The sequence below is a fragment of the Alcanivorax sp. DP30 genome, from assembly GCF_009882945.1.
Classification (GTDB): Bacteria; Pseudomonadota; Gammaproteobacteria; order Pseudomonadales; family Alcanivoracaceae; genus Alcanivorax.
The window spans coordinates 171,542-284,304 of sequence record NZ_WTUY01000005.1; the positions used below are offsets into that span (position 1 = coordinate 171,542).

A 112,763-nucleotide genomic window follows, 5' to 3' on the forward strand; every position below is an offset into this window, starting at 1 on the left:
GGGCTCGGTTGATCGTGCGCGAGGGGGTGTCCAGCCGTTCGGTGGCGCGGGATGTCACGACTCCGGTGTTGGGGCGTGGCCATGATATCCGCGACCTGACGATGAGCTTCGATGGTGGCCGCATGCTGTTTTCCGCTCGTGCCCCGCAAATACCGGATGCAGATGATGACGAGCAACCCACCTGGAATATCTGGGAGTACGAATTTACCAGTGGCGTAGCCAAACGGGTCATTTCCAGTCGCGTGCTGGCGGAGCAGGGCCAGGATCGCTACCCCGCCTACCTGCCGGATGGCCGGATTGTCTTTGCCTCCACGCGCCAGCCGCAGACACGTGCGCGCATGTTGGATGAGGGGCGCCCACAATATTATCCCCTGGAGGAGGGTCGCGATGTGCGCGCCTTTGCCTTGCATGTGATGGAGGCGGATGGCTCCGGGGTGGAACAGATTACCTTCAATGCCAGCCATGATGTGGCGCCACTGGTGATGGCCGATGGGCGCATCCTGTTTCAGCGCTGGGACAACAAGGACAGCGTAAACCGCTTTGATCTCTATCGGGTCAATCCGGATGGCACGGCGGTGGAGCCGCTTTATGGCGCCAATAGCCACGAATGGGTGGGCGATTTGCGCCGCCAGTTCCAGCCGCTGGCCATGGCGGAAGATGGCAGGGTGATCACGGCGCTGCGAACGGTAGAATCCCGCAATCTGGCAATTCAGCCGATACTGGTGGATGTGGGGGCTTTCGTGAATCGGGATGGCCCGCTGGAGGGGGTTAACGGCGGTGCCGCCGAGCAGTCGCTGAGTTTGTCATCCGCTCGCCCCGGGTCGGTTGATGTCGCGGGTTGGCTTGCCGATCTGGCGCCCATGAATGACGCCAGCGGGCGTTTGCTGATGGCATGGTCACCTTGCCGGCTGGATGAAAACGGTACCCTGCGCCCCTGTACGGAGGAGTATCTTTCCCGCGGTTTGCCTGGTGCGCCACCGGCCTACGGCTTGTGGGTGTTTGATCCTGCAGAAGCCGTGCAACGGCCTGTGGTGAAGCCCCGCGATGGTATCTGGATTACCGAACTGGCGGTGGCCACCGCTACCCGGTTGCCTGCTCAGCCACTCCTGCCGGAACGCGAAACGACGCTGGCGGACAGTAATCTGGCCGTGCTGGATATTCGCAGCATTTATGATCTGGATGGCGCTTTCTCAGGGTTCATGGATCCCTTGCCGGCAGGAGGTGAGAGCTTCGCCAATTTTGCCAACCCGGCACGGGTGGCTCCCGAACAGCGCGCAGTGCGTTTCTTGCGTGTGATCAAAGGGGTTCCGATTCCCGGTGATGAGGTTCGCAATATCCCCGCCAGCCAGATAGGGCGAATGCCAGCTTTCGGCATGCGCGAGATTGTGGGGTACGTACCAGTGCAGCCGGACGGATCGGTACGGGTGCGGGTGCCAGCGGATGCGCCACTGGGATTGCAACTGGTGGGTGCGGATGGCCAGTCTGTGTACGGCCGGCATGGAGCATGGATTACCCTGCGGCCGGGTGAGACCCTCCATTGCAAGGGGTGTCACGGGAGCAGTAGTCCGCTTCCCCATGGCCGTCAGCAAGGCATGGCAGCTTCGCTCAATCCGGGCGCGCCACTGACCGGCTCTCCTTTCCCGAATACCCGCAGTGACGTGGTCAGCTTTGCAGATGCCGGAGAAACCATGGCCCAGGCGCTGACCCGACTGTATCCGGAACGGGAACTGCCGATGATGGATATGGTGGCTGAGGATGTGTGGACCGATCCTGCACCGGATCCGGCTACGGAGTTGCAGCTGAGGTATACCGACCTTGAAACCGAGATTCCTGTGGATCCGGTTTGTCTGGCGGATTGGCAGCCGGGTTGCCGCACCATTATCAATTATCCCGACCATATTCAGCCGATCTGGGACCTGCCGCGTAATGCGATGGTAGGCGGAGTGGCCACGGAGGTGACCTGCACGCAATGCCATAACCGTCGTGACGCCAGCAACGCCATTCAGGTGCCCCTGGGCCAGTTGGAGCTTACCGGGGACCCGGCAGTGGATCAGCCTTCCCAGCTGACCAGTTACCGCGAGTTGCTGTTTGATGATAATGAGCAAATTTTGCTGGACGGTGCATTGATAGACCGTTTAGCTATTGCACTCGATGATGAAGGGAATATCGTGTACCAGACGGATGAAGACGGAGTATTGGTGCTGGATATCAACGGTAACCCTGTACCCTTGGTAGAGCCGGTTGAGATATCCGCTCCGGTTCGTGCAGGTCAGGCCCGGAACTCGGGGCGTTTCTTCAGTCTGTTTGCTCCTGGTGGGAGTCATCATGATTGGCTGAGTGATGAAGAGTTGCGGTTACTGGCAGAATGGATTGATCTCGGCGCACAGCAATATAACGACCCGTTTAGGGTGCCGGAGTAAACGGACTTGCCGCATGAATGCTAGATGTTAAAGACGCACGCAGAGTATTTTGAAATCCTGCTCAGGGTATGTTGCCTCGTGGTCTGCGCGGGAATATTTCAGCCAGCCATTGCAGAACAATCGCAGACCACCAGGCCGTTGCAGGTCAAGGTCGAGGCATCATTCCTGGAATTGCATACCGGTCCTGGCCGAGGTTATCCGGTCTTTCATGTGGTTGAGCGCAATGCACCGCTGACCCTGCTGTTTGAGCGAGCGGGCTGGATCAAGGTGGAAACCGTGCGTGGCCGGGTGGGCTGGGTGCCTCGGAAGGCACTACTGGAAACCCGTGATGGCACTGGCGAGCCGCCGGCGCTGGCCTATTCCAGTGAGCAGTGGCAAAACCATCGCTGGCAGGCCTCGTTGCTGGGGGGAAGCTATGATGGTGCCTCTTCGCTGGGCGTGGCGTTGGGTTATCGGTTCACTGAAAACATTACCGCAGAAACACAGTATTTTCTTGCGAGTGGTGACTTTTCGAATAACGATGTTTTCGAGATCAATCTGCAGCATCAGCTTTTTCCTGCCTGGCGCCTGTCTCCCTATGTCATGTTAGGCACAGGACGTGCCACGATCGAGCCAAGAGCCACTCTGGTGCGCCCGGAAAACCGCAAGGAAAACTATGCCCAAGGCGGTCTGGGCCTGAAATATTACCTGGCTCGAGGCTTCCTGTTGCGCACAGAATATCGCAGCTACGTGCTGTTCACTGAAGAAAACCAGAATCGGAATATTGAAGAATGGAAATTCGGTTTCTCTGTATTGTTTTGAGCCTGCTGTTGCCGATACTGGCTGGGGCCGACGAACGGGCAGAACAGGAAGCGGTAGTGCGCGATGCCAGACCGGAATCTGTGCTGGATCCCCGCATCGAACGGCGCCGTATTACCGAAGCGGATATTGATTCAGAAAATTTTGAGGCAGGGATCTACACCGGTCTGATTTCCATTGAGGATTTTGGTACCCAGCCGGTGTTGGGGCTGAGACTGGATTATCATCTCTCCGAAGATGTGTTCTTCGAGGCCATGTTGGGCAGGGCCAAGGCGGATGAAACCAGTTTTGAAAGGCTGAATGCCGGGGTGCAATTGCTCACGGATGATGAGCGAGCCTTTACCTACTACCAGGCAGGGGTCGGTTATAACCTGTTGCCGGGCGAAGCCTTCCTGTCCCGAAACCGTGCGTTCAACAACGCGCTTTTTGTATTGGGTGGCGCCGGAATGACAGAGTTTGCCGGAGATGAACATTTCACCATCAGTCTTGGGGTGGGGTACCGGTTGTTGATCAACGATTTCACCGCTTTTCGGGTAGACATGAAAGACCATCTGTTCAATCTCGATGTGCTGGGCGAGGACAAACTCACACACAACATGGAATTGAGTGCGGGCGTGAGCCTGTTTTTCTGATTTTGGGGGAAGGCCACAATGAAAACAGTATTAGCGGTATTGATCACGATAGCCATGGCGCTCTCTATGTTGGCGGCTCCGGCGCTGGCAGCGGAGGAAGGTAAGCCGGCGCCGGATTTCACTCTCAAGTCACTGGATGGCCGAAATGTAAAGCTCAACGAGCTACGCGGCACGGTGGTGCTGGTGAACTTCTGGGCGTCATGGTGTGGCCCCTGTCGTACGGAAATGCCGTTGCTGAATGACCTTTATCGTGAGTATCGTGATTACGGATTTACCGTGGTGGGCATCAACCTGGATGAAGAGCGCAGTCAGGCCATGAAGCTGCTGGACAAGGTGCCTGTATCGTTCCCGGTGCTGTTCGATCCGGATAACGGAACCAGCGAAACCTATACGGTGGATGCCATGCCCACCACGGTGCTGATTGATCGCAACGGGGTGGTGCGCCACCACCATCGCGGCTACAAGGACGGTTTCATGGACAAGTACGAAGCGCAGATCAAGGCATTGGTGCTGGAATGATGATGCGTATCGCGCTGCTGATTGTGGTCATTCTGCAAACCGGCTGCGCCATCAAGCCCTGGGTGAAACCCTATGAGCGTTCACGACTTGCCGACCCGGTGATGAACGCTGCGGGCCATCCGGTGGCAGAAAATTATATGCATCACGTGCATCAGGCTCGTGAAGCCATGCGCGGAGCAGAGGGCAGTGCGGGTGGAGGTTGCGGGTGCAACTGATACGTAATCCTTTTTTGCTGATGGCTGTGCTACTGCTGGGCGCGGAGGTGCAGGCGGCAGTGCTGCCCGAAGACCGCTTCGATCTGTTGCGCCATGAATATGATGGCGGCGGGATGGAGATTGCCGGGCCGTCAGTGCTGGTGAGGAAGTCCTTTGCCGACAAGGTGGCGGTAAGTGCCAACTACTATGTGGACGAAGTGTCCGCGGCCTCCATCGATGTGGTGACCAGTGCCAGCCCCTATTCGGAAAAGCGCACCGAGAAAAGTGTCGGCGTGGATTACCTGCACGGCAAGTCGATTTACTCCCTGAGCTATGGCGTCAGCAAGGAAAATGATTTCGAGGCGAACTCGGCCCACTTTGACCTGAGCCAGGATTTCTTTGGTGATTTGACTACCTTGCGCCTGGGCTATTCGCTGGGCAAGGATGAAGTGTTCCGTAGCGGAGATAACACCTTTTCCGATGAAGCGGATCGCCAGCATTTTCGCATTGGTCTGTCTCAGGTGCTTACCCGGGATCTGGTGGCCAGCCTGGGCCATGAGTTGATTACCGATGAAGGATATCTGAATAACCCTTACCGCTCCGTACGCTATCTCAATAGTGGTGGCGGCTACAGTTTTCAGCCGGAACGGTATCCGCGAACCCGCACCAGTGAGGCAACGACCCTGGGGTTATCGTATTACCTGCCGTGGCGGGCCGGGTTGCATGGTGAGTATCGGGTTTATAGTGATTCCTGGGGCATTGATGCCAATAGCTGGCAACTGAAACTGATACAGCCGCTGGGTCAACGCTGGACCCTGGAAAGCCGTTACCGTCGTTATGAGCAGGGCCAGGCAGATTTTTATTCCGACTTGTTTCCCTTCAGGGATGCCAGCAACTTTCTGGCCCGGGACAAGGAACTGAGCGATTTCGAATCCACGGTGATCGGGCTGGGGATAGGTTTTCAGTTCAACAAGGAGAACTGGGAAACTTTTGATCGCGCTGGCTTGCACCTGTGGGTGGATCGTTTCCAGTTCGACTACAACAACTTCCGGGATATCCGTGTGCAAACCACGCCGGGCACTGAGCCGCTATACAGTTTTGATGCCACTGTGACGCGGTTGCTGTTTACGCTGTGGTATTGATGCAATAGCGGACGACGAGTCTCGAGTAGCGAAAACCCGAAAGTGCCCTCCTGCTTTTGGCTGGATCGGGTTTTGCTCTTGGCTACTCGAAACGCTTACAACGAATCCGTCAACAAGATTCCCAGGCTGAACCGGTTTTCGTAATCGTCGTAATTGATCAACGAATCCCCGTAACCACTGAATACTTGCACCAGTCCCTTGAAGCGCTTTGACAGCGGGAATGAATAATTCAAGCGTCCGGCCCCCTTGTTGTCGCTGCGCAGATTGTTGCGCACCATGATTTCCAGTACGTGATTGCCGAATGGGCGGGCGACTTCCAGTTCGAAATGCCCCAGGTATTTTTCAATATCCGGGTTGTCATCGCCCTGAGTATCCAGGGGATCGTCCTTGCTGCTTTCCGGAAGGCGGTACCAGGGCTTGAGTGACCAGTAGTAATCCCCGGTCTTGGCCACATAAGTCATGAAGATACGGTTCCAGCTCCGTGATACCGGAACGTCCTGTCCGTTGGATTCATGGACAAAGCCCAGTGCCAGCAGCTCGGAATCCACTGGGCCGATTTGCCAGTTAACCGGCTTGGTGATGAAGATTTCCGGCTCGTAATTCACCTCGCGAAACGGTGCCGACTCGTCCTTGTTGTAAGCCTGCCAGTAGAAGGTGCCGGTGAAAGCCATCCAGAGGGTGACATCATCTATGATGTTTTCCTTGATGGGGGCTTTCAGTGAAAGTTGAAATTTGACTTCAGTGGGATCCAGCGAACTATCGTCCTTGTCTGGATCGTTCCATTTGCGATTGGACCAGTAGCTGTAGGGCATCAGGTAATTACGCCGGTGAGGAGTAATCACGAAGGGATTGCCCTGGGAGGTGTTTTCCAGGGCCAGTCTCGCCCGCAAGGCATCTTCATGGAGACTGCGTTGCTTTTCCGGTTCACCGTTAGTGCACCAGCCCCGAAGTTCCCTGGCCGTGACATTGGGGTCGGCGGTCTGGGCACTTCGCAGCAGGCAGTCATTGAGTTTCTGCTTTTCGCTCATCTGACTGGGGGAGGTGTTTTCCGAAGGCACTTCAGCCTGTCTGTCGGGATCGTTTGCGCTCCCTTCGACTCCGCTGTTTTCTGCGGCAAATAATGTGCTGCTGAGAAGCGTCAGGGAAAAGGCGATGGCCTTGTGCATGGGGATTCCTTGTTCGACAACTTAGAGCTTGCTGATCTCGGCGTCAGTCATTGTGCGTGCCTGTTCTTCCAGCATCACGGGAATGCCGTCGCGAACCGGGTAGGCCAGACCGCTGGCCTTGCACTTCAATTCACCTTGTTTCTCGTCGTAGATCAGCGGGGCCTTGCTCACCGGGCAGACCAGAATATCGAGCAGGTTGGGATCGAGCATATTCATGATTCCTTCATCAGTTGGACAGGAGTATAGCAGCGATGGCGGAGTAATCGGTGGTGCGATATACGCCTTGTTTATTTTTGCGATATTTTAATAAGTCACTGTAAAACTTGGCTTTTATATTGCAAACGGCAGTTTCAAACGCTTGTTTGACTTGTGGGTCACAAATAGCACTGGAGACTCGCTGGAACGCTGACCTAAGATTACCCTCCCAATGACCGGCGAGCTCGTGGCCCGCCGCATTTTCACTCTTTGATTAGGGAGATTTGAGATGCCGGATTACAAGGCTCCCCTGCGCGACATGCGCTTTGTACTGAACGAAGTCCTGGACCTGGACGGCCACTACGCAAGCCTCGGTCTGGAAGACATCAACAGTGAACTGCTGAACGCCTTTCTGGAAGAGGGTGCCAAGTTCTCAGAAAACGAACTGGCTCCCCTGAACCGTTCCGGTGATGAGGAAGGCTGTGGTTTTGACAATGGTGTTGTTACCACCCCGAAAGGCTTCAAAGAAGCCTACGCCAAGTACGTGGAAGGCGGCTGGCCGGCCATGGGCGGCGATCCGGAGTTTGGTGGTCAGGGCCTGCCGGGCTCTGCGGGTATCGCCATCTCCGAAATGACCGGTACCGCCAACTGGTCCTGGAGCATGTATCCGGGTCTGTCTCATGGTGCAGTCGCCACCATCGAAGAGCACGGCACCGACGAGCAGAAGCAGTCCTACCTGCCCAAGCTGACCAGCGGTGAGTGGACCGGCACCATGTGTTTGACCGAGCCGCACTGTGGTTCCGACCTGGGTATTCTCAAGTCCAAGGCCGAGCCGAACGCCGATGGCTCCTACAGCATTACCGGTACCAAGATTTTCATCTCTGCCGGTGAGCACGATATGGCCGAGAATATCGTCCACATCGTTCTGGCCCGTCTGCCGGGCGCGCCTGCAGGCACCAAGGGTATCTCCCTGTTCATCGTGCCGAAGTTCCTCACCGACGGTAATGGCGGTGTGGGCGAGCGCAATGCCGTTGCCTGTGGTTCCATTGAACACAAGATGGGCATCAAGGCATCTGCAACCTGCGTAATGAATTTTGACGGTGCCAAAGGTTACCTGATCGGCCCGGAGAACAAGGGCCTGAACTGCATGTTCACGTTCATGAACTTTGCCCGTCTGGGTACCGCTATCCAGGGTGTGGCTCACGCCGAGCTGGGCTTTCAGGGTGGGCTGACCTACGCCAAAGATCGTCTGGCCATGCGCAGCCTGTCTGGCCCGAAAAACCCGGAAGGTCCGGCGGATCCGATTATCGTTCACCCGGACGTGCGTCGCATGCTGCTCACCTCCAAGGCGTTCGCCGAAGGTGGTCGTGCGCTGGTTTACCTGTGTGCCCAGCTGGGTGACAAGGTGAAGCTGGAGAAGGATGACGCGGCCCGCAAGGAAGCCGATGATCTGATGGCTCTGCTGACGCCCATCGCCAAGGCATTCGTGACCGAAGCGGGTCTGGAAGCCGCCAACCACGGCGTGCAGATCTACGGTGGCCACGGCTTCATCCGTGAGTGGGGCATGGAGCAGAACGTGCGTGATGCGCGTATCTCTACCCTGTATGAAGGTACTACCGGCATTCAAGCGCTGGACCTGTTGGGTCGTAAAGTGATGATGACTCAGGGTCAGGCCCTGCGTAACTTCACCAAGATCGTTCACAAGTTCTGCGAGTCGAATGCAGACAATGCTGACCTGAAGGAACTCCTGGAGCCGCTGGCGGCTTACAACAAGGAATGGGGTGAGCTGACCCAGGCCATCGGTATGCAGGCCATGCAGAACCCGGATTATGTTGGCGCTGCTTCCGTGGATTACCTGATGTACTCCGGTTACGTGACCCTGGCGTATCTGTGGGCGCGCATGGCGGCTGTGGCTCATGCCAAGCTGGAAGCGGGTGCGGGTGACGAGGACTTCTACAAGGCCAAGATCAGCACTGCCAAGTTCTACTTCAAGCGTATCCTGCCGCGCGTTGCCGGCCACAAGGGTGCCATTGAAGGCGGCCTGGACTGCATGATGGAACTGGATGCCGAACACTTCGCATTCTGATCCTGCGGCTCAAGCCCAATAAAAAAACCCGCCTTTATGGCGGGTTTTTTTATTGGGCGACGGGCCCAGGGCAGTAAACCGGGAGGGGGCGCTTGCGCCACCCTGATTTACGACGAAAGGCACACATCCCGGGTCTGTAATGCCTTTGCCTGAGTCCGCAAGCCGTCGCATACTGAATCCTCGTAATGAGCAGGTGGTCCCGTTCAGGGCGGGATCCCGAAGGATCAGGGTAATGGTACGGACACTGTGCTGGCGTTTTCTGGCGATATGTTTTGTCACCCTTGGGATGATCGGTGTGGTGGTACCGGGCTTGCCCACGGTGCCCTTTCTGCTGGTGGCCGCCTGGGCCGGAACCCGCGGCTGGCCTGCGCTGGAGCAGTGGCTGCTGGAACATCCCCGCTACGGTGAGCCGATTCTGCAATGGCGCCAGAATGGCGCTGTATCCCGCCGGGCCAAGTGTGCGGCCTCCACCATGATGCTGATCAGCATCATGATTATCTCGTTCTCCAATGCCTATATTGCCGTCAAGATTGTCGTGCCCTTGATGCTGTGTGTGACACTCTTGTGGTTGTGGAATCGACCCGAGCCCGTGAAAGAGGGCTCGGACAGTCACAAGGCGTGACTTTTCGGTCAGCCCCGGAATCCCCGTATGGCGTGCCGTCATGAACGGTGAGTCACAAATAAGCCTGTAATGACGGGCTCCGGCTGCCTAAAATTTGCGCCCTGCCAATTTTCGGGAGAAGTGCAAATGGCGATCTATAAAGCGCCCCTCGAGGACATGCGTTTTGTTCTCAACGATGTGTTCAAAGCGGACGAGCAGTGGGCCACCATGCCTGCTACCGCCGAGGTAACCCGCGACCTGTCCGACGCCATTCTGGAAGAAGCGGGCAAGATGACTGAAGGTCTGCTGTTCCCCCTCAACCGTGAAGGTGACGAACAGGGCTGTCGCTGGAACGACGGCGATGTGACCACGCCGGAGGGCTTCAAGGAAGCCTTCAAGACCTTCGCCGAGAATGGCTGGACTGCCTTCTCCGGTAACCCGGAGTTCGGAGGCCAGGGCATGCCCAAGTCCCTCGCGGTGCTGTTCGAGGAAATGATGCACAGTGCCAACTCTTCATTTGCGCTGTATCCCGCGCTGACCAGTGGTGCCTGTCTGGCCATCGATGCCCACGCCTCCGAGGCGCTGAAGAGCCAGTATCTGCCCAAGCTCTACAGCGGTGAGTGGAGCGGCACCATGTGCCTGACCGAGCCCCATTCCGGGACCGATCTGGGCATTGGCCGCACCAAGGCAGAGCCCAACGATGACGGTTCTTTCAGCATCACCGGCACCAAGATTTTCATCACTGGCGGTGAGCACGACCTGACCAGCAACCACATTCACCTGGTGCTCGCCAAGCTGCCGGATGCGCCTGCAGGCTCCAAGGGCATTTCCCTGTTCCTGGTGCCCAAGTTCCTGCCCGATGCTGACAACAACCCGGGTGAGCGTAACGGTGCTACCTGTGGCTCCATTGAGCACAAGATGGGCATCAAGGGTTCCGCTACCTGCGTGATGAACTTTGACGGCGCCAAGGGCTGGATCATCGGCGAACCGAATCAGGGCCTCGCATGCATGTTCACCATGATGAATTACGAGCGTCTGTCCATTGGTCTGCAGGGCCTGGGTCTGGGTGAAGTGAGCTACCAGAGTGCAGTGGACTATGCCCGCGAGCGCTTGCAGGGTCGCAGCGCCACCGGAGCCAAGAACCCCAGTGGCCCGGCTGACCCGATTATCGTACACGGCGATGTGCGTCGCATGCTGATGAACATGCGTGCCATCAACGAAGGTGGCCGTGCCCTGGCTGCCTACGTGGGCATGCAACTGGATGCCGCCAAGTTCAGCGACGATGCAGACATCAAGAAGAAAGCGGAAGATCGTGTCGCACTGTTGACCCCGATTGCCAAGGCCTTCTTCACCGATCGCGGTCTGGAAACCACCATCACTGGCCAGCAGGTCTTCGGTGGTCATGGTTATATCCGCGAGTGGGGGATGGAGCAGTTCGTTCGTGACTGCCGAATTTCCCAGATCTATGAAGGCACCAACGGTATCCAGGCGCTTGACCTGGCTGGCCGTAAAGTGGCCCGTAATGGCGGCAAGTCTGTCGATGCGTTCCTGGCCGATGCCAATGCCTGGCTGGAAGCCAATGCTGGCAACAGCCAGCTGGCTGACGTGCTGGAGCCGGTACAAGTTGCGCTGGCCCTGCTCAAGGACGCGACGGGTGAACTGCTGACGCAGGCTGGTAACAACCCCGACGCAATCAGCGCGGGCGCGGTGGAGTACCTGGATATCTTCGGCTACGCCATCTATGCCTGGCTTTGGGCACAGATGCTGGCCGCCACCGATGGCCGTGATGACGACTTTGCCAAGGCCAAGCGTGTTACTGGCAAGTACTACGTCCAGCGTATCCTGCCCAAGGCCGAGGCCCTGTTTGCCCAGCTGAAAGCCGGTGCTGGCACCATGATGGAGCTGGACGCCGATCTGTTCTGATTGAGCGCGACGTCACGTCGCAAGCTCCATGCAGCAAGCAAAAAAAACCGCACCCTGGGTGCGGTTTTTTTATTGCCGTTTCGCGTGTTGCGTGAAGCGCGCGACGTTCCTCCCAATTTAGGGGAACTGCATGTTCAGAGGTGATGAGCCCTTCAGTGACTCTGCCTTGGCAGGATTATCAATAAACGGATTGCGGTTGCCCTGTAACTTCTCAATATCGTCATTACGCCGTTTCTCTCCCTCGTCCACAGGGTCTTCCTTGTTCCAGCGCTGATACATTTCCAGGGTGCCAATCAGTGGGAGCTGGTAGCGGTCATGCAGGTAGAGCATGGCTCGGGCAACGTCACCCTTGGCATGCAGTGGCGGTTCAAAGACCTGGAATGACTGTCGGTAACCACATTCTGTATCAGTGGTGATGTTGTCGGGCAAATCTCCAAACAGGGTGCGGCGCCGATCAAGTTCCGTCTTCCGGGTGACCGGGAAACGGCCATGAAGATCTTGTGAGATGGTGGTGTAGTCTGCGTTGGCAGTGCAAAAACGACTGCTGCGACAGCCAAAGTGCTTGGCTAAACGGCGTTCGTCATAAATGTTATCCACGGATAGGCGATCGCCGGCCCGGAACGCTTCCTGACAATAAAGGGTAGTACCGCCATCCGGATAAAGCTGTTCAAGAAAGCGCTCATCCTGCCCATCAGCAAAACTGGTGCCGACCAGCAGAAAGGTTGCCGCAAGCACCAGTGAAATATTGTTCATAATGTGATCCCTGTCACGTTCTCGTCCCCATCTTAGCCCCCAAGGCTTAGGTGACAGATATCTATAATGTATACCCAGGGGATAGGTGGTGCCAATCAATGGATAAGTGGTTGTCTGACAATGGGAAAGCATTTCGGGGAATCCAAATTAATGCATTGGCAGTCAGTTAATGCACCATGGGGAATGCGCGGTAAGCAATACGTGAAAATGGATGCCTTCTTTCATCAATTTCAGAGAGTGAGGGGCGCAAAGGCTTGAGGGAGATGAAAATAAGGAGGGTCTCCCAATGTGTCCCTCCATTTGCATGGTTAAGAGGCAGAAATTCACAGCGCCAAGGGGGAAAGACCGCCAAAATACCCCTATAAAGTCCGATATTGCTCGTATCCTGGCTGGTGGCGAAGTCAAATCGTTAATGCAGGCCCTTTACGTTAGCTATTTCTGGGTAAGGCGATCCAGCTGAGTACGCTGTGTTGCCTTTCGCGCCAGCGGAAGGGTATCTGTGTGCCCTTGGGCCACTCCGGTGACAAGGTGCGGAGCAAGGTCAGGCTGTTGGGTTGGCGGCGCACGGCATCGTGGAAGTAGAAGCGCTTCCCTGTCAGCGGGTAGAGGGCTTTGAACAGACTTTCCTTGGCTGAAAAAATCAGGGTCAGACGATTCGCCCTTTGCAGCGGACTCATTCCGGCTAGCGTCTTCAGCTCCTCTTCCGTCAGTAATTCTCTCTCCAGCCTGGCTGCTCGCTCCGGGCTTACCCATTGCTCCGTGTCCAGCCCAACGGTCAACCAATGGCGCGCATCCCCCACCATGACTTCCGCAATGCCGTGACTGTGGGTGATGCTGCCCAGGGTGCCGACGGGCCAGACCGGAGAGCGGTCGGAATGGAATCCGGGCACCCCGTCGCTACCTATCTGGCGGAGTGCTTCCCGGCCACACCAGCGCCCTGCCAGGTACTCAGCTTTGCGCTTGTTGACAGCCGTTTGCAGCGAGGGAGGGAGAGTGATGTCTGCCTCCTGAAAGTGACGGCTTTCAAGACGTTCGGGAAAGTAGTGGCAGCTTACCCGGATCAGGCCCGGGGACAGTTCTTCACGGTTAAACTGGGTCAGGCACGCTGGGCGCTGAGAGGAAGAGGCGGGCATGGGCAGCGACAAGTCATGAATGTATGAACAGACTATAGCAAAGGATGGCAGTGTCGAGTGCAAGCGGTGCACTGCCGTGGTCTTGAGGTTACACTGCAGCCCGCAATGGCCGTAGGTAAGGAGACAAATATGGCGGGAACCAGCCTGCTGGCACTGATTGATGATATCGCAACCTTGCTGGATGACGTGTCTGTCATGACCAAGGTGGCGGCCAAGAAAACTGCCGGGGTGCTTGGTGATGATCTGGCGCTTAATGCAGAACAGGTGTCTGGTGTAAAAGCTGACAGGGAGCTGCCGGTAGTGTGGGCGGTCGCCAAGGGGTCGGCCATCAACAAACTGATTCTGGTGCCGGCCGCCTTGCTGATCAGTGCATTTATGCCCTGGTTGATTACGCCCTTGCTGATGATTGGCGGCGCGTTCCTGTGTTATGAAGGCTGCGAAAAACTGGCCCATAAGTTTTTTCACAAGGAAGAAGCTCACGCCACACACCAGGAAACCCTCAAGGCAATTGCCGATCCCGGCGTGGATCTGGTGGCCTTCGAGAAAGAGAAGGTCAAGGGTGCCATTCGAACCGACTTCATTCTTTCCGCAGAGATTATCGTGATTTCACTGGGGGCGGTGCAGTCTGCCACCTTTGGCGTGCAGGTCGCAGCCATCTGCGCCATTGCCGTGCTGATGACCATCGGTGTGTATGGTCTGGTGGCGGGTATCGTGAAGCTGGATGATGCGGGCCTCTACCTCGCCAGGACCCATCCGCAGGCGCCCGCTGCCGGGCTGCGCATTGCCCTTGGCAAGGGCATTCTTGCCATGGCCCCCTGGCTGATGAAGACGCTGTCTGTGGTGGGCACCCTGGCCATGTTCCTGGTGGGCGGCGGCATTCTGGTTCATGGCATTCCCGGTTCCCATGACTGGGTGCATCACTTGCAGGAAATGGCGGGTGCTGCATCGATTGTCGTACCTTTGCTGGTCAACCTTATCGGGGGGGTATTGGCCGGTGCGTTGGTGCTGGGCGTGGTGAGCATCATTGGTAAATTGCGAGAGAGATGATGCTCTCGTGATCCTTTTGGGGTCATGACCACATCTGAAATATTGTCATGGCAGAGATCAGCCTGCTTCGGAGTGGGCGTTCTTTTCCCGGGAGGGTATAGGTTTCTGCACTGGATACCCCTTTCCGGATGTCACCTGCGCCAAGCGGTGGCGCTATTCATCGCTCTGGTTTTCCGGGTAAAGCCCCGATGTTTTTAACAACTTGATCGCACGGATTTTTTGTCCATCCTGCAGGGCAGCTTCAATGGCCGCCGCCTGTTCACCTTGCCCTTCCTCTCGAAGTTTGCGCAAAGCATTTTGCCAATCGGGTACCAGGGTTTTGTGTCCATCCATGAGCGAACTCTCCGGGTTATTCATTGTCGGCCTGCCAACGTGATGTGGGCAGGGGGGGTAAGCCCCACCCCCTGATAAGGCGTGAGAATACTGCTCAGTTTCCGGTTGTGGCGGAATTGCCATACACGGGCTTCTACAGTGAAGGCGCGCTGCGAATTTTTTGCGAGTAGTTGTCCGTGTCAGGGGCAATATCCGGATTTACCCTTGCCTGCGCCTGAATCTGTTCCAGGCTTTCGCCTTGCCCAATCAGGCCGTGCTCGTAGAGAACTTCATGGGAATAGCCAGGAAGCAGTAGCCGGTAGTCGAGCCAGTCATGAAGCTCCGTATAGCGACCGGATTCGGCCAGCAACCCGGTGAGGCAATTGTCTGTCAGGGTGTTGTAGAAATCTGGAGTCCTGGAGAGGATGTCGGCCCGGCGCAGGAAGTTGAGTAACAGCGCCTGTCCCTGCAGTGCAGAGCCATTGATTGGATAAAGGAATACGGGTTCCTGTGCGGAAAATGCTCGCGAACCGATCACGTCTTGCTCTGTGCCAAGGACCACCATCTTGGTGTAGTTTCGAAAAGCGCCCGCCAGGGGGTTGTACCTGTTTTGCTCCTTGCGCAGTCGTGCCTCAATGGAAACGGCCAGAAAAGTACCGTCAGAAAATTCAAAGCTTGCAAACGCATGGGCAAGGCCATCGCCGCCAAAGTGGGAGAGGCCGAACCAGAGGCCTTTGAGTTTCGACAACGTATAGGTGCGGTTCAGGTAGCGGGCTTGCACAACCTGGCCATCCGAATCAAAACGAAAATCCCTGATGCCGTTAATGTGCAGGGTGTCGCCATGAAGGGTGACCTCGGGCGTGACGGCATATTTCTCTTTCCAGTCTGCGTCCTGGACGGGAACACGGCTGTGAAACCAGATGCCATAACCCAAAAGTAACGCCACAGAAAGTATCAGTGCCCAGCTTTTTTTCTGCATCATGACCTGGCCTTACCGAAATACATAACCGAAATAAATATTGAAGGCATAGAGGTCTCCTTCGGTGCGGCCAATAGATACATAGCCGGGGCCGAGCGGTGTCCGGGTGCCAAGAAACAGGCTGCCGCTGGACAGCAGGGAATCGGTATCCACATCATCCCGGTCAATCCAGACATTGCCCAGTTCGTAGGATGCGCCGGCATAGATTTGAACCGAGGCAGGCAGGATCAGATTAGGTCGTAGTGGCTTGGAGACCACCACGCGGCCAAGGGCGCTGTGATTACCCCAGATGCTGTTGGGTGGCAGCCCGGAAAGGGAAAGAAAGCCACCGAGCGGTTCAATGGCTTCGGCGCCTGGCTCGGTGTTGGATATTGCCGCTTTTGCTTCAGCAACAATAGAAATGTCGGCGACCGTGGTGGCGATGCCAATGTCGAAGAGGTTGCGGTGGTAATCCACATCGGCGCCGAATTCAGTATTGTGCTCCTGATATTCGTATTGTCCCCGTATGCCTCGTGAGGGAAAGGCCAGGTCATCGTAGGTGTCCCAGCTGAGCCGGGAAAACAGGTAACGATCATGATAGGTGTCGCGCTCAATCAGAAAGCCAACCTTGGGGTCAACTTCCCCGCGGAGTGCCCTGGCACCCACCCTGACCTCGCCGCGCTGCCGAAAAATTGCGGCCCCGGTATCCAGACCGCCGAAGGTCTCGGCGCGGCGCAGGGTCACTGCGGCCGGCTCGGTAATATCGTTGCCAAAATACAGATCGATGTCATCGGAGCGGTAGCCTGCTACGGGCTCGACAAAGAAAATCAAACGATGGTCAATGGGTTGAAAGAAGCGTGCTTCCAGTAGCGGGCGAGATCCCAGATTGGCAAAAACGGCCGCCGTTCCGCCATAGCGGTTGAGGCCAGCCACACGCAGGGAGCCGAATATGCCGAAGGTTGCATCGCCGCGCATATCATCGGAGAACTGTAGCCCAAGCTGGGCAAAGGTGTTGCTGGTATGGCGTTCCTTGGCCTGAACATGCAGGCGGGTTTTACCGTCCACATTCTCCAGCTGGTAACGGATGCTGTCGTGATAATCGAGCGCATAGATATGGGAAATATCGTCGCGAATGCGCGCCCGATCCAGGGGCTCGCCTGTGCGTTGGTTAATCATGGCCGCAATGACACGGTCGCTGACCACGCCACTGTTGCTGATTTGAATCTCATCGATGATCGGGCTGGTCTCGACCGCGATGGGGGACACGTGATGTTGGTCGGACTGCGCACTATCTGCGATAGCGGTGTTGGCAGGAGGTGGGCCAAGCACAGCCATGGCCGCGGCATAGCCGGCATCAATGGCCTGTTGTGCCTGGGTGAAGCCGCTGCTTGAAATGCCGTCCAGATCCGGTTTGATGACAATGTCCTGTTCATCAAGCTGGGCAAGGCTCTGGTCACTGTTGTTGCGAACCATCAATGCGGTGAGCTGGGCCAGCACCTGACCGAAGGAGTTGATATCTTCCTTGGTCCAGCGGGGGCTGCCGACATCGACGACGATCAGTCTGTCCAGCTGCTGATCATCCAGCGCAGTAATGGGGATATTGTTGGCGATACCGCCGTCGACCAGCAGCCGATCGTCAATGACGATGGGTTCCAGCAGCCCGGGTATGGACATGCTGGCTCTTACTGCGCTGCTCAATCGGCCCTGTTTGAGAATGACCTGTTCTCCGGTAACCAGGTCTGCCGCAACGGCACGGTAGGGAACGGCAAGGTGATCAAAGTCCTGAACGTCACGGGCCGGGGCAAAAATTTCGTCCAGGATCAAGGTCAGGTGCTGGCCCTGCAGGGCCGCGCGGGGTAACGCGATACCATCGCGGTTAATTCTGAGCCGGTAATCCACCGGCGCTCCCGCATCCAGCTGGCGGTAGGCAAACAGGGAATGGGAACGAGGTGAGGTGTCGGAGAACGCCTCTCTCCAGTCCATCTCCACGGCAATTTGCTCGATTTCATCAACCGAGTATCCGGTGGCATAGAGGCCACCCACGATGGAGCCCATGCTGGTGCCGGCTACCGCATCAACGGTGATGTTGTGTTCCTTGAGTGCCTTGAGAACGCCGATATGGGCGAGCCCTCTGGCACCGCCACCGGAAAGCACCAGCCCCGTCCGTTGTTCCGCAGAGGCGGTGTTGGCCATTAACCCACACCAGAGTGCCAGTGCCCCCGCAGCCCGGCACACCCATTTATTGTTCACGGTATCGGATTCCCTTCAGTTGATCCGTCCAGAGTGCCTTCATCATAGCGGGAGGAGAGGGGGGATGCGATGTCTGCGCCTCTCGTGGGCAATGCCGGCATAACCAGGCCGATGCCGGCGCTTGTCTGCTTCATTTGAGACGGAGCGCTGCTTGCGCAGAAATTTCTCTTGAGCGGCAGTTACAGCAGAAAAATCTCACGTTACCCGGTATGAGCGAATGATCTCATTGCATCCTGTGGGATGACCACGCCAGATCCCGGTGGGTGTGAACATGATAGTTTCGAGCATCTGGATTACTATGCGGCCGGGGAAAAATAAATCGGGATGCACGCTGCCATATTGAAAAGGCGGCGCTGACATTAAGGTGATATCGCTTTTTGCGGCCATCAACAGGCTGCTTTCAGCCTGACTTCTCTCGGACAACATTATGACAATAACACTGCGCTACAGCCTGGCATGCCTGGTCACCCTGATGACGGCCAGTTGTGGAGGAGGCTCCTCATCCAGCGGCGGCGCCGTCACGGAAACCACAAACAGCAGCGCGCCAAGTCGCGCCTGGTTTTATGACGCCGACGGCGCCCAGGTGGCGCGTATGCAGTTCCAGTATCCTGATGAACTGACGATCAACGTGCAGCTGGATTCGGTCGGGCCAGATAGGGTCTGGGATACCGGGGATGACACGTCGCATCCCTATCTTCAGTGCCAGTACATGTCAGCGTCGACCCCGTTGCTGCGCTATCCGGATCTGTATTTTCATGGCATGGCAGGCTCGCCGACCGGCGCTACGGGGCTGGCTGTGCTAGGTCTTTCGAATAATGGGCCAATGAAGTGCCCGGTGCGTGACGGCCGACGACTGCAGCAAGAGTCCGGTTACGTAACCGGACTCTTCATGTATGGCTTTGACTCTGGTTACAGCTACCTGATCAATGCAGAACTCGAGCATTTTGGTGGGACTGCAACGGAGGTGATCGACTACGAATTTGTTGGCCTGGACGCGACGGTTGCCGAGATATTGGCGTTGTCAGAATTTACCACCACGAATATCGACCTTGAGGCTGTGGATGAGCCTGATCTGCCCGCCATCGTCGATCACACGCAGACCAATACCGTCATCTTCGATGCCGAGCAGCGGCCCCTGAGCATTGACCTTGCTGCGGATAGTTCCTGGACGGCGGTGCTCGATGAATACTGCATGGATGCTCATCCAATTGCCGTCTCAATCAAGCTTCTGAGGGGATGCTCTTCCGCCCATCAAACACGGTCCTACCGCTATCTGGATGATAGCGTCGAAGAGGACTCTCAACGCTACAACGGCTCAACATCTGCCGACTTATATACCAACACGGCCACTCGCTTGGCCGATCGCGTGATCGTCCATCCGGGTGCCGCCGATGCTGGTCCTGAATCAGGCAGTTATTACTACTCCTATCTCTTCAATGCGTCGGAACAAGTGACGGCCATGGTGCGAAGTTCCTACGGTGAAGACGGGATTTGGGGCACAGAAGATGATCAGCATGAAACTCTCGATAGTTATCACTATGACCACAACGGCAGGCTCTCCGAAGTTGGCGATCCCGGCTCGATAGCGCTCAGGTACAGTTACTACGACGATGGAAAATTGAAGCAGGTTGACGACGTTGCTAGTGACTCCAACGTCCCCTGGGAGCGAACGCTGGTCTCCTACCGACAGGGTGCGCCAGCAAAGATCACCGTGCAGAAGCGTAAAGGTGACGAGAATGAGGGGTATGAGTTGCAGACGCGTATTGTCATGGAGTTTGCGCCCAGCGAAGAAAACTGGCCCGAACTTTTTTCTCCCGTCCCCTTGTTCCCCGAGTACCGGACGCCGCCCAGTATTGATGACCTGATGCGCTTCCAGCCGATAAGGTGATCAAGGAAATATAAGCGGTTCAGATGGGGCCGCTTTTGTTTTCCCCTTCTATAAGAGCTGCTGTCACCTGTCGAAAAAGTGTGAAAGTCACTTTATGCAGCATGTGAAGTACAGGCTGCCAGTTGCAGGCAGCTCATGCTACACACTAAGAGATGGGAAACAGGAAAGAAAATTGGTGGGCCCACCAGGACTTGAACCTGGGACCAATCGATTATGAGTCGACTGCTCTAACCAACTGAGCTATAGGCCCGGAGAAGTCGCCTAGCGCCGTCGTTACGACGTTTGACGTCTTGCTGCGCATTTGCGCGGGCAAGGATTATAACGTGAATTCGAAGCAGGGAAAGGTCGATCCTTTTTTATTATGAACCCGGACTGCGTAGCAGCCCGGGTTTGCGTCTTGCATCCGGCCTCAAGCGCCCGGCTTTAATTTACAGATCGCCGTCCAGGAAGCTGCGCAGGTGTTCGCTGCGGCTCGGATGACGCAGCTTGCGCAGGGCCTTGGCTTCGATCTGACGGATACGCTCACGGGTCACGTCGAACTGCTTGCCCACTTCCTCGAGGGTGTGGTCAGTGTTCATGTCGATACCGAAACGCATGCGCAGTACCTTGGCTTCCCGTGCTGTCAGGTTGGCCAGAACTTCGCGGGTGGCTTCTTCCAGACCCAGAGACGTCGCTGAATCCACCGGGGATTCCATGTTGCCGTCTTCGATAAAGTCGCCCAAGCTGGAATCTTCATCGTCACCGATGGGGGTTTCCATGGAGATCGGCTCTTTGGCGATCTTCAGTACCTTGCGGACCTTGTCTTCCGGCATTTCCAGACGCACGCCCAGTTCTTCCGGAGTTGGCTCACGACCCATTTCCTGCAGCATCTGACGCTGCACCCGGTTGATCTTGTTGATGGTCTCTATCATGTGCACCGGAATCCGGATGGTGCGCGCTTGGTCCGCAATGGAGCGGGTGATGGCCTGACGAATCCACCAGGTGGCGTAGGTAGAGAACTTGTAACCACGGCGATATTCGAACTTGTCCACGGCTTTCATCAGGCCGATGTTGCCTTCCTGAATCAGATCGAGGAACTGCAGGCCGCGGTTGGTGTACTTTTTGGCAATGGAAATCACCAGACGCAGGTTGGCTTCCACCATTTCCTTCTTGGCGCGGCGAGCCTTGGCTTCGCCAATGGAGATGCGGCGGTTGATTTCCTTGATGTCTGCAACCGGCAAACCGATCACTTCTTCAATGGTGGAAATCTTGCGCTGTGCGCGCTGGATGTCTTCTTTCACCAGGCTGAGCTTGTCAGCAATGGCTTTGCCTTTCTTGGTCTTCAGCTGGATGTCCACCCAGCCCATGTCGGTTTCATTACCCGGGAACTGTTTGATGAAATCCTTGCGGTCCATGCCGCCACGGCGGATGGCGGAAGACATGATCTGACGCTCGAACTTGCGCACCAGGTCGAGATTGTTGCGGGCGCCAACCAGCATCTCGTCATAGATGCGCGGAACCAGTTTGAACAGGGTGAAGTGCTCGGCCAGGGCTTCCAGCGCCTTGGCGGTGCTGGCGTGGTCGCGGCCATTGCGCTTGAGTGCCCGCTCCGCTTTTTCATGGAGCTTTTTCAGCTCGTTGAAGCGCTCGGCCGCCAGTACCGGATCCAGACCGCCTTCATCTTCATCATCATCATCGTCGTCGCTGTCGTTCTTGTCTTTGTCGTCAGCGTTTTCTTCCTTCTTGGCTTTTTCCGCGAAGGTGGGCTCCTTGTTGGCGTTGGTGGCCGCAGCCCCATCGTCGTTAGGATCCAGGTAACCGGCAATGATATCGGTCAGTTTGCGTTCTTCGTTTTCGACGCGGGCGTATTCGTCGATCAGCATGTCGACTGCGCCAGGCCAGAAGGCCAGGGCGTGCAAGACTTCGCGGGTGCCTTCCTCGATGCGCTTGGCGATTTCAATTTCGCCTTCCCGGGTGAGCAGCTCTACGGTGCCCATCTCGCGCATGTACATACGCACGGGATCGGTGGTGCGGCCTGGCTCACTTTCTACCGAGGCGAGGACGGCAGCAGCTTCTTCGGCAGCAACTTCATCGGTGCTGTCGGCGCTTTCATCGATCATCAGCTGATCGGCATCGGAGGCTTTTTCGACCACCGTAATGCCCATGTCGTTGATCATCTGGATGATGTCTTCAACCTGGTCGGTGTCGGTGATGGAGTCCGGCAGATGGTCGTTAACTTCAGCATAGGTCAGGTAGCCCTGTTCCTTGCCGAGAGCGATCAACAGCTTCAGCTGTGATTGTTGCTGCTGCTTTTGAGTCGTCATGCAATAAAGCCCGTCGTCGTGATGATGCCTTGGGGAAACGGCGTATTATACTCCTAGATGGGGGTGACGGCCAGTGATTGCAAGGGATGGAGCCAGTTGGCCGTTGACAGTCGCTGGAGAACCGCTAACTGAAAAAACAAGGAGTTAGCATGTATCTCTAGTGGAATGGCTTGCGTGCATGCTGGCGAGCTTCAGCCAGCGCCCGGTGGAGTTCCTGCCAGTGTGCTGCGTCGGGGATGCCGGCCTGTTCCACCGCCAGTAGTGCGGCTTCCAGGCGCGCCACTTCCAGTTGCGAAAGGGCATCCTGCCACAGGCGGGTGGCCATGGTTTCTTCCATTGGGGGCTTGAGGCTGGCCTTGAGCAGGCGGGAGAAGGCTTCTCCCTGTTCCTGAGCCATCAGGGATCCCATCAGGGCCGCAGGATGCTGGTGTTTGCGGCACAACCCGGCCACTTGAATCAGCAAATCGATATGCGGCACGTTCAGCTGTTCTACGCCCTCGGGCAGCGGGTGCGTGTCCACCAGGGCGGGATAGTCCAGCAATACCAGTACCAGGCGCTCGGCCATGGTCAGCGGGCCTTTCCGCCGTCCGTTGTTCGGGCGCTGAGGTGCCGTGTTGCCGGCTTCCCGTTCGATCGGAAAATCATCGCCGGGGTAATAATCGTCATCGTCCCGGGGCGGCGGGACATCCCATTCCGGCGGCGCTGTCATGGCTGCCATGTCATCGCTGTCGTGGCCTGATTCGGGCGGGCGCTGGCGGGGGGCAGGCTCGGCGGGAGCCGGTTTGGCAGGTTTCAGCTGGATCAGGGATTCCTTGTCCAGTCGGGTTAGCTGGGCCAGCTCTTCCGTTAGCAGGGCGCGGTAGACAGGCCCGGCGGGTTTGTCCAGGTAGGGCAGGGCGAGACGGGCCAAACGGGCGCGGCCATCCACGGTGTTCAGGTCGAGCCCTTCGGAGAGATGCCTGAACAGGTAGTTGGACAGGGCGTCGGCCTTGTCGGTGAGGGCGCGCAGGGCTTCCGGGCCTTGTGCCCTGACCAGAGTGTCCGGGTCTTCGCCATCGGGCAGGAACAGGAAGCGTACCTGCTTGCCGTCATCCAGGGCCGGGAGCAGGGATTCCAGCGCTCGCCATGCCGCACGTACCCCTGCCTTGTCGCCATCAAAGCAGAGGATGACCTCATCCACCTGGCGGAACAGCTTGTGGGCATGTTCTTCGGTGGTGGCGGTGCCGAGGGTGGCGACCACATTGGGGACGCCGTACTGATGCAGGGCGATCACGTCCATGTACCCTTCCACCACATAGAGGCGCTCGCTGCGATCGCGGCTCTGACGCCACTCCCACAGGCCATAGAGCTCCTGGCCCTTGTGGAAAACGGGGGTTTCCGGGCTGTTCAGGTATTTCGGTTTGCCGTCACCCAGCAGTCGCCCGCCGAAGCCGATGGTGCGGCCGCGGGTGTCGCGGATGGGAAAGATAATGCGGTCACGGAACTTGTCATACACCCGTCCGGTGTCGTCCCTGCGCACCAGTAGCCCGGCAGTGAGGGCCTGTTCCAGGGTGGCTTCGGTGAGCGACAGGCCGGTGATCAGGTTGTCGAATCCCGGGGGGGCAAAGCCGAGGGCAAACCGTTTGGCGATTTCCCCGCTCAGGCCGCGGTTCTTGAGATAGTTGACGGCGCTCTGTTTCTCCGGGGCCTGGCGCAGCTGCTGGGTGTAGAAATGTTCGGCGCGGCCAAGAAGATCGTAGAGGGATTGAAGACGATCCTTGCGTTGCCGGTCTGCGGCGGTTTCCGGACGTGACTCCGGCACTTCCATGCCGGCCTGGCTGGCCAGCTGCTTCACGGCCTCCGGGAAGCTCATGTGTTCGTATTCCATCAGGAAACCCACCGCGTTGCCCTTGGCGCCACAGCCGAAGCAGTAATAGAACTGCTTGTCCGGGGCGACGGTAAAGGACGGGGTTTTTTCCTGATGAAAGGGGCAGCAGGCGCTGTAGTTGCGGCCGGTTTTTTTCAGCGGCACACGGGCATCAATCAGCTCCACCAGATCGGTGCGGGCCAGCAGATCCTGTATGAAGTTATCCGGTATGCGCGCCATGACTAGAATGCTTTTGGTAAAGGGCCGTGTATTCAACCAGAATGGCGTACCGGGTGATAGCTCGTAAAGGCTCCTCTGCTGTGTAAAGTTTTGCATTCAAGGGTAGAGAAATCAGATTCAAGCGCTAATAATCGGTATACAGCAGTAAAATCAATGGGCAGGAAGCCATGGCAGAGGCGAATACTCAGGCTGTAAAAGCCTACATGGAGATCAACGGACTCGTCTGGAAATTGCTGGAGGATGGCAGTCTGGCTCCCATGCTTCCCGAGGAAGTGATGGATCCGTCTTGAAAACCTGGCTGGATGAGGAAACCGTACTCCGGCAGGCCTATTCCGGGCAGATAGAGGGGGCGCAACTCGTGCGTTTCTATGTGCGTGCCGACAAGGCCCGGCACATTATCGAGCAGCGCCAACTGGAACCCTTCCTGGCCTATCCTCCTGAAGAGGATGAAGAAGACGCGCAGGCGCAGCAGGAGCAGGAAGACAGTATGATTTTCCGACCGGCAGACGCCACCACCGAGCAGAACCGTGCGGGTGAAATACGAGAGTATGATCAGGGGTTGCTGGTGCTGCCTTCTCCTCAGGTGCAGCAGGCCAATGCGGTGCGTGCCGGTGTGGCAGAGCCTGTCTATATGGGGGGGTATCGGTGAGACGGTTAACCGTGAATCGTTAACAGCGAAACATGGGCTGTATTCAAGGCGAGGCTGGGAGAGTGGCAATCTGGTTGCCTCGTCCCGGCCTTTTTTTGTTGCGGATGACCGGAGGGAATCCGAGAGCTTGCAGGCAGGCGATCTCCGCGGTAGACGCAACCGCATGGTAAAAACCCCGGAGCGAGCCCGGTGGATGCAGAGGAATACGGGATTATATTTGAGGGGCGTTTAGCTGTTCAGCTTGGCGCGAACCTTGCCGCTGGCAGCGCCCATGTCGGCACGGCCCTGAAACTTGGGCTTGAGAATGCCCATGACTTTGCCCATGTCCTGCATACCGGCTGCACCGGTGCTGGCAATGGCGTCATCAATCAGGGTATCGATTTCAGCATCGCTGAGTTGTTCGGGAAGATATTCCTGGAGCACGGCGATTTCCGCTTCTTCCACCTCGGCCAGATCGGCCCGGTTGGCATCACGGTATTGGGTCGCAGAGTCCTTGCGCTGCTTGATCAGCTTGTCGAGCAGGGCCAGTACACGCTCGTCATCGGGTTCGATGCGCTCGTCCACTTCAATCTGCTTGATCGCTGCCAGCGCCATACGAAAAACGCCAAGACGTGCTTTATCTTTCGCACGCATGGCGTCTTTCATGGCTGCAGTGAGCTGCTCTTTGAGCGCACTCATCAGACGTCTCTACTCAGCGGTGCTTAGTAAAGGCGCTTGCGAGCGAGTTGCTCACGCTGCAGTTTTTTAAGGTGACGCTTGACGGCTGCGGCACGCTTGCGCTTACGCTCTTGAGTGGGCTTCTCATACTGTTCGCGACGACGCACTTCAGACAGGATGCCCGCTTTTTCACAGCCACGCTTGAATCGGCGCAGGGCCACATCAAACGGTTCGCCTTCTTTCACCTTCACCTGAGGCATGAAGAATCACCTTCCTAGAAATTAGAGTTTATGGATTCGCTGCGGGCTCAGGTGTCCCATTTGCAGCGAGGGCGCGATTGTACCGGAGTTGCTGGAAAATGCAAATCAGCCTCTCAGCGGGTATTATGGCGCCCTGATTTCAAAGGTAGGCATCATGCGCGTTTTGGGTATCGAATCAAGCTGTGACGAGACCGGTGTGGCGATTTACGACACCGAGGCCGGTTTGTTGGGCCAGGCCCTGTTCAGCCAGGTGGACATGCACGCCCGCTATGGTGGCGTGGTGCCGGAGCTGGCCAGTCGCGACCATGTGCAGCGGGTATTGCCGCTCCTGAAACAGGTGCTGGCGGAGGCAGATACCCGGCCCGATCAGCTGGACGGTGTGGCCTATACTGCTGGTCCTGGTCTGGCGGGGGCCCTGCTGGTGGGCGCTGGCGTGGCCCGTTCCCTGGCCTTTGGCTGGGGGATTCCTGCGGTGGAGGTGCACCATATGGAGGGGCACCTGCTGGCGCCTCTGCTGGAAGAGCGCGCCCCCAAGTTTCCGTTTGTAGCGCTGCTGGTCAGCGGCGGCCACACCCTGTTGCTGGACGCCAGCAGCCTGGGGGATTACGCGATCCTCGGTGAATCCGTGGATGATGCAGCCGGGGAGGCCTTTGATAAGGCTGCCAAGATGATGGGGCTCGGGTATCCCGGTGGCCCACGCATCGCCGCGTTGGCTGAAAACGGCACTGCAGGGCGTTTCCGTTTCCCCAGGCCCATGACCGACCGCCCCGGCCTGGATATGAGCTTTTCCGGCCTGAAGACCTTTACCCTCAATACCATTCACGACCTGGGTGGCAAAGAAGCCCTGTCCGAGCAGGACCGTGCCGATGTGGCCCGGGCGTTTGAAGAGGCGGCGGTGGACACCCTGATCATCAAGTGCCGCCGGGCCATGGAGCAGACGGGCTACAAGCAGCTGGTGATGGCGGGAGGGGTGAGCGCCAACCGTTCCCTGCGCGCGAAACTCTCTGAGCAGATGAAGAAGCGGGGCGTGGAGGTATTCTATCCGGCACCTCAATACTGCACCGACAACGGTGCCATGATCGCCTTTGCCGGGGCCTTGCGTCTGCAGGCGGGGGAAACTGCCGAGTTGCCGATCAAGGTACGACCGCGCTGGCCGTTGACGGAGCTGGCGGCGCTGTAGGAGCCTGCCCGCAGGCGATCTGAGCGATAGCGATAGCGAGGGTAAAGGGGCGAGGCGCAAAGGCAACCTTCTGGCATTCTTCCTGGTTTCGGGAATCCTTTCCTCGCTTAGGCTCGGATCGCGAGCAGGCTCGTTATTCGCTGCGCTCACCCTTCGGGCTGCACTGCGTGCGTTACTCCGCTGCGCTACGTTCCTGCAGCGGGGTATCGCGAGTGTTCTACCGACGCAAAAAGGCCCGCCCGGTGAAACCGGGCGGGCCTTTTTGCGTCAGGCGTGAATCAATCTTTCTTCCTGAACCCCAGCTCTTCCCCGCGCAGGATCTTTTGCAGGTTACTGCGATGACGCATGATCATCACCACAGACATCAGAAGAATTGGCCAGAAGGCAGGATTGAGCCAGGCGAAGATGCAGGCTGGAGCGACCACAAAGGCGCTTAGTGATGCGATGGACGAAATCCGGTTGAGGCCGAACACAGCCAGCCAGGTGCCGCCGGCTACCAGGCCGCTGGGCCAGTGCAAAGCGAACAGAAGACCGAAGGCCGTGGCCACGCCCTTGCCGCCCTGAAAATGGAAGAATACCGGGAACAGGTGGCCAAGAAAGGCGAAGGTGCCCACCAGTGCGGCCACGAAAGGGCCCATGTTCAGGTAATGGGCGACCAGTACCGGAATTACCCCTTTCAGCACATCGCCGAGCAAGGTCAGAGCAGCAGCGGGTTTGCCGCCAATGCGTAGCACATTGGTGGCGCCGGGGTTGTTGGAGCCCTCGGTGCGCGGGTCCGGGTAGCCGAACAAGCGGCATACCAGGATAGCACTGGAAATGGAGCCCATCAGATAGCCGGCTACGCACAATGGCAGCAGCCAAATCCACACGTCCTGTAATGTCCCTGCTTCCACCGGCTATAATCTCCCTTCATATCGCTGGGCGGCCCCTGGGTCGGCCTATTGTACACAGGGCGACAGCGTTGCCCGCGTTGCAAGCGTAACATCTGATTACCACCAATGGGATGGTGCCACGACGGCCACCATGCTGTTGCCGGCGCCGAGAGGGCGAGTATGGACATCGTTTATATCAATGATTTGAAAGTGGATACGGTGATCGGCATTTTCGACTGGGAACGCCGTATTCGTCAGACTGTCAGCCTGGATCTGGAAATGGCAGCTGATATCCGCAAGGGCGCAGCCAGCGATCACATTGATGATACGCTGGATTACAAGGCCATCGGCAAGCGCGTGATTGCCTTTATTGAGGGCAGTGAGTTTCAACTGGTGGAAACCCTGGCCGAAAAAGTGGCCCAGCTGGTGCTGAGCGAGTTCGATGTTCCCTGGTTGAAGCTTCGCCTGAGCAAGCCCGGTGCATTGCGCGGCGCCCGCGATGTGGGGGTGATCATCGAGCGGGGTGAGCGTCCCAATGGGTAATATCGACGATACACAGGTGTATCTCAGCCTGGGATCGAATATAGACCGCGACCACAACATACGTTCCGGGCTGGTTGCGCTTGAGGCAGCCTTTGGTGAGCTGACCATCAGTCCGGTTTACGAGAGTGAAGCGGTGGGGTTTGACGGTGATGCGTTCTATAACCTGGTGGTGGGTATCAGAACCGCCATGTCGGTGGGGGAGCTGACAGCCTGCCTCAAGAGCATGGAAAAGGATCACGGTCGTGTCCGGGGCGAAAAGAAATTCGCCAGCCGAACGCTGGATATCGATATTCTCACCTACGGGGAGCTCACCGGTACTATCGACGGGGTGCAGTTGCCCCGCGACGAAATCCTCAAGCACGCCTTTGTGCTCATGCCGCTGGTCGATCTGACGCCGAACGGTGTCCACCCGGAAACCGGGGAGACTTATCAGGAAATTCTTGAGCGGTTGAATTTCGATGCGCAGAAGTTGTGGGTGGTGGAATTTACCCGGTAGCGAATGCGAGCTACGAGCTGCGCACGATAGGATAGGAAGCCCCGAAAAGTTCCCAGGTTTCTGCATTTCTGGAGCTGCCTCATTTAGTACTGATGTGGCTGCATATCGCTTTGGGCCCAGCGGAAAAAGTCGTATTCCATGCGCGAGAGCCCGCCCGGGTAGAGGTGGTCGATGCGTTGCAGGGTGGGCCGGCGGTCGGTTTTTTCCAGATCCTGTAACAGCTGTCGCAGGGTGCTGCGGCCAACCGGCTTCGACATCAGAAAGGCGGTGGTGCCCCAGGCCACTGTATAGGGAATGGCATTGAGCTGATGGGCCATCTTGCGCCAGGCCTGGTCATCCAGTGACAGGTACTGACGCAGGGTGATCAGCTTCTGTTTCTCGATCCAGGTCTGGATGCGGGTCTCGGCACCGGGCAGTGCGGTGACCACCGTTTGTCCGTTCGGCAGGATTTTCAGGGTTTGAAAATATTGTGCCAGCCCTTCATGCAGCCACACCGGTGAGGCCGGGGAGAGCTGAAACAGCAATACGTGGCTGGATTCATGCAGAATGGTCTGTGCCACCTGCTCATCGCTGGCGCTCCAGCGCCACACCCCGACTTCATTGGTGGCGGGCAGAAAAACCCCGGCATAATTGGGATTGCCTTTGGCGCCGCGGGCCTCCATCCATTCCACGAAACTGTCTTGCTCTGAGAACAGATACAGGTTCACTTCAGCGGTGCCACGCAGGTCCAGCCCCAGGTCTTGACGATAGCGATCATGAATGTGCTGGATGGCTGTCAGGGTTTGCTCATGGAGTCCGTTGCCCAGGGTGAATTCCTGAAGATGTGTCTCAATCTTCAATGTTTCCATGCCGGGCGATTGTACCTTGGGGATGACCTTCTCAGCGGGTGCTTCGCGGGGAGGCCGATCGCCGAAATGCAACTTGCCGTTGGCATCCCGCCACTGATAGATCTCGGCCTGGCAAGGTGCAGCTGCGACCAGGGCGAGAAAGGCGATTACGCGGGCTAATAATTGTCGCAATGCTCATCAATCCATTGTTGCGTTTTGGCCCTGTCGGCTTTGGCTTCTGCGGGCAGGCTGTCACGCTGATTGCCTTCTTCGTCAACATACACAAAGGGACGGTCGAGTATTCGCATCCGTTCGCGGGCCTGCTGGCAGAGAGGTGCCAGATGTTTGCGGCGGGCCTCTTCTTCTCGTCGGGCCTGTTCCTGCTCCTGCTTTTGACGGGTCTGTTCGCTTTCGCGCAGACGTTGCAGGCGCTGATGAATCTGCTGGACGTTTTCATCCTGACCCAATTTGTCCGGGCCTTGGACATCCATGGTTTCATGCTGGGTGTCGGGTGCCCGGTCGCCGAATTGCCAGTTGCCATTCTCATCTTTCCAGCGATAAATTTCGGCACTGGCGGTTAATGGCATTAGCAGTACCATCAACACCATCGCCCACTGAGCACTGCGCGTCACCATGCGCCTCCCCTATCGTTCTTCCCTGTTGTGGTCTTCGCCTTCCGTTAAACGAATCGACGTGCTTGCTGAACAATCAACTTCCCTGCAAAGACAGCGAGCGACCGCCGTCCACCGCCAGAATCTGGCCGGTGACGAAGCCGGCATCCTGGGCCAGCCATTGCACGGCGTCGGCAATATCCTCGGGCCTGCCGCAGCGTTTCAGGGCTGTGGCGTCAGTGATGGCATCCTGGTTCATCTGGCCGCTTTCCGGCCAGAGGATGGGGCCCGGTGAGACTCCGTTGACACGGATGTCTGGCCCCAGCTCTCTGGCCAGGCTCTTGGTCATCATGGCAAGGCCCGCTTTGGCCATGCAATAGAGAGTATGCTGGGAGAGCGGTTTTTCTGCGTAAACGTCCACAATATTGATGATGCAGCCCTGCTGCTCTCGCAGCGCCGGCGCCAGCGACTGGCTGAGGATAAAGGGCGCACGCAGGTTACTGTGAATCAATCGTGTCCAGTCATCATCTGTGGCGCTCTCCACCGGCGTCGGGTAGAAGCTGGAGGCGTTATTGACCAGCAGATCCAGTCGCCCAAAAGCCGCCATGGCCGCGCTGGCCAGTGCACGGACGGCATCCGGATCATCCAGGTCTGCCTGTAACAGGGCGGCGCTTTCGGGGCGCGCCTGATTCAATTCGGCGGCCAGGGTTTCGGCTTCCGTCTGGCTGCCGCGGTAGTGGATGATGACGCGCATGCCGCTGGCATGCAGGGTGCGGACAATGGTGGCGCCGATACGGCGGGCACTACCGGTAACCAGTGCTACTGATTCCATGACTGCTTGTACTCCTTGATCGCATTGATGCGCGCCTGGGTGATAGCCTCTCCCAGTTGTGGGCCGCTGAATCCTTGCGTCTGCAGCGCCTGCACATCCACATTGCGGGCAGCGTCGGCGGCGCCCAGCAGATAACTGGCCTGGGGGTAGTCACGGTCTTCAAAACCGGTACGGCCGCGGGCGTCTGCTTCACAGGCCCCCACAAAAGTGGTTAGCCGTTCAGGACGACGAAGCACATCCAGACTCTTGAGCAATTTCCACACGGTGGCGGGTTTCAGCTCCAGGGCGCGATGGCAGTGGGTATGGTATTCCCCCACCAGTGAAGCCAGCGTGGCGGTCTCTTTGGGCACCTTCAGCCGTTTGGACACGGTCTTGCTCATGCGGCTGCTGCGGATTTCATGGGCGATGTGACGCGGCCATTCCTCCTGCGGTGTCTTGCCCTTGCCCAGGTCATGGCAGAGCAGGGCATAGCGGGCGTCCAGATTCAGGCCCATACGGCTGGACTGCTCGAGGCATAGCCATTGATGCACCAGGGTATCGATTTCCGGATGATGCTGTTCCGGTTGGGGGACGCCATCCAGGGCAGCAAGTTCGGGGAACAGTTTCTCCAGCGCTCCGCAATCATGGAGCACCTGGAAGAAAACCTGGGGGTCCCGTTCCATCAGGGCGCGGCTGGTTTCCTTCCAGACCCGCTCAGGAACCAGGTAGTCCAGTTCGCCGCTGTCGCTGAGCTGACGCATCAATGCGCGAGTGTCATCGGCGACCCGAAAACCCAGCCAGTGATACCGGGCGGCAAAGCGGGCCACTCGCAGTACCCGAAGCGGATCTTCAGCGAAGGCGGGTGATACATGACGTAGCAGGCGAGCCTTGAGATCGGCGCGACCGTTGAAGGGATCCACCACGTTGCCGCCGTTTTCGCGGGCCATGGCATTGATGGTCAGATCGCGACGCACCAGATCCTCTTCCAGGCTGACATCAGCGGCGGCATAAAAGGTAAAGCCGCCATAGCCATGACCGGACTTGCGTTCGGTGCGGGCGAGGGCGTATTCCTCGTTGGTGCTGGGGTGAAGGAAGACGGGAAAATCCTGGCCCACAGGCCGGAACCCTTCTGCCTGCATCTCATCGGGTGTGGCGCCAACCACCACCCAGTCCTTTTCGGTGACGGGCAGGCCGAGCAGATGATCTCGTACCGCACCGCCCACCAGATAAATTTTCATCTTGTGCGCCTTTGCATTCTTGAGCAGAATGTTCTCATGCTTTCTATCGTACTGAAACTGAACAGTCTTGTGATGGTCGTTGATCACTGTGCACGCAAATGGCGTGCGCAGGGACGGCGGCTGTGTGACTGATAGTTTCAGTTCTGCAAGAAGGCCGCAGTGTCCCCGACCTGCGGCCTTTTTTTTGTTTATGGGGTTTGCAGGTCGTTAACCCGCTACAAGCTTCAAGCTGCAAGCTACAACACGAGACAGGTTTTCAGGTTTGATATGCCTTTCGCCGCGCACACACGTTGAAGCGCGGCTCCCTTGAGGGGAATTCAAGACAAACCCTAACCGCGTTGTAGCTTGCAGCTTGAAGCTTGTGGCTCATGCTTAGGAGAACGAAATGCCAACCCTGGCAGCGTATTTGATCGTGGTGGCGGTGTGGGCAACCACGCCGCTGGGGATTAAATGGAGTGGTGAGGCCATGGCACCGCTGGCGGCGGCCGGTGTGCGAATGGGTATCGCTGCGCTGCTGGGTCTGGGTTGGTTGTGGTTGAAACGACAGCCGTTGCCGTTACATTCCCGTGCCCGCCTCAGCTATCTGGCGGCTTTGCCCGGTATCTTTGGGGCCATGGGGTGTAGTTACATGGGGTCCACCTATCTGCCCTCGGGGCTGATCTCGGTGATCTTTGGCCTGGCGCCGTTGCTGTCCGGTCTGATGATGCAGGTTTTGCCGGGCAGCGTGCGCTTGAATGCCTGGCATTGGAGTGCCTGTGCCATGGGCGTGTTTGGCTTGATGCTGGTATTCGATGACAGTCTGGCAGCCCTGTTTGCCGGCGGTGATCTGGGCGATCGAGGCATTGGCGTGCTGTGGATGCTGTCTGCGGTGACCCTGTTTGCCGGTAGTGGAATTGCGGTTCAGCGTGTGGGTGCGGGGCTGAAACCCATGCAGCAGACGGTGGGCGGATTGCTGTTGTCACTGCCTTGTTATGGCCTGGCCATGGTGCTGGCAGGGCAGCAACCCGAGTGGAATGGCGATGTGCGCGGGCTTTCCGCCATCGTCTATCTTGCGGTGTTCGGTTCGTTGCTGGGCTTTTACAGTTATTTCCAGATTCTGTCCCGTTTGCCGGCGGCGACCGTCGCACTGGTGACGCTGATTACGCCGGTGCTGGCATTGTTGCTGGGCAATCTGTTCAACGGAGAAAGTCTGGGCATGATGGTGCTGGCGGGTGCCTTGCTGATCGTGTTCGCTCTGGGCCTGTTCATGCTGGGTGACCATCAGGTGCGCCAGGTTTTGAAGCGCCTGCCCGCGGGCGAGACGGCCTAACGGTAACCCGGAACGCATTGGCGGCTCTCTCCCGGAGCCGCCTCACGTTTCTGTCTTGGCTTGCGGAGCGGGGGGCATGGAGTAACGCTGCACGACGCTGCCGTTCTCCACACTTTCCAGGTGCACATCGAATTGCCACAGGCGATGCAGGTGGCGCAGCACTTCGTCGGCGCTGTGGTCGTCCAGTGGCCGGCCGGCACTGCGCTGATGGCGTAAGGTCAGAGCTCGGTCGCCATGGATGTTGGCACTGACGATCTGGATGTTGGGTTCCTGAATGCTCAGGTTGTACTGCTCAGCCAGGGATTCGCGCACCCTGCGATAGCCCTGCTCGTTATGAATGGCTCCCACCTCAACATAATCATTGCGGTCGTCATCGCTGATCTGGAACAGCTTGAAGTGGCGGATCATCTTCGGTGACAGGAACTGCTGGATAAAACTCTCATCCTTGAAGCTCTGCATGGCGAACTTCACCGTTTCCAGCCAGTCACTGCCGGCAATTTCCGGGAACCACTCCCGGTCTTCATCGTCCGGGTTTTCACAGATGCGGCGAATATCCTGGAACATGTTGAAGCCGATGGCGTAAGGGTTCATGCCGCTGTAGAAAGAGGCATCAAAGGGCGGCTGGTAGATCACCTGGCTGTGGCTTTGCAGGAATTCCAGCATGAAACCATCGGTGACCTTGCCCTCGTCATAAAGTGCGTTGATCAGGGTGTAGTGCCACAGGCAGGCCCAGCCTTCATTCATGACCTTGGTTTGTCGTTGCGGATAAAAGTACTGCGCCATCTTGCGCACGATGCGAATGATCTCCCGCTGCCAGGGTTGCAGCAGGGGGGCGTTCTTTTCCAGAAAATAGAGCAGGTTCTCCTGCGGCTCTGCGGGAAAGGTGGAAGGCGCTTCGCGGGTCTTGATGGCCGGCTGAAGCTCCGGGAACGTACGCCAGAGTTCCGACACCTGTTTCTGCAGGGCTTCCTCACGGTCACGTTGACGGCGGCGCTCCTCAACAGCCGAAACCGGGGAGGGACGCTTGTAGCGGTCCACGCCGTAGTTCATCAGGGCGTGACAGGAATCCAGGGTTTCTTCCACTGCAGTGACGCCATGGCGTTGTTCGCATTCGGCGATGTAGTTGCGGGCAAACACCAGGTAATCGATGATCGAGGAGGCGTCGGTCCAGGTCTGGAACAGATAATTACCCTTGAAAAAAGAGTTATGACCATAACTGGCATGGGCAATCACCAGCGCCTGCATGGTGATGCTGTTTTCTTCCATCAGATAGGCAATGCAGGGGTCTGAGTTGATCACGATCTCGTAGGCCAGGCCCATCTGGCCGCGCCGGTAGCGGCCTTCTACTTCCACGAATTGTTTGCCAAAGGACCAGTGGTTGTAGCCCACCGGCATGCCCACTGAGGAATAGGCATCCATCATCTGTTCGGAAGAGATCACCTCGATCTGGTTGGGATAGGTATCCAGGCCGAATGTGTTATGTGCGAGATCAGCAATGGCGGCGTCATAATCCGCCAGCAGCTCGAAATTCCAGTCTGAGCCTTCGGATAGATAGGCCATCAGCTTTCCATCCTTTTCTTGAAGAGTTGGCGGAATACCGGATAAATCTCACCCGGTTCATCAATCTCGGCCATGGAGAAGGCGGCAGGATGTCGCTCCATGATCCTTTCATAGTGATCCCACAAGGCCTGATGGGCACGCGGCATCACCTCCACATAGGAGAAATACTGCAGTTTTGGCAGCAGCTCCTCTTCAATCAGTTTGGCGCAGGCGGGGGAGTCATCGTTCCAGTTATCGCCGTCGGACGCCTGGGCAGCATAGATATTCCATTCGTTCACCGGGTAGCGCTCATCGATGATGTCGCGGGCCAGTTTCAGGGCGCTGGAAACAATGGTGCCGCCGGTTTCGCGGGAATAGAAAAATTCCTCTTCACTGACTTCCTTGGCGCTGGTGTGGTGGCGGATGAAAACCACTTCGATCTTGTCGTAATTGCGCTGCAGGAACAGGTACAGCAGCAAGAAGAATCGCTTGGCCAGGTCCTTCATGTTCTGGTTCATGGAGCCGGACACATCCATGATGCAGAACATCACCGCCCGGCTCACCGGTACGGGCTCCTTCACATGATGGTTGAAGCGCAGATCCACCGTGTCCAGGTAAGGAATACGTTCCACCCGCCGTTCCAGGCGTTCGATTAATTCATTCAGTTCCTGTAACCGGGCCTGGCGCTGCGGAGACTGTTCTTCGTCCAGCAGGGCTTCGCGCTCTGTCTTGAGATCACGAATCCGCCGGCGAGTGGCCGCGGTAAGCGCGCGTCGGCGCATGGACGCCTGACGCATGGAGCGCACAATGTTGATCTTGGCTGGCATCCCCTGGCTGACAATGCCGCCGTGGCGGGTCTTGAAAACCTGAGCGCCTTCCAGGTGACGCTTTACCAGATTGGGCAGTTCCAGGTCTTCAAACAGAAAGTTGAGAAATTCCTGTTTGTCGATCTGGAAGGCAAACTCATCTTCCCCTTCGCCTTGATTGCTCGCGTCGCCGTCGCCGGAGCCTTGTCCGCCACCGCCGTCCGGTCGCTTGAAACGATCCCCCTGACTGAACTCCCTGTTGCCGGGGTGCACAATGCTGCGTTGCCCGCCCTGACCATGGTGGAAGACGGGCTCGGAAAGGTCCTTCTGGGGAATGCTGATCCGTTCGCCCTGTTCCATATCACGGATGGAGCGACGGTTGACTGCATCGTTGACTGCGTCACGAATATGCTTGCGATAGCGACGCAGGAACCGTTGCCGATTGACGGTGCTCTTGTGCTTGTCGTTCAGGCGACGGTCAATAATGTAGCTCATGGGCGGCTCCGTATCGAAAACAGCCTTTCACCACAGAGCTCGCGGAGAACACAGAGAAAGAGTATTCAGATCTTGTCTTTCTCCTCAGTGATCCCTGTGAGCTCTGTGGTAAAAAATTACTGCGCCTTTCGTACCCGCAGATACCATTCGGACAGCAGGCGGACCTGTTTTTCCGTATAGCCACGGGACACCATGCGTTGCACGAAGTTATTGTGCTTGCGCTGGTCGTCTTCACTGCCCTTGGCATTGAAGGAAATGACCGGGAGAAGATCCTCGGTGTTGGAGAACATCTTTTTCTCGATCACATCACGCAGTTTCTGATAGCTCAGCCAGCTGGGGTTCTTGCCATGGTTATTGGCCCGGGCTCGCAGGACAAAATTGACCACTTCGTTGCGGAAATCCTTGGGGTTTGAAATGCCGGCGGGTTTCTCGATTTTTTCCAGGTCTTCATTAAGTGCCTGGCGATCGAAAATTTCACCGGTATCGGGATCACGGAACTCCTGATCCTGAATCCAGAAATCCGCATAGGTCACATAGCGGTCAAAAATGTTCTGGCCGTATTCAGAGTAGGATTCCAGGTAAGCGGTCTGGATTTCCTTGCCGATAAAGGCCACGTAACGAGGCACCAGATATTCCTTGATGAAGCGACGGTACTGGTCGGAGCGTTCCTGGGGGAACTGCTCTTGTTCAATACGCTGCTCCAGGACATGTATAAGATGCACCGGGTTGGCGGCTACCTCGGCATGGTCGTAGTTGAATACCTTGGAGAGAATCTTGAACGCAAAGCGGGTGGAGAGCCCGTTCATGCCTTCGTCCACGCCGGCCATGTCGCGGTATTCCTGCATGGATTTGGCATGGGGGTCGATGTCTTTCAGGTTCTCGCCATCATAGACCCGCATTTTCGAATAGATGCTGGAGTTTTCCGGCTCCTTGAGTCGGGTAAGAATGGAAAACTGGGCCAGCATATTCAGGGTGTCGGGTGCGCATTGCGCATCGCGCAGACTCGAATTTCTCAGCAGTTTATCGTAAATCTGCACTTCTTCCGTCACGCGCAGACAGTACGGCACCTTGACGATATACACCCGGTCAATAAAGGCTTCGTTGTTCTTGTTGTTGCGGAAGGTGTGCCATTCCGCTTCATTGGAATGGGCCAGCACGATGCCATCGTAGGGGATCGCCCCGAGATGCTCGGTACCGTTGTAGTTACCTTCCTGGGTGGCGGTCAGCAACGGGTGCAAAACCTTGATAGGTGCCTTGAACATTTCCACAAATTCCAGGATGCCCTGGTTGGCCCGGCACAGTCCTCCGGAGTAGGCGTAGGCATCCGGATCATCCTGGGCAAAATCTTCCAGCTTGCGAATGTCCACCTTGCCGACAAGGGCTGAAATGTCCTGGTTGTTTTCGTCACCGGGTTCGGTTTTGGCAACGGCAATCTGATCCAGAATGGAGGGGTAGCGTTTCACCACGCGGAACTGGCTCAGGTCGCCGCCAAATTCATTCAGTCGTTTTACTGCCCAGGGGGACATGATGGTGCGGATGTAGCGGCGGGGTATGCCGTATTCCTCTTCAAGAATCGGACCGTCTTCTTCGGAGTCAAACAGGGACAGTGGAGAGTCGTTAACCGGCGAGCCCTTGATGGCGTAAAAGGGCACCTTCTGCATCAGGGCCTTGAGTTTTTCTGCCAGGGAGGATTTACCACCACCCACCGGGCCGAGCAGGTAAAGGATCTGTTTCTTTTCTTCCAGCCCCTGGGCGGCATGGCGGAAGTAACTGACAATATTTTCGATGACTTCTTCGAGACCGTAAAACTCATCGAAGGCGGGATAGCGGCGAATCACCTTGTTGGAAAAAATGCGTGACAGACGGGGATCCTGGGAGGTGTCGACCATTTCCGGTTCGCCAATGGCCATTAACATACGCTCCGGGGCGGTGGCGTAGGCGCTGGGGTCGCGTTTGCACAGGTCCAGATACTCTTCCAGCGACATTTCTTCCTGCTGGGTCGCATCGAAGCGGTCCTGGTAGTGGCGGATAATGCTCATGCCGGCTTCCTCCTGCGGAACCAAAATTGTCACAACAAAACTACATTCAGGGTGATTCCTTGTTAGTGAAAAAAACGTGTAAATGAATGGTAAAAGGGCGGTGCCAATCCTGACTGTCAGCATCACCGTACAGCTTTAGGATGTAACCAAACAACGGAACAAGTCAAAGGGAAGCGAAAACATATTCGCAAAAAAAAGGATGAAGTGTAGGGATGTGGGGCTGGACGTTATGGTGCGCGTGATTAATGTCTTAAACGCGGATTTTCAGCAGTCACATTGAATGCGGGTTAAGTCATCCAGGCGTAATGCGGTCAGGCTGCCACCCCAGACACAGCCGGTATCCAGTGCGTCTACCTTGTCGATGCCTGTCCGGCCTTCCAGTGCGGCCCAGTGGCCGAATAACAGGCGAGTGTCGGTGACCTTGCGGGCGGGATGTCGGAACCAGGGACTGTAGCCACTGGGCGGTGCGTCCGCTTCGCCCTTGGTAGTCAGATCCAGGGCGCCCTGGCTATCCACAAAGCGCATGCGGGTAAAGTGGTTGGTGATAACCCGCCAGCGATCCGTGCCCGTCAGGTTTTCATCCCAGCCGGCGGGGTGGTTGCCGTACATATGGGTGAAGAACGCGCTGCAGCGATGATCCTGCAACACGGCCTCCACTTCCCGGGCGCGGCTGCGCGCTTGCTCCAGGGACCATAGTGGCGGAATGCCTGCATGGGTGAGCACCGCATTATGCTCGGGAATATCAATCAGTAACGGGCAGTGCTGCAGCCAGTTGAGCAGTTCGCCCCGATCCGGGGCGTCCAGGATCTCGGCCAGGGTGTCCTTGCGCTTGCTCCTGGTGGCGCCATGGGCCACCGCCAGCAGGTGCAGATCATGGTTGCCCAGCACACAGTGCACATTGTCTCGCAGCTCAAACACCCGGCGCAGGGTGCCCAGCGAATCCGGTCCCCGGTTGATCAGGTCTCCCGCCAGATACAGCCGGTCCCGATCCGGGTGAAAGTCGATCCTCGCCAGCAGGCAGTCAAACGCCTGAAGACAACCCTGCAAATCCCCGATCGCGTAATCAGCCACGCCAGGCCTCCGGGAGGTCTGGCGTGTTGCGTGTTGCGTGGAGCGTGCCTGCGTTAATGCAATGCATGCGGTGCCGCAAGGGTAAAGGCGGGAATTTCGGCATCAAAATGAATGCCATCTTCGCCGATCATCTGGTAACTGCCGCGCATGCTGCCAACTTCGGTTTCCAGGATGGCGCCGCTGGTGTACTCGAAGGTCTGGCCGGGGGCGATGTGGGGCTGCTCGCCGATAACGCCTTCGCCATGCACTTCCTGAACACGCTCCTGACCATCGGTAATCACCCAGTGGCGGGTGAGCAGGCGGGCGCTGACGCTGCCTTCGTTACGGATGGTGATGTGATAGGCAAACACCCAGCGCTGGCTCGCCACATCGCTCTGATCGGCAAGGTATTCGGTGGCCACGGTGACCCGGATGTTGTGTTGTGGGTCGGGGGTGGTCATGCGCGTTGTGTCTCCCTTGTGGGTTTCATTGGTCGTTCTGTGGGCGGGTCAGGTTGGCCAGGGCCACGTAATCCGCCACGCTGAGCTGGTCTGGCCGTAATCCGGCGTCGATGCCGGCGACTTCAAACTGCGACAGCTCAACCATGGATTTTAAACTATTGCGGATCGCCTTGCGTCGTTGAGTGAAGGCCTGGGCCACCAGCCTGCGCAGATGATCCTCATCCTCTGCCGGGTGGGGCAGGGTGTCATGGGGGATCAGCCGTACCACAGCGGAATCTACCTTGGGGGGTGGGCTGAACGCGCCGGGTGGCACAAAGAACAGGTAATCCGCCTGACAATGGTACTGCACCATGATCGACAGCCGCCCCCAGTCCCGGGTGCCCGGGCTGGCGGTAAGGCGATCTACCACTTCCTTCTGCAGCATGAAGGTCATGTCACTGATGGCTTCCGATTGCGACAGCAGGTGGAAAATCAGCGGGGTAGAGATGTTGTACGGCAGGTTGCCGATCACCCGCAGGGGCTTGTCCGCCGGCTTGAGGGTGCGGAAATCGAACTTCAGGGCGTCGCTTTCGTGGATGGTCAGCCGTTCCGGGGTGTTTTCCTGGCGCAACAGGGCAATCAGGTCGCGGTCCAGCTCTACCACGTGCAGATGGGGCAATACTTCCAGCAGCGGGTAGGTGAGGGCGCCACGGCCCGGCCCGATTTCCACCAGGGTGTCGCCCTCTTGCAGGCCCACAGTGCGGATCATGCGGTCGATCAGGTTGCGGTCATGGAGGAAATGCTGGCCGAAACGCTTGCGGGTGCGGTGTTCAGTCATGTTGTGCGTCCTGTGGGGTGGCCAGATTCAATGCCAGGCGAGTGGCCGCCACCAGGCTGCCGGCCTTTGCCTTGCCGGTGCCGGCCAGTTCGAAGGCGGTGCCATGGTCCACCGAGGTACGGATAAAGGGCAGCCCCAGGGTGATGTTGATGGCTTCGCCGAAGCCGGCATATTTCAGTACCGGCAGGCCCTGATCATGGTACATGGCAAGTACGGCATCATGTTGCTCCAGCAGATGCGGCTGAAAGGCCGTATCGGCGGGCAGCGGGCCGGTCAGCTGCATGCCTTCGCCACGCAGCCGCTCCAGGGTCGGGATAATCACATCCAGCTCTTCGCGGCCCAGGTGGCCGCCTTCCCCGGCATGGGGATTGAGCCCCAGCACCAGAATGCGCGGTTCCGGGATGCGGTACTTGCCGGTCAGGTCGTTGCGCAGAATGGTCAGGGTACGGGTCAGGCCGTCCGGGGTGATGGCGGCGGCCACTTCGCTCAGGGGTAAATGGGTGGTGGCCAGCGCCACCCGCAGAGCCCTTCCACCCGGAGCGGCGGTGAGCATCATCACCACTTGGTCCACGCCGGCTTGCTCAGCCAGAAACTCCGTATGCCCGGTAAAGGCCGGATAGCCTCCTTCGCAGATGATGTTTTTGGCCACCGGGGCAGTGACCATGGCCGAGAAGGTGCCATCCAGGCAGCCCTGAGCGGCCCGGGTGAGCATGTTCACGGTGCCTTTGGCGGTGGCGGTGGCGGGTTCGCCGGGTACAACCACGGCGCCGGCGGGAGTGTGCCAGACCGGCAGAGTATCCGTTGTCAGCTCGTCGCCGGGATGCCAGTCAGAAAGGGTTACGTCCAGACCCAGCAGCCGGGCCCGGTCGGCAAGCACAAAGGCGTCCCCGATCACCACCAGCGGTGCGTCAGGGAAATGCTCCGACATGCCCAGGAGCAGATCCGGCCCGATACCGGCAGGATCGCCGCATGTGATCGCTATGGGACGTGCAGGCGTCCGACGTCCGTCGTCAGACGTCCGACTCATAAGCGCACATCCACGTAGGATTCGCTGCGCTGTTCCTGCACCCAGATTTCCAGCTCTTCCTCGAAGCGGCGTTTCTGGAGTGCCTGCATGGCCTGCATGCGACGGAATTCATCGCTCATGTCGGCATCGCGCACGCCATCCACGCGCAGGAAGTGCCAGCCAAACTGGGTCTCGAACACCGGCGACAGCTCACCCTGGGGCGTATTGAGCATCATCTCCTCGAATTCCGGCACCATCTCCCCGTTGGCTACCCAGCCCAGCTCGCCGCCGTTGCGGGCGCTGCCCGGGTCGTCTGAATATTCCGCTGCAACGGCGGCGAAGTCGGCGCCGTTGGCAATGCGCTCACGCAGACGGTTGGCCTGCTCCAGGGCCTGCTCGCTGCTGGTGAGGGCGTCTGTCTTGATCAGGATGTGACGAACCTGGTGCTGGGTGACCACCTTCTCGGCCCCGCCGCGGCGGTCGATCATCTTGAGAATATGAAAGCCTGCGCCGGAACGAATGGGGGCAGAGATTTCGCCGGTTTCCAGTTCGAGGGCAGCTTCGGAGAACAGCGAGGGCCACTGCGCCGCGGGCCGCCAGCCGAGATCTCCACCTTCCAGGGCCTTGGGGCCGTCGGACTGGGTGGTGGCCAGCTGCTGGAAATCTTCTCCCTGCTGCAGGCGTTTCTCAATCTCACTGATCTTGCTGGAGGCAGCCTGAACCTCTTCCGGGGTAGCGCCGGAGGGCACCCGCACCAGAATATGGCCCAGGTGGAAGTCTTCCTGGAACATCTGCTTGCCCATTTCCGAGGCCAGAAAGCGGTCCACTTCCCGGTCGGTGACGCGGATGCGGGACGCCATGCTGCGCTGCTGCAGGCGGGAGATGATCATGTCTTCACGAATCTGCTCGCGGAACTGGGGCCAGTCATAACCGTCCTGCTGCAGGGCGGCGGCGAAGTCTTCCAGGGTCATGCCATTCTGGCGGGCGATGCCGGCCAGGGCCTGGTTGAGCGTGGCTTCGTCCACCTTGATGCCGGCACGGTCAGCCAGCTGCAGCTGTACCCGCTCAAGGATCATGCGGTCGAGCACCTGCTCGCGCATGACCGCGGGCGGCGGCAGTTGCTGGCCCTTTTCCTGGAACTGCAGGGCGATGATATTGATGCGCTCGTCCAGCTCGCTGGCCATGATGGCGCCATCGTTAACCACGGCCACAATGCGATCCAGCATCTCCACCTTGGCCTGGCCCAGCAAGGGCAGGCACAGGGCGGCAACCATCAACAGTCCCCGCAGGGGGCGGGTGTGATGCGTGCTGCGTGATGCGTGCAGCGTCTTTTTACTCATATTCTCTCCTGTAGCCCGGGATGCTGCGTTCCAGCAGGGAGTCTACCTGCCCGCCAAAGCCACCCAGGCCAATCATCTGAATCTGGAACCAGATCGTGCTGTCGCCTTCCAGGTCGCCATCGCCGTCTTCATCGGTGAGTTCGCGTTGGCTGAGCAGGCGCAGTTTCCAGCAGCAGTTGCGGTATTCGGCACCTGCCATGGTTTCCAGTGTGCGTTTGTTTTCCAGGTCATACATCCAGCGTCCTACCACGCGCCAGTGGCGGTGGACGGGAAGTATGGCGCTGATTTCCGATTCCTGAATGTCGTCAGCGGGGCGGTCGTGATAGCCCACGTTGAATACCCGTCGCTCCCGGTCGTTGTAGCCAATCTGGAAATTGGAGCGTTCGCGCTGGTTCTCTTCCAGATCCCACTGGGCTTCAGTGTAGAGGTACCAATCGCTGGCAAAGTTCCATCGCGCATCGCCCACCAGCGGGGTCTGGTCGTCGGTGGGGTCTTCCAGCGGTTCGTCGGTGAGTACTTCACGGTCTTCAAAATAGAACCCCTGGGCCAGCCGCAGGCGCAGCTGTTCACGGCCGGAGGCATCATGCAGGAAGCGGCTGGTCAGGCCCAGGGCCAGCTTTTCCTCATCACCAATGCGGTCGTAGCCAATAAAGCGGTTTTCGCGAAACAGGGCGTTGTAGGAAAAGGTGATTTCCCGGGTGTCGAAGTTGGGCAGGTCGCCCTGGTCTTCATAGGCCACCTTGTTGAAGAACAGGCGCGGCTCCAGGGTTTGGGTGTAGCTGGTGCCGAACCAGTTGCCGGGCCGTTCGAAGGTCAGCCCGGAATCCACACTGGCCCCCCAGGTGGTCATCTCCGGGGTCTCCTCTTCCGTGGCATCCACGCTATCGAGCTTGTAACGGGTGTGGTACACCCGGCCCCGGGGTTCCAGATAGCCCCAGCTATTGGCCAGGCGCAGGCTCAGGGCCGGGGCCACATGGCCACGCAGGCCGGTGGCCTTGCCACTGTCGTCTGAGCTGCTGCGCTCAAACGCGGTGAAATCGGACAGCCACAGGCCTTTCAGCGGACCGTACAGGGTGGGGTCACCGGACAGCTGCAGCTGCGGCAGGCGGCGGTAGGGCAGGTCTTCATCAGCCAGGGTCGGGTCGATGGTCTGCCAGGACTGCATGCGGCCCAGCACCTGCCAGGTGCGGCCATAGTAGCGGGCTTCCGCCAGCCGGGGCAGGTGCGTCTGGGAGCTGATTTCCAGGCCGGTGTCGAGATCCTTGAAGTAGAAATCATCAGACACGTAGTTGAAGTCGGTTTCCAGGTTCCAGCGGCCCACATTGCCGCTGTGGGTCCAGCGGGCGACTTCCCGGTCTTCGTTATCGAACTTGCGATCATTGAACAGAATGCCATAGCTGATATCCCCCTCGCCCAGCGGGGTCAGATAGCGAAATTCGGAGTCGATACCGCTGCCTCGCCCGTCAATGTAACGGGGGGCCAGGGTGGCATCCATCTGCGGATGAATGTTGATATAAATCGGCTGGGAGATATCCAGCCCATTGGCATCGCCGATGCTGATGGTGGGAAACAGCAAGCCGGTTTTGCGCCGGTCATCAATGGGGAAAGTGATCCAGGGCAGCCAGAATACCGGCGTGTCGCTGACCTTGAGGACCACATTCTCTGCCTCACCCCAGCCTTTCTCACGGTCCAGGAAGATACGTTTGCCGTGCAGGGACCAGCCGCTGGAACCCGGTGCACAGGTGGTGTAGCTGCCATTGGTGATGGTGGTGGTATTGTCGTTGAGGTAGATGTATTCAGCGCTGCCCCGGGACGAAATATCGAACAGGGAGTAACGCACGCCCTGCAGGCTGCCTTCGCGGCGGCGGGTCTGGCCGCTCATGCTTTCGGCGATAAAGGTGGCCTGGTCACTTTCCAGACGCATGCCGCTTTCCAGCTCGTATTTACCGGTAGACTGGTCAAGGCGGGCGCTGTCGGTGGTAATGCGGCGGCCGGGTTGTTCGATGAGCACCTCTCCATCGAGAGAGATCAGCCCGTCCTGGGTTAACGTGGAGTGATCGGCGGTGACCACCGTGTCGCTACCCTCAATGGGCAGGCCAACACTGGGGTTGTAATACATGCCGCCACACCAGTCCGGCACGGCGCGTTGCTGTACCGGCGGGAACGTGGCCATTTCTTCGCGGTCAACCCAGTTAAGGTCGTTGTCCGCGGCACTGGCCCCGGCCAGCAAGAGCAGGGCGGGTAATAGAATTCGTTGTGTGGGCAGTGGCATCAGCTGCTCAGAACAGGTAAAAAGGCCGTTTTGCACAGACGCGGGTAACCCGCGCTGTAAAAGCGGCAGTGTAATGGAACAAGGAAGGCAATGCAGCCTGATAAAAGTAATTCTCACGTAGATCTGCGTAAGCAGGCACTGGATAAGTGGGTGAGTGCTCACCTAGGCGCCACACTGGAAGGTGTGCCGGCTTCTGCTGACGCCAGCTTTCGCCGCTATTTTCGCTATCAGCATGCCGGGCAGAGCCTGGTGGCCATGGATGCCCCGCCGGCGCAGGAAGACTGTCGCCCCTTTGTCGATGTGGCCGGGCGTCTGAAGGCGGCTGGCGTCCATGTCCCCGAGATTATCCAGCAGGATCTGGATCAGGGTTTTCTGCTGCTCTCTGACATGGGTACCCAGACCTGGCTGAAGGCCCTCAATGAGGCCAATGCGGATGACTGGTATGCCGCTGCCATCGATACCCTGATCACCATGCAGCTGCATACCCGCACCGACGGCCTGCCGGAATACGATGAAGCCCTGTTGCAGCGGGAGCTGGAACTGTTCCCGCAGTGGTACCTGTTCCGTCATCGCGACAGGGTGGTCACCGGCGAGTTGCGCCAGCGGCTGGACAAGGTCTTCGATCGGCTCATGGACGCCGCCCTGTCCCAGCCCAGGGTGTTCGTGCACCGTGACTACATGCCCCGCAACCTGATGGTCTCCGAGCCCAACCCCGGTGTCATCGACTTCCAGGATGCGGTGGCCGGGCCGATCACCTATGACGTGATCAGCCTGTTCAAGGATGCCTTCCTGAGCTGGCCGGATGAGCGCGTGCAGGGCTGGCTGCGCCAGTACCACCGGAAGGCGCTCACCGCTGGCCTGCCGGTGCCGGAGGCTTTCGAGGATTTCCTCCGCGATTGCGACCTGATGGGCGCCCAGCGCCACATCAAGGTGATCGGTATCTTTGCCCGCATCTGCCACCGCGATGGCAAACCCACCTACCTGGGCGATGTGCCGCGCTTCTTCGCCTATCTGCGCACGGTGATCGCCCGCCGTCCGGAGCTGGCAGACCTGCAGTGGGTGCTGGATCAGATCGAGGACAACGAGTGAAGGCCATGATCCTGGCCGCGGGCTACGGCAAACGCATGCGGCCGCTCACCGATCACACCCCCAAGCCCCTGCTGCAGGCGGGGGGCAAGGCGTTGATCGAATACCACATCGAAAAACTGCGTGACGCGGGTATTGAGTCCCTGGTGATCAACTCCGGCTGGCTGGGTGACAAGCTGGCCGAGGCCCTGGGCGATGGCAGCCGTTACGGCATTCCCATCGCCTGGTCCCACGAAGGCACCCCGCTGGAAACCGCCGGCGGCATCAAACGCGCCCTGCCGCTGCTGGGTGACGAGCCCTTCCTGCTGGTTAACGGTGACATCTGGACCGATTTCGACTTCCCGCCGTTGCTGGCGGACCGCCCGGACCCGGTGCATCTGGTGCTGGTGGATAACCCCGAACATCACCCGACTGGGGATTTTCATCTGACAGCAGGGGGCCGGTTGCGCGATAATGCCGAGCCCAGACTGACCTATGCCGGCATCGGCCGCTTCGACCCGGCCCTGTTTGCCCATCTGCCGGAGGGCGAAGCCAAACTGGCGCCGCTGCTGCGCGCCGCCATGGCCGACGATGCCGTCAGCGGTGAGCATCACCCGGGCCAATGGTGGGATATCGGCACCCCGGAGCGCCTGGAGGAACTGGATCGGTTACTCAAGAGCCCCTGATCCAGCACCGAAAATGGTTTTGTAGGAGCGTCGCTGGCGGCGCGATCACTGGGTTTCGAGTTGCGAGTCACGACTGTCGAAAGGCCAAACCGGCACTTTTGGTCTTGCTTTTCGCCACTCGAAACTCGTCACTCGCAACTGTCTTTACCGAGGAATACTCATGCCCAAGCAGGATTACCTGATTGCCCCCTCCATCCTTGCCGCCAACTTTGCCCGTCTTGGCGAGGAGTGCGATAACGTACTGGCCGCCGGGGCGGACGTGATCCACTTCGACGTGATGGACAACCACTACGTGCCCAACCTCACCATCGGCCCCATGGTCTGTAAGGCCCTGCGTGACCACGGCATCACCGCGCCCATCGACGTGCACCTGATGGTCAGCCCGGTGGACGACCTGATCGGCATGTTCGCCGAGGCCGGCGCCAGCTACATCACCTTCCACCCGGAAGCCAGCCAGCATGTGGATCGTTCCCTGCAGCTGATCAAGAGCCACGGTTGCAAGGCCGGCCTGGTGCTCAACCCGGCCACCCGCCCGGACTGTCTGGAATACGTGATGGACAAGCTGGACATGATCCTGCTGATGAGTGTGAACCCGGGCTTCGGCGGCCAGAAGTTCATCCCGTCCACCCTGGACAAGACCCGCGCCGTGCGCCAGATGATCGACGCCAGCGGCTACGACATCCGCCTGGAAGTGGACGGCGGCGTCTCCGAAAAGAACATCCGCGAAGTGGCCGCCGCCGGTGCCGACACCTTCGTGGCCGGCTCCGCCATCTTTGGCAAAGACGACTACGCCGCTGTCATCCAGCAGATGCGAGAAGAGCTCGCCCAGGCGTAAGCAACGAAGCCGCTGTAGGAGCGTCGCTGGCGGCGCGATAGCCCAACCTCAGAAGCGAGTCACGAGTTTCGAGTTGCGAAAACCTATCCCGTGCGGAATACGTTTTTGCCCTTCGAAACTCGCTATCCGTAACTCGAAACTATGGTGATCGCGCCGCGAGCGACGCTCCTACGAAAAGTTTTTTGCAGCGGTTTTGTAGGAGACTCAACTCGTTGAGCGAACCGTGCGCAGCACGACATCGCCCGCAGGCGATCAATCCTCCAAGGCACAACCTCGCACCCACCCACGGAACCATACCCAACAATTGCTGCCACACCATCAAAGTCAGCAATCACAAACTCCCCATGCCCTTAAAACCGGTCTCCCCAACAAAACCCTACGCAACAATGCTCCTCTGCATTGCGTTAAGCGCCTGCGCCACAAAACCCAAACCCCCCGTCCAGGAATCCCAACCCCCAAAAGACGACAACACCACCGCCGAACTTCTCACCTCCGAAAACCTCCTCCTCAACAGTCTCCTCGCCCAAAAAGAAGACTGGCAAGGCGTCCCCTACCGCTACGGCGGCCTCAGCACCAAAGGCGTGGACTGCTCCGGCTTCGTCTACCTCACCTTCCTTTCGCAACTGAACATGCAAGTGCCCCGCACCACGGCTGAACTATTAAAAGAAGGCAAGCCCGTCGCCCGCAACCAGCTTGCTGTAGGCGACCTGGTGTTCTTCCGCCTGGCGCGGGGCAATAGGCATGTGGGGATTTACCTGGGCGACGATGCGTTTCTGCATGCGTCGGTGAGTAGTGGCGTCATGCAGTCGTCGCTGGGGAATCCGTATTGGGAGTCGCGGTATTGGCAGGCGAGGCGGTTGGTGGGTCGGTAGTTCTCGATCCGGTTTTCTGACGTCCGCAAGCTCACATTGTAGGGGATGGCTTACATAAACGGGTAAGGGGCTGAGTTAAGGTTATTTTCCCGAATCCGGGAGCGGGCTGCCGTTTGTTGATGGGTGCAGGTCTGGAGCTGTTTCGGGGTATTGAATTGTAACGTGTATCGATACAGGGTACAGTGTGGATGATAGAGTCGTTCAAGGAACGGGTGCTGGAAGAGTATTTCTTTAATGGGAACTCATGTCCGGCCCCAAAGAACATTGAGGGAGCCCTCAAACGCAAACTGGAAATCCTTCATGTCGCCACCGGCGAACAGGATTTAAGGGTGCCCCCAGGAAACAGGTTTGAGCATCTGAATGGAAAGCTGAAGGATTGGTGCTCGATTCGGGTCAACAAGCAATACCGCTTGGTGTTCAAGTGGGATACAGGTAAAGCGTCAGAGGTTTACCTTGATCCCCATCAGTACAGGTGAAAGGTGAAATCATGGTCGAAGCACTAAGGCTGCCTGCTCATCAACCCACCAGCGTGGGCGCCATGCTCAAGGAAGAATTCCTCGAGCCCCTGAAAATCACCCAAGGGGAGCTGGCCAAAGCCATGGGCGTCAGTCGCAAAACGGTCAATGAGCTGTGCGGCAATCACCGTGGCGTCACGGCGGAAACCGCGTTTCTATTGGCAAAGGTGCTGGGTACAACCCCTGAGTTCTGGCTTAACCTCCAGTACATGAATGACATGTGGTTAGCCATGCACAAGGAGTCCCTGGCAAAGAAAGTGGCTGCTGCCAGGTCGCTGGTTGCAGCTTGAGAAGGGGGCTGGGGATTAGTCTCGTTTGGATTCTGGGTCAGATTCTTCATCTTGGCGCACGATGCAAGACCTGATCCTCGAGTTCTTGAAAAAGCTATCGAGATGAACAAGGCCACTTCAGTCCAATAGAGTATTGGGGAGCAATGAGGCTGGGTGGCGCCTGTGCTTTAATGGTAAAAAACAAGAGCGGAACCCAGCTCTTTGGATTAATTGAGTAATGAGGGGTCCGGCTCCTGGAGAGGAAGGATGATGATTAGGTTTCTGTTTCTGATAGTGGTTTTTCCAATAAGCGTTTCTGCGGAGAGTTCGTTTCCGTCAGGGTCGGTGCAGGTAAGATACTCTATGTATGATTATCCAGTGTTACCTGAAAATTTAGATGATATATTGAAGCCATCTAAAAGGGCTGTATGCGACACCTATCAATTATCAAGCGTAAATTCTCCTATTTACAAAAGTCTTATGGAGCGTATTGATCGAGTATATAAGGAAGGTGATCATAAAGATTTTTTCTTCAAATATTTGCTTACTCTAGATTGTTATCCTTTCCAAGAGAACTTCTTCGATACAACTGTTGATGCTATGGGGGTTTCTCATATGTTTAGTCATATGATGCGAACCCCTTTTGGAGGAGTTGACACCAACGCTTTCATTAGAATTAAACGAGAAGGAAAGGTCTTTGAAGGACCAATTTATCTAGTCTATGAACATTTAGAGAAATATTATAAGAATTCAAAGATATATAAGAAAGAATATTATAGTGCAATGAGAAGACTAAATCATCCTAGTTATAGATTAACTGAGCCAAAAAGCCTATCTCAAATAAGAAGAGAGCATCCTGATATGCCGATTTCACTACCAATGCCATAAGGGAAAGTATTAATGGAATAATTTGTATCTCTTTCTGCCTGGCACGGTAGTGTTCAGAATTCTGTGCGAGGGTTCGGGGTCAGGTCTTGCATCGTGCGTTTGGCGCAACATTCAAGACCTGGCCCCAATTTCATGAGGTTGGGTGGCGCCTGTGCTTCAATGGAAAAAAGAGAGCGGAATCCAGCTCTTTGGATTAATTGAGTAATGAGGGGCTCGGCTCCTGGAGGGGAAGGATGATGATTAGGTTTCTATTTCTGATAATGGTTTTTCCTATAAGCGTTTCTGCGGAGAGTTCGTTTCCGCCAGGGTCGGTGCAGGCAAGATACTCTCTCTATGATTATCCAGTGTTGCCTGAAAATTTAGATGAAATTCTGAGGCCATCTAAAAGAGCAGTGTGTGATACTTATAAAGTGGCAGACTCTCATGCGCCTTCTTATCAAAGTGTGATGAGGTGGATTGATGAGAAGTATGAAGGTGGTGATCATCGGGATTTCTTTTTTAAGATTATGTTGACGTTGGACTGTTATCCATTTCAGGAAAATTTCTTGGACTCTACTATTTCAGGAAACGGAATTACGCATGCGTTTGGGAATATGATGAAAATTCCATTTGGTGGGGTCGATATGAATGCATTTGTTCGAATAAAAAGAGAAGGGAAGGTGTTTGAAGGTCCTTTGTATCATGTTTTTTCTCATCTGGAAAAATATTATAAGAATTCAGAAAACTACAAGAAAGAATATTTGAAAGGAATGAAGAGATTGAATCATCCTTCTTATCATTTGACTGAGCCCAAAAGCCTTTCTCAGATTAAAAAAGAAAACCCGGATATGCCAATAAATTTGCCAATGCCTTAATGGATGAGGTGAGGTGAGGCAAAGTGGAGGTGTAGGTATCCCATTTTCCGCTCCAGGCCTATCAGTCTGGCCCTCCCCGTTAGAGTAGTGAGTCGAGGAACGCAATAATCTGAAGGCGTAGAGCAAAAAATCTGTTTGAGCGGAGCGAGTCTTTTTTGCGTCCTTCAGATTATGAGTACCGGAGTGTGCCCGCGGAGCGGGTCGAACGGAGTCGGGGCGCGGGGGCGTAAGCGGGGGTTTGCAAAACATGTTTTGCCCGCTGGAGCGCCATTCCCATACCGGGGAATGGCCGGAATGCCAGAGGGGAGCCAGTTCCCCCTTTGGGCCCGTCCGTCGAGGACTCGCAGCTTTATCGGGGCGATGAAATAGCCGTTAGCTGTAGCGTGGCCAGGCAGTGCTGCCTTTACCTAAGTTGATCGCGCCGCGAGCGGCGCTCCTACGGGGCGTTAGCCCGCTTCCTCTAGTGGCTTGCCGTCTTCATCCACAAACCGCACATCCCGTACTGTCAGGATCTGGCCCTGTTGATTCTGCACCGTCACCGGCGCCAGCGGTTCGCCGCTCTGACCGTCCACCAATTGCATGCTGTCTTTCTCGCCGTTCCAGCGTTCGCTCCACTGGCGCAGGGCAGTGACCACGGTAAACAAATCACGGCCCTTGTCGGTAAGACGGTATTCGTAGCGCTTGCCGTGTTCGCCCACATCTACGCGCACCATGACGCCATTCTCGACCAGGCGGGAGAGGCGGTTGCAGAGGATGTTCTTGGCGATCCCCAGGCTGTTCTGGAAATCCACAAAGCGGCGGGTGCCCAGTATGGCCTGCTTGACCACCAGCAGGGACCACCAGTCACCGACCTCATTGAGGGCGCAGGCAACGGAGCAGCCCATGTCGTCGAATCGTTTACGTGTCATGGGGCCAGTATAGGGCAGAATGGTTGCATTAAGAAACCAAATAAGGTTTCATCACGCAACTAAATTTGGTCGGCTTTGTCTGGAAAGGATGAAGTGCCGGGTTATGGGTCGGACGACGGACGTCTGAAGTCGGACGCCATAAACCCTTGAGTGTGGTTACTGTTTTTTTGCGTCAGACATCAGACGTCCGACCTCAGACTGTTTTGCATTTTATATCGGGAGAGCACCTATGAGCGGTTCACTGGATAGCCTGTTGCGTCCTTTTGAGCATAAATCACTGAAGCTGCGTAACCGGGTGGCCATGGCCCCCATGACGCGGACTTTTTCGCCGGGCTATGTGCCCAATGACGAGGTGGTGGGTTACTACCGCCGTCGTGCTGAAGGCGAGGTGGGGCTGATCATCACCGAAGGTACCTTTGTGGGCCACAAGGCCGCCAACGGGTACGAGCGTGTGCCAGCGATCTATGGTGATGAGGCCATGGCGGGCTGGAAGAAGGTGGTGGATGCGGTGCACGAGGCCGGTGGCCAGATCATTCCCCAGCTGTGGCATGTGGGCGCGGTGCGCAAAGCGGGTATTGGTCCAGATAAGGACGTGCCCGGTTATTCCCCGTCTGGTCTGTTCAAGCCGGGCAAGGAAAATGGCCATGCCATGACCAAGGATGATATCCAGGACGTGATCCGCGCTTTTGCTGACTCCGCCAAGGCCGCCAAAGAGGTAGGCTTTGACGGCGTTGAAATCCACGGCGCTCACGGCTACCTGCTGGATCAGTTTTTCTGGGAAGGCACCAACCAGCGTGATGACGAATACGGCGGCTCCATCGAAAACCGCGCCCGTATCGGCATCGAGATCGTCAAGGCGGTGCGTGAGGCCGTGGGGGAAGACTTCGCCATCGTGCTGCGCTTCTCGCAATGGAAGCAGCAGGATTACGAGGCCAAGCTGGCTCAGAACCCGGAAGAGCTGGAACGCTTCCTGATGCCGTTCGTGGACGCCGGGGTGGATATCTTCCATGCGTCTACCCGTCGTTTCTGGTTGCCAGAGTTTGAAGGTTCCGATCTGAACCTGGCTGGCTGGACCAAGAAGATCACCGGCAAGCCCACCATTTCTGTGGGTAGCGTGGGTCTGGACGGGGATTTCCTGAACAGCCCGGAAGGGATGGGTGGCACGGCGAACCCGGCGGCGCTGGATGAACTGACCCGGCGCATGGATAACGACGAGTTCGACCTGATCGCGGTGGGCCGTGCGTTGCTGCAGGACCCGAACTGGCTGGTGAAGATGCGTGATGGCAAGGAAGACGAGATCGCGCCGTTTACCAAGCAGGCGTTGGGGAGCCTTAGCTAACAGCTGCTCGCTACGAGCTGCGAGAGAAAGCACGCGATCCGGGTTGCCGGGTCGGGCAGGAAAGAGGCCGCATCCACGGGTTGGGTGCGGCCTTTTTCGTTGGCGCTGGGGTTTCTGTGGGAGCGGCGGTTTCACCGCGAAAAACCGCGTGCCACGGCTATCGCGGTCGGACGAACGCTCCTGCAGCAGCTTCGAAGCATGGGGGCCTTGCCGTAGGAGCGTCGCTGGCGGCGCGATAACCCCAACCCGAGAAAAAGGTTAACCACAGAGGCTGCAGAGTTCATGGAGATACAACAATCGGTTCTCTCTGTACCTCTTTGTGCTCTGTGGTGAAAGTGCCTTTGGTCGTGGTTTGGAATCGCGCCGCCAGCCACGCTCCTACGGACAGGCTTGCAGAAATAATGAGGCCGCGCCCAATGTCTGGGCGCGGCCTCTGTGTTTCAGGTTGCTTGGGCCTCAAACCGCGTTGCAGCTTCTAGCTTGGGGCTTATTCCTCTGCCTGATCCTCCAGCGACTGGTTGATGGCCAGCGCCAGCAGGGTACAGATCACCCCGGACAGCAGGTACACCGTCACCGACAGCAGGCCGAATTTGGCGGACAGGCCCAGCGCCACCAGGGGGGCAAAGGCGGCGCCGAACAGCCAGGCGAAGTCGGAGGTGAGGGCCGCGCCGGTGTAACGGAAGCGCGGGGCAAAGTTGGCGGTGACGGTGCCGGAGGCCTGGCCGTAGGACACACCCAGCAGGGCAAAGCCCAACAGGATAAAGGTGTCCTGCATGACCGGGCTGCCGCCCATCAGTAGTGGGGTCAGCAAGCTGAAGATGCCGATCATGGCCGCCAGTGCGCCTACTGTGGTGCGTTTGCCGATGCGGGCGGCGATCCAGCCGGAGCCGATGGTGGCGAGGATGCCCACGAAGCCGCCGACGATTTGTACGGTGAGTACCTGGGCGGTGGTCTGGCTACCCTGAAAGGCGATCCAGGACAGCGGGAAGATGGTCACCACATGGAACAGGGCGTAGCTGGCCAGGGCGGCGAAGGAGCCAATGAAAATGTTGTGCCCTTCTTCGCGCACCATTTCGGTGGTGCGGATGGGCTCCAGTTCTTTCTCCTGCATGGCTTCGGTGTATTCCTCACCCAGTACCAGACGCAGGCGGGCAAACAGGGCCACCACGTTGATGGCGAAGGCCACAAAGAACGGGTAGCGCCAGCCCCAGCCGAGGAAATCGGCAGCGCTAAGGCTGTTGTAGAGGTACAGGAACAGGGCACTGGCAATCATAAAGCCCAGTGGCGCGCCGAGTTGGCCGATCATGGTGTACCAGCTACGGCGTTCTTTGGGGGCATTCAGGGCCAGCAGGGAGGGCAGGCCATCCCAGGAGCCACCAAAGGCAACCCCCTGCATGATGCGAAGCAGGGCCAGCAGGGCAATGGCGTAGCCGCCCAGGGCCTCGTAGCCGGGGAGGAAGGCAATGCCGGCGGTGGCGGTGCCGAGCAGGAACAGGGCGGCGGTAAGTTTTATGCCGCGGCCCCACTGGCGCTGGATCCACATGAACAGGGCGGTGCCGAAGGGCCGGGCCACAAAGGCCAGGGCGAACAGCGTGAACGAATAGAGCATGCCCTGCAGCTGGCCGGTAAAGGGGAAGAACAGCTGCGGGAAGATCAGCACCGAAGCGATCCCGTAGACAAAAAAGTCGAAGTATTCGGATGTCCGTCCAATCACAACGCCCACAGCAATTTCATTGGGGGCGACTTCTGTGTGGCTCTCCTGATGAGAGGCCGTAACGGTATAAGACATGGTATGCGCTCTTGTTCTGTGATGGATGCAATGACCTGCGTCAACTTAGGACTTTAAGCCGATGGGACAAAATGTCCAATACCGGCTACCCCATTGCTTGGCTAAGGTGCCACCTATCTCCCATAAGCCAACCGAAGTACGCCAATGCAAATAGCCAAACTTTTGCGTGGGGTAGTGTTGACCCTGCTGGCAGCCGCACTGCTAACCGGCTGTGACACGGTGGTAATGTCCCCGTCTGGCGACATTGCCATGCAACAGCGTGACCTGCTTGTCTGGGCCACGATCCTGATGTTGCTGGTGATTGTGCCGGTGATCGTGCTGACCCTGTGGTTCGCCTGGCGCTACCGCGATACCAATGAGGACGCTACCTACGCGCCGGAGTGGACCCACTCCACCGTGCTGGAGCTGGTGATCTGGTCGGTGCCACTGCTGATCATCATCGCCCTGGGCGCCATGACCTGGGTGGGTACCCACAAGCTGGATCCCTACCGTCCGCTGGATCGTATCGATGCGCAGACCCCGGTGCCCGCTGATATGGAACCGCTCACCGTGGAAGTGGTGGCGCTGGACTGGAAGTGGCTGTTTATCTATCCGGAGCAGGGCATCGCCACCGTGAACGAGCTGGCGGCGCCGGTGGATCACCCGATCCGCTTCAAGATCACTGCGTCTACCATGATGAATTCCTTCTTCATTCCTGCCCTGGCCGGGCAGATCTATGCCATGGCGGGCATGGAAACCAAGCTGCATGGCGTGATTAACGAGCCGGGTGTCTACAAGGGCTTCTCCGCCAATTACAGCGGTGCCGGCTATTCGCAGATGAAATTTGAATTCCACGGGCTCTCCGAGGCGGATTTTGATGCCTGGGTTGCCCGGGTGAAAGCCAGCGAGGCAAACCTGGACCGGGCCGAGTACCTGGAGCTGGAGGTGCCAAGCATCGATGATCCGGTGAGCTTTTATGGCCAGGTCGACCCGACGTTGTATCACGCCATCTTCAACCGTTGTGTGGAGCCGGGCCAAACCTGCATGGAAGACCTGATGTACCACAGTGGCATGGGCCAGCACGGCGGCCATCACGGTGACGAAGAGGCCGGCCATGAAGGCCACCAGAGCCATGAAACTCATGAGGGTCATCAAGGTCATGCCGACCATGCTCAGCATGGAGCCCACCATGACTAAGACCGAATTCCAGACCGCATACGCAACAGGTGCTGCCCATGTTTGAGAACCTGGACCTGACCAAGCTGATCTTTGGTCGCCTGACCTGGGACGCGATCCCGTTTCATGATCCGATCATCCTCGGCACCTTCGCGGTGGTGGCGGTGGGCGGTGTGGCCATGCTGGCTGCCATTACCCGCTACAAACTGTGGGGTTACCTGTGGAACGAGTGGTTCACCACCATCGACCACAAGAAGATCGGCATCATGTACATCATCCTCGGCCTGGTGATGCTGCTGCGCGGCTTTGCCGACGCCATCATGATGCGTCTGCATCAGGCCATGGCCTTCGGTGATGCCACCGGCTACCTGCCGCCCCACCACTACGACCAGATCTTCACCGCCCACGGCGTGATCATGATTTTCTTCGTGGCCATGCCGCTGGTCACCGGGATCATGAACTACCTGATTCCGTTGCAGATCGGCACCCGTGATGTGGCCTTCCCGTTCCTGAACAACTTCAGCTTCTGGATGACCACCGGTGGTGCCGTGCTGATGATGGCATCACTGTTTGTGGGTGAGTTTGCCAAGACCGGCTGGTTGGCCTATCCGCCGCTATCGGGCATCTTGCAGAGCCCCGGGGTGGGGGTGGATTACTACATCTGGGCCCTGCAGATTGCCGGTGTCGGTACCCTGTTGTCGGGTGTGAACCTGCTGGTGACCATCGTCAAGATGCGTGCTCCGGGCATGACCCTGATGAAGATGCCGGTATTCACCTGGACATCCCTGTGCACCAACGTATTGATCGTGGCGGCGTTCCCGGTACTGACCGCGGTGCTGGGCATGCTGACCATGGACCGCTACCTGGATACGGCTTTCTTCACCAATGATCTGGGCGGTAACGCCATGATGTACGTGAACCTGATCTGGATCTGGGGCCACCCGGAGGTGTACATCCTGATCCTGCCGGTGTTCGGTATCTTCTCCGAGATCGTGGCCACCTACAGCCGCAAGCCGCTGTTCGGTTACACCTCCATGGTCTATGCCACCGTGGTGATTACCGTGCTGTCTTACCTGGTCTGGCTGCATCACTTTTTCACCATGGGCTCGGGGGCCAGCGTGAACTCGTTCTTCGGGATCACCACCATGATTATCTCGATTCCGACAGGTGCGAAGATCTTCAACTGGCTGTTCACCATGTTCCGTGGCCGCATCCGCTTTGATGTGCCGATGCTGTGGACCTTGGGCTTCATGGTCACCTTCGTGATCGGTGGCATGACCGGGGTGTTGCTGGCGGTGCCGCCGGTGGATTTCGTGCTGCACAACAGCCTGTTCCTGATTGCCCACTTCCATAACGTGATCATCGGTGGTGTGCTGTTCGGTCTGTTTGCCGGCATCACCTACTGGTTCCCCAAGGCCACCGGTTACAAGCTGGACGAGTTCTGGGGCAAGATGTCGTTCTGGTTCTGGTTGATCGGTTTTTACTTCGCCTTCATGCCGCTGTATGTGCTTGGCCTGATGGGCGTGACCCGTCGTGTCAGCCACTTCGAGGATCAGTCCCTGCAGATCTGGTTCCAGATCGCCGCCTTCGGTGCGGTATTGATTGCCGTGGGTATCGCTGCCTTCATCATTCAGCTGGTGGTGAGCTTCAAGCGCCGCGAAGCCCTGAAGGATGAAACCGGTGATCCGTGGGATGGCCGTACCCTGGAGTGGTCCACGTCGTCACCGCCGCCGCCGTACAACTTTGCGTTCACCCCGCAGGTGCACGATCTGGATGCCTGGTGGCAGATGAAGCAACACGGCTTCCAGCGTCCTGAATCCGGCTTTATCCCGATTCACATGCCCAAGGGCACCTGGGCCGGCATCGTGCTCTCCGGTATCAGTGTGGTGTGCGGCTTCGCCCTGATCTGGCACATGTGGCTGCTGGCTGGCGTGTCCTTCGTGGGCCTGATCGCCACTGCCATTTACCACACCTTCGATTACGACCGTGACTACTACATCCCGGCGGAAGAAGTAGAGCGGATTGAAGCGGAACGTACACGGGTGCTTGCCAATGTCTGATAACACCATGACTGCCAACACGCAGAAGGCCCCGCTGGAATTTCTCGTGAAGGGGGATCACCACCCCCAGAACGGCACCTTGCTGGGCTTCTGGATCTACCTGATGAGCGACTGCCTGATCTTCGCTTGTCTGTTTGCCACCTACGGGGTGCTCGGCCGCAGCTATGCGGGCGGGCCCACCGGCATGGAACTGTTTGACCTGAACCTGATCGCCATCAGTACCTCGCTGCTGCTGGTGTCATCCATCACCTATGGCTTTGCCATGCTGCAGATGCAGGCCAACAAGGTGAAAGGCACCATGTTCTGGCTGGCCGTTACCGGTCTGTTGGGCGCGGGCTTCCTGGGGCTGGAAGTGTATGAATTCCATCACCTGATTCATGCGGGCGCCGGTCCGCAGACCAGTGGTTTCTGGACGGCGTTCTTTGCGCTGGTGGGCACCCATGGTCTGCACGTGTTCTTTGGCATCGTGTGGCTGGTGACCCTGCTGTTCCAGCTGAAGAAGCATGGCCTGATTCCGGCCAACAAGCGTCGCGTATTCTGCCTGTCCATGTTCTGGCATTTCCTGGATGTGGTCTGGATCGGCGTCTTCACCTTCGTTTACCTGATGGGAGTGCTGCCATGAGTGAGCATACACACGATCATGACCACCACGAGGCGGAAGGTCCCCACGTTTCCCTGAAGGAATACGTTACCGGCTTTGTGTTGGCGGTGTTTCTTACCGTGATCCCGTTCTGGGTGGTGATGGGCAATGTATTCGAAAGCTCCACCACCACTGCTATCGTGATCCTGGCGTTTGCATTGGTGCAGATCATCGTCCACATGGTGTATTTCCTGCACATGAACTTCCATTCGGAAGGCGGCTGGAACATGCTGGCGCTGATATTCACCCTGATCCTGGTGTTCATCACCCTCGCCGGCTCCCTGTGGGTGATGCACAACCTGAACGTGAACATGATGCCGGGCATGATGAACTAGGGTTCCGGTTGTTCCCGCTGTGGGAGCTTGCCTGCAAGCGATTGTCTACCTTGCCAGGTAAGTATCGCTTGCAGGCAAGCTCCCACAGGTTCTTAACAGCTTCCTTCCCCCCACGTTTGAAGAGGCATGACCATGGCTCGTCGGCGTTTTCTCTCTTTCCTGTTTCTGTTACTGGCGGCCGTGGCGTTTGCCGGCTTTATGGCGTTGGGCGTGTGGCAGGTGAAGCGACTGGCCTGGAAGGAAGACCTGATTGCCCGGGTGGACGCGCGGGTGCATGCCGAGCCGGTCGCGGCGCCTGTGCAGCGGGGCTGGCCTGAGGTCAGTGAAGCAACCCATGAATATCTGCATGTCCTTGTCCGTGGTGAGTATCGCGCGGATGCCGTGTCATTGGTGGCGGCGGCGACGGAGGAAGGCCAGGGCTATTGGGTGATGGCGCCGCTACAGCAGGAGGACGGAAGCTGGGTGTACATCAACCAGGGGTTTGTGCCGCAGGCGCAGCGCGAGGCCGCCCAGTCGGGTACGTTCACTCCTGAGGGTGTGCTTACTGTGACCGGTCTGCTGCGTCTCGGTCATCCCGGTGGTGGTGTGCTGCGTGACAATGTGCCGGCAGAAAATCGCTGGTATTCCCGGGATGTGGAGGCCATGGCCGCCACGCAAGGGCTGTCCCCGGTGGCGCCGTATTTCATTGATGCATCAGCGACGCAGGCCCCGCTTCCTGTCGGTGGCCTCACCGTGATTCGTTTTCCCAACAACCATCTGGTGTATGCGATTACCTGGTTTGCCCTGGCGCTGGGTGTGGTGCTGGCGGTGGTGCTGGTGTTTCGCCATCGCTGACGCTTTCACGTTGAAGCCGTTACACTGGATGCATGGATATGAGCACAACCACTGACTCCGCCAGCCGGCACCCGCTCTCTGCCCTGCGCAATGCGTTGGGTAGCGGCAGCGATGATGCTGCCGGTCGCAAGAACCTGCAGCTGCTGATCCAGCTACGCTGGATCGCCATGTTTGGCCAGTTCGCCACCATTCTGGTGGTGCACTTCGGTCTGGGCGTTGCCCTGCCGGTATTCAACATGCTCATCGTGTTGTTCGGCCTGTTGCTGTTCAACGCCCTGAGTATGCTGCGTTTGCGGGTTCGTCGCCCCATTGGCAACACTGAACTGTTCCTGTCTCTGCTGGTGGATGTGGGCACCCTTACCATGCTGCTGTTCCTCAGTGGTGGCGCCACCAATCCCTTTGTGTTCCTGTTTCTGTTGCAGGTGATTCTCGGTGCGGTGCTGCTGGAAGCCTGGTCCACCTGGGTGATCCTGATCGTCACTAGCTTGTGCTTCGGCTGGCTGGCCTGGTACGGGCATCCGCTGCCCATGCCGCTGGATCATTCCAAGGGGCTGTTCAGTCTCTACATCGAAGGCATGTTGATCTGCTTTGTGCTTAACGGTGGCCTGCTGGTGATCTTTATCAACCGCATCAACCGTAACAAGCGTCAGCGGGATGAGCGTCTGGCGGAGCTGCGTCAGCGTGCTGCGGAGGAAGAGCACATTGTCCGTATGGGGCTGCTGGCGTCTGGGGCCGCCCATGAGCTGGGTACGCCGCTGGCGACGTTGTCGGTGATTCTGGGTGACTGGAAGCACATGGCGCCGTTCAAGAATGATCCGGACATGGCCCAGGAAATTGCCGAGATGCAGACCCAGGTGCTGCGCTGCAAATCCATCGTCAGCGGTATCCTGCTCTCTGCCGGGGAGACCCGTGGTGAAGCCTCGGAAGAAACCACGGTGCGAGAATTCCTGGATGCGCTGGTGGAGGAATGGCGCGATACCCGTCCGGTGAAGGACTTCATCTACATGAATGACTTCGGAGCGGATCTGCGGATTGTCTCCGACGATGCGCTCAAGCAGAGCATTCATAACGTACTGGATAATGCCCTGGAGGCGTCGCCGAACTGGGTGCGGCTGGATGTGCACCGGGAAGACGATACCTTGCTGATTTCGGTGACGGATCGTGGTCCCGGTTTCCCGGAGGATATGCTCGACAGCATCGGTCGGCCGTATCAGTCCACCAAGGGGCGACCCGGTAGCGGCCTTGGTCTGTTTTTGGTGATGAATGTATTGCGGACCCTGGGCGGCAATCTGCGTGCCCGTAACCTGGTGCAGGGTGGTGCACTGGTGACATTGTCATTGCCGCTGAACACGGTAACGCTGGAACAGGAGTGAACATGTCTGATCCCATCGAGAACGAAGAACGCCTGTTGCTCATCGTTGAAGATGATGAAGCCTTTGCCCGCACTCTGGGGCGCTCTTTCGAGCGTCGCGGTTACACCGTGGTCACGGCGGACAGTCATGAGGCGATGGAAGCGGTGCTCAAGACACATAATCCCGGTTATGCGGTGGTGGATCTCAAGATCAAGGGTGAGGCGTCTGGCCTTGCCTGCGTGCAGACCCTGCACCAGCATAATGAAGAGACACTGATCGTGGTACTCACCGGCTACGCCAGCATTGCCACGGCGGTGGAAGCGGTGAAGCTGGGCGCCTGTCATTACCTGGCCAAGCCTTCCAACACGGATGATATTGAGGATGCCTTTCTGCGTGCAGAAGGGAGCACGGATGTGGCGCTCACCGCGCGCTCATCGGACCTGAAAACCCTTGAATGGGAACGAATTCACGAAACTCTGGCCGAAACCGGTTTTAATATTTCCGAAACCGCCCGCCGGTTGGGCATGCACCGCCGCACTCTGGCCCGCAAGCTGGAAAAACAGCGGGTCAAGTAAAGCAATTAATAGTTAACAGTGAATAATTAATAGCTAAATTCAGAATCAAATTCCTTTTTTGCGTGCAGGCACGCACCCACAATTGGCAGGATGTTCTTCTGTAGGAGGTTGCCTGCAAGCGATCCGAGCGACAGCGAGGGACAGGGTTCGAGTTTCGAGTAGCGAGTTCGAAAGGCAAATCTCGAACCTGGACAGGCCAGGTTATCGCAACTCGAAACTCCTGCCTCGCTGCTGACGTTGGCAATCGCGCCGCCAGCGACGCTCCTACGGCGGAGGCGTTCGTATGGGAGTCAGTGCAACCGTTCCGGTGGCGGGGTGTAGCGGTGGGGTGGCAGGTCAACGCGCTGGACGATGCCACCCATGACGATGGTGTGGCCCTGATAGCGCTCGCCACCGGTGACGGTAAATTCGAACCGGTAAATTCGGGTCACGCGCAGTTTGTCGTTGCCATCGCGCTGTAGTGTGAGTTTCACCAGCCCCACGGTCTCGTCGAGGAATTCCACCTGTTCCCGCTCGCAGTATTTGCGGGTGTAGACCAGCGCCCGTTCGCGAATGCCGTGGGCGCGCCAGAACAGGGCGGCGATGATGACCAGGGTGGTCACCATCAAGATGTCGCTTAAATCCAGATTCACCGCGTTGCTCCCGGCAGGCCGCCGAACAGGCTGACCCACTGCGTTTCGGTCAGGTTTTCCAGGGTATCCATGTTGCGCTCGGGGATGGCTTGCGGATCTGGATAGCTGGCCAGCCCTTGCTCAAGGCTGTCTTCGCGAAGCAGGTGGAGAATGGGGAAAGGGGCGCGGTTGGTGTAGTTGCCCGGGTCATCCGCTTCGGTGTCGGCAAACTGGTAGGCCGGGTGGAAACTGGCGATCTGGAAGGTGCCCACCCATTCCTGTTGTTCCAGCAGGGCGTCGGCCAGATCCAGTACATCGTTGTAGTCGTAAAAGTCGTCCAGTTGGTCCGGGATGATCAGCAGGGTGGTGTCGATGGTACTGGCCGGGGTGTTGGCGAGTTTTTCCAGTTCGTCGTAGAGGTCCTGGAGCAGGGTTTCCACGTTGCGGCTGTCGCTGACTGCAAAGCGCACCTGTCCTTTCTGGAACGGCTTGCGGGCAAACGGACACAGGTTAAGGCCGATCACTACCTGTTCCAGCCACTGGCGGGTCTGGTTGATATAGCGGTTTTTTTCTACGTCGTTCATTCAGTGAAACGCTCTAAAAGTGTCGTAGGGCGGAAACTCCCTAAGGGGATCTCCGCCGCTGGGTGTTAACGGCGGAGATTGGCTGACGCCAATATCCACCCTGCGGGCAGTCGGTATGCCCGGTTTTGTGGGGGCTCTCTGTGCCCTTCAGGGTATACCTGCAAGCGATCCGAGCGACAGCGAGGCAAACAAGACGCGAGTTTCGAGTGACGAGTTTTGAAAGGCAAAACCCGGAACGTCCTGGTTGTTCAGGTTTTCCAACTCGTACCCGGTTACTCGCTTCTCTGGAATCCATACCTCGCCGAGGCCCGGATCGCGAGCAGGCTCGTTATTCGCTTCGCTCACCCTTCGGGCCGCACTACGTGCGTTTCTCCGCTACGCTACGTTCCTACAGTAAGCGTTAGTCCGGTATTTCGATATCGTCGCCCACGCGCACCACCCCGGTGGACAGGATCTCACAACGCAGCCCGCCACGGCCCATAAAGGACTGGATAATGCGGGTGGGTGTCAGTTCGCCGGCCAGCAGTTTGCCGACCACGGAGCAGGGCTCACACAATTCGATACCGCGTACTCTCACCGGACCTACCATGAATTCGCGCCCTTCCAGGGCATTGAGATCCACCCCTTTGGTGACGATGTTGCGGCGCAGCTGATGCGGCTGGACTTCCTGGCCGAATTCATCGTTGAAGGCGTCCACGGCTTCGTGCTCGATCAGGGTCAGCTGTTCCTCAGGCTTGGTGTTGCGCTTGTAATGGCGGTCGCCGACGATGCCGCAGCCGGCACGCAGTTGCACGGCTTCATGGCCGGTCATGGGCCCGCGGGATTCGTCAGCAGTGTAGAGGGCGACAATGTTCATGGTTTGGCATGCCTGACGCCGGAAGTCCGACGTCGGACGATCAATCTGTCCGGATGGTTGGTTATGATTGTAGTCTACATGAGTGTGCGGGCGGTGAATTCAATCCTGCCTGCGAAAATCCCGTCAGGCATCCCGTGTCTGGCGCCGAGCGTTCACATTGACTACAATTTTAGGCATCTTCCTGATGTGAGAAAGGACGTCCCCCCTTGGACTGTGCCCTGATCAACAGCTTTGCTTTCCTGTCCGCACCCGCCAGCTGGCGATGGTGACGCTCCCCTGTGTCTGCGCTGATGCACTGACACGCCCCTTTTGCTCCATTTTTCTCTACAATCTGCGTTCTCGATATCGACCTGCCTGAAAAAGGTCGGATAAGGAAAAAGCATGTCACCACAAGAACTGGATCGTTACGCCCAAGAGGGCTACACCCGTGTTCCGATGGTCCGCGAGGTATTGGCGGATCTGGACACGCCGTTAACGGCATACCGCAAGCTGGCCCAGGGGCCCTACAGCTATCTGTTTGAATCTGTGCAGGGCGGCGAGCGCTGGGGGCGTTACTCCATTCTCGGTTTGCCAGCCCGCGAGGTGATTCGCATCACCGGGCAGAAGGTTCAGGTGAGCAATGCAGATGGCGAAACCCTGCTCGACGTGGAGGATCCGATTCGCTGGATCGAGAGCTACCGGCAGCAGTATCGCTCCCCGGAACTGCCGGATCTGCCCCGTTTCAACGGTGGGCTGGTGGGCTACTTCGGCTATGACAGCGTACGGTATTTCGAACCGCGTCTTGGCCCGGCCCCGGGCAAGGATGTACTCGGCGTGCCGGATATCCTGCTGATGCGTTCCGAGGAAGTGGTGGTGTTCGACAACCTGCGCGGTGCCCTTTATCTGATCGTGCATGTGGACCCCACCGCGCCAGGGGCGGCGGAAGAGGCTGACTCACGGCTGGATGCACTGGAAAAGCAGCTGCGCGCCCCGCTGCCCGAGCCCGAGCATACGGTCTATGGTGACCCGGTGGATGAGAGCGATTTCCAGAGTGAATTCCCGGAGGAGCAGTTCAAGGCCGGCGTAGAGAAGGTGCGTGAGTACATTCTTGCCGGCGATGTGATGCAGGTGGTGCCGGCTCAGCGCATGAGCTGCCCCTTCAAGGCGCCTGCTCTGGATCTGTACCGCGCCTTGCGTTACCTGAATCCGTCTCCCTACATGTTCTATCTGGATCTGGACGACTTCCATATTGCGGGCTCATCGCCGGAAATTCTGGCTCGGGCCGAGCAGGGAGCGGTAACCGTGCGTCCCATCGCGGGTACGCGAAAACGCGGCGCTACCGCAGAAGAAGACAGAGCTCTGGAGGCCGATCTGCTGGCGGACCCCAAGGAAATCGCCGAGCACCTGATGCTGATCGATCTGGGCCGTAATGATGTGGGACGGGTGGCCAAACCGGGCAAGGTAAACCTTACTGACAAGATGGTGGTGGAACGCTATTCCCACGTGATGCATATCGTCTCCAACGTGGAGGGTGAGCTGAAAGAGGGGCAGGGGCCGCTGGAGGTCCTCAGCGCTACCTTCCCGGCCGGTACCCTCAGTGGTGCTCCGAAGATCCGTGCCATGGAAATCATTGATGAGCTGGAGCCCACCAAGCGTGGCGTCTATGGCGGCGCGGTAGGGTATATCGGCTTTAACGGAGATATGGACACGGCCATCGCCATTCGCACGGCGGTGGTGAAGGACGAGCGGCTTTACGTGCAGGCGGGTGCCGGCATCGTGGCTGACTCCGTGCCCCAGTCGGAATGGGACGAGACCATGAACAAGGCCCGGGCAGTGTTCCGCGCGGTAAACCTGGCATTGGGTGGCCTCAACCTGGCAGACGGAGGGCAGCGGTAATGCGTGTCTTGATGATCGACAACTACGACAGTTTTACCTACAACCTGGTGCAGTACCTCCAGGAGCTGGGCGCCGAGGTGCTGGTACACCGCAATGACCAGATCACCCTTGAAGAGATCGAGGCGCTCAATCCTGACCGGTTGATGGTATCGCCGGGGCCATGCACGCCCAACGAAGCGGGTGTCTCCATCGCTGCCATCAAGCACTTTGCTGGCAAGCTGCCGATTCTTGGTGTGTGTCTGGGTCACCAGAGTATTGGCCAGGCGTTTGGCGGCAAGGTGGTGCGGGCCCGTCAGGTGATGCACGGCAAGACCTCGCCGATTTATCACAGTGGCGCCGGCATCTTCCGGGATTTGCCGTCGCCCTACATCGCCACCCGCTATCACTCCCTGGTCGTGGAAAAGGACAGCCTGCCGGATTGTCTGGAGATCACCGCCTGGACCCAGCTTGAGGATGGCAGCATGGATGAGATCATGGGCATGCGGCACAAGACCTTGCCCATCGAAGGCGTGCAGTACCATCCCGAGTCCATCCTGAGTGAGCATGGTCATGCCCTGCTCGACAATTTTCTGAAAGGGGAGCAAGGCGCATGAATATTCAGGAAGCCCTGGCCAAGGTGGTTGAGCAGATCGATCTGAGCGTGGACGAGATGCAGGACGTGATGCGCCAGATCATGACCGGCGGTGCCACCGATGCCCAGATTGGCGGGTTCCTGGTGGCCCTGCGCATGAAGAGCGAATCCCTGGATGAAATTACCGGTGGCGTGCAGGTGATGCGCGAGCTGGTCACCGCGGTGCCAGTGGAGAACCGCCAGTATCTGGTGGATATCGTGGGCACCGGTGGCGATGGCGCCAACCTGTTCAATGTGTCTTCTGCCAGTGCCTTTGTGGCGGCCGCTGCTGGCGCCCATGTGGCCAAACACGGTGGCCGTTCGGTGAGCTCCAAAAGTGGCTCTGCCGACCTGCTGGAAACCGCCGGCATCGCCCTGGATCTGACCCCGGAACAGATCGGTAGCTGTGTGGACAATGTGGGCGTGGGCTTCATGTTTGCCCCCAATCACCACAAGGCCATGAAATACGCGGTGGGCCCGCGCAAGGAACTGGGCATGCGTACCCTGTTCAATATCCTCGGCCCCATGACCAACCCGGCGGGTGTGCAGCGCCTGGTGCTGGGTGTGTTCAGTGAAAAGCTGTGTCGGCCCATGGCGGAAGTGATGGGGCGTCTGGGCGCGGAGCACGTGATGGTGGTGCACAGCAAGGACGGGCTGGATGAGATTACCCTTGCCACTCGTACCCACGTGGCTGAGTTCAAGGACGGTGCCGTCAGCGAATATGACGTGACGCCGGAAGATCTGGGGCTGGAGTCCGCTTCCCTGGTGGGGCTGGATGTGACCGATTCGGACAGCTCCCTGGCGCTGATCAAGGATGCACTGGGCAAGCGCAGCAGTGATGCGGCCAACAAGGCGGCAGACATGATTGCACTGAATGCCGGTGCAGCCATTTATGTGAGCGGGATTACCCGTAGTCACAAAGAGGGGGTACGCATGGCGGAAGACCTGATACACAATGGAGAAGCTGCCGAACGGATGCGTGAGCTTGCCCAGTTCAGCACCGCCCTCACGGCGGCCGATTAGGGTGAACAGGCCCTCAGGAGAGCCAATATGAGTACAGGGACCATCCTCGACAAGATTATCGCCCGCAAGCAGGAAGAGATTGCGGTGGGCAAGAACAACTACACTCTCGGTGATCTGCAATCCATGGCAGAGAATCAGGGTAAGCCCCGTGGTTTTGCCCGTGCCCTGTTTGACCGGGTGCGTGACAAGCAGCCGGCAGTGATTGCCGAAATCAAGAAGGCTTCACCCAGCAAGGGTGTGATCCGGGATGATTTTGATCCGGTGGCCATTGCCCGCAGTTATGAAAAGAACGGCGCGGCCTGCCTGTCGGTGCTGACCGACCAGGATTTCTTCCAGGGCCACGAAGACTATCTGCGTGCAGCCCGCAATGCGGTAAGCCTGCCGGTGATCCGCAAGGATTTCATGGTGGATCCTTGGCAGATCTTCGAATCTCGCGCCATGGGTGCCGATGCGGTTCTGCTGATCGTGGCCGCCTTGTCCGATGCCCAGCTGGATGAGCTGAATCACGCTGCCCAGCAGGCAGGCTGTGATGTGCTGGTGGAAGTGCATACCCAGGACGAGCTGGAGCGGGCAGTTGCCATGAATGCCGAGCTGATCGGCATCAACAACCGCGATCTGCATACCTTCGAAACCAGCCTCAGCACCACCCTGTCCCTGGCCGAGCAGGCCCCGGCAGATCGTCTGATCATCACTGAGAGTGGCATCAATAGCGCCGCTGACGTAAAACTGATGCGCAGCAATGGCATCAACAGCTTCCTGGTGGGTGAGGCCTTCATGCGGGAGGAGGATCCGGGGGTGGCGTTGAAGGCGCTGTTTTTTAATTGATAGTTGATAATGGATAATTGATAACTGCGCGATCAGCCTGGGTCGCGGCAGAATGCAAAGAGGCCGCGCCCGCACGGGGGCGGCCTTCTGTTATGAAAGAGGGAAGAAATGGTCGTTAAGCCCCCGGCTGAGTGCACTGGGATGGAAGATATTCGTTCTGAGATCGACAGGATTGATCGCCAGGTCATTGCATTGCTAGGTGAGCGGGCGGGCTATGTGCATGCGGCAGCGGCATTCAAGCGCAGTGAGGATGGGGTTCGAGCGCCGGAGCGGTTTCGGACCATGTTGAAATCCCGGCGGGATTGGGCAGAACAGGTAGGGCTGGACGGGGATATGGTTGAAAAGCTCTACCGGGACCTGGTGGAGTTCTTCATCCAGAAGGAACTGGGCCAATTCAGGGACAATGGCTCACCACGAGATCGCGGCTAGTACCGCTTTAAAACAAGGAGGCCGCGCCCAAATCCATGGGCACGGCCTCCTGTGCTGTGGGCCTCCATAAAGCCGGCCCGCGCAGTTATCAATTATCCATTATCAACTATCAATTGCTTACCGGGTGCCGTAAACCACCATGGTCTTGCCCTTCACGGACACCAGACCCTGCTCTTCCAGGTTCTTGAGTACCCGCCCCACCATTTCCCGGGAGCAGCCGACGATGCGGCCGATTTCCTGGCGGGTGACCTTGATCTGCATGCCGTCCGGGTGGGTCATGGCATCGGGTTGCTTGCACAGGTCCAGCAGGGTGCCTGCCACTCGGCCGGTCACGTCCAGGAATGCCAGGTCGCCTACCTTGCGGGTAGTCGCGCGCAGGCGGCCGGCGATCTGGGCGGAGACGGCGAACAGGATGTCAGCGTCTTCCCTGGCCAGTTGCTTGAACTTGGCGTAGCTGACTTCAGCTACTTCGCATTCGGTCTTGGCCTTTACCCAGGCGGAACGGGATGGATCGTTTTCAAACAACCCCATCTCGCCAAAGAAGTCCCCCTCATTGAGGTAGGCCATGATCATTTCGCGGCCGTCATCATCCTCAATCATGACGGTCACAGACCCCTTCAGAATGTAATACAGTGCATCTGACTCATCCCCGGCATAGATAATTGTGCTTTTCGCCGGATATTTGCGACGGTGACAATTGGCCAGGAAATGGTCCAGATTTGGAATAATTTTGTTGCCTTCAGTCATGGGCGCTCAGTCTTAAGCCAGAAGAATGTCTTAGCCAATAAGACCATGGATATTGCCTGTTTTTCTGAGGTATGCCAAGGGAACTGGCTCTCACTCTCGGTTTTCGCGGGCCCAGTGGCAGTAAAGGCAGGATAAACCCCTTCGAAAGAGGGGGCGCCTGTTGCGCAGAACGGTTGTCGGTGGTGGCGAAAAGGGGGTGGCTAAGCCACGCCGCTATGGTACTCTGCGCGCCTTTTTACGGGGTTGCTCCCCGGACGAACAGACTCAGGAGACGGCCATGAAAGCAGTGGTGCAGTGGCAGGGAGAAGCCTGCTACGAAGGGCAGACAGAAAGCGGCCATACGGTGCTGATGGATGGCCCTCCGGATCATGGCGGCCAGAACCGCGGTCCCCGGCCCATGGAGACCCTGTTGCTGGGCGTCGGTGGTTGTTCGTCCTTTGATGTGGTGCATATCCTGAAGAAGTCCCGCCAGGACGTCACCGACTGCCGCTGTGAGATCAGCGCGGAGCGTGTGGATGAAGTGCCGGCAGTGTTCAGCAAGATTCATCTGCACTTCGTTGTCAGCGGAAATAACCTGAAAGAGAATCAGGTCAAGCGTGCCGTTGAGCTGTCTGCCGAGAAGTATTGCTCCGCGAGCATTATGCTGGGCCGTGCTGGTGTTGAGATCACCCATAGTTATACCATTGACGCCTGACGGAAAACGGTCAGGATACAGTTTCCCGGCAATCGCCGGGGCAAGGACGAGATGACAGTTGTCTCGTGACCAGGTCGCCGCCGTGGGGCGGTAATGTGTTAGTTCTAATGTGGCGGTGAAACGCCCGTGGGGTACGGCTGTGGTGAAAGATCCCAATCCCAAGATTACGGTTCACGGTTTCAATAACCTGACCAAATCCTTGAGCTTCAATATTTTTGATATTGCTTACGCGAAGACCGAGCAGCACCGTAAGGAATACATCGAATATATTGATGAGCTGTATAACGCTGAGCGTCTTACAGAGATTCTCACCAATGTGACCAAGATCATTGGCGCCAATATTCTCAATGTGGCTCGTCAGGATTACGACCCGCAGGGTGCCAGCGTGACCATGCTGATCGCCGAGCACGAGACACCGCCGGACGGTACCGACTGGGATGAGGAAGCTCCCGGTCCGTTGCCGGATACCGTGGTGGCCCACCTGGACAAGAGCCATGTGACCGTGCACACCTATCCGGAATCCCATCCGGACAACGGCATTTCCACCTTCCGGGTGGATGTGGATGTGTCCACCTGTGGGGTGATTTCACCGCTGCGCGCGCTGAACTACCTGATCCACAGTTTTGATTCCGACATCGTGACCGTGGACTACCGGGTGCGTGGTATGACCCGTGATCTGGACGGCACCAAGCACTACATTGATCACGACATCAACTCGATCCAGAACTTCCTGACCGAAGATACCCAGAACGCCTATCAGATGATCGACGTGAACGTCTATCAGGAGAACATCTTCCATACCAAGATGTTGCTGAAGGATTTCGACATCGATAACTATCTGTTTGGTGCCGGTAGCGACGAATTCGAACAGGATGAGCTGGATCAGATCGAAGAGCGCCTCAAGACCGAGATGCTGGAGATCTTTTACAGCCGTAATCTGGGCTGAATGAAGAATTGATAGTTGATAATGGATAATTGATAACGTCGCTGGCCAGACCCGTGGTTACTAAAACGCAAGAGGCCGCGCCCAGAGATTGGGCGCGGCCTCTTTGTTTTCTGCTACAACCCATTCTGATCGCGCAGTTATCAATTATCCATTATCAACTATCAATTCAGATTCTATAGGTTGTAAACGTCATCACCTTGCTCATCAATGTCATGGCGTGGCGGATGGGTGGGGGCAGGTCGGCGCCGCCAGCGTCTTTGGCGGTGACAGCGTGTTTGAGCTCGTCGGTTTTCATCTGTTCGAGGATAGCGCGGGTGCGCAGATCGCTTTCCGGGACCTGGTAAAGATGGGCTTCCAGGTGTTTCACCACCTGGTTTTCCGTCTCTGAGACAAAGCCCAGGCTCCAGCGATCACCGATCAGCCCGGCAGTGGCACCCATGGCGTAGCTCATGGCATAGAAGATCGGATTAAGTTTGCTGGGTGCGCCGCCCAATTCGCGAATTCGCTCCTCACACCAGGCCAGATGATCTTCTTCTTCCCTGGCCGCTTCTTCCATCGAGTGACGGATATGCGGCAGGCTGGCGGTGCTGGCCTGGCCCTGATACAGCGCCTGGGCACAGACTTCCCCGGTGTGGTTGATGCGCATCAGACCCATGACATGGCGGCGCTGCTCCGAGGGCAGGGTGCCGGGCTGTTCGACACTGCCGGGGCTGTTCGGTGTCGCAGTGGGTGCACGTTCGGCCTGAATGGTGCCCGGTGTCAGGGTACGCAAGGCATTGTCGGCACGGGCCAGCAGGCGATCAATGGGGGTAAGTCGGCGTTCAGTCATGGGGTCCGCAGCATGCAACACGCATGAAAGTGGGTGGAGTTCTAGTGTAGCCTAAGAGCTTCCGATGAAGCACCCTTTGCACTTGATCCTGAACAATAACAAAAGGATATTGCTGTCCCGCGTGAAGGCCTGTTGCGTGCAGCGTAAAGCAAAACCATGAGTGATCTTAACGACCTGAGAATGTTGCTGGATTCCCGCTATCCCATTGTGGTGATCGAGACCTGGGAAGAATTGCGGGCACTGGATCTGATCCGACGGCTGGGGATGAAAGAAGGGCGACCGGTGTTCGCCTGGACGTCGGTGGATGGCATGCGGCGGCTGGAATTTGATGACGTGCCCAGTCAGAAACACACGGTGGAACCGGACGCAGTACTGGGACAGATACGAGGGACCAACCAGCCGGGCATTTATGCGCTTTGTGATATTCATCCTTTTTTGAAAGACGAACCCAAGAACGTGCGTCTGCTCAAGGAGATCGCGCTTCATCACGAGCGGCTGCAGCATTCGCTGGTGCTGATCAGCCACCAGTTCGATATTCCCCCGGAAATTCGCCGCTACTCGGCGCGCTTCACCCTGTCCATGCCGGATGAAAAGCAGCTTGAACATATCGTTCAGGATGAGGCGCGACGCTTCAAGCAGGAGAAAGGGGAGCGGGTACGAGCGGATCGGGAATCCCTGGATCGACTGATCCGCAACCTGCGAGGCTTGAGTGTGGAAGATGCGCGCAAGCTGGCCCGTGGGGCGATTCTGCATGATGGCGCCATTACGGAGGCAGACCTGCCGGAGGTGAACAAGGCCAAGTTTGCCCTGATGGAAATGGATGGCGTGCTTAGCTACGAGTATGACACCGAGAGTTTTGCCAATGTGGGTGGCTTGCAGGGGCTCAAACGTTGGTTGGGCAAACGCGAGAAGGCCTTCCATGGTGAAAGCGATATTGATTCTCCCCGCGGCGTGATGCTGGTGGGGGTGCAGGGCGGCGGCAAGAGCCTGGCGGCCAAATCCGTGGCCGGCCTGTGGGGGTTGCCGTTGCTGCGCCTGGACATGGGGGCCATCTACAACAAGTTCTTCGGTGAATCCGAGCGCAATGTACGCGAAGCCCTGAAGATGGCCGAAACCATGTCGCCCTGTGTGCTGTGGATCGACGAGATTGAAAAGGGTATCGCCGTGGGGGACAACGACGGCGGGACTTCCCGTCGGGTGCTGGGCACCCTGTTGACCTGGATGGCGGAAAACCAGAGCAAGGTATTCATGGTGGCCACCGCCAACGATATTGAACGGCTGCCGCCAGAGCTGATCCGCAAGGGGCGCCTGGATGAGATTTTCTTTGTGGACCTGCCTGATGCGCAGGTGCGTGAGGTGATTTTCCGGATCCACCTGGGCAAGCGTGGACAGCGGCCAGAGCAGTTCGATTTGCCGGCACTGGCGGTGGCCAGTGATGGGTTTACCGGTGCCGAAATTGAGCAGGCGGTGGTGGCCGGATTGTACAGCGCCGGGGCTGCCGAGCAGTCTCTTGATCAGGCGCTGCTGGAGGCCGAACTGGCGGCGACCGTGCCGCTGTCGGTGACCATGGCCGAGCCGTTGGCAAGACTGCGGCACTGGTGTCAGGGCAGGGCCGTCAATGCCGGTGCTTGATCCAGCCCTGGCCGGTTCGGACCAGAGCCTGTCTGCGGCCTATGTGGATTCCGTATTGCCGGAAGTGCTGGCCCATTACCGGCTATCCCGGGAGGAGGTGCTGGCCCGGGCGGGGATTGCGGAAAGCAGTTTTGCCCGACCGGAACAACTGTTGCCGCTGGTGGATGTGCTGCGCCTGTTCCTGGTGATCATGCAAGCCTGTGGGGATTCGGGGTTGGGATTCGAGATTGGTCGCAGGGTCAAGCCGCGTTCCTATCAGGTGTTGGGGTATGTGATTCTCGCCAGCAGCAACCTCGGTGAGGCCATTGATCGTCTTGTTCGTTTTGAAAGCCTGTCCGGCAAATTGGGAGAAACCCGCATTGAGCGTGGAGATGACCAAATTCGGCTGGAGTGGCTGTGCCCGTTGAGTGGTGAGCCGGCGCGCTATCTGGTGGAAGCGGCGATTACGGGCTGGGTGGCCTTCATGCGACCCTTGCTGGCGGATCAGCTGGCGCCCAGGGCGGTCTGCTTTCGTCATGCAGCACCGCCGGACGTGGCCCGCTACGAGGCCTATTTCCAGGCGCCTGTGCAGTTTGATGCCTCGTTTGATGGCGTCTTGCTGGCGCCGGCTCTATTGTCAGCGCCCCTGGATACGGCTGACCCGGGGTTGGCCGGGATGATGGAACGGGAAGCCCGGGAGTTGCTGGCGGACTTTGATGTGAACACCAACCTGGCCAGTGCGGTGCGGGCGGAAATCTATCGCCAGATGGTGGGGGGCGAGCCTTCACTGGACAGCGTGGCGGAGGCGCTGGGTTTTAGCGGTCGGGCGCTGAGCAAGCGGCTTACGGCACAGTCTCTGCGTTTCCCCGACATGCTGGACAGCCTGCGCAAGACGCTGGCCGAGCTGTATATGCAGGACGAATCCCTTTCGCTGACAGACATCGCCCTGCTGCTGGGCTTTGCCGAGTCCAGTTCTTTCAGTCGAGCGTTTCGCCGTTGGCGAGGGGTGAGCCCGAATCAGTACCGTCATCGCGAGTAAAGCGCAGTATGGTTTCCCGCAGGGTATTCAGCTCCACGGGTTTGGGTAGGTGGGCATTCATGCCAGCGGCAAAACTGCGATCCTTGTGTTCCTTGAGAATGTGCGCGGTGAGCGCCACGATGGGCGTGGACGGCAGTGCGTGGCGTTGCTCATGCTGGCGAATGCGACGGGTCGCTTCGAAGCCGTCCATCTCAGGCATTTCGCAGTCCATCAGAATCAGGTCGTAACGTTGTTTTTCTGCCAGCGCCAGGGCTTCCTGGCCATCGCTGGCGATGTCTGCCTGCAGCCCCAGTTTGCCCAGCATGCCGCGAATTACCTTCTGGCTCAGGTAGTGATCTTCCGCGACCAGAATACGCAAATCCGGGTTGGGTTTGGCGTCTACGGTTTCGGGTGTTGGCCGCACGTCACTGCATAATTCTTCGGCCAGTACCTGACGCAATCGTGGCGCGGAAACGGGTTTGGACAAGACCCGGTGAATGCCCACGTTGCGTGCCTGGGTGGCGCTGGGTGCGTGCTGAATACCGGTGAGCATGACCAGCACAGTAGGGTGAACGATGACCGGATCTTCATGGATACGGGCAGCCAGTTGCATGCCATCCATGCCTGGCATTTGCTGATCCAGGACCACCACATCAAAGGGTTCGTTGATGTTGGCCTGGGTGCGCAGGGAGGCAAGGGCCTCACGGGGGTCATGACAGGCAGTGACCCGCATTCCCCAGGACAGTGCATGGTGACGCAGTACGCGAGTGACCGTACTGGAATCATCCACGACCAGCAGGCTGCGCCCTTCGAGACTGGATGTATCTACCCTCGGCGCCTTGGGCGGCGCGGCATGATCGGCAGGCAGGGGGACCACAAACCAGTAATGGGTACCACGCTGGTCCTGCAGGTTACCCATGCGGCCATGGAGGGCGTCCACCAGTTGCTCGGCAATCACCAGGCTGAGATGGCTGCTTTCGCTCTGGCGCTGGGTATCCTGGAGTCGCTTCAGGGCCTCTTCGCTGAGGGCACTACCGGAAAACCCGAAGCGTACCCGGTCGGCCTGGCCGGTGGGTTCCAGTGACACATCAATGATCAGTTCACCCGGGGTGCCATGGCGGATCAGGGCGCCGGTGAGGTTGGTGAGCACCTGACGCAAACGTCCGGCATCGCCCAACACCCGTGGTGGTACATTGGTGTGAACGTGGGTGATCAACTCAATCTGTTTTTCTTCGGCCCGTTCCTTGAACAGGTCGATGGCTTCCATCAGCAGTTCATGCACATCCAGGGATGCCTGGTTCACATTGCCGCTGCTGGTGGAGAGCTGGGAGTGCTCGAGAACGTCGTTGATGATGCGTAGCAGGTTATCCCCCGCATTCTGGATGGCACTGACGCATTCGCGTTGGTTGGGGGTCAACGGGGTGTCGACGAGAATTTCTGACATGCCAAGGATGCCGCTGAGGGGCGTGCGAATGTCATGGCCGATCCGCGCAAGGGTTTCCCGGCGCGTGCTGTCCACGGTGTCGGCGATGGCCTGTGAACGCTGATGCTCAATGCGTATTTGGGCGCGGTGTGCAAACCGTACCCGCAGGCCAATACCCAGGGTCAGGGCTTCGACCACAGTGGAGACCATCAGCCATTGCGGTAGTTCGGCGCTGGTTTGCAGCAGTCCCAGATAGGCCAGTCCCAGAACCAGGGCCGGTAAGCTGACAAACAGTGTGGTGATAAGGAACAAGCCGCCGCCGTTTTGCTCGCGGTGCCAGGTGGCATAGCCCATGGCAATAAGCAGTAATGCGGACAAGCTCACCAGGGAAAAGCACAGATAGGCGGTGAGGGTGATCGGCAGCAACTGGGTCAGGGGCAGGCTGATGATGGTGAGAATCAGCAGTACCCGGGTAGTGTGATTCAGCCAGCTATGGTCCTGATTCAGGCGGAAATAACTGCGGGTGACCCCGGCCGCTGAGCCCATTGCGATCAGCATCAGGGGAAACAGGATCCGTGGTTGCAGTTGGTTGCCGTCGGTAAAGCGATGGGGCAGGAAGTCCGCCAGTAGCAGGCTGATCAGGGTGATACAGGTGAGAAAGCCAGCGTGATACCAGTAGGGGCCCCCGCCTCGCATGGTGCCGGCAATCAGGTTGTAGATGATCAGGATCAACAGGGCGCCGGTCAGCACCATATAGATGGCATTCTGCCGTTGTTGTCCGGCCAGGTGATCGTTCAGGGTGGAGAGGCTGAGGCCATAGGTCAGATACCCTCTGGGCTGAAGCCGCAGATACAGCAATTGCTGCTCACCCACCGGCAGGTGGACACGAAAACTGGCATCGCGGCCGGGAATGCGGGCGCTGGGTGGCGCCAGAGTATAGCCTTGCCCATTCGCGGCGGGCTGGTACAGGCTGGCATTGGGGTTGCCACGCAGCTGCAGGGCAAACGTACTATGCTCACGAAATTCGTTCTTGATGGCCAGACGCACCCACCAGGGATTCTGCTGAATACCGAGACGCTCCACGTAGCGGGTGGCGGGCTGGAATCGCTCAGCGGAGGTCGGGCTGCTGACCTGCTGAATGGTCAGGGTGCCTTCGTCATCACGCAGGTACTCCGAGTAGATGGTAACCCGGGCATCATCTGGCAAGCTGTGAATGATGTACGGGGGCGGTGGTTCCGCTGCGCCCCTTGCCATGCTGCTCAGAAGCAGCAGGGCAATCATCAGCAGCCCGAAAAGGTATTCAGGCTTGTTCGGCCATGTTGTTGTGTTGCTCTGCATCCGCTGGTTGTCCCCGGTCAAGCACATAGGCATTCAGCCCGGCTTCGGAGAGGATATAGGCTCCGAGCTCACTGCGTCGACCGTCTCCGCATACCACATAGAAAAAATCCTTTTCCAGGTTGTGCACTTCCCTGCGCAATTCGTTGAGTGGAATGTTACGGGCGCCGGGGGTGCGATCGTGGCGGAACTCCATGGGCAGGCGCACGTCCACCAGTATGCAGGCAGTGTCGGCTTCCAGCACCATGGTATCCAGTTCATCCTCGCTAAGATGGCGAATCACGGAATCCTGCAGGATAGCCTGAAAATCCTTTTTGCCCAGACACATGATCACGCCGTCACTGGTCATGGTGACGGTGGCATTGCGCGGACTGTCGCTGATCAGCGCATCTTCACCAAAGAAGCGGCCCGCTGACAGGGCTGCCAGGGTTTCCTGCTTGGCGCCCTTGGTGCGGCTGACCATGGCCTTGCCCTGTTTGATTACAAAGAAGGTGTTGCCATCTTCCCCTTCGTTGACGATGGTTTCGCCAAGCTGTACTTCCCGTTCTTCGAACTTCACGAACAGGGTGTGGATCATGGCCGGCGGCACAGCGGCAAACAGTTCCGAAGAGAGCAGGGCATCCATCCAGTCCCTCTCGCTTTCATCATCGCCTTCGTCGAGCATGGATTCTGCCGCCTGGGTCCAGGTCATCAGCAGATCGAGCTTGTTGCGATCGATGGCGTATAGCGTGGTGGGTTCTGCGGTGATTGCGTTGATGGTGTGCTCGGGATAATTGTCCAGCGCGAGATAGTTTTCGTCGTCATCGGCGCCGAAGTGACGTACCTGAAAGCTGGCATCGGTGAGATCCAGGGACCCCTCCACCAGAAAATAGGCCTTGTCGGTGCGCTGGCCGCGTTTGAACAGTAACCGGCCTGGCGCCAGTTTGATCACTTCGATCTGGCCCTGAATTTCCTGGAGGTGGGATTCGCTCAGACAATCGAAGGGAATGAAGTTCTCAAGGCGGGACATTTCCGCCGCTGTTGTAGACATGGCAACCCCTTGAATTCGGGTAAAAGTGGCTGTGCCAGCAGAGTGTGCTGGCTCAGCCTTAATTATTAGTTGCCTTAACTTTATGCCTTTTCGCGGGCGACTGCACGGTAGCCGATGTCGGTGCGGTACTGGGCCTCGCGCCATGTGATCTGCTTCACACCCTGATAAGCATTTGCCTGGGCTTCGCTGACCGTGCTGCCGACGCCGGTGACGCAAAGCACGCGTCCGCCGCTGGTGACCACATTGCCATCTTTCTCAGCGGTGCCGGCATGGAACACCTTCACAGTATCCGAATCTGCCTGGTCCAGGCCTTCGATCACGTCGCCCTTGGCATAGCTGTCCGGGTAACCGCCGGCGGCCATGACCACGCCCAGGGTGGGGCGCGGATCCCAGTGGATCTCGGTCTGGTCCAGTTTGCCGTCCAGCGCTGACAGGCACAGGGCGGCCAGGTCGGACTGCAGGCGCATCATGATCGGCTGAGTCTCCGGATCGCCAAAGCGGCAGTTGTACTCGATGACCTTGGGAGCGCCTTCCGGGCTGATCATCAGGCCGGCGTACAGGAAGCCGGTGTAGGGCATGCCTTCGTTGGCCATGCCTTCCACGGTGGGGGTGATGACCTCGTCCATGATGCGCTGGTAGACCGCATCGGTAACCACCGGTGCCGGGGAGTAGGCCCCCATGCCGCCAGTATTGGGGCCAGTGTCGCCGTTGCCCACACGCTTGTGGTCCTGGCTGGTGGCCATGGGCAGCACATTTTTGCCGTCCACCATGACAATAAAGCTGGCTTCTTCGCCTTCCAGGAACTCTTCCACCACCACGCGGTGACCGGCATCGCCAAACTTGTTGCCGTCCAGCATATCGCGCACGGCTTCCTCGGCTTCTTCCAGGGTCATGGCGACAATTACGCCTTTACCGGCGGCCAGGCCGTCGGCCTTGATCACGATGGGGGCGCCCTGTTCACGGACATAGGCCAGCGCCTCGTCCATGTCGGTGAAGTTGCCATAGGCGGCAGTGGGAATATTCTGGCGGGCCAGAAAATCCTTGGTGAAGGCCTTGGAGCCTTCCAGCTGGGCGGCGGCCTTGCTGGGGCCGAAACACTTCAGGCCGTTGTCCATGAAGGTATCCACCAGGCCTTCCACCAGCGGCGCTTCCGGGCCAACGATGGTCAGGTCGATGCCGTTGTCTTTGGCGAACGCCAGCAGGGCCGGCTGATCGAGCACGTCGATGGCCACGTTTTCCAGCTTGGCTTCCCGGGCAGTACCGGCATTACCCGGCGCCACGAACACCTTCTCTACCTGCTCGGCCTGAGCCACTTTCCATGCCAGCGCATGCTCGCGGCCACCGCCGCCAATGATCAGAACTTTCATTGAGGTTACTGCCTCTTCTGACGTTGTCTCTATTGGAGACGGGTCAGACGTCCGACGTCGGACGCTAACCCGGTTTTGTCGTCAGACGTCCGACTTCAGACGTCCGACGGTTCATTGCCCACTTTACCATTGGTGCTGGTGAAACGTGGCTGCCAACGGTCCCATTGAGACTGTTGTCTCTTCTGACGTTGTCTCTATGGGAGACGGGTCAGAGGTCGGACGTCGGACGTCGGACGCTAACCCGGGTTTTGTCGTCAGACGTCCGACCTCAGACGTCCGACGTCTTAATGCCTGAAATGACGCATGCCGGTGAAGACCATGGCCATGCCGGCTTCGTCGGCGGCGGCGATGACTTCTTCGTCGCGGATGGAACCACCGGGCTGGATCACACAGCTGATGCCCACCTTGGCGGCATTGTCGATGCCGTCGCGGAACGGGAAGAAGGCGTCGGAGGCCATCACCGAGCCTTCCACCTGCAGACCGGCATGCTCGGCCTTGATGGCGGCAATACGGGCAGAGTTCACGCGGCTCATCTGGCCGGCGCCCACGCCCACGGTCTGACGATTTTTGGCATAGACAATGGCGTTGGATTTCACGAACTTGGCCACTTTCCAGGCGAAGATCAGGTCGTGCATCTCGGCTTCGGTGGGGGCGCGCTTGGTCACTACCTTCAGGTCGCCTTCGGTGATCATGCCGATGTCACGGTCCTGCACCAGCAGGCCGCCGTTGACGCGCTTGTAGTCCAGGCCGCCTTCGGTCGGCCCTTCGATATCGCCACATACCAGCACGCGCACGTTTTTCTTGGCGGCGGTGATGGCCAGGGCTTCGTCAGTGGCGCTGGGGGCGATGATCACTTCCACGAATTGACGATCCACGATGGCTTGGGCGGTGGCTGCATCCAGCTCGCGGTTGAAGGCGATGATGCCGCCAAAGGCGGATTCGGTATCGGTTTCGAAGGCCAGGTCGTAGGCTTTGCCGATGCCGTCCAGGCTTACGGCCACGCCACAGGGGTTGGCGTGCTTGACGATGACACAGGCGGGCTTGGTAAAGCCTTTCACGCACTCCAGAGCGGCGTCGGTGTCGGCAATGTTGTTGTAGCTCAGTTCCTTGCCCTGCAGCTGCTTCGCGGTGGCGATGGAGGCGGGGGCCGGGTTGCGCTCGGTGTAGAAGGCCGCTTTCTGGTGCGGGTTCTCGCCGTAGCGCATGTTCTGGGTTTTTTCGAAGTTCAGGTTGATGGTGCGCGGGAAGTCGTCATTGTTCTCGCCCACCTTCTTGCCGAAGTAGTTGGCAATGGCGCTGTCGTAGGCCGCGGTGTGCTCGAAGGCCTTGATGGCCAGGTCGAAGCGCAGGGTGTCGGAGAGGGCGCCGCCGTTGGCGTCCATGTCATCCAGTACACGCTGGTAATCCCCGGCGGCGGTGACGATGCCCACGTGGGCATTGTTCTTCGCTGCAGAGCGCACCATGGTGGGGCCGCCGATATCTATGTTCTCGATGGCGTCCTCCAGGGAGCAATCCGGGTTGGCCACGGTGGCTTCGAACGGGTACAGGTTCACCACCACCAGGTCGATGCGGCTGATGGCGTTATCGGCCATCACCTGATCGTCCTGGCCGCGACGACCAAGGATACCGCCGTGCACTTTCGGGTGCAGGGTTTTCACCCGGCCATCCATCATTTCCGGGAAACCGGTGTAGTCGGAGACTTCACGCACCGCGATGCCGGCCTCCTGCAGTTTCTTGAAGGTACCGCCAGTGGACAGCAGTTCCACGCCCTTGTCGGCCAGGGCCTGGGCAAATTCAACGATACCAGTCTTGTCGGAAACACTGATCAGTGCACGTTCAACGGCGTTGCTCATGGGATTTCACCAAGTTGCGTAGTCTTAAGTAAATCGAGGTCCAGAAACAAAAAAAGGGCAGTGTGGTCACTGCCCTTGATGTAGCAGGTCTGTATTACAGCAGACCGTACTGCTTGAGTTTCTTGCGCAGGGTACCGCGGTTCAGGCCCAGCAGCTCGGCGGCTTTGGTCTGGTTGCCACGGGTGTATTCCAGCACTTTTTCAAGCAGCGGAATTTCCATCTCCGCCAGTACCATCTGGTACAGCTCGCTGACCGGCTCGCCGTCCAGCTGGTTGAAATAATCGTTTAACGAACGGCGCACACAATTACGCAGGGTGTCGTGGGTTTCACTCCGCGCAATAGTGAGATGCGGCTGCTTTCGTGCTTCTGCGGTGTTCATTTCAGTAAGTGTCCGTGCAGCGGCTGTGTTAACTGAAGAAAGGGTCATGCGGCCAAGGCTCCGTTTTTCTTCCGGGCAGACACTTCGCCATAGCGACCGAAGCGAACCCGGTCGGTATTGGCGTTGATCTGTTGGAAAAACTGCTCGATCGCCACGCGTTGGTCGGTGGCATTTTCCAGTGTGTTAAATCCACGCCGGAAGTCTTCCCCACCGGGCAGGTTCTGTGTGTACCAACCCAGATGTTTGCGCGCGATACGTAACCCCATGAACTCACCGTAAAACTGGTGAAGTTCAGCAAGGTGCTGTTGCACGCAATCATGGACTTCCGTTACTAACGGCGCTGCAGGCAGCGAGCCGTGCTCGAGGTAATGCAGGGTGTCCCGGAAGATCCACGGGTTACCCTGTGCAGCGCGGCCGATCATGATACCACCGGCTCCGGTGGATTCCAGTACCAGTTTGGCTTTTTCCGGGCTATCCACGTCACCGTTAGCCATGATCGGAATATTCACGGCCTTCACAACCTCGGCGATGGTGGCGTATTCCGCCTCACCGTTGAACTTGTCGGCGCGGGTGCGGCCGTGGATGGCCAGCGCCTGGATCCCGGCGGCTTCGGCGATTTTGGCAATGTTGATGGCATTGCGATGTTCGCGGTCAGGACCGGTACGGATCTTCAGGGTGACGGGGACATCAACGGCCGAGACCACGGCATCGAGAATGCGGGCGACCAGGTCTTCGTCGGCCAACAGGGCGGAGCCGGCGGCGCGTTTACACACCTTCTTGGCAGGACATCCCATGTTGATGTCGATGATCTGGGCGCCGTGCTCCACATTGGCGCGTGCGGCCTCGGCGAGCATCTGCGGTTCACCGCCGGCAATCTGCACCGAGATCGGGCCGGGCTCGCCGCTATGATCGAGACGTTGGCGTGACTTTCGAGAGTTCCACAGACGGGTGTCTGAGGTCACCATCTCGGAGACCAGCAGACCCGCACCCAGGTCACGGCAAAGGCGCCGGAACGGCCGATCGGTGACGCCGGCCATGGGGGCCAGGATCAACGAGTTGGGCAGTGTGTAGGGTCCGATCTGCATGATCACGAGAGGGTAGCTGGTTAAAAAGGGAGCTAATGATAGAGATCGGGACAGGGGGATGAAAGGGCAGAGCGGGACTTTTCGCCCCCGTCCGTCAGCTGGGCTCCGATCGTGCCGGGGAAGGCGTGGTCTTGATGCCTTGCCCGGCCCATCATCCTTTTTGACGTCAGGCGTCTTATCGTTGGCTGATCTGGTCCGGGTTTTTCAGGCTGGGCAGCAGGCGCAGGTTGTAATTGACGGCACTGTCGCCGGGGTCAACGATTTCCAGAGAAACGTGCAGGGGGGTGTTGGTCGGCATGCTGTCCATGCCTTTGAGATCTCCCTGCAGGTACTCTTCAGGTTTGAAGCGGCGGCTGGCAACGGCTTTGCCGTCCAGAGCGCTAAAGCGCAGCTCCAGATCAGGAAATGGCTGGGGATAGCGGGCTTCATTGAACAGGATGGCGTCCACGATCAGGGCGTTGCTGTATTCCGGGTGGCTTCGCACCACCAGGTTGGCGCCGCGCAGCTTGCTGATGTCGCTGCGGCTGGGCAATTTGCAGCCCAGAGCCTCGCAAGCCTGCTGGTAGGCCGGACGCCACTGGGGGCTGCGGGCCAGATGATCGAAGTTGAACCAGGCATATTGCCCAACCAGAATGATGGCCGCGAAGGCGGAGAGCAGGGTCCACTTGACCAGTCCCTGCCAGTCATAGCTTGGCTTGAAAGCCAGGTCCCGTTCCCTGACCGGCTTCGAGGGGAAGGCCACGGGTTCGTCGTTGAGGTCATCGCCAAACAGGTCAAGCCCGCCAAACAGGGAATCGCTTTCGGGTTCGGGGGCCGGTTTGCTGGCTGTGCGCTGCGCAGGTGCGGGCGTTGCCGATTGTGATGAAGGTTGCTGTTCGTCCTGGGGTGCAAAGTTGGCTCGGGGCGGGGTTGCGGGTTCCTGTGTTTCGGGCTCGTCCTCATCCTCAAGTTCATTCAGCAAGGCTTCCGCCCAGGATTCATCGGCGCCTTCGTTATGGGTGGAGCGGCCTGCGCCAGCCATGTCGGAAAAGTCTTCACCCAGCCCCTCTTCGCTGCTCCCTTCTTCCAGATTCATGAAGGAATCGCTGAGCTCCATGCCTTCCATGCTCAGGTTGTCAGCATCCGGTTCCGGCTCTTCTTCAAGCCGGGGCTTGCTGTCCCTGGGAGTCGGGGGCGGGGTGGTGGCGTTAGTGTCCAGGGCGCCGGCCCAGCGGTCCGCAGAGGTGTTGGTGTCTGCGGCTGGCGGGTCTACCAGGTGATCCGTGGCCTGAAAGATCTGCAGGCAAGAGCCACAACGCACGGCGCCGTTGGCTTGCTTGAGATGTTCTTCAGTGATCTTGAACTGTGCTGCACAGTGGGGGCAGCGCGTCTTGAACTGGGTGGCCATGAAGATCGCCTGGTTGTTATTGGTTAAACCCGCTACATGTGGTGTGCACCACGCTTCCCGCACCCCTTGACGCGATCAGGTATGTAGCTGACTGGTGTTCTTTTTACAGAAAAAACGGCTTTTGCCGCAAGGACCTGGGCCGCATTTATCCATCCCGGCGTACGCCATCGATTCTTACCCAGTCTCCCTTCCGGGTGGTGGGGGTGAGGTCGAACCAGGGCTGGTAGGCTTCACGGACAGACTCGGCCTGCTCGGCCAGAATGCCGGAAAGTGCCAGGCGACTGCCCGGACGGCAGTAACTGGCCAGCAACCCGGACAGCTCTACCAGTGGGCCAGCCAGAATATTGGCTACCAGCACATCGCACTGAAAGGGTTGCGGCATGTCTTCGGGTAGATACAGGCTCAGGTGTTCAGCAACGCCGTTGTTGCCGGCATTGTCTTTGCTGGCAATCAGGGCCTGGGGGTCAATGTCGGTACCAATGGCCTTATCGGCACCCAGCAGCAGGGCGGCAATGGCCAGCACCCCGGAGCCGCAGCCGAAATCCAGTACGGTCTGGCCGCTCAGGTCGCTGCCATCCAGCCATTCCAGACAAAGGGCAGTGGTCTCATGGGTGCCAGTACCGAAGGCGAGGCCAGGATCAAGCTTGAGATTGATGCCCTGGGTGTCCGGGGCGTCGGTCCAGCTGGGCACGATCCATAATCGTTCGCCAAACTGCATCGGCGCGAAGTCGTCCATCCAGGCCCGTTCCCAGGCCTGATCTTCCAGCATTTCATGATGCATGGCGTCGGCGTTGAGTCCCTGCAGCTCCAGGGCCGCCTTGATCAGCGCCGGGTCGTGGTCAGCATCAAACAGGGCGGTGACCACGGTGTTTTGCCACAGCGGGCGCGTTCCTGGTGGTGGCTCGAAAACAGGCTGGTCAGCACCATCGGTAAGACTGACCGCGCAGGCACCCAGATTTTCCAGGGCTGCCTGAAAGGCATCCGCATGTTGTTCGGTGGTGGCAAGATGGAGTTGCAGCCAGGCCATTTTCACTTCGCTCAAGTTAATAATTAATAGTGAATAGTTAATAGCTGCGCGGGAGGGGCTTGATTAGCTCAAACTCCGAGCGCCGCGCACGCACTTTTGGTGCAATTTGGCAGGAATGATAACAGCTAAGACGTGCTGGATGGTTATGGGGGGCTTTTATTGGTGTTAAAAGCACGAAGCCGCGCACAGAGTCTGTGTGCGGCTTCGGTGATGGGGGAATAGCAACCAGCAATAATCGCGAGCTATTAATTATTAACTATTAATTGCTTCTAGTTCGACCCCAGCTTCTTCTCCAGATGGTGAATATCCACCCCGCCTTCCAGGAACGCCTTGTCCTTGAAGATTTTGCCGCGGTGCAGGTCCACATTGGTCTTGATGCCTTCCACGACAATTTCGTCCAGGGCATTGCGCATGCGTGCCAGGGCAATGTCGCGTGTCTCTCCCCAGGTGATCAGCTTGCCGATCAGGGAGTCGTAGTAGGGAGGTACGGTGTAGCCACTGTAGATGTGGGAATCCACGCGGATGCCGTTGCCGCCGGGGGCGTGGAAGTAGGTGACTTTGCCCGGAGACGGGGTAAAGCGTACCGGATCTTCGGCATTCACCCGCACTTCAATGGCGTGGCCCTGGAACTTCACATCGGATTGCTGGATCTGGAGGCCTTCGCCACCGGCAATACGCAGCTGCTCTTTGACGATATCCACCCCGGTGATCATCTCGGTAACCGGATGCTCAACCTGTACCCGGGTGTTCATCTCGATGAAGTAGAACCCTTCATTTTCGTAGAGAAACTCGAAGGTGCCGGCGCCGCGGTAGTTGATCTCCTTACACGCATTGACGCAGCGCATGGCGACTTCGTCTTTCAGATGCTGGGGGATCATCGGAGCAGGGGCTTCTTCCACGACTTTCTGGTGACGGCGTTGGAGGGAGCAGTCGCGGTCGCCCAGATGGATGGCGTGACCGGCGCCGTCGGCCAGCACCTGCACTTCCACGTGACGCGGCTTTTGCAGGAACTTTTCCATGTACACAGTGGAATCGCCAAAGGCGTTCTTGGCTTCGGAGCGGGTCAGGGTGATGGCGTTGAGCAGGGTGCGCTCTTCTTCCACGACGCGCATGCCACGCCCGCCGCCGCCGGCGGCGGCCTTGATAATGACCGGATAGCCGATTTCACGGGCCATCTTCAGGGCAGCTTCGTCATCATCACCCACCGGGCCGTTGGAGCCGGGCACGGTAGGAACGCCCGCCTTTTTCATGGCTTCAATGGCGGCAACCTTGTTGCCCATCAGGCGGATGGTTTCTGCCTTGGGGCCGATGAAGGTGAAGCCGGAACGCTCAACGCTCTCAGCAAAATCAGCGTTCTCGGCCAGGAAACCGTAACCCGGATGGATGGCGTCTGCATCGGTGACTTCGGCAGCGCTGATGATCGCCGGGATGTTCAGGTAAGAGTCCACTGAGGGGGCGGGGCCGATACATACGGCTTCGTCAGCCAGACGAACGTGCATCAGGTCCCGGTCAGCCTTGGAGTAGACGGCTACCGTTCGGATGCCCAGTTCCTTGCAGGCGCGCAGGATACGCAGGGCAATTTCGCCACGGTTGGCAATGACAACCTTTTCCAGCATGAGAGGTGCCTCCCTTAAACGATGGAGAAGAGAGGCTGATCAAACTCAACCGGTTCGCCGTCTTCAACGAGGATGGCATCAATGGTGCCGGACTTGTCCGCTTCAATCTGGTTCATCATCTTCATGGCTTCAACGATGCACAGGACATCGCCGGCCTGAACCTTCTTGCCCACTTCGGCAAACATCGGGGCACCCGGTGCCGGGGAGCGATAGAAGGTGCCTACCATGGGAGAGCGAACCATGTGACCGCTGGGGGCTTCGGCGGCAGCAGGGGCTGCGGGTTCGGCGGGCGCGGCCGGTGCAGGTGCCGGTGCTGCCTGCGGCGCAGCAACATACTGGGTCGGGGCGGCTGCCTGGCGGCTGCCACGACTGATGCGTACAGATTCTTCGCCTTCGCAGATTTCCAGCTCTTCAATGCCGGACTCTTCCAGCAGCTCAATCAGTTTCTTGATCTTGCGAATATCCATGTCTGTTAACCATCCAGTTGTTCGGGGGGCAGTTGTTCAAGCGCAGCGGTCAATGCCAGTCGGTAGCCAATGGCGCCGAGGCCGCAGATCACGCCGCTCGCGATATCGGAAAAATAGGAGTGGTGGCGAAACGTTTCCCTGGCGTGCACGTTGGACAGGTGCACTTCGATAAAGGGAATCGCCACGGCCAGCAGGGCATCACGCAGGGCCACGCTCGTGTGGGTGAATGCTGCCGGGTTGATCACAATAAAGTCGATGCCTTCGGTGCGGGCATCGTGGATCCGCTCAATCAGCTCGTACTCCGCGTTGCTTTGCAGGTGTTGCAGGTGGTGGCCGGCCTGGCTGGCCTGATCCTGCAGTTGCTGATTAATGTCGGCCAGGGTGGTGTGCCCATACTTCTCCGGCTCGCGGGTGCCGAGCAGGTTCAGATTGGGGCCATGTAAGACCAGTATAGAGGCCAAAACGGGTCTCCCTGGGGAAAATTGTCGTTATTTGTCGTGAACGTGCAAGAAAAACACGGTTATGCCGATGCTTTCTCGCACTCATGCAATACTAGGGGGAAAAGATGACAGAGAAAAGGGCTTTACAACATTCGTTACAAGTTGCCGGAAGATGCCGGTCAATCGGTACTGTTTCACGTTTTTTGTTTAGGGCGCAAGCTTCAAGCTGCAAGGCGCGGGATGGGGTGGTGTGGGCTGGCAGGCTGTGCCCGCGGAAGTAGAGTTGAAAGTTCAACGTTTAAAGTTGAAAGGGAAAAGCAGCGGCATCGTGTCGGGTTGGCCTTTCGCAACTCGTAACTCGAAACTCGCTGCTGTCTTTCCAGGGGCTTACAGGTGCGGCGCGACCTTGGCGTTGAGATGCTGGATGAAGCGGTCCGGGCCCATTTCACCCAGTACCCGGGCGTTGGGGACTTCATTACTGGTCGTGTCGAAGAAAACCAGTGCCGGCAGGCCGAGGATGTTGTAGTGCTCCATGATGGCCTGGCTGTCGGCGTTGATCTCGGTGATGTCCACCCGATAGAGGTCGAAGCCGGTCATTTCCGTCAGTACAGCCTCGTTGCTCAGCGTTTCTTCTTCCAGCACCCTGCAGGCCACACACCATTCAGCAAAGAAATCCACCAGCACTGGTTTGTCGGCCCGGCGGGAGGCAGCGAGAGCCTGCTCCAGGGAGGCCTTGCCAATGAGGGTCTGCCAGGGACCATGATCTTGAGGCGCCGTGTTGTTGGTCTGGTTAACCACCTGCGGTTGCTGGGTCAGCGGCTGGAGCGGCTGTAGTGGATCGCTGCCGCCGCTCAGGGCGCCGACAATCATGACCGAACCGTAGAGCGCCAGCACCAGCGCCAGACCACGTTTGAGGCGGGCGAGTCCTTCGCCGGCCGCTTCCAGCGCGCCCAGCTGAACGCCATAGACGGCAAACAGCAAGCCATAGAGTCCCAGAGCGATGGTGTCGTCAATGATGCGACTCAGCAGCCAGATAGCCACGCCAAGCATGACTACGCCGAAGAACCTTTTAATCTCCTCCATCCACATACCGGCTCGGGGCAGCAGACTGCCGCCACCAGTGCCGACGATGATCAGCGGAATACCCATGCCAATGGACAGGGCAAACAGTGAGGCGGCACCGGTGGCGGCGTCCCCGCTGGCGGCCACATAGATCAAGGCGCCGGCAAGAATCGGGGTAACGCAGGGCGATACCACCAGTGCAGAGATGGCACCCATGATCGCGGCACCAATCAGGCTGCCACGTTTTTCCTCGCCGGGTTGATGCAGTTTGTCGCGCAGGAAATGAGGCAGCTGAAGTTCGTACAGGCCGAACATGGACAGCGCCAGCACGACAAAAATGACCGCTGAGGTAATGATGGCGGCGGGTTGCTGAAGCAGAAACTGCAGATTGAGTCCGGCGCCGAACAGGGCGACCAGCAAGCCGGCCAGGGTGTAGGGCACAGCCATGCCCAGCACATAGGCGCTGCTGAGTACAAAGCCACGGCTGGCGCTGGGGTTTTCCTCACCGGCAATGATGCCGGACAGGATCGGCACCATGGGAAACACGCAGGGGGTAAAGGCCAGCAACAGGCCGCCAACGAAGAAAAGTCCGATGATCAGGCCGATGGACTGATTTTCCATCCACTGGTTGAAGGCGTTGGCGTCTTCGGATTGCAGGGTGTCGAGAAATCCATTGCCGTTACTGACGGGGCTGGCCGCGCTCGCGGCTGGCGACTTTTTTGTCGGCTGTGGACTGCTGAATTCAAAGGTCTTTTTGGTGGGCGGGTAACAGAGGGTGTCTTCAATGCAGCCCTGGTAGCGTACTTCCAGGACGGTATCCACCAACGGCACGCTTTTGACCGGTAGTGTCACTCCCACACGATGAAAGTAGACGATCACGTCGCCGAAGATCTCGTCGGTCTTGGCCTTGCCTTCCGGCAGGGTAAGGTCTTTGAAGTCGTCCAGTACGTTGCCGTTGGTGTCCTTCAGGGTAAAGCCAAAGCGGTGCTGATAAAGGTAAACGTCATCAATTAGCTCAAAATCCAGCAGCAGCTGCTGGTTGTCCCAATCGGCGTCGGTCACCAGCTGGATAGCTTCATCCACGGTAGGCAGCGGTTCCTCGCCAAAAAAATCCTGTGCCATGGTTGCGGACCATGCCAGCAGTAGTGCTAGTGCGAGCCCCAGTCGTTGCCAGGTTGTATGCATTACCTTCTCCTCAGTCCCCGAACGCATCAAAAAGCGGCACCGCTTTGATGCCTGTATGGCGGATAAGTTTCAGGGCCGATTATTAACTGTGCCTTAAGGTTGCTTTAAGGCATCCGTAGGAAGCTGTGTTCTCTATTACAAGGAGAACCTCATGCGCTTTCTTCGGGTGCTTGTCCTGCTGGCCATCCCCTGGCTGGCCCACGCTGAGCCGCTACCATTTTCCCAAGAGGCGGTGGCAGAAGCAAAAGTGATTTATGTGGACTTTTGGGCCAGCTGGTGCGGCCCTTGTCGTCGTTCCTTTCCCTGGCTGAATCATATGCAAGCCAAATACGGGGACAAAGGCTTCACCGTTATTGGTGTCAACGTGGACCCAGACCGTGAAGACGCCCAGATGTTCCTGGACAGGTACCCCGCTACCTTCCCCCTGGTATATGACCCGGAAGGGGAGCTGGCTAACCGTTATGCCCTTCAGGGTATGCCCAGTTCGATTCTATTGGGGGCCGATGGGGAGGAATTGTCACGGCATATCGGCTTTTCCGAGAAGCACAGGGATGACTACGAGCAGGAAATTGTTCGATTACTGGAGGCGAAACAATGAAAAGTCTAATCAGTCTTTTGGGCGTGATGACAGTCTTGGGCGCCCTTGCCGGCTGCCAGAATCTGGGGGTACAGCCCTGGGAGCGCGATTTGCTGGCCAAACCGGTGATGACACCGGGGGCGGCAGACGGGCTCGACGATGCGCTGGATGACCATATCTATTTCAGCAAGGAAGCGTCCAGTGGCGGGCGCGGTTTTGGCGGCGGCGGCTGCGGCTGCAACTGAGGGACGAACCATGAAAAAAATGTTAGACGGAAAGAAGATTGGTGCGGGCCTGGCAGCGGCAACGTGTTCCCTGCTGGGGCAACCAGCCATGGCTCAGGATAGCACCGATGCGTGGCAATTTGATTCTGCCGTGCTGTATTACAGTGAGCAGGACAGGGTGACGGCAGTGGAGCCCGTGGTTCGTGCCAAAAAGCAGTTCCAGGACGAGAGTGAACTGGAAATGAAATTGACCCTGGATACACTTACCGGGGCCTCTCATAACGGCGCCATCACTTCTGACAAACCGCAGACCTTTACTTCTCCTTCCGGGAACAGTTCCTATCAAGTGACCAATGAGGTTCCCCTGGATGATGCCTTCAAGGACACCCGGGTAGCCGCCAACATGCAATATACCCGTCCGTTCACCCGCAACCTGCGCTGGACCGGCGGTCTCAACTTTTCCAATGAGTATGACTTTACCTCCCTGGGGCTGAATGCCGGTCTGTTGTGGGACCTGAACAACAAGAACACCACGCTGACGTTTGGGGTGGCCCATGAGGCGGACACCATTGACCCGGTGGGTGGTTCGCCGGTCGGGCTGACGTTCCAGAGTGACGAGGACAAGACCGATGGCAGTGAAGACAAGTCGATCAATGACTTTCTGATCGGCATGACGCAGGTGATCAACCGCCGCTGGATCATGCAGTTGAACTACAACCTGTCCGTATCAGATGGGTATCACACCGACCCGTACAAGATTGTCACGGTGGTGGATGCCAACGGCGATCCGCTGGAAGCGGAAAGTTTCGGCGCCAACGATATTGGTGCCGGCGACGCACAGGTTTTCGAGTTGCGACCGGATTCGCGGACCAAGAATGCCTTGTACTGGGAGAACCGTTATCACTTCAACCGGGATGTGCTGGCGGTGGGCTATCGCTTCATGTCCGATGACTGGGGTATCACGTCCCATACCCTGGATGTGAAGTACCGTTTCCAGTTCGATAACGGCTGGTACCTGCAGCCCCATGTGCGCTGGTACGATCAGAGCGAGGCAGACTTCTATAAGGAATCCATTACGGCTTCCGAGCTGACATCACTGCAGAACAGCCAGGGCGAAGTTTCGGCGGATTACCGTTTGGGTAACCTCACGGATACCACCTATGGGTTCAAGGTCGGCAAGGAGTGGGCCAACAACCAGCAGCTGAGCCTGCGGGTGGAGAGCTTCACCCAGAGTGGCGACAGCGATGCCTCGGAACTGGATGCACTCATCACTCAGGTCGGGTATACCTTCTACTGGTAACCGATTTGACGATGGTGGAGCCCGGATGAAACAGGGCAGAGATGAAATGTACAAGGCTCTTACCCTGGAGCAGGACGGCCCCCTTTGGCGGGGCCGTTTTGTTGCCATGGCCAGCCCCTGTGAATGTCTGGTCAGGGGTGTTGATGAAAGCCTGGCACGTGAGGTGGCGGAGTCTGTGGCTGCGGAAGCCTGGCGCATTGAACACAAGTATTCCCGCTATCGTGACGACAATCTGGTGGCGGCAATCAATGCCGGTGATCAACAATGGGTGACGCTCGACGAGGAGACGGTCAGGTTGCTGGATTTTGCTGACCAGTGCTGGCGTCTCAGTGATGGCGCCTTTGACATCACCTCCGGGGTTCTGCGTCGCGCCTGGCGGTTTGATGGTTCTGATCAAGTGCCCCAGCCGGAACAGGTGCATGCCCTGTTGCCACTGGTGGGTTGGGACAAGGTGGAGCGGGAGGCCGGCTGTATTCGGTTGCAAAAAGGCATGGAGCTGGATCTGGGCGGTATCGGCAAGGAATATGCCGTGGACAGTGCTTTTCAGCAGGCAGGTAAACTGACTGATGCCGATCTGCTGGTGAACTTCGGCGGTGATCTGGTGGCTCGTGCTGCCACATCTCCCTGGCAGGTGGGTATGGAAGGTACCGCAAGGCCCATGGCCGGCCAGTTACAGTTCACCACCGGGGCACTGGCCACCAGTGGTGACAGCCGGCGTTATCTGCTGCGTAATGGTATTCGATACAGCCATGTGCTGGATCCGCGCAGCGGTTGGCCTGTGGCCGATGCGCCGCGTGCAGTCACTGTGTTTGGGCAGCAATGTACCCAGGCGGGGTTATTGTCCACGCTGGCCTTGCTGCAAGGCCGGGATGCGGAAACCATGCTGGGCGACGCTGGTGTACAGTACTGGATTCAATGGGGGGATGATGCGGCTGTTACTGGTTGAAGATGATGCGCTGCTGGCGGATGGCTTGCAGCGTGCCCTCCGCGCGGAGGGGTATACCGTCGATCTGGTCGACCGTGGCGACCTGGTCTTGCCTGCGTTGGCTGCAGGCGGGTTTGAGCTGGTGCTCCTTGATTTGGGGTTGCCAGGGCTGGATGGCATGGCTGCATTACGTGCCTTGCGTCAGCAAGACAAACAGATTCCCGTGATCATCATCAGTGCCCGGGATGCGCTTGATGACCGCATTACAGGCCTGGATAGCGGAGCAGACGACTATCTGGTGAAGCCGTTTTCCGCGGTGGAGCTGATTGCCCGTATTCGTGCCCGGCTGCGTCGTCGGGAAGCTCCAGGCAGTGAAATACTGACGGTGGGGGATTTGGCGATTGACGCAGCCCGCTTCAGCGTGACCCGTGGTGGAGAGCCGGTCAATCTATCCCGGCGTGAAATGAGCGTGTTGCTGCAACTGGTGCGTCACCGTGGCCGAGTGCTTACCCGTGATCAGCTCGAACAAGGGCTATATGGCTGGAATGAGGATGTGGAGAGCAATGCGCTGGAAGTGCATATCCATCACTTGCGCAAAAAGCTCGGCAGCGGTCTTATCCGCACGGTAAGAGGCGTTGGCTACAGTCTCAGCGGAGATCAGGAATGACTTTCTCCATTCGTCGTTTTCTGGTTGCTTCCATCTTGATCGTGATCCTCGGTGGAGGACTGCTGCTGGGGATTCTTACCTATCGCACGATCTATCATGAACTGGATGAACAGTACGATGCTGAACTGGTGCAGAGTGCTCACTTGCTGGCGGGTTTCTGGCAGGATGGTCATCCACCGGAGGCCTCCCTTTCTGCGCTGGATAGTCAGGAATCCCGCTATCTGCGCTATTTTATCTACCAGCTATGGCAGAGCGGCAAACTGGTTTCTGCCAGTGAAGGCTCTCCTGAATCTCCCCTGGTTGCGCTCAATGAGCGGCCCCATTATGAGGAAACCAAAGGCTGGCACGCCTATTCGTTACCCCTTTCGAATAATCGCTGGCTGATCCTGGCAGAGAGTGACTATGCCCGCCATTCCATGGTGAAAAATGTGGCGGGTTCTCTGCTCGCCCCGTACTTGATCAGTGTGCCTTTCGTGATGTTGCTGGTGTGGCTGGCGATTCGTCTTGGTCTGTCGCCGTTGTCGGATCTTGCCCGCTCGGTGAGCCGCCGATCCACGGATAACCTGACGCCGTTAACGGGGGGCAAGCAGGTACGTGAATTGGAACCGGTGAAAGAGGCGATCAATGCCTTGTTGCAACGCCTGGACGCTGGTATCGAGCGTGAAAAGCGGTTTACTGCAGATGCTGCCCATGAGTTAAGGACCTTGCTGATGGTGCTGCGATTGCACGCTGAGAACGCCCGCTCCCTGTCGGATCCGCAACTACGGGACGAATCCCTGCAAGGGCTGCAGGAAGCGGTAGGGCGCGCTGAGCGAATGCTTGAGCAGTTGCTGGTGCTGGCGCGGCTTGATCCTGCTCAGGGCCCACCTGAGCAGGGTGCCTGTGCAGATATCCTCAGGGTGGCAAGGGATACGTTGGCCTCGCTGGTGCCCCTGGGGGATCGTTTCAACCAGCAGCTTGTGTTGTGTCTGGAGGAATCCCTTCTGGTGGCAATGCCTGAGGAAGCCCTGCAGCTGGTGCTGCGTAACCTGATCGACAACGCCTGCCGCTATGCCTCGCCTGGCGTGATACAGGTGAATGCGGAGCGGCAGGGCCGTCAGGTCTCTATTGAAATCTCAGACAGTGGTGAGGGGTTGAGCGAAGAGCAATGGCAGCGCTATCGGGAACGTTTCAGTCGGGGGCATTCGGATAGCGATGGAGCCGGGCTGGGTTTGTCCATCGTCAATGGTCTGCTCTCTCTTTATGGCGGTAGTCTGACTTACCGTAAACGGTGTGCGCAGACTCCCGCAGCTGCTATCGTGTTACTCCCTGCCGCAACTCAGAAGCCTGGGCTATAGTAGCGGTTCGTCGATCTTGGGAGTGATCATGAGTAACGATAAATTCAGCGAACGGGTCGGAGACGCCATGCTGGATCCGCGCAACAACCGCGTCTGGAAAGGTTTTCTCTGGTTGTTGGTGTTGCTGCTGTTGGTGGATGTCCTGCTCAGCTGGTACTGGAGTCAGGAGCCGGATCTGCGTCCGGTGGTGGCAAAACCGGATGCGGTCGTTGGTGAGACCACTGCCCGCGAACTGATTTTTGTGGCCAATACCCTGCTGGACAAGCCCGGTGGCTATCTCAGTAATGATGTGCTCCCCCATCGCCTGTGGATGGATAACATGCCCAACTGGGAATATGGCGTACTGGTTCAGGTGCGTGATTTTTCCCGGGTGCTGCGCCGCGACATGAGCCGCTCCCAGTCCCAGAGCCAGGAAGACAAGGATCTGGCCATTGCCGAGCCGCAGTTCAACTTCGATGCCAAAAGCTGGGCCATGCCCGCCACGGAGAATGAATACCGTCGTGGCATCAAGGCACTGGAGCGTTACCTGGACCGGCTGACGGACGCTAACGAAAATGACGGCCAATTCTACGCCCGTTCCGACAATCTTAATTACTGGCTGAACGAAGTGCAGAACCGACTTGGCTCGCTCAGCCTCAAGCTCAGCCAGAGTGTAGGCCGCAGCCAGCTCAACGTGGACCAGGATGGTGCCCTGGCGGTGGCAAAGTCCTCGGAAGATGAGGAGTTTGTGAAAACCCCGTGGCTGAAAATCGACGATGCATTCTATGAAGCTCGTGGGGCGACCTGGGCGCTGGCACAGTTGATGAGAGCTGCCGAGGTGGACTTTGCGGAAGTGCTACGCAAGAAAAACGCGACTATCAGTTTCCGCCAAATGGTTCGTGAACTGGAGGCTACCCAGGAAACCCTGTGGAGCCCGGTGATTCTCAATGGCGATGGCTTCGGTATGCTGGCGAACCATTCCCTGGTAATGGCCAACTACGTGTCCCGTGCCAATGCGGCGTTGATTGATCTGCGGAAATTGCTGCAGGAAGGGTGAAAGGCAATTGATAGTTGATAATGGATAATTGATAACTGCGCGAGCGAGGCTCGCAATAGTTTGAACGCAAGAGGCCGCGCCCAAAGGTTGGACGCGGCCTCTTTGCTTTCTGATAAGGACCGCGCTTGAACGCGCAGTTATCCATTATCAATTCTCAATTATTCACCTACGCTGCGTTCTTGCCCTTCGGCTTGGGCAACGTCTTGCGCCACTCTTCGATCAGGGCGCTGTTATCGTCGTCCCAGGGATGGAAGCCGGGTTTCAGGTAGGTGAACCAGTCTGGAATGATGCTGCTGATCACACCTTTGTAACCAAAGCCTTTCCAGAGACCTTTCGCCAGGGTCAGCGGTTTTTTGTGGATATTGTCGCGCTTGAGCATTTGCCAGGTGAAGTAGCTGGAAAAGCCAATCAAGTAGGCTGTGCTGGACAGGAACAGGCGCTGACGCTCGAGATAGGTGCCGCCCACATCCTTGTAAAGGTCATAGGCCACCGCCTTGTGCTCGGTTTCCTCAATGGCATGCCATACCCACAGGTCGCGAACCGCCGGATCCATTTTGTTGATGAGCTCCGGACGACGCAGGATGGCGTCGGCGAGGATGGCGGTGAAGTGTTCCAGCCCGGCGGTCGCCGCCAGCTGCTGGCGTTTGCTCATATACTGGCGGGCCCCGTCAAGCAGTTTGTTGGTCACCGCCAGGGCATGCTTGACGATATCGTCGTATTTGCCTTCGGCAATCAGGTCATTAAAAGCCTGGTGCTCCAGGGAATGCATGGCTTCCTGGCCAATAAAGCCGGAGATGTCCTTCTGGCGAGCAGGGTCTTCAACCTGGTCACGCATGGCGCGCACAGAGTCTACGAAGAAACGCTCACCGTCCGGGAAGGTCAGCGAGAGCATATTCAGCAGGTGGGTCAGTACCGGGTCGTTGTCGAACCAGTAGTCAGTGTTGCGAATACCGGAAAAGTCGAAGCCCATCCGGCGCGGTGTAATGGGCACCACCGGGGCCTTTTTTTGCTTTTTCAGAGACAGCTTCATGTTTGCTCCTGTTCGAATGCCATTGATGACATTGCTCAATGACAACTACTATGCGGTGTCTTGCAGTTAATGGTCTTGTCGTGGAGGGCCAACAAATGGTGAATTCGGGCCGTCCCTGGGGGAATACCGGTGTGCCGGGCATCTATGTGGTGTTGTTGTATGACCTGCTGGTGTCCCTGGAGCTGGATGCTCCGGCCCTGCTGGCAGGGCTGGGCGTTAGCCGTGACGAGCTGCTGGCGCCGGATCGGCGGGTATCCATGTCTCTGGCGCAGACGGTGGCGGAGCGTGGTGTGGCCATGGTTGGGGAGCGCGGGCTGGGCTTCCGCTATGCCCGCGCCATGAGTATTACCCTGCATGGCCCGGTTGGTCTGCTGGCTCTGTCCAGTGCCAGTGCCCAGGATGCCCTGGAAGCGGCCTGCCGCTTTCTGGGTTTGCGCGCCCCCTTTCTGGAGATTCAACAGGCCAGGCAGGGTGATATGGCCTTCCTGCAGCTGCGCAGCACCGTGTCGCTGGGGGTGGCACAGGACTTTGTGATTGAGGCCATGCTGGTAGGGCTGGCGTTCATGATTGAGCAGTTACTGGAAGTGCTGCCGGAGGGCCTGGAAATTCATCGGCGCGGGCCTGCCCCGGCGTACCTGGATGCCCTCAAGCGGGATGTGGGTGTCAGGGTGCTGTTTGACCAGGATGATGATGCGCTGGTGTTTCCGGTGTCGGCCCTGGAGGCCCGGCCAAGGCTTGCGGACCCGCAGGTTGCTGCCATTGCCCGTGAGCAGTGTGAAATGCAGTTTCGCCAGTGGCGTACCGGGGAAGAGGGCGTCATGGCGGAGCGAATCCGCGCTTCCCTGCTGGATCACCCCGCGCCGTTGCCGTCGCTGGAAGCCATGGCGGACAAGCTGGCGGTCTCCGCCCGTACCCTGAAGCGGCACTTGCAACAGGCGGGGTTGAGTTACCGGCAATTACAGGATGAGGAGCGTTACCGCCAGGCCCGGCGCCTGCTGGGCAATCGGGAAAACAGCATCAGCGAAGTGGCGTATTCCCTGGGCTACAGCGATGTGGCGAATTTCTCCAAGGCGTTCAAACGCTGGAGTGGCCTGACTCCGAAGGGGTATCGGGAGCAGCATTGATCGGGTATCAGCTACAAGCTACGCTTGGATAGACAAACTCAGAAAAGTTCCCCGGGTTTTTCCGAAGAACGGAAACGCCTTCCAGATCGTTGAGTTTGGCGCAACCGGATAATCTATGACCCAGTAAGAGCTCATGCTTGCATGGCGATCCTGGCCCCGGCGAGGTAAAGATTCCAGAGACGGTTTCGAGTTGCAGAGAGAATGATCTCCCTTCGGTCGCCTCGCTGCGCTCGGTTCGTCCCCTGGAAGGGAACTCCTGCAAAGCGCACCTCGTGTATGGGGCTGTCTGCCGGGTGTTCTAAACGTGAAGCAAAAAAAAACCGCACCCATGGGTGCGGTTTTTGTCGGCTGGCAGCGCGGGGCGAGGTGCCCGATTCCGGAACGGCCCTGGCCCGCGTTGCAGCTTGAGGCTTGTAGCTGCCTTTCGCTTACTTGCCGTTTTCGAACGCTTCAATGGACTTCACGATCTCGGCCTTGGCAGCCTCAACGCCGTCCCAGCCATCGACCTTCACCCATTTGCCCGCTTCGAGATCCTTGTAGTTCTCGAAGAAGTGCTTGATCTGGGCCAGCAGCAGCTCGGGCAAGTCGTTAATGTCCTGGACGTTGTCGTAGGACTTGGTCAGCTTGCTGTGCGGTACGGCAACCAGCTTGGCATCTTTACCGGCTTCGTCGGTCATGTTCAGGATGCCCACCGGGCGACAACGGATCACGGAACCGGGAACCACCGGGTAGGGGGTCACTACCAGTACGTCCAGCGGGTCGCCGTCTTCGGACAGGGTGTTGGGGATGTAGCCATAGTTGGCCGGATAGAACATGGGGGTCGCCATGAAGCGGTCCACGAAGATCGCGTGGCTGTCCTTGTCGATCTCGTACTTGATCGGGCTGGCATTGGCCGGGATCTCGATGGCCACGTAGATATCGTTAGGGACGTCTTTCCCGGCGGGAACCTTATCAAAATCCATGGTCTGTCCTTCTCAACAGGGTTGGTGGTGGGCGCGGATTATAGCAACGGCAGGGCCTCGCGGCTAATGGCCGAAGGTCGAAGGGACTTAAAGAATGGGAATAAGCTTATTCTGGAGCCAGAAAACGTCTTGGGAGTTAGGGAAACAGGATTTATTGAAGGCGGCCAGACGTCGGAAGACGGACGTCTGATCCAAAATCAAGCGGAACAGGCGCTTCCGCTCTCTTGAGATTCGGTCCAGGCGGGTTTGTTGTCTTTGGCGTCAGACCTTCGAGGTCAGACGTCTGACAGTCGGTTTCTGGCTTCCGGTTTCTGGCAGCCTACCCAAACCCCGTTTTACTGGACTGCTTGCCAGGCCGGGTAGTTGCCTTCCAGCAGGCGCACCTTCTTGAACCCGGCATTTTCCAGGGCGGTGGCAGCGGCGCTGGCGCGGCGCCCGGACACGCAATACAACACAATCTCGTCCTTTTTGTACTGCTCCAGCATGTCCAGATGGTGCTCGATATTCTTGGCCGGGACCATGATGGCGCCGGGAATGTGTCCTGCCAGATATTCGTCTTCATCACGGACATCAATGACAATCGGGCCCTTGTTGCTGGCCATTTCCTGTTTCAGTTGTTCAGCGGAGATGCTGTCGGCCGCCCACAATGGGGTGCTGAAGATGGTGAGCAGTAATACAAACGTGCTGATCAAGGCTTTCATGGCGATGACTCCTGTCGGGTATTGTTCCATTCTTCCAGCTCATCCCAAAGCTTGTCGGCATCACGCACCATGCTGGCAATGGACGGTTTGGCCGCTGGGTTGGAGAAACTGGCGGCCAGCGCACGGCTGGCACACTCATATACAAACTCTTTTCGGCTCATTTCGGCAAGGGACTTGGTCACGCTATCTCCTTGTTGTTGTTTCCTCTGAAGGTAGCACCGCCTGACTGCCGGGAACAGGGCGAGAGTCTAATCGGTGACATTTGCCCCGTAACGGGCACAATTGGCACTGTTGTCCGTTGAGTCTGCAAGGAGACCCTTCCATGTCGGTATATGAAGTCCGCCACCCTCTGGTTAAACACAAACTCGGTCTGTTGCGACAACAGAGTCTGAGTACCCGCAGCTTTCGTCAGCTGACTTCGGAGATCGGAAGCCTGCTGACCTATGAAGCGACCGGGGATCTGGAGCTTGAGGATTGCAGCGTGGATACCTGGATGGGCCCTGCACCCGCACAGCGCATCAAGGGTAAGAAGGTTACCGTGGTGCCGATCCTCCGCGCAGGCCTGGGGATGCTTGATGGGGTGCTGGAGCTGATTCCCAGCGCCAAGGTGAGCGTGGTAGGGGTGTACCGGGATGAAGAAACTCTTGAGCCCGTGGCCTACTTCGAAAAGCTTGCCCATGATATTGATGAGCGGTTGGCGCTGGTCATTGATCCCATGCTGGCCACCGGTGGCTCTCTGGTCGCCTGTATCGACATGCTGAAGAAATCCGGCTGCAAGCAGATCCGGGCCCTGGTGCTGGTGGCCGCCCCTGAGGGCATCGAAAAGGTCAGGGCAGCCCACCCGGATGTGGATATTTATACCGCTTCGGTGGACCAGGGGCTCAACGAGAAAGGCTATATCGTGCCAGGTCTTGGTGATGCCGGTGACAAGATTTTCGGGACTCGCTAGGGTGGATCTGCGGCCTGGGTGTCGCAAAAACAAATAGGGGAGTGGTGCATGATTCAGCCGGGTTTCTGGAACTGGAAAATCATTCTGATTGGCGCGCAGATGCTGTTCGTGGCCTTTGGGGCCATGGTCCTGATGCCATTGCTTACCGGGCTCGATCCCAGTGTCGCGCTGTTTACCGCCGGGTTGGGAACATTGCTTTTTCAGTGGATCACCCGCCGCTCCATTCCCGTCTTTCTGGCCTCTTCATTTGTGTTTGTGGCGCCGATATCCCATGCAGTGAAACAGTGGGGGGTGCCCGCCACCATGGGCGCGTTGTTCTGCACGGCAATTGTCTATGTGTTGCTTGGGGCGTTGGTGAAATGGCGAGGGCCGGGTTTCCTGCACCGGCTGATGCCACCGGTGGTCACCGGTCCGATCATCATGGTGATCGGTCTGAGCCTGGCGCCCACCGCCGTGAACTTTGCCATGGGGCTGGGCGGCAATGGTGAAATGCGGCTGTTTCCCTATGGTGATGCTCTGCTGGTGTCCATGGTCGCCATGTTGACCACCTTGCTGGTGGCCACACTCGGGCATGGCCTGTTTCGGTTACTGCCGATTCTGTGCGGCGTCCTGGTGGGGTATCTGACGGCGCTGGGCATGGGCATGGTCGACTTCTCCACGGTGAAGCAGTCCGGTTGGCTGGAGGTGCCTGCGTTCATTGCACCTACTTTCTATTGGCCGGCGATCCTGTTCATGGTGCCGGTGGCACTGGCGCCGGCCATCGAGCATGTGGGTGATGTGCTGGCGATCAGCAATGTCACGGGTAAGGATTATATCCGCAAGCCGGGACTGCACCGTACCCTGACGGGTGATGGGGTAGCGAGTATGGCCGCCGCCCTGTTCGGGGGGCCACCGAATACCACCTATTCAGAAGTCACCGGCGCGGTGATGTTGACGCGTGTGTTTAATCCGGTGGTGATGACCTGGACGGCCATCTTTGCCATCGGCCTCGCCTTTATCGGCAAGTTTGGACAGCTGCTGCAAAGCATCCCGACCCCGGTGATGGGCGGCATCCTGATTCTCATGTTTGGCTCCATCGCCAGCGTGGGCATGAATACCCTGATCAAGGCCCGGGTGGATCTGCATGCCCAGCGCAATCTGGTGATTGTCGCCGTGACGCTGATCTTTGGTATTGGCGGCATGGTGGTGGGCAATGGTGATTTCACCCTGCAGGGCATCAGCCTGTGCGGACTGGTGGCAGTGATTCTCAACCAGGTGTTACCTGACGCCCCTGATACAGCCAACGATCTCCGTGAAGAGAAGGAATACGTTGACGATCTTGTTGAGCATTCTCGTGGCAACAAGCCCGGCGACGAGATATGAGTCAGCTTGTTGATTGCGCCAAAAGAGCCTTGTCTTCTGCGGCTGAGGTGAAGGTTGCAGTACAATGACCCGCTTGTGATGGTTTTGATTGAATAGTGGCGCCATGAACCTGTCTTCCCCTATCGGCATTTTTGACTCCGGCATTGGCGGCCTCTCCGTGGCCAGGGCAGTGCGTGAGCAGCTGCCGGGGGAAGATATTCTCTATGTGGCGGACAGCTTGCATGCCCCCTATGGAGACAAGTCGGACAGTTTTATCCGTGAACGCATGCATGTGATTACGGACTTTCTTCTGAGTCAGGGTGCCAGGGCGGTTGTGGTGGCATGTAACACGGCAACCACCGCTGCCATCGCCCAGCTTCGCCAGACCTATTCTGTCCCCATTATCGGGGTAGAGCCGGGGGTAAAGCCTGCGGTGCTGGCAACCCGAAGTGGGGTCGTAGGCGTAATGGCGACGCCCAGGACCCTGCAAACCCATTCATTCGAATCCCTGGCGGCGCGGTTCAGCAGCAAAGTCAGACTGTTGGTGCAGCCTTGCCCCAATCTGGTCCATCAGATCGAGGGGCTGGACTTTGACAGTGAGGCCACCCAGGCGCTGGTGAGGGAATACGTGATGCCGTTGCTGGAGGAAGGGGCGGATACTATCGTGTTGGGCTGTACCCACTATAACTATCTGTCCGCGCTTATCGCCCGGGTAGCGGGCCCTGAGATCTCCATCATCAGCACGGAAGATGCCGTGGCGCGGGAAGTGGTGCGACGGCTGGAAAGCTCATCGCGGGGCGAATCAGCGGCAGGTTCCGGTCGCGCTGCCTTTTATACCAGTGGTGATCCGGCAATCTTCAGTAAGCAGCTTGCGCACGTATGGGGGCCAGGGGAAGCGGTGTCTTCGCTCCGATAATAGGCCTCAGCTATGATGTGGGGATGTTTTTCAGTGGTTGTCGAAATGGGCATGTCGAGTTCGATTGAAAAGAACCGCAAGCGATGTTCGCCCGGCTTCACCAAGCCCTGGCGCAAACAAAAAACGCCCCGCATTGCGGGGCGTTCTTGTTTCGGGATGGCTTAGATCTCGAACACGTCGTTCAGCTTCTTCGCCACCGGCACGAGCTTGAGCTTGGCGAACTGGGGCAGGCCATCCTTGTAGGGAGGGTAGGATTCGCCGCCGATCAGCGGGGCCAGGTATTCGCGGGCAGACGGGGTGATGCCAAAGCCATCCTTGCTGATGAACTTGCGCGGCATGGCCTTTTCCACGTTGGCCACTTTTTTCAACGGCGCTTCACCGATGGTCCAGCTATACTTCTTGGTTTTCTTGCGCTCGATGGTAGGCATCACCGCGTTCTTGCCGGCCACGGCAAACTCCACGGCGGCGCGACCCACCGCATAGGCCTGCTCCATGTCGGTGGCAGAGCCGATGTGGCGAGCGGCACGCTGGAGGTAATCGCTGACCGCCCAGTGGTACTTGTAGCCCAGCTCGTCTTTTACCATCTGGGCAATCACCGGTGCCACGCCACCCAGTTGCTTGTGACCGAAGGCGTCGGTGGTGCCGGCGTCAGCCAGGAAGGTACCGTCTTCGTAACGGGCGCCTTCAGAGACCACGATGACGCAGTAGCCGACTTTCTTCACGGTGGCTTCCACCTTCTTCATGAAGGCGGCCTTGTCGAAGGCGATTTCCGGGAACAGGATCAGATGCGGGGCATCGTCATTCTCTTCCTTGGCCAGACCCGCAGCGGCGGCAATCCAGCCCGCGTGGCGGCCCATTACTTCCATGACGAACACCTTGGTGGACGTGGCGCACATGCTGGCCACGTCCAGCGCCGCCTCGCGGCAGCTCACGGCGGTGTACTTGGCCACGGAACCGAAGCCTGGGGATACGTCGGTAAAGGGCAGGTCGTTGTCCACGGTCTTGGGCACGTGGATCGCCTGGATCGGGTAGCCCATTTTCTCGGACAGCTGGGAGACCTTCAGGCAGGTGTCAGCGGAGTCGCCGCCACCGTTGTAGAAGAAGTAACCGATGTTGTGGGCCTTGAACACTTCAATAAGACGCTCGTACTGGCGTTGGGAAGTCTGCAGATCCTTGAGCTTGTAGCGGCAGGAGCCGAAGGCGCCACCTGGGGTGTACTTTAGCGCTTCGATGGCGCTTTTGCTTTCTTTGCTGGTGTCGATCAGTTCTTCAGTGAGTGCACCGATGATGCCGTTACGGCCGGCATACACCTTGCCGATCACATCCTTGTTCTCGCGGGCGGCTTCGATAACGCCGGCAGCGGAAGCATTGATGACGGCGGTAACACCACCGGACTGAGCGTAGAAAGCATTTTTACGCGCCATGACAGACCCCTTGATTCAATTTGCGTGCATTCTAGCGAAGGCGCGCGGGAAACACACCTGATGTTGTCTGACGAGGCAGCTACAAGCTTCAAGCTTCAAGCTACAAGGCGCGGGCTGATGCAGGGATGAGAGCCAATGCCGTGCCCGCGACTGGAGATTATGGTTCGCGGGGAAAGCGTTAAAAGAGTGGCGATGTATGTTCTCGTGTTGCAGCTTGAAGCTTGTAGCTTGCTCATCCGCTTGCCTTTCCCTCCCGCTCTGGAAGAATAGCCCCCCATGAAAGCATTGATGACACTGTTCTGGCGGCTGGCGATTTTTCGGGCCGGGCCGGAAGATACGCCTTACTCTCCGTCTATCATGGCCATGGTGCTGATGATTTGGACGGTCCTGCAGCTGATGGTTGGGCTGAGCCAGGATAGTGTGCCGGTGGGCCTGCTGCTGGTTAGCCAGTGGCTGGCCCTGTCCATTTTGCTGTTCGGCACTCTGGTGTTGCTGTCCTTCAAAGGGCTCAAGGGCCGATGGCTGCAGACGGCTACGGCCCTGGTGGGGGTCGATGTGGTGTTGTCACTGGTGAATCTGCCGTTGCTTGCGGCAGGAGTGTTGCTGGGGACGGGAGCCGGAGGCTTGCAGGTTTTCTACCTGCTGCTGGTCAGCTGGCAATTGGCTGCCCAGGCTTTCATCTTCCATCGCGCTCTTAACGTGGGGCCTTTTCTGGGTCTGGCCATTTCCATGATGTTGCTGGTGGTCAGCTACGGCACCATCGCTACCGTGTTGCCCTCGGTGCTGGTGCCGGCGGGCTAGAACCGCAGATACAAGCTGCAAGGCACGGCTTCAGGCTATCGGTTCGACGATGCTGTGTCCGCGACCATGACGTTGTGGTTTGCGGGGAAAGCGTTCAACGTTTGGCGAAACAGTCTCTCGTGTTGCAGCTTGAAGCTTGTGGCTTGCAGCTGCCTTTAATACCGCGTCAGAGACGGAGCCTGCATCGCCCGGGTGTGGTAATCACCACTCGATTCACGAAACTCATCCCTGTATCTCTCATTCTCACCACCGGGCTCTTCACCTGACGCGGGGGAGCCGTTAAGGTTCAGGGATTCAAAGACAGGCGCGATCTCCATGCATATTCATATTCTCGGCATTTGTGGCACCTTCATGGGCTCTTTGGCCCAGCTGGCAAAGGCCCAGGGGCACCGGGTCACCGGTAGCGACCAGAACGTCTACCCGCCCATGAGTGACCAGCTGGAGGCCGCCGGTATCGAACTGATTCAGGGCTATGATCCGGCCCAGCTGGACCCGGCACCGGATCTGGTAGTGATCGGCAATGCACTGAGTCGTGGCAATCCGGCGGTGGAAGCGGTGCTCGACAAGGGCCTGGCCTACACCTCCGGTGCCCAGCTGCTGGAAGAGGTGGTGCTGCCCGGTCGCTGGGTACTGGCAGTGGCCGGCACCCACGGCAAGACCACCACCAGTTCCATGCTGGCCTGGATACTGGAACATGCCGGTCTTAACCCGGGTTATCTGATTGGCGGCGTGCCCGGCAATTTCGGCGTATCGGCCCGTCTGGGCGAAACGCCGTTCTTTGTGGTGGAAGCTGACGAATACGACACCGCTTTCTTCGACAAGCGCAGCAAGTTTGTTCACTACCGGCCGCGTACCGTGATTCTTAATAATCTGGAATTTGATCACGCGGACATCTTCGCGGATCTGGCGGCGATCCAGACCCAGTTCCATCATCTGATTCGCACGGTGCCGTCCACCGGCCGTCTGATTCTCCCCCACGGTGAAGTGGCGCTGGAAGAGACTCTGGAGAAAGGGTGCTGGAGTGAAGTGGAGCGGTTCGGCGAAGAGGACGCCTTGGGGTATCGACTCGACAAGGCCGACGGTTCCCTCTTCACCGTGCTGGAAAATTCTCAGCCAGTGGCTCAGGTGAACTGGGGTCAGACCGGTCGCCACAGCGTCAATAACGGCATGGCCGCCTTGCTGGCTGCTCGCCATGTGGGCGTGACCCTGGCCGATGGCGCCGCGGCCTTGAGTGAGTTTGTTGGTGTAAAACGGCGCATGGAACTGCGCGGCGAAGTGGACGGTGTGCGCATCTACGATGACTTTGCCCATCACCCCACAGCCATCGCCACTACCCTGGAAGGTTTGCGCCGCAAGGTGGGCGAGGGGCGCATTCTGGCCATCATTGAACCCCGCTCCAACACCATGCGCATGGGAAGCCACAAGGCCGCGCTGGCTGGCAGCACGGTGTCTGCCGATGAAGTGATCTGGTATCAGCCGCCGGGACTGGACTGGTCACTGGATTCGGTCCTGGAAGAGTCCACGGTGACGTCATCGGTGAGTGAATCCCTGGATGACATTATTGCCCGGGTGGTCGCTCACAAGGGTGAGTCACTGGATGTGGTGGTGATGAGTAACGGCGGCTTTGGCGGGATTCATCAGAAGTTGCTGGATGCGTTGGCGCAGGGGTAGCTACAAGCTTCAAGCTAAAACGCGGGCGGATTTGTCGTACCCTTCCAGGTCGTGCCTGCGGGGGATGAGTGCAAAAAATATTTGTGCTGATCTGCATCATGTTTTCTGGCTGAGTGGGACATAAATTAAAGGGTCAATTGGCTCGGTGCGAGAAGGATGGGTTATACATCTTCAGGTTTTTACTCCCACTGTTATCGTCAATCGCGGGCACGGCATTGAAGCAAACTCAGCCTTTCCCGCGTTGCAGCTTGAAGCTGTCTTTTCAAGGGGTTCTTCATGTTCTGGTCAGTTGTCTGGGCATCGACCCATTATCTGAGCATCCTGGTGCTGTTCGGCTGCGTGTACGGCATGTTGCTGTTCTGGCGTACCGAGGTGAACGGGTACAATTTCCGTACCCTGTTATGGCTGCATGTGGCCTACTGGGTATCGCTGGTGTTGGTGCTGGTCAGTGGTCTGGCGCGGGCCGGGTGGACCGAGAAGGGGATGGCATTCTATATGGCCAATCCCTGGTTTCACGCCAAGGTGACCGTGTTTGTGTTGATAATATTGATCAGTCTTTACCCGGTGAAGGTCATGCGTGCCTGGCGTCACAGTGCGGTTGGCGGAGCGGTCCCGCCGGTGACACCTGAATTGCAGAAGACCCTGCGCCGGACCCTGGTGGCAGAAATACATTTGATTTCACTGATGCCGATCTTTGCAGTGTTGATGGCACGCGGTGTAGGAATGGGATGATGAGCAAACGCGTTACACTTGCGTTTACCGGTGCGTCCGGTGCGCCCTATGGATTGCGGTTACTTCAGTGTCTGCTGCAGGCAGACTGCGAAGTGTTCGTGATCCTGTCCAAGGCTGCACGCATCGTGATCGGCACGGAAACCGAACTCACCTTGCCAGCGGGGACCGGCAAGGCAGAGGAGGCGCTTCGGGGTTGGGTCGACACGGATAAAGGCAAACTGGTGGTCTGTGGGCTTGAGCAGTGGACGGCGCCCGTGGCCTCTGGCAGTGGCGCCCCGGCCGTCATGGTGGTGTGCCCCTGTTCCACCGGCACGCTCTCGGCCATTGCCAGCGGCGCCAGCGACAACTTGATTGAACGTGCCGCGGACGTGGCCATCAAGGAAGGCCGCAAACTGATTCTGGTTCCTCGCGAATCCCCGTTCTCTGCCATCCATCTGGAAAATATGCTCAAGCTGGCGCGCCTCGGCGTGACCATCATGCCCGCCGCCCCCGGTTTCTATCACCAGCCAGACAGTGTCTCGGACCTGGTGGATTTCATGGTGGCCCGTTTGCTGGATCATCTGGGCATTGAACAGAAACTGGTGAAGCGCTGGGGTGAATAGAATAGCTATGTGCTAGACGCGCGAAGCGCCGTCTTCGTGCCGCCTCACCCCCACGGCAAAATCTCCCCAAACCCAGAGCAAATCCAGCCCTGTCACTTTGTGAGGCGTCCCTTGGACGGCCAAGCCCGGTCGATATGTTGTTTGACGGCAGGCAAAGGATCAACTGTTGTTCAGGTTGTAGCTCACCGGAACGGTGATACTGACCGGGATGGTTTTCAACTCCCGGGGTGGCGCTTCGAAGCGCAGCCGGGAGAGCAGTTCCAGGGTGGCGCGGTCGAGAATACGGCTGCCAGAGCTGTCTGCCAGCTCGACCTGTTCGGCGAGGCCTTTGGCGTTGATGGCAAAACTGATCTTCACGGTGCCTTCCTGCCTGCGCATACGCGCACGGTGAGGATACTGTTTGTTGTCCTCGATGGTATTGCGCACCGTGGCAAGATAACGTTTCAGCAGGGTGTCATTGTCGCCGCTTTGATCTGCTCCCTTGCCAGGATCGCCAGCAATACCCTTCGCGCCCTGCTGCTGGTTCTGGGAGGCAGTCTGCTGCGCAGTTTCCAGCTGTTCATCAACGGGTGTGGTGGTTTCCTCTACCACTTCCTCAACCGGTACCGGTTTGGGTTCCGGTTTGGGCTCGGGTCTTTTCACCACCGGCTTTGGTTTCGGCTTGGGTTTGGCCTTTGGCTTCGGTTTGGGTTTCGGCTCAGGGGCCGCTTGCGGGGTAACCTTGGGTGCCGGCGCGGGTGGCGCAGAGAGATTAATGGCAATCTCGGTAACACCGGGTTGCGCTGGACGGCCGCCCGCCAGGGTCAGTACACCGACAGACACCAGTACGCTGGCATGGACAACGATGGACAGGCCCCAGGCCAGTAGCGTTCGTTTGTTCATGGTTGCTGGTTGCCCCCGTTGCTGGCGGGATCGCTCTGTGTCACCAGACGTACCTGTTCGACGCCCATGTCCTGTAGTACGGCGAGGCGCTCGCGCAATGACGCCATGGTGATGCTGGCATCGGCCAGCAGACGTATTTCGGCATCTTTTACTGTTTTACCCGTGTTTGCATCAGTAACCGAGGGCAGATCCTGGATCAGGGTTGCCAGGGTTTCTCCGGTGAGCGGGATGTCGCTGTCTTCAGCAAACCATTGGCCGTCGGGTTTGAGCACCAACAGCAGTTTCTCCTGTGCTTCCTGGCCGTTGGCAACCTGGCTGACCGGGGTGTCCACGGCCACCGTAGGACGCTTGGCCAGCTGCCCTGCCAGCATGAAAAAAATCAGCAGCAGGAACACCACATTGATCAGTGGCAGCACAGGTTCCAGTGGTGGCCGACGGCTGTTGTCTTCCATGATCATCATGGCAGCAGCTCCAGTTGCACGTCGCGGGCACCGGCCCCCTTGATGTCATCCACGGCACGCAGGGCTTGCTGCAGGGTGACGTCAGGGCTCACAGTAACCCATACTTTCTGGCTCTTTTTGTCCAGACGGTCGGCAATGGCAGCAGGGGTAAAACTGACGCCATTGAGGATAAGGGAGCCGTCGGATTTCACTTCCACCACGAGCCAGTCATCCTGTTGATCGTTGCTGCTGTCCGCAGGCTGTACGTTGACGGGCAGGTCGTTGAACTGTCCGAAGCGGGTGGCCAGCATGAAGAACACCAGCAGGATAAACACCACGTCGATGAGTGGTGTCAGGCTGATGAACGGTGCGCGATGGCGTTCCGGTTCAATATGCATGCGATACCGCCGGCTCGCTGCTGTCGTCTACGGGTTCGGCCTGGGCCTTGATATTGCGGACCACTCGCAGGCGTGACAGGCGATCCTGCATCTTTTCGCGGCACTGCTCAATGTTGCGATCGGCCCAGTGAAAGGCCGCCAGGGTGGGGATGGCCACTGTCAGGCCGGCAGCGGTGGTCAGCAGGGCTTCCCAGATGCCGCCGGAGAGAATCGAGGGGTCCACCTGGGAACCCGCCGTTTCGAGGGCCTGAAACGCGCCGATCATGCCGAATACTGTGCCGAGCAGGCCCAGTAGTGGGGCTATGGCGCTGATCACCTCCAGTACTCGCAGCCCCCCGCGTAGCTCATCCAGCGAGGTGCGTGCCAGCCGCAGGCTTTCTTCCTGCCAGGCGGCCTCATCCAGGTTGCGGTTGTTCCAGCACTGCCAGATAACCCGGTCTACCGGGCTGGAAAGTTTGCCGGGCCTGGCCGGTTGCTGGCCCTGGCGCAAGGCGTTGAGAAGCTGATCTGCCAGACGGGTGCTGCCGGGGCGGACACGGGCAAAATGCAGGATTTTGGAAATCAGGGTGGCAAGGGCAATGACCGAGAGCAGGGCCAGTACCCACATGGTAGCGCCGCCACTGACAAACCATTCCGGTAACTGCATGGAAAGAGGGGGCATGGCGAACTCCTGTCGGGACCTGTGCGGATCGTGGCTTGATGAATAGGGGCACGACTTTGCGATAACCACATGACAGTCTTGTGTCAGGGGTGCGAAGGGCTCTGGGCACCGTGGCTCGGGCAAAGCAGCGTTGAATATGGTTCGCGATAGTAGGCCTGGAATTCTCTTAATGCAAGTCATTCCTATTTGCAGTAAGACAATCCAGTCTAAAGCGCGAATGGCTGGCGCGCGGAGGGGGTAATGCGGGTGGGAGCAGGGATACGCTGCGCACGGCAGCGTTATCCCATTGCCGTATTATTTGCGCAGCAGACGATAGTTCAGGTTGCTTTCGATCAGCTCGCCATTCTGGTCAAGTTGTTCCACGGCATTCACAGCATCACGCAGGTATTGGCGTTTGGCATCCGGGGTTTCCGGGTTGATGGTATAGAGCTCCATCTGTCGCTCGGACTGAATGCGGGTATCCTGTGACCAGTCGCCACGTTCTACCGCGGTAAGTCCCACCTTGGAGCCCTCCAGGTACTCTTCACGCAGCTGAAAGCGTGTCGGGGCATCAAACTGGTCACGGTAGAGGGTCAGGGTGGTGCGAATACCGGAACAATCCGCGCAGGGCAGCATGCCACTGTAAACCACTTTTTGCGCAGTAGGATTGATGACAACCGGTTCTTCTGTCTCTTTTGGCTGGGTTTGGCAGCCGACAAGCAGGGCTGCACAAGTTAGCCCGGCGAACATGATCTTCTTCATGATTTCACTCCCTCGAAAAGTCCGTTTATTGTAAGCCTTCGATGCCGGAGAGCGAGAAAGGTTCGTGATTTTTAACCCTTTTTAGCAATGCCCGGCGGAGCCACTGAGTCGTGGGTATGAGATGCATGGCGGTGCTCGATAAATGCCTGTAGCGGCCGTTCGCGGTGGGGTCGGGGGGCTTTCCGGTTACGGCCTTGCTGACCAAGGCAGTGAGCGCAGGCCATTACCCCGGAAAAAACCAATAAAAAGTACAGCAGAATCATCAGGCTGCCATCCAGGAGTCATTGCACAAAAGCCTAGTGAGGCTTGTCAGGATTCGCTGTGGCCAGTTTGTTATTGCTTGTTACATTCCT

At 58.1% G+C, this 112,763-nt stretch carries 112 protein-coding genes and 1 tRNA gene (2 of these 113 running past the window's edge); 57 read left to right on the plus strand and 56 right to left on the minus strand.

The window, feature by feature from the left end:
- The 6 genes in view from GQF00_RS11685 to GQF00_RS11710 are tightly spaced (at most 24 nt apart) and all read left to right on the plus strand, a layout consistent with a single transcriptional unit that may run on beyond the window.
- A protein-coding gene (locus GQF00_RS11685; protein WP_161319348.1) for a PD40 domain-containing protein crosses the window boundary here: on the plus strand, positions 1-2,420 show its 3' portion. Its footprint begins 199 nt before the window's first position; the window shows 2,420 of its 2,619 coding nt (coding positions 200-2,619); the start codon falls outside the window, past its left edge; the stop codon is at positions 2,418-2,420.
- 24 nt (positions 2,421-2,444) lie between these two features.
- Positions 2,445-3,221: an SH3 domain-containing protein gene (locus GQF00_RS11690; protein ID WP_161319349.1), complete on the plus strand. Its 777-nt coding sequence runs from the start codon at positions 2,445-2,447 to the stop codon at positions 3,219-3,221.
- A complete protein-coding gene (locus GQF00_RS11695) occupies positions 3,191-3,850 on the plus strand; it encodes an outer membrane beta-barrel domain-containing protein (RefSeq protein WP_161319350.1) in 660 nt (219 codons plus the stop codon). The genes GQF00_RS11690 and GQF00_RS11695 overlap by 31 nt, the downstream gene beginning before the upstream one ends.
- 18 nt (positions 3,851-3,868) lie before the next feature.
- Positions 3,869-4,369 (plus strand): TlpA disulfide reductase family protein, encoded by a 501-nt coding sequence (locus GQF00_RS11700; protein ID WP_161319351.1) that lies wholly within the window; start codon positions 3,869-3,871, stop codon positions 4,367-4,369.
- Entirely contained in the window at positions 4,366-4,584 is a 219-nt protein-coding gene (locus GQF00_RS11705; protein ID WP_237440502.1) for a DUF4266 domain-containing protein, read from the plus strand. Before GQF00_RS11700 ends, GQF00_RS11705 begins: the two co-directional genes overlap by 4 nt.
- Complete coding sequence (locus GQF00_RS11710; protein WP_370519492.1) at positions 4,575-5,705, plus strand: DUF3570 domain-containing protein; 1,131 nt, start codon at positions 4,575-4,577, stop codon at positions 5,703-5,705. Before GQF00_RS11705 ends, GQF00_RS11710 begins: the two co-directional genes overlap by 10 nt.
- A 95-nt stretch (positions 5,706-5,800) precedes the next feature.
- Here GQF00_RS11710 and GQF00_RS11715 read toward each other — a convergent pair whose 3' ends face one another.
- A complete protein-coding gene (locus GQF00_RS11715; RefSeq protein ID WP_161319352.1) occupies positions 5,801-6,871 on the minus strand; it encodes a phospholipase A in 1,071 nt (356 codons plus the stop codon).
- A gap of 21 nt (positions 6,872-6,892) precedes the next feature.
- A complete protein-coding gene (locus GQF00_RS11720; protein WP_161319881.1) occupies positions 6,893-7,081 on the minus strand; it encodes a Trm112 family protein in 189 nt (62 codons plus the stop codon).
- Between the two features lie 274 nt (positions 7,082-7,355).
- Here GQF00_RS11720 and GQF00_RS11725 point away from each other — a divergent pair, with 274 nt between their 5' ends.
- The 3 genes from GQF00_RS11725 to GQF00_RS11735 all read left to right on the plus strand — a co-directional run bounded on the left by GQF00_RS11725 (position 7,356) and on the right by GQF00_RS11735 (position 11,676).
- The gene (locus GQF00_RS11725) at positions 7,356-9,152 is read left to right on the plus strand and encodes an acyl-CoA dehydrogenase C-terminal domain-containing protein (RefSeq protein ID WP_161319353.1); all 1,797 of its coding nucleotides are present in this window, start codon (positions 7,356-7,358) and stop codon (positions 9,150-9,152) included.
- A 232-nt stretch (positions 9,153-9,384) separates the two neighbouring features.
- Positions 9,385-9,774 (plus strand): YbaN family protein, encoded by a 390-nt coding sequence (locus GQF00_RS11730; RefSeq protein WP_161319354.1) that lies wholly within the window; start codon positions 9,385-9,387, stop codon positions 9,772-9,774.
- 126 nt (positions 9,775-9,900) lie between these two features.
- Entirely contained in the window at positions 9,901-11,676 is a 1,776-nt protein-coding gene (locus GQF00_RS11735) for an acyl-CoA dehydrogenase C-terminal domain-containing protein (RefSeq protein WP_161319355.1), read from the plus strand.
- Positions 11,677-11,793: 117 nt separating this feature from the next.
- Here GQF00_RS11735 and GQF00_RS11740 read toward each other — a convergent pair whose 3' ends face one another.
- The gene (locus GQF00_RS11740) at positions 11,794-12,429 is read right to left on the minus strand and encodes an endonuclease (RefSeq protein ID WP_161319356.1); all 636 of its coding nucleotides are present in this window, start codon (positions 12,427-12,429) and stop codon (positions 11,794-11,796) included.
- A gap of 428 nt (positions 12,430-12,857) precedes the next feature.
- Positions 12,858-13,562 (minus strand): 4'-phosphopantetheinyl transferase, encoded by a 705-nt coding sequence (locus tag GQF00_RS11745; RefSeq protein ID WP_161319357.1) that lies wholly within the window; start codon positions 13,560-13,562, stop codon positions 12,858-12,860.
- A gap of 129 nt (positions 13,563-13,691) precedes the next feature.
- Here GQF00_RS11745 and GQF00_RS11750 point away from each other — a divergent pair, with 129 nt between their 5' ends.
- Positions 13,692-14,609 (plus strand): DUF808 domain-containing protein, encoded by a 918-nt coding sequence (locus GQF00_RS11750; RefSeq protein ID WP_161319358.1) that lies wholly within the window; start codon positions 13,692-13,694, stop codon positions 14,607-14,609.
- A gap of 153 nt (positions 14,610-14,762) precedes the next feature.
- Here GQF00_RS11750 and GQF00_RS11755 read toward each other — a convergent pair whose 3' ends face one another.
- The 3 genes from GQF00_RS11755 to GQF00_RS11765 form a co-directional block, all read right to left on the minus strand.
- Positions 14,763-14,966: a hypothetical protein gene (locus tag GQF00_RS11755; protein WP_161319359.1), complete on the minus strand. Its 204-nt coding sequence runs from the start codon at positions 14,964-14,966 to the stop codon at positions 14,763-14,765.
- A 109-nt stretch (positions 14,967-15,075) separates the two neighbouring features.
- Positions 15,076-15,903, minus strand: coding sequence for a DUF4105 domain-containing protein (locus GQF00_RS11760; RefSeq protein WP_161319360.1), 828 nt, complete (start codon positions 15,901-15,903; stop codon positions 15,076-15,078).
- A 9-nt stretch (positions 15,904-15,912) separates the two neighbouring features.
- Entirely contained in the window at positions 15,913-18,129 is a 2,217-nt protein-coding gene (locus GQF00_RS11765) for a patatin-like phospholipase family protein (RefSeq protein ID WP_161319361.1), read from the minus strand.
- Positions 18,130-18,556: 427 nt separating this feature from the next.
- Between GQF00_RS11765 and GQF00_RS11770 the strand changes: the two genes are divergently transcribed.
- On the plus strand, positions 18,557-20,017 hold the full coding sequence (locus tag GQF00_RS11770; RefSeq protein ID WP_161319362.1) for a hypothetical protein: 1,461 nt from the start codon (positions 18,557-18,559) through the stop codon (positions 20,015-20,017).
- 173 nt (positions 20,018-20,190) lie between these two features.
- On the opposite strand, the gene GQF00_RS11775 is transcribed toward GQF00_RS11770, so the two are convergent.
- The 3 genes from GQF00_RS11775 to dnaG all read right to left on the minus strand — a co-directional run bounded on the left by GQF00_RS11775 (position 20,191) and on the right by dnaG (position 24,406).
- Positions 20,191-20,267: transfer RNA gene (locus GQF00_RS11775), tRNA-Ile, on the minus strand.
- 178 nt (positions 20,268-20,445) lie between these two features.
- Positions 20,446-22,320 carry an RNA polymerase sigma factor RpoD gene (rpoD, locus tag GQF00_RS11780; protein ID WP_161319363.1) on the minus strand — a complete coding sequence of 625 codons (1,875 nt, stop codon included), beginning with the start codon at positions 22,318-22,320 and terminating at the stop codon, positions 20,446-20,448.
- 157 nt (positions 22,321-22,477) lie between these two features.
- On the minus strand, positions 22,478-24,406 hold the full coding sequence (gene dnaG, locus GQF00_RS11785; protein ID WP_161319364.1) for a DNA primase: 1,929 nt from the start codon (positions 24,404-24,406) through the stop codon (positions 22,478-22,480).
- Positions 24,407-24,573: 167 nt separating this feature from the next.
- Here dnaG and GQF00_RS16745 point away from each other — a divergent pair, with 167 nt between their 5' ends.
- Together GQF00_RS16745 and GQF00_RS11790 are read left to right on the plus strand one after the other, a co-directional pair.
- The gene (locus GQF00_RS16745) at positions 24,574-24,696 is read left to right on the plus strand and encodes a hypothetical protein (protein WP_255461757.1); all 123 of its coding nucleotides are present in this window, start codon (positions 24,574-24,576) and stop codon (positions 24,694-24,696) included.
- The gene (locus tag GQF00_RS11790; protein ID WP_161319365.1) at positions 24,693-25,055 is read left to right on the plus strand and encodes a hypothetical protein; all 363 of its coding nucleotides are present in this window, start codon (positions 24,693-24,695) and stop codon (positions 25,053-25,055) included. Before GQF00_RS16745 ends, GQF00_RS11790 begins: the two co-directional genes overlap by 4 nt.
- Positions 25,056-25,283: 228 nt before the next feature.
- Here the strand turns inward: GQF00_RS11790 and GQF00_RS11795 are convergent, their stop codons facing one another.
- Together GQF00_RS11795 and rpsU are read right to left on the minus strand one after the other, a co-directional pair.
- Positions 25,284-25,733 (minus strand): GatB/YqeY domain-containing protein, encoded by a 450-nt coding sequence (locus tag GQF00_RS11795; RefSeq protein ID WP_161319366.1) that lies wholly within the window; start codon positions 25,731-25,733, stop codon positions 25,284-25,286.
- 23 nt (positions 25,734-25,756) lie between these two features.
- Complete coding sequence (gene rpsU, locus GQF00_RS11800; RefSeq protein ID WP_007148705.1) at positions 25,757-25,972, minus strand: 30S ribosomal protein S21; 216 nt, start codon at positions 25,970-25,972, stop codon at positions 25,757-25,759.
- Positions 25,973-26,126: 154 nt separating this feature from the next.
- Here rpsU and tsaD point away from each other — a divergent pair, with 154 nt between their 5' ends.
- A complete protein-coding gene (tsaD, locus tag GQF00_RS11805; protein ID WP_161319367.1) occupies positions 26,127-27,152 on the plus strand; it encodes a tRNA (adenosine(37)-N6)-threonylcarbamoyltransferase complex transferase subunit TsaD in 1,026 nt (341 codons plus the stop codon).
- A 278-nt stretch (positions 27,153-27,430) separates the two neighbouring features.
- Here tsaD and plsY read toward each other — a convergent pair whose 3' ends face one another.
- Positions 27,431-28,021 (minus strand): glycerol-3-phosphate 1-O-acyltransferase PlsY, encoded by a 591-nt coding sequence (gene plsY / locus GQF00_RS11810; RefSeq protein WP_370519493.1) that lies wholly within the window; start codon positions 28,019-28,021, stop codon positions 27,431-27,433.
- Between the two features lie 183 nt (positions 28,022-28,204).
- Here plsY and folB point away from each other — a divergent pair, with 183 nt between their 5' ends.
- Both folB and folK read left to right on the plus strand, forming a co-directional pair.
- Positions 28,205-28,567: a dihydroneopterin aldolase gene (folB, locus tag GQF00_RS11815; RefSeq protein ID WP_161319368.1), complete on the plus strand. Its 363-nt coding sequence runs from the start codon at positions 28,205-28,207 to the stop codon at positions 28,565-28,567.
- On the plus strand, positions 28,560-29,063 hold the full coding sequence (gene folK / locus GQF00_RS11820; protein ID WP_161319369.1) for a 2-amino-4-hydroxy-6-hydroxymethyldihydropteridine diphosphokinase: 504 nt from the start codon (positions 28,560-28,562) through the stop codon (positions 29,061-29,063). Before folB ends, folK begins: the two co-directional genes overlap by 8 nt.
- An 83-nt stretch (positions 29,064-29,146) precedes the next feature.
- Here the strand turns inward: folK and GQF00_RS11825 are convergent, their stop codons facing one another.
- The 4 genes from GQF00_RS11825 to GQF00_RS11840 form a co-directional block, all read right to left on the minus strand.
- Positions 29,147-30,082: a DUF4124 domain-containing protein gene (locus tag GQF00_RS11825; RefSeq protein WP_161319370.1), complete on the minus strand. Its 936-nt coding sequence runs from the start codon at positions 30,080-30,082 to the stop codon at positions 29,147-29,149.
- Positions 30,067-30,525, minus strand: coding sequence for a DUF4124 domain-containing protein (locus GQF00_RS11830; protein WP_237440503.1), 459 nt, complete (start codon positions 30,523-30,525; stop codon positions 30,067-30,069). Before GQF00_RS11830 ends, GQF00_RS11825 begins: the two co-directional genes overlap by 16 nt.
- 73 nt (positions 30,526-30,598) lie before the next feature.
- Complete coding sequence (locus GQF00_RS11835) at positions 30,599-31,333, minus strand: pteridine reductase (RefSeq protein ID WP_161319371.1); 735 nt, start codon at positions 31,331-31,333, stop codon at positions 30,599-30,601.
- Positions 31,321-32,550 (minus strand): multifunctional CCA addition/repair protein, encoded by a 1,230-nt coding sequence (locus tag GQF00_RS11840; RefSeq protein WP_161319372.1) that lies wholly within the window; start codon positions 32,548-32,550, stop codon positions 31,321-31,323. The genes GQF00_RS11835 and GQF00_RS11840 overlap by 13 nt, the downstream gene beginning before the upstream one ends.
- A 385-nt stretch (positions 32,551-32,935) precedes the next feature.
- On the opposite strand from GQF00_RS11840, the gene GQF00_RS11845 reads away from it, so the two are divergent.
- Positions 32,936-33,859 carry a DMT family transporter gene (locus GQF00_RS11845; RefSeq protein ID WP_161319373.1) on the plus strand — a complete coding sequence of 308 codons (924 nt, stop codon included), beginning with the start codon at positions 32,936-32,938 and terminating at the stop codon, positions 33,857-33,859.
- Between the two features lie 42 nt (positions 33,860-33,901).
- Here the strand turns inward: GQF00_RS11845 and GQF00_RS11850 are convergent, their stop codons facing one another.
- The 9 genes from GQF00_RS11850 to GQF00_RS11890 form a co-directional block, all read right to left on the minus strand.
- Complete coding sequence (locus GQF00_RS11850; protein WP_161319374.1) at positions 33,902-35,419, minus strand: SpoVR family protein; 1,518 nt, start codon at positions 35,417-35,419, stop codon at positions 33,902-33,904.
- On the minus strand, positions 35,419-36,699 hold the full coding sequence (locus GQF00_RS11855) for a YeaH/YhbH family protein (protein WP_161319375.1): 1,281 nt from the start codon (positions 36,697-36,699) through the stop codon (positions 35,419-35,421). The genes GQF00_RS11850 and GQF00_RS11855 overlap by 1 nt, the downstream gene beginning before the upstream one ends.
- A gap of 116 nt (positions 36,700-36,815) precedes the next feature.
- Positions 36,816-38,738 carry a PrkA family serine protein kinase gene (locus GQF00_RS11860; RefSeq protein ID WP_161319376.1) on the minus strand — a complete coding sequence of 641 codons (1,923 nt, stop codon included), beginning with the start codon at positions 38,736-38,738 and terminating at the stop codon, positions 36,816-36,818.
- 264 nt (positions 38,739-39,002) lie between these two features.
- Positions 39,003-39,809: a symmetrical bis(5'-nucleosyl)-tetraphosphatase gene (locus GQF00_RS11865; protein ID WP_161319377.1), complete on the minus strand. Its 807-nt coding sequence runs from the start codon at positions 39,807-39,809 to the stop codon at positions 39,003-39,005.
- Between the two features lie 53 nt (positions 39,810-39,862).
- The gene (gene apaG / locus GQF00_RS11870) at positions 39,863-40,249 is read right to left on the minus strand and encodes a Co2+/Mg2+ efflux protein ApaG (RefSeq protein WP_161319378.1); all 387 of its coding nucleotides are present in this window, start codon (positions 40,247-40,249) and stop codon (positions 39,863-39,865) included.
- A 25-nt stretch (positions 40,250-40,274) separates the two neighbouring features.
- The gene (gene rsmA / locus GQF00_RS11875) at positions 40,275-41,066 is read right to left on the minus strand and encodes a 16S rRNA (adenine(1518)-N(6)/adenine(1519)-N(6))-dimethyltransferase RsmA (RefSeq protein ID WP_161319379.1); all 792 of its coding nucleotides are present in this window, start codon (positions 41,064-41,066) and stop codon (positions 40,275-40,277) included.
- Positions 41,059-42,093: a 4-hydroxythreonine-4-phosphate dehydrogenase PdxA gene (gene pdxA, locus GQF00_RS11880; protein ID WP_161319380.1), complete on the minus strand. Its 1,035-nt coding sequence runs from the start codon at positions 42,091-42,093 to the stop codon at positions 41,059-41,061. The genes rsmA and pdxA overlap by 8 nt, the downstream gene beginning before the upstream one ends.
- Complete coding sequence (locus GQF00_RS11885; protein WP_161319381.1) at positions 42,090-43,412, minus strand: peptidylprolyl isomerase; 1,323 nt, start codon at positions 43,410-43,412, stop codon at positions 42,090-42,092. Before GQF00_RS11885 ends, pdxA begins: the two co-directional genes overlap by 4 nt.
- Complete coding sequence (locus GQF00_RS11890; protein WP_161319382.1) at positions 43,405-45,684, minus strand: LPS-assembly protein LptD; 2,280 nt, start codon at positions 45,682-45,684, stop codon at positions 43,405-43,407. Before GQF00_RS11890 ends, GQF00_RS11885 begins: the two co-directional genes overlap by 8 nt.
- Before the next feature lie 90 nt (positions 45,685-45,774).
- On the opposite strand from GQF00_RS11890, the gene GQF00_RS11895 reads away from it, so the two are divergent.
- From GQF00_RS11895 to GQF00_RS11930, 8 genes are all read left to right on the plus strand, one after another.
- Positions 45,775-46,773 (plus strand): aminoglycoside phosphotransferase family protein, encoded by a 999-nt coding sequence (locus tag GQF00_RS11895; RefSeq protein WP_161319383.1) that lies wholly within the window; start codon positions 45,775-45,777, stop codon positions 46,771-46,773.
- Complete coding sequence (murU, locus tag GQF00_RS11900) at positions 46,770-47,435, plus strand: N-acetylmuramate alpha-1-phosphate uridylyltransferase MurU (protein ID WP_161319384.1); 666 nt, start codon at positions 46,770-46,772, stop codon at positions 47,433-47,435. Before GQF00_RS11895 ends, murU begins: the two co-directional genes overlap by 4 nt.
- A gap of 160 nt (positions 47,436-47,595) precedes the next feature.
- Positions 47,596-48,270 carry a ribulose-phosphate 3-epimerase gene (rpe, locus tag GQF00_RS11905; protein ID WP_161319385.1) on the plus strand — a complete coding sequence of 225 codons (675 nt, stop codon included), beginning with the start codon at positions 47,596-47,598 and terminating at the stop codon, positions 48,268-48,270.
- Between the two features lie 212 nt (positions 48,271-48,482).
- Complete coding sequence (locus GQF00_RS11910) at positions 48,483-49,142, plus strand: NlpC/P60 family protein (protein WP_237440504.1); 660 nt, start codon at positions 48,483-48,485, stop codon at positions 49,140-49,142.
- Positions 49,143-49,330: 188 nt separating this feature from the next.
- On the plus strand, positions 49,331-49,618 hold the full coding sequence (locus GQF00_RS11915) for a type II toxin-antitoxin system RelE/ParE family toxin (protein ID WP_161319386.1): 288 nt from the start codon (positions 49,331-49,333) through the stop codon (positions 49,616-49,618).
- Between the two features lie 11 nt (positions 49,619-49,629).
- A complete protein-coding gene (locus tag GQF00_RS11920) occupies positions 49,630-49,947 on the plus strand; it encodes a HigA family addiction module antitoxin (RefSeq protein ID WP_161319387.1) in 318 nt (105 codons plus the stop codon).
- Between the two features lie 342 nt (positions 49,948-50,289).
- Positions 50,290-50,814: a hypothetical protein gene (locus GQF00_RS11925; RefSeq protein WP_161319388.1), complete on the plus strand. Its 525-nt coding sequence runs from the start codon at positions 50,290-50,292 to the stop codon at positions 50,812-50,814.
- Positions 50,815-51,047: 233 nt separating this feature from the next.
- Positions 51,048-51,668: a hypothetical protein gene (locus tag GQF00_RS11930; RefSeq protein ID WP_161319389.1), complete on the plus strand. Its 621-nt coding sequence runs from the start codon at positions 51,048-51,050 to the stop codon at positions 51,666-51,668.
- Between the two features lie 446 nt (positions 51,669-52,114).
- On the opposite strand, the gene GQF00_RS11935 is transcribed toward GQF00_RS11930, so the two are convergent.
- Complete coding sequence (locus tag GQF00_RS11935; protein WP_161319390.1) at positions 52,115-52,576, minus strand: helix-turn-helix domain-containing protein; 462 nt, start codon at positions 52,574-52,576, stop codon at positions 52,115-52,117.
- A gap of 229 nt (positions 52,577-52,805) precedes the next feature.
- On the opposite strand from GQF00_RS11935, the gene GQF00_RS11940 reads away from it, so the two are divergent.
- Positions 52,806-53,915, plus strand: a complete 1,110-nt coding sequence (locus GQF00_RS11940; protein WP_161319391.1) for an NADH:flavin oxidoreductase — start codon at positions 52,806-52,808, stop codon at positions 53,913-53,915.
- Between the two features lie 487 nt (positions 53,916-54,402).
- Here GQF00_RS11940 and GQF00_RS11945 read toward each other — a convergent pair whose 3' ends face one another.
- A complete protein-coding gene (locus tag GQF00_RS11945; RefSeq protein ID WP_161319392.1) occupies positions 54,403-55,704 on the minus strand; it encodes an MFS transporter in 1,302 nt (433 codons plus the stop codon).
- Between the two features lie 144 nt (positions 55,705-55,848).
- Here GQF00_RS11945 and cyoA point away from each other — a divergent pair, with 144 nt between their 5' ends.
- The 7 genes from cyoA (at position 55,849) to GQF00_RS11980 (ending at position 62,655) form a co-directional block, all read left to right on the plus strand.
- On the plus strand, positions 55,849-56,880 hold the full coding sequence (cyoA, locus tag GQF00_RS11950; RefSeq protein WP_161319393.1) for a ubiquinol oxidase subunit II: 1,032 nt from the start codon (positions 55,849-55,851) through the stop codon (positions 56,878-56,880).
- A 38-nt stretch (positions 56,881-56,918) separates the two neighbouring features.
- Positions 56,919-58,919, plus strand: coding sequence for a cytochrome o ubiquinol oxidase subunit I (gene cyoB, locus GQF00_RS11955; protein WP_161319394.1), 2,001 nt, complete (start codon positions 56,919-56,921; stop codon positions 58,917-58,919).
- Positions 58,912-59,541 (plus strand): cytochrome o ubiquinol oxidase subunit III, encoded by a 630-nt coding sequence (cyoC, locus tag GQF00_RS11960; RefSeq protein WP_161319395.1) that lies wholly within the window; start codon positions 58,912-58,914, stop codon positions 59,539-59,541. The genes cyoB and cyoC overlap by 8 nt, the downstream gene beginning before the upstream one ends.
- Positions 59,538-59,894 (plus strand): cytochrome o ubiquinol oxidase subunit IV, encoded by a 357-nt coding sequence (gene cyoD / locus GQF00_RS11965; RefSeq protein ID WP_161319396.1) that lies wholly within the window; start codon positions 59,538-59,540, stop codon positions 59,892-59,894. Before cyoC ends, cyoD begins: the two co-directional genes overlap by 4 nt.
- A gap of 132 nt (positions 59,895-60,026) precedes the next feature.
- Complete coding sequence (locus tag GQF00_RS11970; protein WP_237440505.1) at positions 60,027-60,728, plus strand: SURF1 family protein; 702 nt, start codon at positions 60,027-60,029, stop codon at positions 60,726-60,728.
- Positions 60,729-60,766: 38 nt separating this feature from the next.
- Positions 60,767-62,101 carry an ATP-binding protein gene (locus GQF00_RS11975; protein WP_161319398.1) on the plus strand — a complete coding sequence of 445 codons (1,335 nt, stop codon included), beginning with the start codon at positions 60,767-60,769 and terminating at the stop codon, positions 62,099-62,101.
- A gap of 2 nt (positions 62,102-62,103) precedes the next feature.
- Positions 62,104-62,655: a response regulator transcription factor gene (locus tag GQF00_RS11980; RefSeq protein ID WP_161319399.1), complete on the plus strand. Its 552-nt coding sequence runs from the start codon at positions 62,104-62,106 to the stop codon at positions 62,653-62,655.
- 290 nt (positions 62,656-62,945) lie between these two features.
- Here the strand turns inward: GQF00_RS11980 and GQF00_RS11985 are convergent, their stop codons facing one another.
- The 3 genes from GQF00_RS11985 to GQF00_RS11995 form a co-directional block, all read right to left on the minus strand.
- Positions 62,946-63,287, minus strand: coding sequence for a DUF3301 domain-containing protein (locus GQF00_RS11985; protein ID WP_161319400.1), 342 nt, complete (start codon positions 63,285-63,287; stop codon positions 62,946-62,948).
- Positions 63,284-63,850 carry a DUF1415 domain-containing protein gene (locus GQF00_RS11990; RefSeq protein ID WP_161319401.1) on the minus strand — a complete coding sequence of 189 codons (567 nt, stop codon included), beginning with the start codon at positions 63,848-63,850 and terminating at the stop codon, positions 63,284-63,286. The genes GQF00_RS11985 and GQF00_RS11990 overlap by 4 nt, the downstream gene beginning before the upstream one ends.
- A gap of 400 nt (positions 63,851-64,250) precedes the next feature.
- Positions 64,251-64,706 (minus strand): MOSC domain-containing protein, encoded by a 456-nt coding sequence (locus tag GQF00_RS11995; RefSeq protein WP_161319402.1) that lies wholly within the window; start codon positions 64,704-64,706, stop codon positions 64,251-64,253.
- Between the two features lie 381 nt (positions 64,707-65,087).
- On the opposite strand from GQF00_RS11995, the gene trpE reads away from it, so the two are divergent.
- The 5 genes from trpE (at position 65,088) to GQF00_RS12020 (ending at position 69,468) form a co-directional block, all read left to right on the plus strand.
- A complete protein-coding gene (gene trpE / locus GQF00_RS12000; protein ID WP_161319403.1) occupies positions 65,088-66,581 on the plus strand; it encodes an anthranilate synthase component I in 1,494 nt (497 codons plus the stop codon).
- Entirely contained in the window at positions 66,581-67,174 is a 594-nt protein-coding gene (locus GQF00_RS12005) for an aminodeoxychorismate/anthranilate synthase component II (protein WP_161319404.1), read from the plus strand. The genes trpE and GQF00_RS12005 overlap by 1 nt, the downstream gene beginning before the upstream one ends.
- Complete coding sequence (gene trpD, locus GQF00_RS12010) at positions 67,171-68,214, plus strand: anthranilate phosphoribosyltransferase (protein WP_161319405.1); 1,044 nt, start codon at positions 67,171-67,173, stop codon at positions 68,212-68,214. The genes GQF00_RS12005 and trpD overlap by 4 nt, the downstream gene beginning before the upstream one ends.
- 27 nt (positions 68,215-68,241) lie before the next feature.
- Complete coding sequence (trpC, locus tag GQF00_RS12015; RefSeq protein ID WP_161319406.1) at positions 68,242-69,039, plus strand: indole-3-glycerol phosphate synthase TrpC; 798 nt, start codon at positions 68,242-68,244, stop codon at positions 69,037-69,039.
- Between the two features lie 108 nt (positions 69,040-69,147).
- A complete protein-coding gene (locus tag GQF00_RS12020) occupies positions 69,148-69,468 on the plus strand; it encodes an isochorismate lyase (protein WP_161319407.1) in 321 nt (106 codons plus the stop codon).
- Between the two features lie 117 nt (positions 69,469-69,585).
- On the opposite strand, the gene crp is transcribed toward GQF00_RS12020, so the two are convergent.
- Entirely contained in the window at positions 69,586-70,215 is a 630-nt protein-coding gene (gene crp / locus GQF00_RS12025; RefSeq protein WP_161319408.1) for a cAMP-activated global transcriptional regulator CRP, read from the minus strand.
- A 277-nt stretch (positions 70,216-70,492) separates the two neighbouring features.
- On the opposite strand from crp, the gene GQF00_RS12030 reads away from it, so the two are divergent.
- Entirely contained in the window at positions 70,493-70,909 is a 417-nt protein-coding gene (locus GQF00_RS12030) for an OsmC family protein (protein WP_161319409.1), read from the plus strand.
- A gap of 139 nt (positions 70,910-71,048) precedes the next feature.
- On the plus strand, positions 71,049-71,855 hold the full coding sequence (gene speD, locus GQF00_RS12035) for an adenosylmethionine decarboxylase (RefSeq protein ID WP_370519494.1): 807 nt from the start codon (positions 71,049-71,051) through the stop codon (positions 71,853-71,855).
- 166 nt (positions 71,856-72,021) lie between these two features.
- On the opposite strand, the gene coq7 is transcribed toward speD, so the two are convergent.
- Complete coding sequence (coq7, locus tag GQF00_RS12040; protein WP_161319410.1) at positions 72,022-72,684, minus strand: 2-polyprenyl-3-methyl-6-methoxy-1,4-benzoquinone monooxygenase; 663 nt, start codon at positions 72,682-72,684, stop codon at positions 72,022-72,024.
- Positions 72,685-72,840: 156 nt separating this feature from the next.
- Between coq7 and GQF00_RS12045 the strand changes: the two genes are divergently transcribed.
- Positions 72,841-74,316 carry an AAA family ATPase gene (locus GQF00_RS12045; RefSeq protein WP_161319411.1) on the plus strand — a complete coding sequence of 492 codons (1,476 nt, stop codon included), beginning with the start codon at positions 72,841-72,843 and terminating at the stop codon, positions 74,314-74,316.
- Positions 74,303-75,334: an AraC family transcriptional regulator gene (locus GQF00_RS12050; protein ID WP_161319412.1), complete on the plus strand. Its 1,032-nt coding sequence runs from the start codon at positions 74,303-74,305 to the stop codon at positions 75,332-75,334. Before GQF00_RS12045 ends, GQF00_RS12050 begins: the two co-directional genes overlap by 14 nt.
- On the opposite strand, the gene GQF00_RS12055 is transcribed toward GQF00_RS12050, so the two are convergent.
- The 12 genes from GQF00_RS12055 to dsbD form a co-directional block, all read right to left on the minus strand.
- Entirely contained in the window at positions 75,273-78,074 is a 2,802-nt protein-coding gene (locus GQF00_RS12055; protein WP_161319413.1) for a hybrid sensor histidine kinase/response regulator, read from the minus strand. The genes GQF00_RS12050 and GQF00_RS12055 overlap by 62 nt on opposite strands.
- Entirely contained in the window at positions 78,037-79,101 is a 1,065-nt protein-coding gene (locus tag GQF00_RS12060) for a cyclic nucleotide-binding domain-containing protein (RefSeq protein WP_237440507.1), read from the minus strand. Before GQF00_RS12060 ends, GQF00_RS12055 begins: the two co-directional genes overlap by 38 nt.
- Positions 79,102-79,181: 80 nt before the next feature.
- On the minus strand, positions 79,182-80,468 hold the full coding sequence (gene purD / locus GQF00_RS12065; protein WP_161319414.1) for a phosphoribosylamine--glycine ligase: 1,287 nt from the start codon (positions 80,466-80,468) through the stop codon (positions 79,182-79,184).
- A 284-nt stretch (positions 80,469-80,752) separates the two neighbouring features.
- Positions 80,753-82,321: a bifunctional phosphoribosylaminoimidazolecarboxamide formyltransferase/IMP cyclohydrolase gene (gene purH / locus GQF00_RS12070; protein ID WP_161319415.1), complete on the minus strand. Its 1,569-nt coding sequence runs from the start codon at positions 82,319-82,321 to the stop codon at positions 80,753-80,755.
- A gap of 94 nt (positions 82,322-82,415) precedes the next feature.
- A complete protein-coding gene (gene fis, locus GQF00_RS12075) occupies positions 82,416-82,700 on the minus strand; it encodes a DNA-binding transcriptional regulator Fis (RefSeq protein WP_022984641.1) in 285 nt (94 codons plus the stop codon).
- Between the two features lie 44 nt (positions 82,701-82,744).
- On the minus strand, positions 82,745-83,785 hold the full coding sequence (gene dusB, locus GQF00_RS12080; protein ID WP_161319416.1) for a tRNA dihydrouridine synthase DusB: 1,041 nt from the start codon (positions 83,783-83,785) through the stop codon (positions 82,745-82,747).
- 175 nt (positions 83,786-83,960) lie between these two features.
- Positions 83,961-85,172, minus strand: coding sequence for a zinc-ribbon and DUF3426 domain-containing protein (locus tag GQF00_RS12085; protein ID WP_161319417.1), 1,212 nt, complete (start codon positions 85,170-85,172; stop codon positions 83,961-83,963).
- A 145-nt stretch (positions 85,173-85,317) separates the two neighbouring features.
- Positions 85,318-86,199 carry a 50S ribosomal protein L11 methyltransferase gene (gene prmA, locus GQF00_RS12090; protein ID WP_161319418.1) on the minus strand — a complete coding sequence of 294 codons (882 nt, stop codon included), beginning with the start codon at positions 86,197-86,199 and terminating at the stop codon, positions 85,318-85,320.
- 269 nt (positions 86,200-86,468) lie between these two features.
- Positions 86,469-87,815: an acetyl-CoA carboxylase biotin carboxylase subunit gene (gene accC, locus GQF00_RS12095; RefSeq protein ID WP_161319419.1), complete on the minus strand. Its 1,347-nt coding sequence runs from the start codon at positions 87,813-87,815 to the stop codon at positions 86,469-86,471.
- Between the two features lie 14 nt (positions 87,816-87,829).
- Positions 87,830-88,282 (minus strand): acetyl-CoA carboxylase biotin carboxyl carrier protein, encoded by a 453-nt coding sequence (gene accB / locus GQF00_RS12100; protein ID WP_161319420.1) that lies wholly within the window; start codon positions 88,280-88,282, stop codon positions 87,830-87,832.
- 5 nt (positions 88,283-88,287) lie between these two features.
- Positions 88,288-88,743 carry a type II 3-dehydroquinate dehydratase gene (gene aroQ / locus GQF00_RS12105; RefSeq protein WP_161319421.1) on the minus strand — a complete coding sequence of 152 codons (456 nt, stop codon included), beginning with the start codon at positions 88,741-88,743 and terminating at the stop codon, positions 88,288-88,290.
- 366 nt (positions 88,744-89,109) lie between these two features.
- Positions 89,110-90,969 carry a protein-disulfide reductase DsbD gene (dsbD, locus tag GQF00_RS12110; protein ID WP_161319422.1) on the minus strand — a complete coding sequence of 620 codons (1,860 nt, stop codon included), beginning with the start codon at positions 90,967-90,969 and terminating at the stop codon, positions 89,110-89,112.
- Between the two features lie 151 nt (positions 90,970-91,120).
- Between dsbD and GQF00_RS12115 the strand changes: the two genes are divergently transcribed.
- The 7 genes from GQF00_RS12115 to GQF00_RS12145 are packed head-to-tail and all read left to right on the plus strand — an operon-like array spanning position 91,121 to position 97,035.
- Positions 91,121-91,567 carry a TlpA disulfide reductase family protein gene (locus tag GQF00_RS12115; protein WP_161319423.1) on the plus strand — a complete coding sequence of 149 codons (447 nt, stop codon included), beginning with the start codon at positions 91,121-91,123 and terminating at the stop codon, positions 91,565-91,567.
- Positions 91,564-91,791, plus strand: coding sequence for a DUF4266 domain-containing protein (locus GQF00_RS12120; RefSeq protein WP_161319424.1), 228 nt, complete (start codon positions 91,564-91,566; stop codon positions 91,789-91,791). Before GQF00_RS12115 ends, GQF00_RS12120 begins: the two co-directional genes overlap by 4 nt.
- A 10-nt stretch (positions 91,792-91,801) precedes the next feature.
- The gene (locus tag GQF00_RS12125; RefSeq protein WP_237440508.1) at positions 91,802-93,070 is read left to right on the plus strand and encodes a DUF3570 domain-containing protein; all 1,269 of its coding nucleotides are present in this window, start codon (positions 91,802-91,804) and stop codon (positions 93,068-93,070) included.
- 25 nt (positions 93,071-93,095) lie between these two features.
- A complete protein-coding gene (locus GQF00_RS12130) occupies positions 93,096-94,016 on the plus strand; it encodes an FAD:protein FMN transferase (RefSeq protein ID WP_237440509.1) in 921 nt (306 codons plus the stop codon).
- Positions 93,997-94,662: a response regulator gene (locus GQF00_RS12135; RefSeq protein WP_103917547.1), complete on the plus strand. Its 666-nt coding sequence runs from the start codon at positions 93,997-93,999 to the stop codon at positions 94,660-94,662. Before GQF00_RS12130 ends, GQF00_RS12135 begins: the two co-directional genes overlap by 20 nt.
- A complete protein-coding gene (locus GQF00_RS12140; protein ID WP_161319425.1) occupies positions 94,659-95,999 on the plus strand; it encodes an ATP-binding protein in 1,341 nt (446 codons plus the stop codon). The genes GQF00_RS12135 and GQF00_RS12140 overlap by 4 nt, the downstream gene beginning before the upstream one ends.
- A gap of 28 nt (positions 96,000-96,027) precedes the next feature.
- A complete protein-coding gene (locus GQF00_RS12145) occupies positions 96,028-97,035 on the plus strand; it encodes a DUF2333 family protein (RefSeq protein WP_161319426.1) in 1,008 nt (335 codons plus the stop codon).
- A 166-nt stretch (positions 97,036-97,201) separates the two neighbouring features.
- On the opposite strand, the gene GQF00_RS12150 is transcribed toward GQF00_RS12145, so the two are convergent.
- Positions 97,202-98,065, minus strand: coding sequence for a metal-dependent hydrolase (locus GQF00_RS12150; RefSeq protein WP_161319427.1), 864 nt, complete (start codon positions 98,063-98,065; stop codon positions 97,202-97,204).
- Between the two features lie 95 nt (positions 98,066-98,160).
- Here GQF00_RS12150 and GQF00_RS12155 point away from each other — a divergent pair, with 95 nt between their 5' ends.
- Positions 98,161-99,189 (plus strand): AraC family transcriptional regulator, encoded by a 1,029-nt coding sequence (locus GQF00_RS12155; protein ID WP_161319428.1) that lies wholly within the window; start codon positions 98,161-98,163, stop codon positions 99,187-99,189.
- Positions 99,190-99,617: 428 nt separating this feature from the next.
- Here the strand turns inward: GQF00_RS12155 and ppa are convergent, their stop codons facing one another.
- The 3 genes from ppa to GQF00_RS12170 form a co-directional block, all read right to left on the minus strand.
- Positions 99,618-100,151 carry an inorganic diphosphatase gene (ppa, locus tag GQF00_RS12160; RefSeq protein WP_161319429.1) on the minus strand — a complete coding sequence of 178 codons (534 nt, stop codon included), beginning with the start codon at positions 100,149-100,151 and terminating at the stop codon, positions 99,618-99,620.
- 335 nt (positions 100,152-100,486) lie between these two features.
- Positions 100,487-100,852, minus strand: coding sequence for a rhodanese-like domain-containing protein (locus GQF00_RS12165; RefSeq protein WP_161319430.1), 366 nt, complete (start codon positions 100,850-100,852; stop codon positions 100,487-100,489).
- The gene (locus tag GQF00_RS12170) at positions 100,849-101,034 is read right to left on the minus strand and encodes a hypothetical protein (RefSeq protein ID WP_161319431.1); all 186 of its coding nucleotides are present in this window, start codon (positions 101,032-101,034) and stop codon (positions 100,849-100,851) included. The genes GQF00_RS12165 and GQF00_RS12170 overlap by 4 nt, the downstream gene beginning before the upstream one ends.
- A gap of 140 nt (positions 101,035-101,174) precedes the next feature.
- Between GQF00_RS12170 and upp the strand changes: the two genes are divergently transcribed.
- From upp to murI, 3 genes are all read left to right on the plus strand, one after another.
- Positions 101,175-101,801 carry a uracil phosphoribosyltransferase gene (gene upp, locus GQF00_RS12175; RefSeq protein WP_161319432.1) on the plus strand — a complete coding sequence of 209 codons (627 nt, stop codon included), beginning with the start codon at positions 101,175-101,177 and terminating at the stop codon, positions 101,799-101,801.
- Between the two features lie 48 nt (positions 101,802-101,849).
- Positions 101,850-103,163: a uracil-xanthine permease family protein gene (locus GQF00_RS12180; protein ID WP_161319433.1), complete on the plus strand. Its 1,314-nt coding sequence runs from the start codon at positions 101,850-101,852 to the stop codon at positions 103,161-103,163.
- A 103-nt stretch (positions 103,164-103,266) separates the two neighbouring features.
- Positions 103,267-104,058 (plus strand): glutamate racemase, encoded by a 792-nt coding sequence (murI, locus tag GQF00_RS12185; RefSeq protein ID WP_161319434.1) that lies wholly within the window; start codon positions 103,267-103,269, stop codon positions 104,056-104,058.
- Between the two features lie 161 nt (positions 104,059-104,219).
- On the opposite strand, the gene GQF00_RS12190 is transcribed toward murI, so the two are convergent.
- Positions 104,220-105,482 carry a 6-phosphofructokinase gene (locus GQF00_RS12190; RefSeq protein WP_161319435.1) on the minus strand — a complete coding sequence of 421 codons (1,263 nt, stop codon included), beginning with the start codon at positions 105,480-105,482 and terminating at the stop codon, positions 104,220-104,222.
- Positions 105,483-105,758: 276 nt separating this feature from the next.
- Here GQF00_RS12190 and GQF00_RS12195 point away from each other — a divergent pair, with 276 nt between their 5' ends.
- From GQF00_RS12195 to GQF00_RS12210, 4 genes are all read left to right on the plus strand, one after another.
- Entirely contained in the window at positions 105,759-106,283 is a 525-nt protein-coding gene (locus GQF00_RS12195; protein WP_161319436.1) for a hypothetical protein, read from the plus strand.
- 315 nt (positions 106,284-106,598) lie between these two features.
- The gene (mpl, locus tag GQF00_RS12200) at positions 106,599-107,954 is read left to right on the plus strand and encodes a UDP-N-acetylmuramate:L-alanyl-gamma-D-glutamyl-meso-diaminopimelate ligase (RefSeq protein ID WP_161319437.1); all 1,356 of its coding nucleotides are present in this window, start codon (positions 106,599-106,601) and stop codon (positions 107,952-107,954) included.
- A gap of 276 nt (positions 107,955-108,230) precedes the next feature.
- Entirely contained in the window at positions 108,231-108,686 is a 456-nt protein-coding gene (locus GQF00_RS12205) for a DUF2214 family protein (RefSeq protein WP_161319438.1), read from the plus strand.
- Positions 108,686-109,288 carry a flavin prenyltransferase UbiX gene (locus GQF00_RS12210; RefSeq protein ID WP_161319439.1) on the plus strand — a complete coding sequence of 201 codons (603 nt, stop codon included), beginning with the start codon at positions 108,686-108,688 and terminating at the stop codon, positions 109,286-109,288. Before GQF00_RS12205 ends, GQF00_RS12210 begins: the two co-directional genes overlap by 1 nt.
- A gap of 159 nt (positions 109,289-109,447) precedes the next feature.
- Here the strand turns inward: GQF00_RS12210 and GQF00_RS12215 are convergent, their stop codons facing one another.
- The 6 genes from GQF00_RS12215 to GQF00_RS12240 form a co-directional block, all read right to left on the minus strand.
- The gene (locus GQF00_RS12215; protein WP_161319440.1) at positions 109,448-110,170 is read right to left on the minus strand and encodes an energy transducer TonB; all 723 of its coding nucleotides are present in this window, start codon (positions 110,168-110,170) and stop codon (positions 109,448-109,450) included.
- A complete protein-coding gene (locus GQF00_RS12220) occupies positions 110,167-110,631 on the minus strand; it encodes a biopolymer transporter ExbD (protein WP_161319441.1) in 465 nt (154 codons plus the stop codon). Before GQF00_RS12220 ends, GQF00_RS12215 begins: the two co-directional genes overlap by 4 nt.
- Positions 110,628-111,008, minus strand: a complete 381-nt coding sequence (locus tag GQF00_RS12225) for a biopolymer transporter ExbD (RefSeq protein WP_161319442.1) — start codon at positions 111,006-111,008, stop codon at positions 110,628-110,630. Before GQF00_RS12225 ends, GQF00_RS12220 begins: the two co-directional genes overlap by 4 nt.
- Positions 110,998-111,669 (minus strand): MotA/TolQ/ExbB proton channel family protein, encoded by a 672-nt coding sequence (locus tag GQF00_RS12230; RefSeq protein WP_161319443.1) that lies wholly within the window; start codon positions 111,667-111,669, stop codon positions 110,998-111,000. The genes GQF00_RS12225 and GQF00_RS12230 overlap by 11 nt, the downstream gene beginning before the upstream one ends.
- Positions 111,670-111,963: 294 nt before the next feature.
- Positions 111,964-112,410 carry a copper resistance protein NlpE gene (locus GQF00_RS12235; RefSeq protein WP_237440510.1) on the minus strand — a complete coding sequence of 149 codons (447 nt, stop codon included), beginning with the start codon at positions 112,408-112,410 and terminating at the stop codon, positions 111,964-111,966.
- A gap of 333 nt (positions 112,411-112,743) precedes the next feature.
- Positions 112,744-112,763 carry the 3' end of a bifunctional 2-polyprenyl-6-hydroxyphenol methylase/3-demethylubiquinol 3-O-methyltransferase UbiG gene (locus GQF00_RS12240; RefSeq protein WP_161319444.1) on the minus strand. 697 nt of this gene lie beyond the right edge of the window, so only the last 20 of its 717 coding nucleotides appear in the window; its start codon lies beyond the right edge, outside the window; it ends in the stop codon at positions 112,744-112,746.

Coding starts and splice junctions, on each gene's coding strand:
- GQF00_RS11690 (WP_161319349.1), top strand. CDS start 2,445: ATGTTAAAGACGCACGCAGAGTATTTTGAAATCCTGCTCAGGGTATGT.
- GQF00_RS11695 (WP_161319350.1), top strand. CDS start 3,191: ATGGAAATTCGGTTTCTCTGTATTGTTTTGAGCCTGCTGTTGCCGATA.
- GQF00_RS11700 (WP_161319351.1), top strand. CDS start 3,869: ATGAAAACAGTATTAGCGGTATTGATCACGATAGCCATGGCGCTCTCT.
- GQF00_RS11705 (WP_237440502.1), top strand. CDS start 4,366: ATGATGATGCGTATCGCGCTGCTGATTGTGGTCATTCTGCAAACCGGC.
- GQF00_RS11715 (WP_161319352.1), bottom strand. CDS start 6,871: ATGCACAAGGCCATCGCCTTTTCCCTGACGCTTCTCAGCAGCACATTA.
- GQF00_RS11720 (WP_161319881.1), bottom strand. CDS start 7,081: ATGCTCGATCCCAACCTGCTCGATATTCTGGTCTGCCCGGTGAGCAAG.
- GQF00_RS11725 (WP_161319353.1), top strand. CDS start 7,356: ATGCCGGATTACAAGGCTCCCCTGCGCGACATGCGCTTTGTACTGAAC.
- GQF00_RS11730 (WP_161319354.1), top strand. CDS start 9,385: ATGGTACGGACACTGTGCTGGCGTTTTCTGGCGATATGTTTTGTCACC.
- GQF00_RS11735 (WP_161319355.1), top strand. CDS start 9,901: ATGGCGATCTATAAAGCGCCCCTCGAGGACATGCGTTTTGTTCTCAAC.
- GQF00_RS11740 (WP_161319356.1), bottom strand. CDS start 12,429: ATGAACAATATTTCACTGGTGCTTGCGGCAACCTTTCTGCTGGTCGGC.
- GQF00_RS11745 (WP_161319357.1), bottom strand. CDS start 13,562: ATGCCCGCCTCTTCCTCTCAGCGCCCAGCGTGCCTGACCCAGTTTAAC.
- GQF00_RS11750 (WP_161319358.1), top strand. CDS start 13,692: ATGGCGGGAACCAGCCTGCTGGCACTGATTGATGATATCGCAACCTTG.
- GQF00_RS11755 (WP_161319359.1), bottom strand. CDS start 14,966: ATGAATAACCCGGAGAGTTCGCTCATGGATGGACACAAAACCCTGGTA.
- GQF00_RS11760 (WP_161319360.1), bottom strand. CDS start 15,903: ATGATGCAGAAAAAAAGCTGGGCACTGATACTTTCTGTGGCGTTACTT.
- GQF00_RS11770 (WP_161319362.1), top strand. CDS start 18,557: ATGACAATAACACTGCGCTACAGCCTGGCATGCCTGGTCACCCTGATG.
- rpoD (WP_161319363.1), bottom strand. CDS start 22,320: ATGACGACTCAAAAGCAGCAGCAACAATCACAGCTGAAGCTGTTGATC.
- dnaG (WP_161319364.1), bottom strand. CDS start 24,406: ATGGCGCGCATACCGGATAACTTCATACAGGATCTGCTGGCCCGCACC.
- GQF00_RS16745 (WP_255461757.1), top strand. CDS start 24,574: ATGGCAGAGGCGAATACTCAGGCTGTAAAAGCCTACATGGAGATCAAC.
- GQF00_RS11795 (WP_161319366.1), bottom strand. CDS start 25,733: ATGAGTGCGCTCAAAGAGCAGCTCACTGCAGCCATGAAAGACGCCATG.
- rpsU (WP_007148705.1), bottom strand. CDS start 25,972: ATGCCTCAGGTGAAGGTGAAAGAAGGCGAACCGTTTGATGTGGCCCTG.
- tsaD (WP_161319367.1), top strand. CDS start 26,127: ATGCGCGTTTTGGGTATCGAATCAAGCTGTGACGAGACCGGTGTGGCG.
- folB (WP_161319368.1), top strand. CDS start 28,205: ATGGACATCGTTTATATCAATGATTTGAAAGTGGATACGGTGATCGGC.
- folK (WP_161319369.1), top strand. CDS start 28,560: ATGGGTAATATCGACGATACACAGGTGTATCTCAGCCTGGGATCGAAT.
- GQF00_RS11830 (WP_237440503.1), bottom strand. CDS start 30,525: ATGGTGACGCGCAGTGCTCAGTGGGCGATGGTGTTGATGGTACTGCTA.
- GQF00_RS11835 (WP_161319371.1), bottom strand. CDS start 31,333: ATGGAATCAGTAGCACTGGTTACCGGTAGTGCCCGCCGTATCGGCGCC.
- GQF00_RS11840 (WP_161319372.1), bottom strand. CDS start 32,550: ATGAAAATTTATCTGGTGGGCGGTGCGGTACGAGATCATCTGCTCGGC.
- GQF00_RS11845 (WP_161319373.1), top strand. CDS start 32,936: ATGCCAACCCTGGCAGCGTATTTGATCGTGGTGGCGGTGTGGGCAACC.
- GQF00_RS11850 (WP_161319374.1), bottom strand. CDS start 35,419: ATGGCCTATCTATCCGAAGGCTCAGACTGGAATTTCGAGCTGCTGGCG.
- GQF00_RS11855 (WP_161319375.1), bottom strand. CDS start 36,699: ATGAGCTACATTATTGACCGTCGCCTGAACGACAAGCACAAGAGCACC.
- GQF00_RS11860 (WP_161319376.1), bottom strand. CDS start 38,738: ATGAGCATTATCCGCCACTACCAGGACCGCTTCGATGCGACCCAGCAG.
- apaG (WP_161319378.1), bottom strand. CDS start 40,249: ATGACCACCCCCGACCCACAACACAACATCCGGGTCACCGTGGCCACC.
- rsmA (WP_161319379.1), bottom strand. CDS start 41,066: ATGACTGAACACCGCACCCGCAAGCGTTTCGGCCAGCATTTCCTCCAT.
- pdxA (WP_161319380.1), bottom strand. CDS start 42,093: ATGAGTCGGACGTCTGACGACGGACGTCGGACGCCTGCACGTCCCATA.
- GQF00_RS11885 (WP_161319381.1), bottom strand. CDS start 43,412: ATGAGTAAAAAGACGCTGCACGCATCACGCAGCACGCATCACACCCGC.
- GQF00_RS11890 (WP_161319382.1), bottom strand. CDS start 45,684: ATGCCACTGCCCACACAACGAATTCTATTACCCGCCCTGCTCTTGCTG.
- GQF00_RS11895 (WP_161319383.1), top strand. CDS start 45,775: ATGCAGCCTGATAAAAGTAATTCTCACGTAGATCTGCGTAAGCAGGCA.
- rpe (WP_161319385.1), top strand. CDS start 47,596: ATGCCCAAGCAGGATTACCTGATTGCCCCCTCCATCCTTGCCGCCAAC.
- GQF00_RS11915 (WP_161319386.1), top strand. CDS start 49,331: ATGATAGAGTCGTTCAAGGAACGGGTGCTGGAAGAGTATTTCTTTAAT.
- GQF00_RS11920 (WP_161319387.1), top strand. CDS start 49,630: ATGGTCGAAGCACTAAGGCTGCCTGCTCATCAACCCACCAGCGTGGGC.
- GQF00_RS11925 (WP_161319388.1), top strand. CDS start 50,290: ATGTATGATTATCCAGTGTTACCTGAAAATTTAGATGATATATTGAAG.
- GQF00_RS11930 (WP_161319389.1), top strand. CDS start 51,048: ATGATGATTAGGTTTCTATTTCTGATAATGGTTTTTCCTATAAGCGTT.
- GQF00_RS11935 (WP_161319390.1), bottom strand. CDS start 52,576: ATGACACGTAAACGATTCGACGACATGGGCTGCTCCGTTGCCTGCGCC.
- GQF00_RS11940 (WP_161319391.1), top strand. CDS start 52,806: ATGAGCGGTTCACTGGATAGCCTGTTGCGTCCTTTTGAGCATAAATCA.
- GQF00_RS11945 (WP_161319392.1), bottom strand. CDS start 55,704: ATGTCTTATACCGTTACGGCCTCTCATCAGGAGAGCCACACAGAAGTC.
- cyoA (WP_161319393.1), top strand. CDS start 55,849: ATGCAAATAGCCAAACTTTTGCGTGGGGTAGTGTTGACCCTGCTGGCA.
- cyoB (WP_161319394.1), top strand. CDS start 56,919: ATGTTTGAGAACCTGGACCTGACCAAGCTGATCTTTGGTCGCCTGACC.
- cyoC (WP_161319395.1), top strand. CDS start 58,912: ATGTCTGATAACACCATGACTGCCAACACGCAGAAGGCCCCGCTGGAA.
- cyoD (WP_161319396.1), top strand. CDS start 59,538: ATGAGTGAGCATACACACGATCATGACCACCACGAGGCGGAAGGTCCC.
- GQF00_RS11970 (WP_237440505.1), top strand. CDS start 60,027: ATGGCTCGTCGGCGTTTTCTCTCTTTCCTGTTTCTGTTACTGGCGGCC.
- GQF00_RS11975 (WP_161319398.1), top strand. CDS start 60,767: ATGAGCACAACCACTGACTCCGCCAGCCGGCACCCGCTCTCTGCCCTG.
- GQF00_RS11980 (WP_161319399.1), top strand. CDS start 62,104: ATGTCTGATCCCATCGAGAACGAAGAACGCCTGTTGCTCATCGTTGAA.
- GQF00_RS11990 (WP_161319401.1), bottom strand. CDS start 63,850: ATGAACGACGTAGAAAAAAACCGCTATATCAACCAGACCCGCCAGTGG.
- GQF00_RS11995 (WP_161319402.1), bottom strand. CDS start 64,706: ATGAACATTGTCGCCCTCTACACTGCTGACGAATCCCGCGGGCCCATG.
- trpE (WP_161319403.1), top strand. CDS start 65,088: ATGTCACCACAAGAACTGGATCGTTACGCCCAAGAGGGCTACACCCGT.
- GQF00_RS12005 (WP_161319404.1), top strand. CDS start 66,581: ATGCGTGTCTTGATGATCGACAACTACGACAGTTTTACCTACAACCTG.
- trpD (WP_161319405.1), top strand. CDS start 67,171: ATGAATATTCAGGAAGCCCTGGCCAAGGTGGTTGAGCAGATCGATCTG.
- trpC (WP_161319406.1), top strand. CDS start 68,242: ATGAGTACAGGGACCATCCTCGACAAGATTATCGCCCGCAAGCAGGAA.
- GQF00_RS12020 (WP_161319407.1), top strand. CDS start 69,148: ATGGTCGTTAAGCCCCCGGCTGAGTGCACTGGGATGGAAGATATTCGT.
- crp (WP_161319408.1), bottom strand. CDS start 70,215: ATGACTGAAGGCAACAAAATTATTCCAAATCTGGACCATTTCCTGGCC.
- GQF00_RS12030 (WP_161319409.1), top strand. CDS start 70,493: ATGAAAGCAGTGGTGCAGTGGCAGGGAGAAGCCTGCTACGAAGGGCAG.
- coq7 (WP_161319410.1), bottom strand. CDS start 72,684: ATGACTGAACGCCGACTTACCCCCATTGATCGCCTGCTGGCCCGTGCC.
- GQF00_RS12045 (WP_161319411.1), top strand. CDS start 72,841: ATGAGTGATCTTAACGACCTGAGAATGTTGCTGGATTCCCGCTATCCC.
- GQF00_RS12050 (WP_161319412.1), top strand. CDS start 74,303: ATGCCGGTGCTTGATCCAGCCCTGGCCGGTTCGGACCAGAGCCTGTCT.
- GQF00_RS12055 (WP_161319413.1), bottom strand. CDS start 78,074: ATGCAGAGCAACACAACAACATGGCCGAACAAGCCTGAATACCTTTTC.
- GQF00_RS12060 (WP_237440507.1), bottom strand. CDS start 79,101: ATGTCTACAACAGCGGCGGAAATGTCCCGCCTTGAGAACTTCATTCCC.
- purD (WP_161319414.1), bottom strand. CDS start 80,468: ATGAAAGTTCTGATCATTGGCGGCGGTGGCCGCGAGCATGCGCTGGCA.
- purH (WP_161319415.1), bottom strand. CDS start 82,321: ATGAGCAACGCCGTTGAACGTGCACTGATCAGTGTTTCCGACAAGACT.
- fis (WP_022984641.1), bottom strand. CDS start 82,700: ATGAACACCGCAGAAGCACGAAAGCAGCCGCATCTCACTATTGCGCGG.
- dusB (WP_161319416.1), bottom strand. CDS start 83,785: ATGCAGATCGGACCCTACACACTGCCCAACTCGTTGATCCTGGCCCCC.
- GQF00_RS12085 (WP_161319417.1), bottom strand. CDS start 85,172: ATGGCCACCCAGTTCAAGACGCGCTGCCCCCACTGTGCAGCACAGTTC.
- prmA (WP_161319418.1), bottom strand. CDS start 86,199: ATGGCCTGGCTGCAACTCCATCTTGCCACCACCGAACAACATGCGGAT.
- accC (WP_161319419.1), bottom strand. CDS start 87,815: ATGCTGGAAAAGGTTGTCATTGCCAACCGTGGCGAAATTGCCCTGCGT.
- accB (WP_161319420.1), bottom strand. CDS start 88,282: ATGGATATTCGCAAGATCAAGAAACTGATTGAGCTGCTGGAAGAGTCC.
- dsbD (WP_161319422.1), bottom strand. CDS start 90,969: ATGCATACAACCTGGCAACGACTGGGGCTCGCACTAGCACTACTGCTG.
- GQF00_RS12115 (WP_161319423.1), top strand. CDS start 91,121: ATGCGCTTTCTTCGGGTGCTTGTCCTGCTGGCCATCCCCTGGCTGGCC.
- GQF00_RS12120 (WP_161319424.1), top strand. CDS start 91,564: ATGAAAAGTCTAATCAGTCTTTTGGGCGTGATGACAGTCTTGGGCGCC.
- GQF00_RS12125 (WP_237440508.1), top strand. CDS start 91,802: ATGAAAAAAATGTTAGACGGAAAGAAGATTGGTGCGGGCCTGGCAGCG.
- GQF00_RS12130 (WP_237440509.1), top strand. CDS start 93,096: ATGAAACAGGGCAGAGATGAAATGTACAAGGCTCTTACCCTGGAGCAG.
- GQF00_RS12135 (WP_103917547.1), top strand. CDS start 93,997: ATGCGGCTGTTACTGGTTGAAGATGATGCGCTGCTGGCGGATGGCTTG.
- GQF00_RS12140 (WP_161319425.1), top strand. CDS start 94,659: ATGACTTTCTCCATTCGTCGTTTTCTGGTTGCTTCCATCTTGATCGTG.
- GQF00_RS12145 (WP_161319426.1), top strand. CDS start 96,028: ATGAGTAACGATAAATTCAGCGAACGGGTCGGAGACGCCATGCTGGAT.
- GQF00_RS12150 (WP_161319427.1), bottom strand. CDS start 98,065: ATGAAGCTGTCTCTGAAAAAGCAAAAAAAGGCCCCGGTGGTGCCCATT.
- GQF00_RS12155 (WP_161319428.1), top strand. CDS start 98,161: ATGGTGAATTCGGGCCGTCCCTGGGGGAATACCGGTGTGCCGGGCATC.
- ppa (WP_161319429.1), bottom strand. CDS start 100,151: ATGGATTTTGATAAGGTTCCCGCCGGGAAAGACGTCCCTAACGATATC.
- GQF00_RS12165 (WP_161319430.1), bottom strand. CDS start 100,852: ATGAAAGCCTTGATCAGCACGTTTGTATTACTGCTCACCATCTTCAGC.
- upp (WP_161319432.1), top strand. CDS start 101,175: ATGTCGGTATATGAAGTCCGCCACCCTCTGGTTAAACACAAACTCGGT.
- GQF00_RS12180 (WP_161319433.1), top strand. CDS start 101,850: ATGATTCAGCCGGGTTTCTGGAACTGGAAAATCATTCTGATTGGCGCG.
- murI (WP_161319434.1), top strand. CDS start 103,267: ATGAACCTGTCTTCCCCTATCGGCATTTTTGACTCCGGCATTGGCGGC.
- GQF00_RS12190 (WP_161319435.1), bottom strand. CDS start 105,482: ATGGCGCGTAAAAATGCTTTCTACGCTCAGTCCGGTGGTGTTACCGCC.
- GQF00_RS12195 (WP_161319436.1), top strand. CDS start 105,759: ATGAAAGCATTGATGACACTGTTCTGGCGGCTGGCGATTTTTCGGGCC.
- mpl (WP_161319437.1), top strand. CDS start 106,599: ATGCATATTCATATTCTCGGCATTTGTGGCACCTTCATGGGCTCTTTG.
- GQF00_RS12205 (WP_161319438.1), top strand. CDS start 108,231: ATGTTCTGGTCAGTTGTCTGGGCATCGACCCATTATCTGAGCATCCTG.
- GQF00_RS12210 (WP_161319439.1), top strand. CDS start 108,686: ATGAGCAAACGCGTTACACTTGCGTTTACCGGTGCGTCCGGTGCGCCC.
- GQF00_RS12215 (WP_161319440.1), bottom strand. CDS start 110,170: ATGAACAAACGAACGCTACTGGCCTGGGGCCTGTCCATCGTTGTCCAT.
- GQF00_RS12220 (WP_161319441.1), bottom strand. CDS start 110,631: ATGATGATCATGGAAGACAACAGCCGTCGGCCACCACTGGAACCTGTG.
- GQF00_RS12225 (WP_161319442.1), bottom strand. CDS start 111,008: ATGCATATTGAACCGGAACGCCATCGCGCACCGTTCATCAGCCTGACA.
- GQF00_RS12230 (WP_161319443.1), bottom strand. CDS start 111,669: ATGCCCCCTCTTTCCATGCAGTTACCGGAATGGTTTGTCAGTGGCGGC.
- GQF00_RS12235 (WP_237440510.1), bottom strand. CDS start 112,410: ATGAAGAAGATCATGTTCGCCGGGCTAACTTGTGCAGCCCTGCTTGTC.